Annotated in this window: 103 protein-coding genes and 1 tRNA gene (2 of these 104 only partly in view); 54 read left to right on the top strand and 50 right to left on the bottom strand. The window is 38.1% G+C overall.

Features of this window, described 5'->3' with window-relative positions; all coding sequences use genetic code 11:
• Window positions 1-12 carry the 3' portion of a 3-oxoacyl-ACP synthase gene (locus ESU54_RS00520; protein ID WP_111843063.1) on the top strand. Its footprint begins 447 nt before the window's first position, so 12 of the gene's 459 nt are visible here — the last part of the coding sequence; its start codon lies beyond the left edge, outside the window; the stop codon is at window positions 10-12.
• On the opposite strand, the gene ESU54_RS00515 is transcribed toward ESU54_RS00520, so the two are convergent.
• Window positions 1-493: the 5' portion of a hypothetical protein gene (locus ESU54_RS00515; RefSeq protein WP_146743951.1), read on the bottom strand. Its footprint begins 2 nt before the window's first position; the window shows 493 of its 495 coding nt (coding positions 1-493); it begins with the start codon at window positions 491-493; the stop codon is cut by the window's left edge — 1 of its three bases falls inside, at window position 1. The genes ESU54_RS00520 and ESU54_RS00515 overlap by 14 nt on opposite strands.
• 44 nt (window positions 494-537) lie before the next feature.
• Window positions 538-2,769 carry an FUSC family protein gene (locus tag ESU54_RS00510; RefSeq protein WP_111843065.1) on the bottom strand — a complete coding sequence of 744 codons (2,232 nt, stop codon included), beginning with the start codon at window positions 2,767-2,769 and terminating at the stop codon, window positions 538-540.
• Between the two features lie 162 nt (window positions 2,770-2,931).
• Between ESU54_RS00510 and ESU54_RS00505 the strand changes: the two genes are divergently transcribed.
• The gene (locus tag ESU54_RS00505) at window positions 2,932-3,927 is read left to right on the top strand and encodes an NADP-dependent oxidoreductase (protein WP_111843066.1); all 996 of its coding nucleotides are present in this window, start codon (window positions 2,932-2,934) and stop codon (window positions 3,925-3,927) included.
• Here the strand turns inward: ESU54_RS00505 and ESU54_RS00500 are convergent.
• Genes ESU54_RS00500 through ESU54_RS00485 form a run of 5 tightly spaced genes read right to left on the bottom strand, consistent with a single transcriptional unit; the run spans window position 3,924 to window position 6,899 of the window.
• On the bottom strand, window positions 3,924-4,877 hold the full coding sequence (locus ESU54_RS00500) for an ABC transporter ATP-binding protein (protein ID WP_111843067.1): 954 nt from the start codon (window positions 4,875-4,877) through the stop codon (window positions 3,924-3,926). The genes ESU54_RS00505 and ESU54_RS00500 overlap by 4 nt on opposite strands.
• 14 nt (window positions 4,878-4,891) lie before the next feature.
• Window positions 4,892-5,287 carry a P-loop NTPase family protein gene (locus ESU54_RS00495; protein ID WP_111843068.1) on the bottom strand — a complete coding sequence of 132 codons (396 nt, stop codon included), beginning with the start codon at window positions 5,285-5,287 and terminating at the stop codon, window positions 4,892-4,894.
• A gap of 2 nt (window positions 5,288-5,289) precedes the next feature.
• Window positions 5,290-5,454, bottom strand: coding sequence for a hypothetical protein (locus ESU54_RS17730; protein WP_170253242.1), 165 nt, complete (start codon window positions 5,452-5,454; stop codon window positions 5,290-5,292).
• A 42-nt stretch (window positions 5,455-5,496) separates the two neighbouring features.
• Complete coding sequence (pheS, locus tag ESU54_RS00490; RefSeq protein ID WP_111843262.1) at window positions 5,497-6,516, bottom strand: phenylalanine--tRNA ligase subunit alpha; 1,020 nt, start codon at window positions 6,514-6,516, stop codon at window positions 5,497-5,499.
• Between the two features lie 26 nt (window positions 6,517-6,542).
• A complete protein-coding gene (locus tag ESU54_RS00485; RefSeq protein ID WP_111843069.1) occupies window positions 6,543-6,899 on the bottom strand; it encodes a hypothetical protein in 357 nt (118 codons plus the stop codon).
• A 104-nt stretch (window positions 6,900-7,003) separates the two neighbouring features.
• Here ESU54_RS00485 and ESU54_RS00480 point away from each other — a divergent pair, with 104 nt between their 5' ends.
• Window positions 7,004-7,558 carry a CvpA family protein gene (locus tag ESU54_RS00480; protein ID WP_111843070.1) on the top strand — a complete coding sequence of 185 codons (555 nt, stop codon included), beginning with the start codon at window positions 7,004-7,006 and terminating at the stop codon, window positions 7,556-7,558.
• Window positions 7,559-7,566: 8 nt separating this feature from the next.
• Here ESU54_RS00480 and ESU54_RS00475 read toward each other — a convergent pair whose 3' ends face one another.
• From ESU54_RS00475 to ESU54_RS00425, 11 genes are all read right to left on the bottom strand, one after another.
• Window positions 7,567-9,417, bottom strand: a complete 1,851-nt coding sequence (locus ESU54_RS00475) for a SulP family inorganic anion transporter (protein WP_111843071.1) — start codon at window positions 9,415-9,417, stop codon at window positions 7,567-7,569.
• Between the two features lie 50 nt (window positions 9,418-9,467).
• Window positions 9,468-10,100, bottom strand: coding sequence for a carbonate dehydratase (can, locus tag ESU54_RS00470; RefSeq protein ID WP_111843072.1), 633 nt, complete (start codon window positions 10,098-10,100; stop codon window positions 9,468-9,470).
• A 484-nt stretch (window positions 10,101-10,584) separates the two neighbouring features.
• Window positions 10,585-11,334: an SH3 domain-containing protein gene (locus ESU54_RS00465; protein ID WP_111843074.1), complete on the bottom strand. Its 750-nt coding sequence runs from the start codon at window positions 11,332-11,334 to the stop codon at window positions 10,585-10,587.
• Between the two features lie 11 nt (window positions 11,335-11,345).
• On the bottom strand, window positions 11,346-13,118 hold the full coding sequence (locus ESU54_RS00460; protein ID WP_111843075.1) for a BatD family protein: 1,773 nt from the start codon (window positions 13,116-13,118) through the stop codon (window positions 11,346-11,348).
• A 3-nt stretch (window positions 13,119-13,121) separates the two neighbouring features.
• Window positions 13,122-14,009: a tetratricopeptide repeat protein gene (locus tag ESU54_RS00455; RefSeq protein ID WP_235004507.1), complete on the bottom strand. Its 888-nt coding sequence runs from the start codon at window positions 14,007-14,009 to the stop codon at window positions 13,122-13,124.
• The gene (locus ESU54_RS00450) at window positions 13,990-15,033 is read right to left on the bottom strand and encodes a VWA domain-containing protein (RefSeq protein ID WP_111843076.1); all 1,044 of its coding nucleotides are present in this window, start codon (window positions 15,031-15,033) and stop codon (window positions 13,990-13,992) included. Before ESU54_RS00450 ends, ESU54_RS00455 begins: the two co-directional genes overlap by 20 nt.
• A gap of 2 nt (window positions 15,034-15,035) precedes the next feature.
• Window positions 15,036-16,040: a vWA domain-containing protein gene (locus ESU54_RS00445; protein WP_111843077.1), complete on the bottom strand. Its 1,005-nt coding sequence runs from the start codon at window positions 16,038-16,040 to the stop codon at window positions 15,036-15,038.
• The gene (locus ESU54_RS00440) at window positions 16,030-17,697 is read right to left on the bottom strand and encodes a BatD family protein (protein ID WP_111843078.1); all 1,668 of its coding nucleotides are present in this window, start codon (window positions 17,695-17,697) and stop codon (window positions 16,030-16,032) included. The genes ESU54_RS00445 and ESU54_RS00440 overlap by 11 nt, the downstream gene beginning before the upstream one ends.
• Before the next feature lie 7 nt (window positions 17,698-17,704).
• The gene (locus ESU54_RS00435; protein WP_111843079.1) at window positions 17,705-18,568 is read right to left on the bottom strand and encodes a DUF58 domain-containing protein; all 864 of its coding nucleotides are present in this window, start codon (window positions 18,566-18,568) and stop codon (window positions 17,705-17,707) included.
• Window positions 18,569-18,627: 59 nt separating this feature from the next.
• A complete protein-coding gene (locus ESU54_RS00430) occupies window positions 18,628-19,632 on the bottom strand; it encodes an AAA family ATPase (RefSeq protein ID WP_111843080.1) in 1,005 nt (334 codons plus the stop codon).
• Between the two features lie 154 nt (window positions 19,633-19,786).
• Window positions 19,787-20,563, bottom strand: a complete 777-nt coding sequence (locus ESU54_RS00425) for a DUF4382 domain-containing protein (RefSeq protein WP_111843081.1) — start codon at window positions 20,561-20,563, stop codon at window positions 19,787-19,789.
• A gap of 142 nt (window positions 20,564-20,705) precedes the next feature.
• On the opposite strand from ESU54_RS00425, the gene ESU54_RS00420 reads away from it, so the two are divergent.
• The 5 genes from ESU54_RS00420 to ESU54_RS00400 all read left to right on the top strand — a co-directional run bounded on the left by ESU54_RS00420 (window position 20,706) and on the right by ESU54_RS00400 (window position 25,489).
• Window positions 20,706-21,461, top strand: a complete 756-nt coding sequence (locus ESU54_RS00420) for an SDR family NAD(P)-dependent oxidoreductase (RefSeq protein ID WP_111843082.1) — start codon at window positions 20,706-20,708, stop codon at window positions 21,459-21,461.
• A complete protein-coding gene (locus tag ESU54_RS00415; RefSeq protein WP_111843083.1) occupies window positions 21,458-22,594 on the top strand; it encodes an ATP-binding protein in 1,137 nt (378 codons plus the stop codon). The genes ESU54_RS00420 and ESU54_RS00415 overlap by 4 nt, the downstream gene beginning before the upstream one ends.
• A 35-nt stretch (window positions 22,595-22,629) precedes the next feature.
• Window positions 22,630-23,625 (top strand): T9SS type A sorting domain-containing protein, encoded by a 996-nt coding sequence (locus tag ESU54_RS00410; protein WP_111843084.1) that lies wholly within the window; start codon window positions 22,630-22,632, stop codon window positions 23,623-23,625.
• An 84-nt stretch (window positions 23,626-23,709) separates the two neighbouring features.
• A complete protein-coding gene (locus ESU54_RS00405) occupies window positions 23,710-24,435 on the top strand; it encodes a metallophosphoesterase family protein (RefSeq protein WP_111843085.1) in 726 nt (241 codons plus the stop codon).
• 64 nt (window positions 24,436-24,499) lie between these two features.
• Window positions 24,500-25,489, top strand: a complete 990-nt coding sequence (locus tag ESU54_RS00400) for an acyl-ACP desaturase (RefSeq protein ID WP_111843086.1) — start codon at window positions 24,500-24,502, stop codon at window positions 25,487-25,489.
• 59 nt (window positions 25,490-25,548) lie between these two features.
• Here the strand turns inward: ESU54_RS00400 and amaB are convergent, their stop codons facing one another.
• From amaB to ESU54_RS00385, 3 genes are all read right to left on the bottom strand, one after another.
• On the bottom strand, window positions 25,549-27,102 hold the full coding sequence (gene amaB / locus ESU54_RS00395) for an L-piperidine-6-carboxylate dehydrogenase (protein WP_111843087.1): 1,554 nt from the start codon (window positions 27,100-27,102) through the stop codon (window positions 25,549-25,551).
• Window positions 27,103-27,199: 97 nt separating this feature from the next.
• Window positions 27,200-27,736, bottom strand: coding sequence for a 3-hydroxyanthranilate 3,4-dioxygenase (locus ESU54_RS00390; protein ID WP_111843088.1), 537 nt, complete (start codon window positions 27,734-27,736; stop codon window positions 27,200-27,202).
• Window positions 27,737-27,800: 64 nt separating this feature from the next.
• Complete coding sequence (locus ESU54_RS00385) at window positions 27,801-28,310, bottom strand: CAP domain-containing protein (protein ID WP_111843089.1); 510 nt, start codon at window positions 28,308-28,310, stop codon at window positions 27,801-27,803.
• A gap of 204 nt (window positions 28,311-28,514) precedes the next feature.
• On the opposite strand from ESU54_RS00385, the gene ESU54_RS00380 reads away from it, so the two are divergent.
• The 4 genes from ESU54_RS00380 (at window position 28,515) to pbpC (ending at window position 38,051) form a co-directional block, all read left to right on the top strand.
• A complete protein-coding gene (locus ESU54_RS00380; RefSeq protein ID WP_111843264.1) occupies window positions 28,515-29,579 on the top strand; it encodes an isoaspartyl peptidase/L-asparaginase family protein in 1,065 nt (354 codons plus the stop codon).
• Window positions 29,580-29,882, top strand: coding sequence for an antibiotic biosynthesis monooxygenase family protein (locus tag ESU54_RS00375; protein ID WP_111843090.1), 303 nt, complete (start codon window positions 29,580-29,582; stop codon window positions 29,880-29,882).
• A 200-nt stretch (window positions 29,883-30,082) separates the two neighbouring features.
• Window positions 30,083-35,674, top strand: a complete 5,592-nt coding sequence (locus tag ESU54_RS00370) for an alpha-2-macroglobulin family protein (protein WP_111843091.1) — start codon at window positions 30,083-30,085, stop codon at window positions 35,672-35,674.
• 7 nt (window positions 35,675-35,681) lie between these two features.
• The gene (gene pbpC / locus ESU54_RS00365; protein ID WP_262510795.1) at window positions 35,682-38,051 is read left to right on the top strand and encodes a penicillin-binding protein 1C; all 2,370 of its coding nucleotides are present in this window, start codon (window positions 35,682-35,684) and stop codon (window positions 38,049-38,051) included.
• A 53-nt stretch (window positions 38,052-38,104) separates the two neighbouring features.
• Here pbpC and ESU54_RS00360 read toward each other — a convergent pair whose 3' ends face one another.
• Window positions 38,105-39,625, bottom strand: a complete 1,521-nt coding sequence (locus tag ESU54_RS00360; protein ID WP_160113240.1) for a T9SS type A sorting domain-containing protein — start codon at window positions 39,623-39,625, stop codon at window positions 38,105-38,107.
• A gap of 75 nt (window positions 39,626-39,700) precedes the next feature.
• On the opposite strand from ESU54_RS00360, the gene ESU54_RS00355 reads away from it, so the two are divergent.
• The 8 genes from ESU54_RS00355 (at window position 39,701) to ESU54_RS00320 (ending at window position 51,978) form a co-directional block, all read left to right on the top strand.
• On the top strand, window positions 39,701-39,952 hold the full coding sequence (locus ESU54_RS00355; protein WP_235004510.1) for a hypothetical protein: 252 nt from the start codon (window positions 39,701-39,703) through the stop codon (window positions 39,950-39,952).
• 140 nt (window positions 39,953-40,092) lie between these two features.
• Window positions 40,093-40,581, top strand: a complete 489-nt coding sequence (locus tag ESU54_RS00350; RefSeq protein WP_111843094.1) for a GbsR/MarR family transcriptional regulator — start codon at window positions 40,093-40,095, stop codon at window positions 40,579-40,581.
• An 11-nt stretch (window positions 40,582-40,592) separates the two neighbouring features.
• Window positions 40,593-41,729, top strand: coding sequence for an efflux RND transporter periplasmic adaptor subunit (locus ESU54_RS00345; RefSeq protein WP_111843095.1), 1,137 nt, complete (start codon window positions 40,593-40,595; stop codon window positions 41,727-41,729).
• Window positions 41,730-41,749: 20 nt separating this feature from the next.
• Window positions 41,750-44,947, top strand: coding sequence for an efflux RND transporter permease subunit (locus ESU54_RS00340; protein WP_111843096.1), 3,198 nt, complete (start codon window positions 41,750-41,752; stop codon window positions 44,945-44,947).
• Between the two features lie 40 nt (window positions 44,948-44,987).
• Entirely contained in the window at window positions 44,988-46,382 is a 1,395-nt protein-coding gene (locus ESU54_RS00335) for an efflux transporter outer membrane subunit (protein WP_170253241.1), read from the top strand.
• Between the two features lie 102 nt (window positions 46,383-46,484).
• Window positions 46,485-48,968 (top strand): beta-mannosidase, encoded by a 2,484-nt coding sequence (locus ESU54_RS00330; RefSeq protein WP_111843266.1) that lies wholly within the window; start codon window positions 46,485-46,487, stop codon window positions 48,966-48,968.
• A 2-nt stretch (window positions 48,969-48,970) separates the two neighbouring features.
• A complete protein-coding gene (locus ESU54_RS00325) occupies window positions 48,971-51,256 on the top strand; it encodes a beta-N-acetylhexosaminidase (RefSeq protein WP_111843098.1) in 2,286 nt (761 codons plus the stop codon).
• Window positions 51,253-51,978: a copper homeostasis protein CutC gene (locus ESU54_RS00320; protein ID WP_111843099.1), complete on the top strand. Its 726-nt coding sequence runs from the start codon at window positions 51,253-51,255 to the stop codon at window positions 51,976-51,978. Before ESU54_RS00325 ends, ESU54_RS00320 begins: the two co-directional genes overlap by 4 nt.
• Here ESU54_RS00320 and ESU54_RS00315 read toward each other — a convergent pair.
• The 3 genes from ESU54_RS00315 to ESU54_RS00305 are packed head-to-tail and all read right to left on the bottom strand — an operon-like array spanning window position 51,970 to window position 53,579.
• On the bottom strand, window positions 51,970-52,464 hold the full coding sequence (locus ESU54_RS00315; protein ID WP_111843100.1) for a YciI family protein: 495 nt from the start codon (window positions 52,462-52,464) through the stop codon (window positions 51,970-51,972). The genes ESU54_RS00320 and ESU54_RS00315 overlap by 9 nt on opposite strands.
• Window positions 52,454-52,933 (bottom strand): CYTH domain-containing protein, encoded by a 480-nt coding sequence (locus ESU54_RS00310; RefSeq protein WP_111843101.1) that lies wholly within the window; start codon window positions 52,931-52,933, stop codon window positions 52,454-52,456. Before ESU54_RS00310 ends, ESU54_RS00315 begins: the two co-directional genes overlap by 11 nt.
• On the bottom strand, window positions 52,914-53,579 hold the full coding sequence (locus tag ESU54_RS00305; protein WP_111843102.1) for an NAD(P)H-binding protein: 666 nt from the start codon (window positions 53,577-53,579) through the stop codon (window positions 52,914-52,916). Before ESU54_RS00305 ends, ESU54_RS00310 begins: the two co-directional genes overlap by 20 nt.
• Before the next feature lie 69 nt (window positions 53,580-53,648).
• Between ESU54_RS00305 and dinB the strand changes: the two genes are divergently transcribed.
• Both dinB and ESU54_RS00295 read left to right on the top strand, forming a co-directional pair.
• Complete coding sequence (gene dinB / locus ESU54_RS00300; protein WP_111843103.1) at window positions 53,649-54,752, top strand: DNA polymerase IV; 1,104 nt, start codon at window positions 53,649-53,651, stop codon at window positions 54,750-54,752.
• A gap of 107 nt (window positions 54,753-54,859) precedes the next feature.
• Window positions 54,860-55,621: an SH3 domain-containing protein gene (locus tag ESU54_RS00295; RefSeq protein WP_146743952.1), complete on the top strand. Its 762-nt coding sequence runs from the start codon at window positions 54,860-54,862 to the stop codon at window positions 55,619-55,621.
• A gap of 12 nt (window positions 55,622-55,633) precedes the next feature.
• On the opposite strand, the gene ESU54_RS00290 is transcribed toward ESU54_RS00295, so the two are convergent.
• A complete protein-coding gene (locus tag ESU54_RS00290) occupies window positions 55,634-55,882 on the bottom strand; it encodes a helix-turn-helix domain-containing protein (RefSeq protein ID WP_111843105.1) in 249 nt (82 codons plus the stop codon).
• A gap of 194 nt (window positions 55,883-56,076) precedes the next feature.
• Here ESU54_RS00290 and ESU54_RS00285 point away from each other — a divergent pair, with 194 nt between their 5' ends.
• Together ESU54_RS00285 and ESU54_RS00280 are read left to right on the top strand one after the other, a co-directional pair.
• Window positions 56,077-57,441 (top strand): zinc metalloprotease, encoded by a 1,365-nt coding sequence (locus ESU54_RS00285; protein ID WP_111843106.1) that lies wholly within the window; start codon window positions 56,077-56,079, stop codon window positions 57,439-57,441.
• A gap of 58 nt (window positions 57,442-57,499) precedes the next feature.
• Window positions 57,500-58,870 (top strand): T9SS type A sorting domain-containing protein, encoded by a 1,371-nt coding sequence (locus ESU54_RS00280; protein WP_111843107.1) that lies wholly within the window; start codon window positions 57,500-57,502, stop codon window positions 58,868-58,870.
• Between the two features lie 2 nt (window positions 58,871-58,872).
• On the opposite strand, the gene pyk is transcribed toward ESU54_RS00280, so the two are convergent.
• The 5 genes from pyk to ESU54_RS00255 all read right to left on the bottom strand — a co-directional run bounded on the left by pyk (window position 58,873) and on the right by ESU54_RS00255 (window position 63,178).
• Complete coding sequence (pyk, locus tag ESU54_RS00275) at window positions 58,873-60,303, bottom strand: pyruvate kinase (protein WP_111843108.1); 1,431 nt, start codon at window positions 60,301-60,303, stop codon at window positions 58,873-58,875.
• Window positions 60,304-60,789, bottom strand: a complete 486-nt coding sequence (locus tag ESU54_RS00270; RefSeq protein WP_111843109.1) for an IPExxxVDY family protein — start codon at window positions 60,787-60,789, stop codon at window positions 60,304-60,306.
• Window positions 60,790-60,928: 139 nt separating this feature from the next.
• Window positions 60,929-61,672 (bottom strand): ribonuclease III, encoded by a 744-nt coding sequence (gene rnc / locus ESU54_RS00265; RefSeq protein WP_111843110.1) that lies wholly within the window; start codon window positions 61,670-61,672, stop codon window positions 60,929-60,931.
• A gap of 8 nt (window positions 61,673-61,680) precedes the next feature.
• Window positions 61,681-62,934, bottom strand: a complete 1,254-nt coding sequence (gene fabF, locus ESU54_RS00260) for a beta-ketoacyl-ACP synthase II (protein WP_111843111.1) — start codon at window positions 62,932-62,934, stop codon at window positions 61,681-61,683.
• 10 nt (window positions 62,935-62,944) lie between these two features.
• On the bottom strand, window positions 62,945-63,178 hold the full coding sequence (locus ESU54_RS00255; RefSeq protein WP_014781833.1) for an acyl carrier protein: 234 nt from the start codon (window positions 63,176-63,178) through the stop codon (window positions 62,945-62,947).
• Between the two features lie 313 nt (window positions 63,179-63,491).
• Here ESU54_RS00255 and purN point away from each other — a divergent pair, with 313 nt between their 5' ends.
• Together purN and ESU54_RS00245 are read left to right on the top strand one after the other, a co-directional pair.
• Window positions 63,492-64,064, top strand: coding sequence for a phosphoribosylglycinamide formyltransferase (gene purN, locus ESU54_RS00250; RefSeq protein ID WP_111843267.1), 573 nt, complete (start codon window positions 63,492-63,494; stop codon window positions 64,062-64,064).
• Window positions 64,057-64,689, top strand: coding sequence for a ribonuclease H1 domain-containing protein (locus ESU54_RS00245; protein ID WP_111843112.1), 633 nt, complete (start codon window positions 64,057-64,059; stop codon window positions 64,687-64,689). Before purN ends, ESU54_RS00245 begins: the two co-directional genes overlap by 8 nt.
• Before the next feature lie 18 nt (window positions 64,690-64,707).
• Here ESU54_RS00245 and ESU54_RS00240 read toward each other — a convergent pair whose 3' ends face one another.
• Complete coding sequence (locus tag ESU54_RS00240) at window positions 64,708-66,300, bottom strand: hypothetical protein (protein WP_111843113.1); 1,593 nt, start codon at window positions 66,298-66,300, stop codon at window positions 64,708-64,710.
• Between the two features lie 149 nt (window positions 66,301-66,449).
• On the opposite strand from ESU54_RS00240, the gene ESU54_RS00235 reads away from it, so the two are divergent.
• Window positions 66,450-67,373, top strand: a complete 924-nt coding sequence (locus ESU54_RS00235; protein ID WP_111843114.1) for a PfkB family carbohydrate kinase — start codon at window positions 66,450-66,452, stop codon at window positions 67,371-67,373.
• 57 nt (window positions 67,374-67,430) lie between these two features.
• The gene (locus tag ESU54_RS00230; RefSeq protein WP_111843115.1) at window positions 67,431-69,329 is read left to right on the top strand and encodes an amidophosphoribosyltransferase; all 1,899 of its coding nucleotides are present in this window, start codon (window positions 67,431-67,433) and stop codon (window positions 69,327-69,329) included.
• A gap of 928 nt (window positions 69,330-70,257) precedes the next feature.
• Here the strand turns inward: ESU54_RS00230 and ESU54_RS00225 are convergent.
• Window positions 70,258-70,866, bottom strand: coding sequence for a superoxide dismutase (locus ESU54_RS00225; protein ID WP_111843117.1), 609 nt, complete (start codon window positions 70,864-70,866; stop codon window positions 70,258-70,260).
• 159 nt (window positions 70,867-71,025) lie between these two features.
• Here ESU54_RS00225 and ESU54_RS00220 point away from each other — a divergent pair, with 159 nt between their 5' ends.
• The 6 genes from ESU54_RS00220 to ESU54_RS00195 all read left to right on the top strand — a co-directional run bounded on the left by ESU54_RS00220 (window position 71,026) and on the right by ESU54_RS00195 (window position 80,673).
• The gene (locus ESU54_RS00220; RefSeq protein ID WP_146743954.1) at window positions 71,026-74,166 is read left to right on the top strand and encodes a UvrD-helicase domain-containing protein; all 3,141 of its coding nucleotides are present in this window, start codon (window positions 71,026-71,028) and stop codon (window positions 74,164-74,166) included.
• A gap of 25 nt (window positions 74,167-74,191) precedes the next feature.
• Entirely contained in the window at window positions 74,192-75,391 is a 1,200-nt protein-coding gene (gene kbl, locus ESU54_RS00215) for a glycine C-acetyltransferase (protein WP_111843119.1), read from the top strand.
• Between the two features lie 122 nt (window positions 75,392-75,513).
• Window positions 75,514-76,908, top strand: coding sequence for an OmpA family protein (locus ESU54_RS00210; RefSeq protein WP_111843120.1), 1,395 nt, complete (start codon window positions 75,514-75,516; stop codon window positions 76,906-76,908).
• A gap of 75 nt (window positions 76,909-76,983) precedes the next feature.
• Complete coding sequence (locus ESU54_RS00205) at window positions 76,984-79,713, top strand: PD-(D/E)XK nuclease family protein (protein WP_111843121.1); 2,730 nt, start codon at window positions 76,984-76,986, stop codon at window positions 79,711-79,713.
• Window positions 79,713-80,552: an alpha/beta hydrolase family protein gene (locus ESU54_RS00200; protein ID WP_111843122.1), complete on the top strand. Its 840-nt coding sequence runs from the start codon at window positions 79,713-79,715 to the stop codon at window positions 80,550-80,552. The genes ESU54_RS00205 and ESU54_RS00200 overlap by 1 nt, the downstream gene beginning before the upstream one ends.
• A 47-nt stretch (window positions 80,553-80,599) precedes the next feature.
• A tRNA-Ala gene (locus tag ESU54_RS00195) sits at window positions 80,600-80,673 on the top strand.
• Between the two features lie 35 nt (window positions 80,674-80,708).
• On the opposite strand, the gene ESU54_RS00190 is transcribed toward ESU54_RS00195, so the two are convergent.
• A complete protein-coding gene (locus tag ESU54_RS00190) occupies window positions 80,709-81,503 on the bottom strand; it encodes a universal stress protein (protein ID WP_111843123.1) in 795 nt (264 codons plus the stop codon).
• Between the two features lie 148 nt (window positions 81,504-81,651).
• On the opposite strand from ESU54_RS00190, the gene ESU54_RS00185 reads away from it, so the two are divergent.
• The 3 genes from ESU54_RS00185 to ESU54_RS00175 all read left to right on the top strand — a co-directional run bounded on the left by ESU54_RS00185 (window position 81,652) and on the right by ESU54_RS00175 (window position 84,525).
• Window positions 81,652-82,986, top strand: a complete 1,335-nt coding sequence (locus ESU54_RS00185) for an MATE family efflux transporter (RefSeq protein WP_111843268.1) — start codon at window positions 81,652-81,654, stop codon at window positions 82,984-82,986.
• A 304-nt stretch (window positions 82,987-83,290) separates the two neighbouring features.
• Window positions 83,291-83,740 carry a 6-pyruvoyl trahydropterin synthase family protein gene (locus tag ESU54_RS00180; RefSeq protein ID WP_111843124.1) on the top strand — a complete coding sequence of 150 codons (450 nt, stop codon included), beginning with the start codon at window positions 83,291-83,293 and terminating at the stop codon, window positions 83,738-83,740.
• A gap of 26 nt (window positions 83,741-83,766) precedes the next feature.
• Complete coding sequence (locus ESU54_RS00175; RefSeq protein ID WP_111843125.1) at window positions 83,767-84,525, top strand: UDP-2,3-diacylglucosamine diphosphatase; 759 nt, start codon at window positions 83,767-83,769, stop codon at window positions 84,523-84,525.
• Here the strand turns inward: ESU54_RS00175 and recJ are convergent.
• Entirely contained in the window at window positions 84,515-86,206 is a 1,692-nt protein-coding gene (gene recJ, locus ESU54_RS00170) for a single-stranded-DNA-specific exonuclease RecJ (RefSeq protein WP_111843126.1), read from the bottom strand. The genes ESU54_RS00175 and recJ overlap by 11 nt on opposite strands.
• Before the next feature lie 126 nt (window positions 86,207-86,332).
• Between recJ and ESU54_RS00165 the strand changes: the two genes are divergently transcribed.
• Window positions 86,333-86,923, top strand: coding sequence for a carboxymuconolactone decarboxylase family protein (locus tag ESU54_RS00165; RefSeq protein ID WP_111843127.1), 591 nt, complete (start codon window positions 86,333-86,335; stop codon window positions 86,921-86,923).
• A gap of 206 nt (window positions 86,924-87,129) precedes the next feature.
• Here ESU54_RS00165 and rsmI read toward each other — a convergent pair whose 3' ends face one another.
• Genes rsmI through ESU54_RS00145 form a run of 3 tightly spaced genes read right to left on the bottom strand, consistent with a single transcriptional unit; the run spans window position 87,130 to window position 88,965 of the window.
• On the bottom strand, window positions 87,130-87,801 hold the full coding sequence (gene rsmI / locus ESU54_RS00155) for a 16S rRNA (cytidine(1402)-2'-O)-methyltransferase (protein WP_111843128.1): 672 nt from the start codon (window positions 87,799-87,801) through the stop codon (window positions 87,130-87,132).
• A 3-nt stretch (window positions 87,802-87,804) separates the two neighbouring features.
• Window positions 87,805-88,161, bottom strand: a complete 357-nt coding sequence (locus tag ESU54_RS00150) for a DoxX family protein (protein ID WP_111843129.1) — start codon at window positions 88,159-88,161, stop codon at window positions 87,805-87,807.
• 12 nt (window positions 88,162-88,173) lie between these two features.
• Window positions 88,174-88,965, bottom strand: a complete 792-nt coding sequence (locus ESU54_RS00145) for a hypothetical protein (protein ID WP_111843130.1) — start codon at window positions 88,963-88,965, stop codon at window positions 88,174-88,176.
• 183 nt (window positions 88,966-89,148) lie between these two features.
• Here ESU54_RS00145 and ESU54_RS00140 point away from each other — a divergent pair, with 183 nt between their 5' ends.
• The 6 genes from ESU54_RS00140 (at window position 89,149) to ESU54_RS00115 (ending at window position 95,384) form a co-directional block, all read left to right on the top strand.
• Window positions 89,149-89,808: a thymidine kinase gene (locus tag ESU54_RS00140; protein ID WP_111843131.1), complete on the top strand. Its 660-nt coding sequence runs from the start codon at window positions 89,149-89,151 to the stop codon at window positions 89,806-89,808.
• 80 nt (window positions 89,809-89,888) lie between these two features.
• Window positions 89,889-90,998: an alanine racemase gene (gene alr / locus ESU54_RS00135; RefSeq protein WP_111843132.1), complete on the top strand. Its 1,110-nt coding sequence runs from the start codon at window positions 89,889-89,891 to the stop codon at window positions 90,996-90,998.
• A 75-nt stretch (window positions 90,999-91,073) separates the two neighbouring features.
• A complete protein-coding gene (mscL, locus tag ESU54_RS00130) occupies window positions 91,074-91,484 on the top strand; it encodes a large conductance mechanosensitive channel protein MscL (protein WP_111843133.1) in 411 nt (136 codons plus the stop codon).
• A 133-nt stretch (window positions 91,485-91,617) separates the two neighbouring features.
• Window positions 91,618-92,607 (top strand): aspartate-semialdehyde dehydrogenase, encoded by a 990-nt coding sequence (locus ESU54_RS00125; protein ID WP_111843134.1) that lies wholly within the window; start codon window positions 91,618-91,620, stop codon window positions 92,605-92,607.
• A gap of 118 nt (window positions 92,608-92,725) precedes the next feature.
• On the top strand, window positions 92,726-93,106 hold the full coding sequence (locus ESU54_RS00120; RefSeq protein ID WP_111843135.1) for a DoxX family membrane protein: 381 nt from the start codon (window positions 92,726-92,728) through the stop codon (window positions 93,104-93,106).
• Window positions 93,107-93,221: 115 nt separating this feature from the next.
• A complete protein-coding gene (locus tag ESU54_RS00115) occupies window positions 93,222-95,384 on the top strand; it encodes a prolyl oligopeptidase family serine peptidase (RefSeq protein ID WP_111843136.1) in 2,163 nt (720 codons plus the stop codon).
• A 33-nt stretch (window positions 95,385-95,417) separates the two neighbouring features.
• Here ESU54_RS00115 and ESU54_RS00110 read toward each other — a convergent pair whose 3' ends face one another.
• The 5 genes from ESU54_RS00110 to ESU54_RS00090 form a co-directional block, all read right to left on the bottom strand.
• The gene (locus ESU54_RS00110; protein ID WP_111843137.1) at window positions 95,418-96,422 is read right to left on the bottom strand and encodes an NAD(P)H-dependent glycerol-3-phosphate dehydrogenase; all 1,005 of its coding nucleotides are present in this window, start codon (window positions 96,420-96,422) and stop codon (window positions 95,418-95,420) included.
• Between the two features lie 303 nt (window positions 96,423-96,725).
• A complete protein-coding gene (gene nadD, locus ESU54_RS00105; protein ID WP_111843138.1) occupies window positions 96,726-97,316 on the bottom strand; it encodes a nicotinate (nicotinamide) nucleotide adenylyltransferase in 591 nt (196 codons plus the stop codon).
• Window positions 97,317-97,333: 17 nt separating this feature from the next.
• Complete coding sequence (gene gmk / locus ESU54_RS00100) at window positions 97,334-97,906, bottom strand: guanylate kinase (protein WP_111843139.1); 573 nt, start codon at window positions 97,904-97,906, stop codon at window positions 97,334-97,336.
• Complete coding sequence (locus ESU54_RS00095) at window positions 97,907-98,764, bottom strand: YicC/YloC family endoribonuclease (protein ID WP_111843140.1); 858 nt, start codon at window positions 98,762-98,764, stop codon at window positions 97,907-97,909.
• A 79-nt stretch (window positions 98,765-98,843) separates the two neighbouring features.
• The gene (locus ESU54_RS00090) at window positions 98,844-99,800 is read right to left on the bottom strand and encodes a YheT family hydrolase (RefSeq protein WP_111843141.1); all 957 of its coding nucleotides are present in this window, start codon (window positions 99,798-99,800) and stop codon (window positions 98,844-98,846) included.
• An 86-nt stretch (window positions 99,801-99,886) separates the two neighbouring features.
• Here ESU54_RS00090 and ESU54_RS00085 point away from each other — a divergent pair, with 86 nt between their 5' ends.
• The gene (locus tag ESU54_RS00085) at window positions 99,887-100,360 is read left to right on the top strand and encodes an acyl-CoA thioesterase (RefSeq protein WP_111843142.1); all 474 of its coding nucleotides are present in this window, start codon (window positions 99,887-99,889) and stop codon (window positions 100,358-100,360) included.
• Here ESU54_RS00085 and ESU54_RS00080 read toward each other — a convergent pair.
• The 3 genes from ESU54_RS00080 to ESU54_RS00070 are packed head-to-tail and all read right to left on the bottom strand — an operon-like array spanning window position 100,357 to window position 102,380.
• Window positions 100,357-101,259 carry a DMT family transporter gene (locus ESU54_RS00080; RefSeq protein ID WP_111843143.1) on the bottom strand — a complete coding sequence of 301 codons (903 nt, stop codon included), beginning with the start codon at window positions 101,257-101,259 and terminating at the stop codon, window positions 100,357-100,359. The two genes, ESU54_RS00085 and ESU54_RS00080, sit on opposite strands and share 4 nt — an antisense overlap.
• Window positions 101,256-101,612: an arsenate reductase family protein gene (locus tag ESU54_RS00075; RefSeq protein WP_111843144.1), complete on the bottom strand. Its 357-nt coding sequence runs from the start codon at window positions 101,610-101,612 to the stop codon at window positions 101,256-101,258. The genes ESU54_RS00080 and ESU54_RS00075 overlap by 4 nt, the downstream gene beginning before the upstream one ends.
• 9 nt (window positions 101,613-101,621) lie before the next feature.
• Window positions 101,622-102,380: a DUF3298 and DUF4163 domain-containing protein gene (locus ESU54_RS00070; protein ID WP_111843145.1), complete on the bottom strand. Its 759-nt coding sequence runs from the start codon at window positions 102,378-102,380 to the stop codon at window positions 101,622-101,624.
• Window positions 102,381-102,623: 243 nt separating this feature from the next.
• Between ESU54_RS00070 and ESU54_RS00065 the strand changes: the two genes are divergently transcribed.
• Window positions 102,624-103,766 (top strand): cystathionine gamma-synthase, encoded by a 1,143-nt coding sequence (locus tag ESU54_RS00065; protein ID WP_111843146.1) that lies wholly within the window; start codon window positions 102,624-102,626, stop codon window positions 103,764-103,766.
• 74 nt (window positions 103,767-103,840) lie between these two features.
• Here the strand turns inward: ESU54_RS00065 and ESU54_RS00060 are convergent, their stop codons facing one another.
• Window positions 103,841-104,641 carry a THC0290_0291 family protein gene (locus ESU54_RS00060; RefSeq protein ID WP_111843147.1) on the bottom strand — a complete coding sequence of 267 codons (801 nt, stop codon included), beginning with the start codon at window positions 104,639-104,641 and terminating at the stop codon, window positions 103,841-103,843.
• Between the two features lie 257 nt (window positions 104,642-104,898).
• Here ESU54_RS00060 and gdhA point away from each other — a divergent pair, with 257 nt between their 5' ends.
• From gdhA to ESU54_RS00040, 4 genes are all read left to right on the top strand, one after another.
• The gene (gene gdhA / locus ESU54_RS00055; protein WP_111843148.1) at window positions 104,899-106,242 is read left to right on the top strand and encodes an NADP-specific glutamate dehydrogenase; all 1,344 of its coding nucleotides are present in this window, start codon (window positions 104,899-104,901) and stop codon (window positions 106,240-106,242) included.
• Window positions 106,243-106,377: 135 nt separating this feature from the next.
• Window positions 106,378-108,690: a type IX secretion system anionic LPS delivery protein PorZ gene (porZ, locus tag ESU54_RS00050; protein ID WP_111843149.1), complete on the top strand. Its 2,313-nt coding sequence runs from the start codon at window positions 106,378-106,380 to the stop codon at window positions 108,688-108,690.
• A complete protein-coding gene (recO, locus tag ESU54_RS00045) occupies window positions 108,690-109,409 on the top strand; it encodes a DNA repair protein RecO (RefSeq protein ID WP_111843150.1) in 720 nt (239 codons plus the stop codon). The genes porZ and recO overlap by 1 nt, the downstream gene beginning before the upstream one ends.
• 92 nt (window positions 109,410-109,501) lie before the next feature.
• Entirely contained in the window at window positions 109,502-110,053 is a 552-nt protein-coding gene (locus tag ESU54_RS00040; RefSeq protein WP_111843151.1) for a ferritin, read from the top strand.
• A 4-nt stretch (window positions 110,054-110,057) separates the two neighbouring features.
• On the opposite strand, the gene ESU54_RS00035 is transcribed toward ESU54_RS00040, so the two are convergent.
• Complete coding sequence (locus ESU54_RS00035; RefSeq protein ID WP_111843152.1) at window positions 110,058-110,636, bottom strand: GNAT family N-acetyltransferase; 579 nt, start codon at window positions 110,634-110,636, stop codon at window positions 110,058-110,060.
• Between the two features lie 155 nt (window positions 110,637-110,791).
• Here ESU54_RS00035 and ESU54_RS00030 point away from each other — a divergent pair, with 155 nt between their 5' ends.
• Window positions 110,792-112,075: a PQQ-dependent sugar dehydrogenase gene (locus ESU54_RS00030; protein WP_111843153.1), complete on the top strand. Its 1,284-nt coding sequence runs from the start codon at window positions 110,792-110,794 to the stop codon at window positions 112,073-112,075.
• A gap of 69 nt (window positions 112,076-112,144) precedes the next feature.
• On the opposite strand, the gene ESU54_RS00025 is transcribed toward ESU54_RS00030, so the two are convergent.
• Entirely contained in the window at window positions 112,145-112,597 is a 453-nt protein-coding gene (locus tag ESU54_RS00025; protein ID WP_111843154.1) for a Na(+)-translocating NADH-quinone reductase subunit F, read from the bottom strand.
• A gap of 298 nt (window positions 112,598-112,895) precedes the next feature.
• Between ESU54_RS00025 and ESU54_RS00020 the strand changes: the two genes are divergently transcribed.
• The 3 genes from ESU54_RS00020 (at window position 112,896) to ESU54_RS00010 (ending at window position 114,762) form a co-directional block, all read left to right on the top strand.
• Window positions 112,896-113,387 (top strand): hypothetical protein, encoded by a 492-nt coding sequence (locus ESU54_RS00020; protein WP_111843155.1) that lies wholly within the window; start codon window positions 112,896-112,898, stop codon window positions 113,385-113,387.
• Between the two features lie 143 nt (window positions 113,388-113,530).
• Window positions 113,531-114,073 carry a DUF6090 family protein gene (locus ESU54_RS00015; protein WP_146848065.1) on the top strand — a complete coding sequence of 181 codons (543 nt, stop codon included), beginning with the start codon at window positions 113,531-113,533 and terminating at the stop codon, window positions 114,071-114,073.
• A 356-nt stretch (window positions 114,074-114,429) separates the two neighbouring features.
• On the top strand, window positions 114,430-114,762 hold the full coding sequence (locus ESU54_RS00010; protein WP_146848063.1) for a hypothetical protein: 333 nt from the start codon (window positions 114,430-114,432) through the stop codon (window positions 114,760-114,762).
• Between the two features lie 84 nt (window positions 114,763-114,846).
• Here the strand turns inward: ESU54_RS00010 and ESU54_RS00005 are convergent.
• Window positions 114,847-115,343: transposase (locus ESU54_RS00005; protein WP_249041323.1), on the bottom strand; the 497-nt coding region annotated here is incomplete at its 5' end.

Genomic DNA, 115,343 nt, shown 5'->3' with positions numbered 1-115,343 from the left:
AGTGTGAAGTAATATTTATCCACTCCTTTTCTGGTTTTGTTGCATCTAAAATGTCTAGTTCTAAAACAGTTGCGATATGTTTGGCGACTGAAAATGCATCCTCTATTTCGTCACTAACATACGCCTCAATATGTCTGTTCCTGCCGTAAAATAAGTTTAATTTAAAAACTTCGAAGCCTAGATTTGCTTCAGCGGTAACTACTCGTGCCCTACTATTTTTAATTGTCTTAAATACAGAGACGTATTCTATTTCCGGTAATTTTTGCCAAATACCGAAATTTATTGCAAAAATTGAATAAACCTTACGATACTTCTTTTCTTCCAAATTAAGTTCGAAACCTTCCCGAAGTGATAATTTCAGTGCAGCTCCTAGCAGGATAATTCCAAACATGGTTCCTGCAAAAAACAGATATACGGAAAGTAAGGAAAGAATTATGGCAAAAATAATTTTTATACTTACTACGGGCTGAAGATGACGAATATTTTTGTTCATTGAAAATGATTTGGGTAAATATAAATTTTTAAAGTGATATGGTTTTAAAAATTTGTTTCCCTTACAATCTTCTGTATTTTTTTGCTCATCGCCAACAACCATTTTAGCTGTTCACGCACCAAGTGTGCCTCTTCAATTTTTAAATGGAAATCATTTTCTTTCGGTAAGCCATCTTCAGAAAAGATTATTTTCTTTCCAAAAGTGGCCTCAAAAATGTCTTCCACATCGGTATCTTCTTTTTCGGTTTCAGCAGCAATTTCATACTTCAAAATAGCTTCAGCATCTAAAAGATTTTGAACAATTTTGGAAGAAACCTTATTGAAATTTTCTGATGCTGGAGTAGTCGGATTGTTTAAAATATAAGTGCTCAGCGAAGCCAATGAAGATAAAAAAGTATGGTTCAGCATTGCAATTTCATAAAACTTGTCCAAATTTTTCTGCTTGGATTTTGGTTCTTGCGTCATCCTTTGAAAAGCTGCACTTAGGTCAGACATTGCCAAAAAAGCTTTTTTCCTCGCCACTTTGTATTGAGACGGAATAGCTCCTTTTTTGTTGTAGAAACCTATGATTTCTTCCAAATAAATCCTATTCGCCTTAATGGTTTCCAATAAGGTTTTTTGCATCCCCTGCATTTCCCATGCAGGCCAGAGCAGTAAATTGCCCAAAGTTGCCAATCCCGCACCAATGAGCGTATCCATTACGCGATATTGAATTACGTTAAAAATATCCGGTCGTAAAAGCGCATAGATAAAAACCACACTCAGCGTTATAAATGTGGCAGCAGCCTTATAATTTCGTTGCACCATAGAAAAGGCAATCACAAGCGAAACGATTGCTAAAATGCCATAAACTGTTGTGTTTTGAGTAAGCAGAACAATTCCAACAGCCAATGCGCCACCAATCAAAGTACCAATAGTCCTTTCTTTGGAGCGCGTTTTGGTCAGTCCAAACGTGGGTCGCATAATTACGATAAGCGTGAGCAAAATCCAATATGGGTTTTGTACCGAAAAAAGCATACCCGCACCATAACCTATCATGGTCATCACCCCGAGTCTTAGCGAATGTTTGAAAATGGGAGAGCGCATATTGAAGTTTTCTGCCAAAACCTCAAAGTCATAATTCTGCTTGGTCAAAAATCTGCGGGAGTCTTCTTTTTTCAATAATGAAATCTCGCGTTGGGCCGGGTTTTTTAATAGCCATTCTATTTTTTCAATCTTCTTTATTTGCTCTTTTTGATATTTGAAAAGATTTTTTAGCATCAAGATATTTTCATCGAAATTTTCGTTTGACCCTGATGCATATTCCGAAATATCATTTTTTATTTTTTCTTGAAATTCAACTATTTTGGCATTATGACGAAGTTTTTTTGGATTGGAGATATTTGCAGAAATAACATTCAACCTACTGCTCATGGCGAAAAGTAAACCCTGAAAGTCTGCCAACTGTTGCGGATTCTGATTAAAAAGGGTGTCCGTTTTTGAATAGTCCACTGGGTTTGCCATCGCTAGTTCCAACATATCTACCAATTGCACAAAAATGAGCATGCGCTTTCCCTCATAATCAGATTTTCCAGAACCGGTTCTACTTGAAATCAATATATCGCGCAGGGTTTCATGGATGGCGGTAAGTTCGGTTTGGGTGTTCAGCAATTTTTTTAAAAGCTCGGCACGGTCTGTGGTTTCGGCAACTAATTCGCCACGGGTCCTCAAATAATCAGCCGTTAGCCTTAGGGTTTTGGAAAGATAATATTCCGTGGGTGCCTTCGGAAAAATAAAATGACGGAGTAATGAAAGCGCCACATACCAAAGTCCACCAATGCCAATGAGAAGGAATCTTTCATAAGGCTCCATTCCGCCCGATACTTTCGAAAAACTGAGCACCAATGCCAAAAGCCCGGAAAAACTAATAAGCGATGCGCGAAATCCATAAATGGCCAGATAGGAAATACCGAACATTAAAATACCCAAAATGGGAAACAACAGCCAAAGCGAAAGATGCAAATAACCGCCAATCAAACTCACAATCATTGCCAATAAAGTGGCAAAAAGAATTCCTGAAATTTTATGTCGAATACTTCCACTAACATCGCTTGGCGACGCGAGCAAAGCTCCAACCGTGATGGTGATACCAATCTGCAGCGCATCCAGTTTCACCCCAACAATTATTGGAATTGTGAGCGCGATTCCCAAAAGGATGGCTTTGGAAAAATCAGTACTATTAAAGTAATCCGTAAGATCTTTAATGGCTGTAGACACTATGTTTTTAGAAGGTTTCACGAGGCTATTTTCACAAGGTGCAAAGATATTCCCTATGTTGGTTAAGTTCGTTAATCTTTTCAGAAAAGAAAATTTGTTATTGTTTTATTAAATAACTTAAATGTGCGACTTAGTTGTGTTTTAAAATTTTAACTTTATGTTTCTATCCTAAAAAGACTACTAATGAACAGCGTAATTCTACTGAAAAACCGCCCCGCGGGAAAACCTTCTCTAAAAGATTTTGAATTTACTGAAGAAGAAAAACCACAGCCAACAGAAGGCGAAATATTACTTAAAACAAAATACGTTTCTGTAGATCCATATTTACGCGGCCGTATGCGCGATGAAAAATCATATATAGAACCTTTTGAAGTAGGTAAACCTATGGAATCTGGTATTATTGCTGAAGTTGTGGAATCTAACAACAAGAACTTCGAAAAGGGCGATTTTGTAAATGGAATGCTTCAGTGGAAACAGTTTCAGACTTCAAACGGAACAGGACTGAATAAGGTTGATAGTAAAAAAGCGCCATTGAAGGCCTATTTGGGCATTTTGGGATTAACTGGAATGACAGCGTATTTAGGGTTGGAAAAAATAGGTAAGCTACAAAAAGACGAAACGCTTTTGGTTTCTGGAGCTGCGGGTGCCGTGGGTAGCGTTGTTGGGCAGATAGGAAAAATAAAAGGCTGTCGCGTTGTTGGAATTGCAGGAAGCGAAGAAAAGATTGACCGAATTCAGGAAAAATTCGGCTTTGATGCGGCCATCAATTATAAGACCACCGACAATATGAAAAAAGCTATTGCAGCTGCCTGTCCCAAAGGCGTTGATGTTTATTTTGATAACGTAGGTGGTGAAATTCTGGACGCTGCTTTAGCGAATATGAACAAATTTGGACGTGTTATAAACTGCGGCGCTATTTCACTCTACAACGAAATCAAAAGGCCTATGGGACCGCGAGTTGAAACTACACTGATTAAAAATAGTATTTTAATGCAAGGGTTTACAGTTCGTGATTTCGTTAAAGATTTCGGGCCTGCCCAAAAGAAGTTATCAGAGTGGTTAGAAGATGATAAGATCAGTTACTTGGAAACCGTTGTGGAGGGTTTTGAAAGCATTCCACAAGCCTTTATTGACTTGTTTGATGGGAAGAATAAGGGAAAAATGATTGTTGTGGTTTAGATTTTCTTTGAAACTTTCAGCCAGCAGCGTTTTTCTTTTTTTAGTGGCAATGGATTATTGAAAAATATAGTTTTACCATTAAAATCAGCTTCAATTAGGTAAAAAATTCCTTTGAAAAAGCTATTTTTTACCGTTGCTTCCAGTTTTGTTTTTTCTTCGGAAATTTTCAATTGATGTGGAAAAATGATGGTTTCTTCGGAATTCTCTTCGGAAGAAAAAAGATTTTTTGGAAGCAGATTCGCTTCGCCAAAAAAACCAGCCTGATATTCCGTTGAAACATTTTTATAAATAAATTCCGGAGTACCATACATTTCCTCAATTCCATCTTTCAGCATTAAAATATGATCAGAAAACGCCAAGGCTTCATCGCTATCGTGCGTTGCGGTGATGCAGCTGATGCTATTTTCTTTCAGATAATTAAAGATTTTTCGCTGCAATTTATTTTTTCTAAAAACATCAATATTGCTGAAAGGCTCATCCAACAGAAGGATTTCAGGTTCATTCGCCAATGCTTTTGCCAAAGCCACTCGTTGTTTTTGTCCGCCGCTGAGGTTTTTTACCAATGTATTTTTGAAGGCTTCCATTTCAACAACTTCCAAAAGTTCGTCAATTCTTTTTTCATCCTTTTTTTCGTCCAGACGCGATAGATGTGAACCCAAGTTTTCGGCAACAGTTATAAAAGGCATAATGTTGAATTCCTGCGCTACGAGTTTCATAAAGTATTCGCCGGGAACGAGAGTGTTGGTTGGGCCTAACAGCTTTCTTGCATTAAAATAAATATTTCCGTATTCTAAATGAAGCAAACCGTAAACAAGATGTAAAAGTGTAGATTTTCCGCAACCGCTTTCGCCGAGAATGCTGAGATGTTCTCCAGGTTTCAGCGTGAAACGAATATTCTTTAAAATGGTTTTTTCGGAATAGGAAAAAGAATCGATTTCAACTTTCAGCATTGTGTGAGAAATTTTTATTTCGCCAAAATTCCTTCGCTTTCCATAACAGGTATTTCAACCACATTTTCTTCTGAAATACTGTTCGGTTCAAAAATGAATTTGCGTTCCAAGAGCTTGTTTTCAGCAAAAAAAGTGACTAAATATTCGTTGGTAAAACCTAAAACTTCCGTTGGAATAAACTCCACTTTTGCAGCGGTTTTTGAAGGTATATTTCCCAAACCGTGACGAAGCGTTGAAGTTTTTCTGTCTTCACTTTTACCGCGCGACATTACTAAAACTGTGGTAATCTCATCTTCGCGATCATTTACCAAATAGATGTTCCACTGTTGGCCGGTAAAGTCTTTGTCCCATTCCTTTATGGCAACAATATGCACGTTTTCAGCTTTGGGAATTTCAATATCTTTTTGCATAATTAATCGTCAATTTTCCACATAATCCAAACTGCCAAAAGTGCAATGGCAGCAATCCCTAGCAATATAGAGCCAATTATGATTTTGATGGCTGCAATAACAAAAGTAAGGTAAGCAACGGCCAAGCCTAAAATAACGAGCAAAGCGATAACGAGATATTTTTTCATAACAGAATGTTTTAAGTGCGGTTTTTGCTTAAAGATACAAACTTATAGCACACTTTTAAACTGCTCCAAAAAGCGAATATCGTTTTCGCTGAACATTCTGATATCTGGAATTTGGTGCAACAACATTGCGATACGGTCAATACCCACGCCAAATGCAAATCCGGAGTATTCCTCGGGATCAATGCCGCAGTTTTTAAGGACATTTGGATCTACCATTCCACAACCACCAATTTCTAGCCAGCCCGTTCCTTTGGTGATTCTGTAATCTGCTTCGGTTTCCAAACCCCAGTAAACATCTACTTCGGCACTTGGTTCTGTAAATGGGAAATAAGACGGACGAAGTCGAATTTTTGACTTCCCGAACATTTCGGTAGTGAAATATTGTAGCGTTTGCTTCAAATCTGCGAAGCTTACACCTTTATCTACATATAAACCTTCCACTTGGTGGAAAAAGCAGTGTGAACGCGCTGAAATGGCTTCGTTTCTATAAACTCGACCTGGAGAAATGGTGCGGATGGGCGGTTTGTTGTTTTCCATATAGCGAACCTGAACCGAAGAAGTGTGCGTTCGCAACAAAACATCTGGATTGGTTTGGATGAAAAAGGTGTCCTGCATATCGCGTGCGGGGTGATATTCAGGAAGGTTTAGCGCAGTAAAGTTATGCCAATCATCTTCAATTTCCGGTCCTTCGGAAACATTGAAACCGATACGCAAAAAAATGTCGATTATTTTGTTTTTAACGATGGAAATAGGATGGCGAGAGCCCAACGGAATAACTTCGCCTGGACGGGAAAGATCGCCGTAAACGCCTTTAGTTTCGGTACTACTTTCAATTGCTTCCTTAAGCGAATCCACCTTTTCCTGTGCAGCGTTTTTAAGCGTGTTTATAACCTGCCCAAACTCTTTTTTTTGTTCGTTGGGCACGTTTTTAAATTCGGCGAAAAAGTCATTTAATAATCCTTTTTTCCCCAGGTATTTTATGCGGAAGTTTTCTATTTCTTCTTTATTGGTTGAAGAAAATGCTTGTACTTCAATTATGTGTTTTCTTACGGTTTCTATCATCATTAAATTTTCTACGAAAAAATATTCTAGTTAATCACTTCCTTTTCTACAAAATACTGCACAATAGCCTCCTTCATCAAAACGCTTTGTTCACCTGCTTTTAGCGGCGGCAATTGCTCCAAAACGTGGTAATGTGGCCAGCCTTCTTCGTCAACATAATCAAACTGATAATATCCGTAGGGTTCTAAAACGCGACAGATGGCAATGTGCATCAAGTTTAGTTTTTCGTCTTTTTTAAACTTTCGGTGCAGTTGGCCGAGCTCTTGAATACCTATTAAATATATGATGGCATCCAAATCTAAAATTTGGCCATCGGCAAAACGGTCGCCCAGCATTTTAACTACTGCTTCCCATCGTTCCTTTAATTGTTCGTCGCGCGCCATTTTTTTAAAAATTATTTGATTGCAAAGATACATTTTACAATTCTGAATTATGAATTCGGAATTCAGAATTTGGAAAATGCTATATTTATGGAAAATTTGAAATTATGAATACAATTGACATTGTTATAGGCATCATTTTTATCATCGCTTTTTTTGTAGGCTTTAGCAAAGGGTTTTTGCGTTCGCTCGCTTCTTTAATAGGAATTGTGGTTGGCGTTTATTGTGCAATGTTTTTTTCGGACTATGTGAAGGTTTATCTTGAAAATTGGTTTAATTGGAGTGCAGATACTACGCAAGTTTTAGCGTTTGTAATTACCTTTTTATTGATAATGATTTTGTTCAGTCTTTTGGGAAGAGTTTTAACCAAAGTGGCCGATTTGGCAATGCTTGGAATCTTCAACAAACTTTTTGGTGGCATTTTTAATGTGCTGAAATTTGCCTTTTTAATAAGCGTGGTATTTATGTTTGTAAACGCTTCTGAAAGCTATAGAATACTTACTGAGGAACAAAGGGAAGCTTCGGTTTTATATGCCCCGGTTGCGATGATTGCACCTGTAATTCTTCCTGCAATAATGAAGGAAGTTGATAATCTAAACAACGATGAAACTGAAATTACTCCCGAAGGAAGCCCCGCCGAAACGGAGCCGCCCAAAGAGTAGTATTATTTTCAAACTACGTTTTTTATTGTATCACGTGCATATTTCACGGCTTCTTTAAAGTCACTGAAAATAAGTTCTTTTGGAACCAAATCTGGAATAATATCTATCTTTTCCATCATTACACGCGGTTGCGCCTGAAGGTCTTCAAATATTGCGGTAATGCCTTTTTGTGAAATTTCTGTCAGTACTTCTTCCATGGCATAAAGTCCGGACTGGTCAATGTATGGTGCTTTTCCCATTCTTATAATTACGTGGGTTGCGGTATCTGGAATTTCTTTTGCCAATTGCTGGAAATCTGACGTATAACCGAAGAACAATGGGCCTTCCAAACGTTTTATGAATACTTCTTCTTTGAGTCTTTCGGGGAAATTAAGCTCGTCGTTCCAAGCCATTGAAAGTTCATCAGCATTTTTTAACGGAACTACTTTTGATTGTCCTGCGGTGAGGTCTCCAATTTTTTTCATAAAAATAATGGAAGCTAAGATTAGTCCTATTCCCACGGCATACACCAAGTTCCAAAATACGGAAAGCAACAATACTACAATCATGATGGTAACTTCAGCTTTCTGCATTTTTGGGATTGCTTTTAAACCTTTGTAATCCATCACACCAATACCAACAGTGATTAAAATTCCTGCAAGAACCGCCGCTGGAATCTGTGATGCCACAGGGCCTAGTGCCAATAAGATAACTAACAATAAAATTGCGGCAATCATCCCCGAAAGCTTGGTTGTTCCTCCAGACTTTATGTTAACAACAGTACGGATGGTGGCACCTGCACCAGGAATTCCACCAAAGATTGCTGCAATACTGTTACCTATTCCTTGCCCCATCAGTTCTCGGTTTGGGCTGTGCTTGGTTTTAGTCATATTGTCTGCAACAACAGAGGTCAAGAGCGAGTCAATGCTTCCTAAAAAAGCGAGTGTTAAAGCTGTAAAAACATAAGGTGTAATTTGCGCAAATTGAAATTGACTAAACATATTCAAGTTTGGAATCGGGAAACCGCCCGGAATTTGATCAATAGGTTGGTAATCCAGTTTCAAAAAATATGCACCTACGGAAACCACAAGTAACGCTACCAATGTACTAGGTACTTTTGTGGTAATTTTTTTGAACCCATAAATGATAAAAATGGTTAGCAAGGCCAAAATGAATTCCAACCAATTAATGTTTGAAATTGCACGCGGCAATGCTTTTATAGCCCCAGCAACACCTGAATTTTCAGCTTTTGCGAGAATTTTGGCTTCCTGAAGAATTTCTTCCTCTGAAATTTGTTCAGATCTGCTTATGGTTTCTTTAAAATCCTCGAGAACTAAGACGCCTTCGCCAGCTTCATCGTTCAGGATTTTTGTCATTATTACCTGTTCTGCCTGGGGTTTAAATGTTTCAATAAGGGCAGTGTCTTCTTCAGTATAATAACCTAAAATGGGCAACAACTGAGTGATTAAAATGATAACCCCAATTGCTGTCATAAAACCTGAAACCACAGGATAAGGGATGTACTTTATGTACTTTCCTACGCCGGTAATTCCCAATAATATCTGCATTAAGCCTGCCATCAAAAAGACAAGTAAAATGTATGGAAGCGCTTGTTCAACATCACCATTGTTTGCAGCAATAATACCTGCTATCAAAACCATGGAGACTGCGGTCATAGGTGCAGTGGGCCCCGAAATTTGGGTGTTGGTTCCTCCAAAAAGTGATGCGAAGAAACCGATGAAAATAGCTCCATATAATCCAGCATCGGGACCAAGGCCCGATTGAACACCAAAGGCGAGTGCCAGTGGTAAGGCAACGATTCCGGCGGTTATTCCGCCGAAAAGATTGCCCCTAAAATTTGAAAATATATTTTTAGTCATAAGTGTTTGTTTAAAGATTTAAGTGAATTAATCTGAATACCTGTTTAATCTTAGAAATTCAGTTGATACACTTTGTCCAATTCATTGTCGTTACTGACATTTACACCTAAGTCTTTAATCAATCCTGAATCGAGACCATAGACCCAACCGTGTAAATACAGTTCTTGGTTGTTGTGCCATGCGTTTTGAACGATAGATGTTTTGGCAAGATCAAAAACTTGCTCTTTTACGTTTAGTTCCACAAAACGATTGAATCTTTCTTTTTCTTCATTAATTCCATCAAGTTCGTCTTTATGAAGCCTGTAAACATCTTTAATATGGCGCAGCCAGTTGTCAATTAATCCAATGGATTGGTTTTGCATTGCGGCTTTTACGCCCCCGCAGCCATAGTGGCCACAAACAATTATGTGCTTCACTTTTAAAGCATTTACGGCATAGTCAAGCACGCTAAGCATGTTCATATCTGTATGCACAACCATATTAGCAATATTGCGCTGTACGAAAACTTCGCCAGGTTGGGCGCCAATAATCTCGTTGGCGGGAACGCGGCTATCTGCACAACCAATCCATAGTATTGGCGGGCTTTGGCCTTTAGCAAGATTTGTAAAATAATTGGGGTCATAATCTAATTTTTCTGCTACCCACTTTTTGTTGTTTTCTATAAGTTTATCGTATAATTTCATCTGTATATTTTTAAAGTAATTGATATGAATTGTTTCCAAAGCCAATAAAATTGACACATAATTCCCTATTGCAATTGCAACGGAAATGATTTTGGAGAAATAAATTAAGAGTATTTAGGAAAGGATTAAACCATTTGCGGAGGGGGCGAAATAACGTCTAAGAAGACTATGGAATAATTATAAATTTGAAAACTATCTCTATTTTTCTGATTTTTCAGAAATTCTAAGCTTTCAAAATTAGATTGCAATTTTTCAATAACAAAAGCAAAATTGGGTTTAGGCATTTTGTTTGAATTTTCTTCCTCGTTCATTGAAAAAAAAGCAGAAATATCGGATTGATTGCCAGAAAGACTTATAATAGCAGGTGTTACAAGAAAACTTGTAAAGACGAGCAACAATAAAATACTGGTTAACCTCAAGCGTTTTTTTAAGAAATTCAAAAATAGCAGATTGAATTTAATTTCCTGTTAAGTAAATATTAAAACTACAGTTGTTTCAGATCTGAGGCAGGAATCCAACCATCTTTTCCATCTGCTAAAGTAATGCGGTACCAATTGCCATCCTGCGCCAAAATCTGGACTTTCGTTCCTTCGTGAAGCACAAAGGCCACATTACTGCCCATCGTTGGTTCGGTTTTTACTTCTATTTCATTTGCAAAAATAATGGCGGGTTGTTTCTTTGAATAATCACCATAGACCAAAAAAGCCATTGTTAATGAAGCGAGCAAAAGAATTCCTGTAAACATGGAGCTCACAAAAAGTAATCGTTTTCTTCTTTCAGAAAAAGCGAAGTAATAAAAAAGGAACAACGCCACAAAAAAGATGGAAAAAGCAACTGCCAAAAGAGCCCAACCATTAAAAGTAAGAATCCCAGAAATACTCTTGTACCATTTTGAAAAAACCGTCTGTGGCAAAGGTTCTATGGAATCAATACGCGCATTTTCGGCGAAGGCAAGATTGTTTTTTATATCGGCATCGTTAGGTGAAAGTTTTAGTGCTTTTTCGTAATAATACACGCTTGGCCCAATATGGTTCAGTTTGTATTGCGCATTTCCCAAATTGAAATACATCTCGGCAGAATGTTCACCATTGTCTAAAATTTCCATCCAAGCCGTAATGGCTTGTTGGTATTTTCCGTTTTTGTAAAGTTCCTTTCCTTGGTCAAAAAGATTTTTGTTTTGACCAATACCGGAAAAAGAAACCAGTAAAAAAAGTATGTACAGCAGCTTTTTCATCTTCTTCAGTTTTACTGTATTTGTTTATCAATGTTTGAAATCACTTCCGCCGCTTTGTTGTAATCCTGTTGTACAGATGTTGTGGAAGAGGAAGCATATCTTGCATATTCGCAGCTTTTCAGCAAATTGATGAAGTTTTCAACGATTGGTGCTTCCACTTTTCGTTCTAGCAACATTTTTGAAATAAGGCCCTTCTCCATTTCAGAAGTTTCAATGTTCAGCTTCGCTTTTAAGTAATTGTGAAGCGCGCGTTCCAAAGCTTCGTAAAATGCAACTGGATTTGAAATATTCCGTTTTGCTTCGGATAGATATTTTTTGGCAAGTTTGTTTGCGCGACGCAGTTTGTTTCCTTCAACGTCATTTAATCGTGCTTTGCGTTTTTTTCCAGCAAGGATAAACAGTGGAATCAACAAAAAAGGTCCTCCCAAAAGCGACCAAAATAATGGCGATTTGAAGAACGATTCCTGCGCTATTGGTTGCAAATTGGGATCTAATTTTATATACTTGAAATTGTCTTTTGAAAGGACAACTTGCTTTTTTGCATCGTTGGAATTGTTACTTGTGGTTGCGGAACTTATTGGTCCGTTTTCAACTTCAATGGTAAATTCTTTAGAAGTAATGGTTTTATACTTTTCCGTCTTTGGATCGAAAAAGGAAAAAGTGATTGGGTTCACAGGATAAGTCCCTTTAAATTGAGGAACAACTGTATAGGAATCTGTAATGGAACCTGACATGCCACCCACGGTTGTATTTACACTTTCGCTGTGTTCTGGCTCATATACCTCTAAAGTATTTGGAAGCTTTACGGAAGGAAGCGTGAACAATTTTAAATTCCCTTTTCCTGAAACTTTTAAATCAAGCTGTAAAGATTCATTAGCGTTTAGTTTGGTTTTATTAGTGTTTACATCAAAAGCGAAATCGCCGACGGCACCGTTAAAACCATCTGGTTTTCCTTCCAACGGAAGTGGTTTTACATTAACAGTACGATTTCCAGCCGAAATGGTTTTGTTAACACGTTCCATTACTCTGCGACCGAAAATATCACGGCGATTGCCCTGAACGTCAATTGGAATATCCAGAGTTAGTGGCTCTATTTCTAATTCTCCAGTTTTCTGTGGATAAAGTACGGTAGTTCTTAAAACCACATAACGATAGTCTTCGCCATTGTATTTTCCTTCGTAAACTTTAAAATTGTTTTGATTGTCAATATTCTGGCTCCAAAAATCTGCGTATTTAGGAGTATCAATCTCACGCCATTGGCTGGTAATGCTGACATCGTGAGAAACATATAATTTGTATGTAACTGTAAGTGCTTCGTTTAAATACGGGTTTGCGTTTGAAATTTCTGCAACCAAATGCACATTTTCACTTGCCACGTAATCTGCATTATTGCCATCTTTCGGAACGTCAACGGCGGCGGTAACTTCTATTTCAACGGGAAGTGTTTTGTAGGTTTCACCTTCTATTTCAATAGTAGCTTGAGCAATGGTAACTTTTCCGCGAGTTTGTGGAGATAAAAAATAAGAATACGTTTTTGAAAAGCTTCTTTTGCCATTTATCCAAGAATTACTAATGGATTGGTTGGGACCTCCAACAACGCGAAAACCCTCAAAATTTGGCGGCCTAAAATTGTCGCCATCTTGGTTCATTTCAAAGTCTATTCGTAAACGTTCGTTTATTCCAAGTCTTTTTTTGCTCACCTTGGCATCAAACTGAACTTGCGCCGTGGCAGTAATGCTGCACAGTACAAATCCTAAAAGGAATAAAAAATTCTTCATCTTCATAATCTACCAATCTTTATCCGTTTTCACTTTTGCGCCTTTTTGTTTTTCGGCATTTATCTTATCCTGCGTTTTTTTCTCTTCGTTGTTCATTGCTTCCAAAAGACTTTTCACTTGTTGGGGTGAAAGCTGTCCTGGAACAGGCTGCTGTTGCTGTGGCTTATCGCCCTCTTCGTCTTTTGGCTTGTCAGGCTTGCCTTGATCTCCTTCCTTTTTATCCTCTTTCTGGTCGCCTTTATCTTTGTCTTCCTTCTCGTCGCCTTTGTCGCCCTCTTTATTTTTATCGTCTTTGTCCTGCTGATCTTTTTTATCCTGATCTTTTTTGTCTTCGTTCTGATCCTTGTTTTTGTCGTCTTTATCCTCTGGCGGCGGCGGATTTTTTTCCAACATATCTTTTGCTAATGCTAAATTGTAGCGCGTCTCATCATCGTTTGGATTGTTGCGAAGTGCGTTTTTATAACTTTCCACGGCTTCGGTATATTTTTTTTCATTCATATACGTATTGCCTAAATTGTGAAAGGCCTTGTGCTTTTCATTTTTGCTGGATTCAGTGGTGGCAGCTTGTTTAAAACGAAGCATTGCCTCAGCATTTTTCTCTTTTCCGTAATAGGCCGTTCCTAAATTGTATTTCGCGGTTTCGCTTTTCGGGTTGAGTGAAATGGCTTGACGATAATCAGCTTCTGCGGTTGGGAATTCATCCTTTTGAAGTGATTCCTGGGCTTCGCTCAAATAATTCTGTGAGGCTTTTAATTCTTTCTTTTGTTCTTTGGTGGGCTGGGCAAATGAATTCAATGAAAAAGTGCCAGCACAAAGAATCATTACAATTCTCAGCATATATTTTTTCTGAAAAAACGTTCTATCTCCAAACATCATTTTATTGTTTTTCCTTTTCATTAAACAAATTCAATTTTTTCAGCCAGGCCGTTTGTCGTTCCAAAAGGAACACATCCAATATCAGCAAAAACAATGCCCCAGCTAAAAACCATTGGAATTGGTCTTTAAAATCAGTGAATTGTTTGGCTTCAAATTCCTTTTTATCCATTCCGTTTAGAATAGCTTTTACTCGGTCCACAACCACTTTGGTACTTGAGCCGTCAATATACTCACCATTAGCGGTTTTAGCAATCTCTTTAAGAGTTTCTTCACCTAATCGCGTAATTACCTGTTCGTTATTTTGGTCGCGTTTGTAATATTGTAACACCCCATTTTCTTTAATAGGAATTGGTCCGCCCTCCAATGTTCCCACGCCAATGGTAAAAATGCGGATGCCTTTTTCGGCTGCTTCTTCAGCGATTTGAGAAACATTGCCTTCGTGATCTTCTCCATCTGAAATTATAAAAAGAACGCGATTGGTTTGATCTTCGTCGTCATAAAAAGTCTGCGCCATGGCAATGGCTTGAGTAATGGCGGTTCCTTGCGAAGAAACCATATCTGTGTTCATGCCGTTTAAGAATAATTTTGCGGAAGAAAAGTCGGAAGTAATTGGAACCTGCGGAAATGCGCTTCCTGCATAACCGATAATACCAATTCTATCGCCTGCAAGGCCATTGATTATTTGGGTGATGAGTTGTTTTGATTTTTCTAAACGGTTTGGCGCAATGTCTTCCGCCAACATACTTTTTGAAACGTCCAAAGCGAAAACAATATCTACCCCTTCGCGTTTTACGGTTTCAAGTTTAGTTCCAATTTTAGGGTTTACTAAAGCAAAACTTAAACAGGCAATGGCCAAACAGAGTACCAAAACTTTTAAAATAGCTTTAAAGAGCGAGCGGTTTGGGCTCAGTTTTTTCAATAGCTCTTTATCGACAAAACGTTTTTGAACCGTTTTTTTCCAAACCAATACCAATAGAAATAGCACCACTATCACTGGAATGGCGAAGAGAATGTAGAAGTATATGGGTTGTTCTAATTGGTACATTTTTAAATAAATCCTTTAAATATTGTGGTTCGCAACAAAAACTCAAGCACAATTAAAACCAAGGCGAATATTGCCCATGGACGAAACATTTCGTCATAATGGGTGTATTTGAATTCTTCGATATCGGTTTTTTCAAGTTTGTTTATTTCTTCATAAATCTGTTCAAGCTTGGTATTGCTCGTTGCGCGGAAATATTGTCCGCCCGTTTTTTCCGCTATTTCTTTTAGCAGGGGTTCATCAATCTCAACCTGTACGTTTCCATATTGAAAACCGCCATCGGGACGTATTCCGATGGGCGACATTGCCATTCCGTTGCTTCCAATGCCGATAGTATAAACTTTGATTCCAAATTCAACTGCAAGTTCGCTCGCTATTTTTGGGTCAATGAAACCCGTATTGTTCACCCCGTCTGTGAGCAAAATAATCACTTTGCTTTTTGCACGACTTTCCTTCAAACGGTTTACAGCCGTTGCAAGTCCAGATCCAATTGCGGTTCCGCCTTCAATAACTGTATTATATGACATATTCTTCAAGGAGGAAAGTACAATGGTTTTGTCGCTTGTTAAAGGCGTACGAGTATAACTTTCACCTGCATATTCCACCAAGCCAATACGGTCGTTAGGGCGACTGTTTATAAAACGTGCGGCTACGGTTTTTAGGGCTTCCAGTCGGTTTGGCTTTAAATCGCGAGCCAACATACTTGCCGAAAGATCCATTGCCATAACGATATCAATTCCACGGGTAGTTTTTGTTTTTGTTGATTCATCAACAGTACGTGGACGCGCCATTGCTACAATCAATGCAGAAACAGCCAAAAGGCGAAGTACAAAAAGCAATGGTTTTAAACGTGCCAACCAATTTCTCCCAGATTTGAAACCACTAATACTTGAAATTTTTAGGGAAGCCGTTTGCTGTTTCCGCTTCCATAAATACCATAGCACAAGCACTGGAAGTATTAGGAACAACCAGAAAAACTGCGTATTTACAAATTCGAAATTACTGCCCATCTTTCTCTGAAATTTCAAGCTCTATGGAAGCTTCAATTCGTTTTAATATTTCATTGGCGTATTTGCCATCGTCTTGATAAACTATCAATACTTCCTGCAAACCGTTTTGCTGTGCGAAAAGCAATAATTGATAAGTGCTTTTCTGCTTCAATACTTTATCGTCGGAAATCTGTACGTTGAATTCGCCGTAAGCTTTCAAACCTTTTATTCCTTTTTCAGTTTCAAAATCGTCGCGTTTCACGATCATATTTTTGGCGCCGCTTTGTTCCAAATCGTCTAAAACAGCGTCCAGCGCAGTATCCAGTGCAATATCTTGTTTTTGGCTAAACTGTGTGGTTGAGACCATAATGTAAAGCGGGGAATTCATTTTGCCATAAGTGAAAAAGTCTTTTCCAGCAACAGCACTTTTAGCTGCGTTTGTAACTGCAGCTTCCGCTCTTATAAGTACCTCGGGCGTTTCTAAAATTACTGCGGGATTTCCATATTCACTCTTTATCCAACGAGTTTCGGCCAGTTCGCGGAGGTCGTTACCAAATACTTTATCTTTTAAATTATCGAAACCGGAAAGACTTCCGTAGATAAATCCTGTAAGAAGAATCGCTGCAAGCACGCCTGAAATACCCAAGATCCATTTTTTACGCTTGCGTCTTTTTCGAAGTTTTTCAAGGTATTCCTGATTTTCCAAAAGTTCTTCTTCGGTAGGTTCGGGAACGGCCTCATGAGTTTCGTTGATAATTTCCTCGATAGTTTTTCGGTCAACCTCTGCTTGTCCGGCTTGTTGGTTCATTTTAGCGAATTTCACCAAATCGGCACGTTTAAAAATCAAATCCAGTTTGCGGATAGTTTCTAAATCGAAGTCGAAATTTCCGGAGTCTTTGTGCATCATCAAACGCGTGATAAGCTCATCACTCGTACTTTCCAAAGCGGCTTCGTCAACTTCGCGATCCAAATAGCGTTTAACGATTTCGGTGAGACTGCTGTAATATTCCTTACTTTTATTTTCTTTAAGTAGTTGGGAATTGTCCAACGTTTTTAGAGCTACAATTGCTTCTTCGTAAGGTGGCAATTGCTTTTCAGCAGCGTCTTTTCGCTTTTTTCTTCGGAATAAATAAATAGCAAGCCCAATTATTAAAAGAATGGGGAGAAGCCAGTACAGAAGCAGCAACCAGTCAAACGGTGGACTTTTTACTTCCATCGCAGGTTTTATGTCGAACATTTTCTGCTTGGTGGTGTCCACAATCACATCGTTTACTTCCACTTTTATGGAGTCGGTTAAAAGTGGTTTGTTGTTTATGAAAATGCGCTGTGGCGGAATGGTGTATTTACCACTATCAAACTGAGTTAACCCGTATTTTTTAATGAGGCGATACTTGTCGCCTTCAAATGTGGTATCTGTTTTATAGGATTCAATCATTTCCAAAGGCGCAAAAGTCTGCTCTTCTGGAAAAACAACAACATCGGTAGAATCTGCCTGTACGCTTATGGTGTAAAGTATTTCCTCGCCAATTTTAATTTTTGTGGAATCAATGGAGGAAGTTACTTGGGCGGTTGCGAAAAAAGAGAAGAGAAAAAAGAAAATAGAACAGAGAAAAGAGAAATTTCCTTGAAAATTCAATTTTCTTTTACCCTGATTAATATATTTTTTAATATCTAACATTTCAAATCTACCGTCTTTTAAAATACCCCAGTAATTTTTTCACATAACTTTCATCAACCCTACAACTCAAAGCTCCTGCGCCACTTTTAGTGAAAGACTCGGTGAAGTAATCCACACGTTCGCGGTGGTAACTGTAATATTGATTACGCACACTTTTTGAGCCTGTATTTACCAAAAGCAGTTCGCCTGTTTCTTGATCTTGCATTTGTACCATTCCAAGACTTGGAATGTTTTCCTCGGCTTTATCGTAAACCCGGATTCCTGTTACGTCGTGTTTTCTTGCGGCAATCTTCAATGTATCACGGTAATTGTCAGCAATAAAATCTGAAAGCACAAAAACAATGGCTTTCTTTTTCATAACACTACTTAAAAATTTCATTGCGTTGGCAACATTGGTTTTGTTGCTTTTTGGTTTGAATTCAATCAATTCACGAATGATTCGAAGTACGTGCGATTTTCCTTTTTTCGGTGGAATGTAAAGTTCAATTTCATCTGAAAAAAGAATCAATCCCGTTTTGTCATTGTTTTGCATTGCTGAAAAAGCAAGGGTTGCAGCTATTTCAGTAATAATTTCATTTTTGAATTGTTCCTGAGTTCCAAAGAATTCGGAGCCACTTATATCAACCATTAACATGAGCGTTAGCTCACGTTCTTCCTCAAAAACTTTTATAAAAGGCTCGTTATAGCGCGCGGTAACATTCCAGTCAATATTCCGAACGTCGTCGCCAAACTGGTATTGACGAACCTCGCTAAACGTCATCCCGCGACCTTTAAAAGTACTGTGATACTCGCCACCAAACACGTGATCGCTCAAGCGTCGTGTTTTGATCTCGATTTTCCGTACTTTTTTAAGAAGTTCCTTTGTATCCACTGTATTTTCAGGTTTCAGGTTTCAGGTTCAAGTGTTTTCAACTTGCAACTTTAAACTTTTTACGGTACTTCAATTACATTAACAATTTTGTTGATGATTTCTTCGGAAGTAATGTTTTCGGCTTCCGCTTCGTAAGTAATGCCAATTCTGTGGCGAAGCACGTCGTGAACCACGGCGCGAACATCTTCTGGAACCACATAACCACGACGACGAATAAACGCGTAACATTTGGCGGCAATGGCAAGGTTGATACTTCCACGAGGAGAAGCACCAAAATTGATAAGTGGTTTTAGATCTGAAAGACCATAATTTTCAGGAGTTCGGGTAGCGAAGATGATATCAAGAATGTATTTCTCAATTTTTTCATCCATATAAACCTCACGAACCGCAGCTTGTGCCCTTAAAATTTGTTCAATGGTTGCAACAGGATTTATTTTTTCATATTCGCCTTTTAAATTTTGGCGAATGATGAGTTGCTCCTCAGCAATCTGTGGATATTTAATTACCGTTTTTAACATAAAACGGTCAACCTGTGCTTCGGGCAGTGGATAGGTTCCTTCCTGTTCAATTGGGTTCTGCGTTGCCATTACCAAAAATGGCTTATCCAATTTAAAAGTGGTGTCGCCAATGGTTACCTGTTTTTCCTGCATAGCCTCCAAAAGTGCAGATTGCACTTTGGCGGGAGCTCGGTTAATCTCATCTGCAAGGACAAAGTTAGCGAAAATGGGACCTTTTTTAATGCTGAAATCGTTCACTTTCATATTATAGATCATTGTTCCTACAACATCTGCAGGAAGTAAATCTGGGGTAAACTGTATTCGGCTAAAGGTACCGTGAACCGCTTTTGAAAGCGTGTTGATAGCAAGTGTTTTTGCAAGCCCAGGAACACCTTCCAAAAGAATGTGTCCTTGGCCTAAAAGACCTATCATAAGCCTCTCCACCATGTGTTTTTGGCCTACAATTACTTTGTTCATTTCCATTGAAAGAACGTCCACAAAGGCACTTTCTCTTTCAATTTTTTCGTTTAATGCCCCAATGTCAAAGGTCGAATTTGTATTTTCCATGCTGTATTTAGATTCAATGTAACGTACTTTTTAAAAAGACGGTGCAAATTGAAAATTTATTGATTAAAAGCCTGTTAACAATTGGTTAAATTAAAAAAGAGGAAAACTTAAAGTTTCCCTCTTTTTAAAAATGTATTATTTTGAAATTTTACGGTTACAAATTAATTTCGCCCATGCTTGTTACTTCACCTTGAACTACTGTAACGTTATCAACAACTAATGGGGGGATTCCCAAACCTAAATCTGCTTGAATCGTTACGGTATAAACTCCGTCTGGTACTCCGCTAAGGAGGAAATTACCTTGAAGATTTGTATAAGTAGAAATTTCAAGAGGTCCATTAACCGCTGTAACCATCGTCAACATACCGGGAGGAAGTACTTTACCAGAAATGGCACCACTTTCAGCAACAGTGGTTGCTCTAATTACTGGTTTTAGGCTATACCCTCCGTTTCCTTGTGAAACAATAGATTTGTCAACATCAAAATCGAGCATGAATTCATATAAAATTCCAGCTTCGAGATTTTCATTTACCTGAATTTTTAAACCTGATTGTTGGGCACTTGGGGTTGCAAGTGGTAAGGGCTGTCCATCCACTACTATGGTGTTTTCTTCGCCTAAAACTAAACGAATTTGGCTAATGTTTCCAGCGGGAACTTCATCATTAAATAATAGCACATTTACACCTGCGGTTAACTCTAAAAGGTCGTAAATACCAGCATTAATACCTAGTACAACATCGTCTTGGCCGTTATTGTATTTTATTACTACCTGTTCAACATCAATAAAGACGGCCTCATAATCGCCAGGGGCATCTGTCAGTCTTATTGCCAATTTTGCTTTTCCTTCATTATCATTAGAATCATCACTGCTGCATGATGCAAATCCTAGAAATAATAATGCAATTAAACTTAATTTTAATAGGGTTCTCATATTTGTGGGTTTAGAATTAGTTTTACAAACGTATTGTTTGATATTTAGAGCTTTAAAGTTGTAAGCAAATATTAACTTTTGATTTAACTGAATTTAACCTTCTAAAAACCTCTATAGATGTAATTTTAGAAAAATTTTAAACATGAAAAATAAAACAGCATTTATTACAGGAGCAACCTCCGGAATTGGGATGGCAACTGCGAAACTTTTCGCTAAAAAAGGAGTAAAATTAATTCTCTGCGGAAGAAGAGAAGAACGATTAAAAAAACTTTCAGAAGAACTTTCGGCCTTGACGGAAGTTCACACTTTAAGTTTTGATATTCGCAATAAAGAAGCGGTTTTTTCAGCTATAAAATCCCTTCCCAATAACTTTTCCGAAATAGATATTTTAATAAACAACGCCGGTAACGCCCACGGAATGGACACTATTGACGAAGGAAATACCGATGATTGGGACGCGATGCTCGATATTAATGTGAAGGGTTTATTATATGTTACTAAAGCGATTCTTCCAAAAATGATTGAACGAAAAAACGGCCACATCATAAATATTGGAAGCACTGCAGGAAAGGAAGTTTACCCAAAAGGGAACGTTTATTGTGCAAGCAAACATGCCGTGGACGCTATAAATCAAGGTATGCGGATTGACTTGAATGGTAAGGGAATAAAAGTGGGGGCAATAAACCCTGGAATGGTTGAAACTGAATTTAGCGAAGTGCGATTTAAAGGAGATAGCGATAGAGCCGAAAAAGTATATCAAGGATTTACACCTTTAAAACCAGAAGATATTGCAGATATTATTTGGTTTTCCGTTACACGTCCGCCGCACGTTAATATTGCAGATTTGACAGTAATGTCTTTGGATCAAGCCTCATCTACCATTGTGAATAAATCATGATCAACAAACGCCTTTTAGTCAAAAACCTGCTCGCCCATAACGACGAGAGCAGTTTTTATGATAAAAAGCGAAAGATTGACCTAGGCACCAAAGAAGGAAAAGCAAAGTTTCTGAAACACATTTGTGCACTCAGTAATAGCAATCCAGCAAATAATTCTTTTATAGTGATTGGTGTTGAGGATGAAACCAATGAAATAAGAGGAGTAGATTTTTTTGACGATAGCAAAATTCAAAATCTTGTAAATGCTTACCTAACAAACGCTCCTTTGATTATTTATGAAAACGTGGCATTCCCCAATTTGCCTTCAGACAAAGTGGTGGGTTTGGTAACTATTCGTCCCAATGGAATGATCACGTCATTGCGTAAAAATATTTGGAAGTATTGGGGCGGCTCCATTTTTCTCCGGGATGGCAGTATTTCGATGCCAAAGGATTTTGACATTGAAATAAAAGACGTGAATTCCGAAATAGTAAAATCCATTGAAAATGCCGCCAAAAACAATATTGAACTCACCCTTGACGGGGTGATGGATTTTATAAGCAACCGCCACAAAGATTTGGAAAGCCATTACAAAGTTTTCAAGGAACAGTTTGTGGTTTGCTGGGCCGGAAATCCAAAAAAGCTAAAAGAAAACACCTACTATTCGCGTGTAGACATTGAGTTAATCAATGAGCAGGTTCGTCTTTTTTATTCGGCTTTGGATGAAATCAGTATCACATTTACGGACGATTATTTTAAAACTGTGGAGTATGTGCATTTGGGCTTGAACGAACAGTTTAAATATTATCCGTTGGAAGAGGTGACTATCCATTTTCAAGAAAACGGTTCGTATCAAATGGATTCAAAACTTATTTTTGAAGCGCCGAAATTTAATAAAAAAACGCTTTTTCATATTTATAATGCGAACAATGCAGTTTTAGAAAAGTTGAAAAAGAATATTCCACTCAACGCTTCCGAAGAAAAAGATTTACGAAATCTTCCATCCACCTATCTAATTTGTTATTTGAACGATTTTGAGGATGCCAAGGAAAAATTGCAGGAAGCTAAGGAGTTTTTAAGGGATTATGATGTGGAAGCCTATCAACTTTCAAAGGAGTCGCTGCGTATTTTGAGAAAAGTTAGTTATAATTAATTTTCGTAATTTTAAAAGTGCCAAATTTTATAATTATGAAAAATTTTATCTTCAGCATTTTCTTATTCTTTATTGGCTTTCAGTCTTTTTCCCAATGCAGTATAAACCCATTCATTCAAAATAATTATGAATTGGACGCAAAAGTTTTAGCGCTTAGAGAGATTTTAAATGACCCCTTAGATCCGGATTACGATAATCCTTTTTTGCCAGAAGAGCGCTATAGGCCTTATCTTGAAAGATTGTCAGCACTTTATGAAAATCCACATAACAGTCCAATGGTAGATTCGTTGTTCAATGACTTCCGTATTCATGTTAATTGGGAATATATGCTAAGTACACCTTTTAAACGAATTGTTTTTGCTATAGACAATAATGCACCTTGGTTAGAGGATTTTAAAACTACAGGTGTTTCTGGGGTAACAGAATTGGACGATTTGATGGCCACATATCAATTTTCAATCGATTATTTTATTGTACTCACAGGGGCGGGCTATACTGCATTTTGGATTGAGACCTCGTTGGATTTTTTAAATGTAACGGCACTTTTGGATGATTTTGATGCTATCCCAGACTTATTACCTTCAGAAACCGATGTAGAATTAGGAGACCGGTTTAATTACACTGGAATTCAATATTACATTTATTCAGAACCAGTTGAAGTTTGCGATATTATTATAAGTGGAAACCAATTCGAATTTGTGCTTTATGCAGGGGATTGTTTTGCAGGTTGTACATATTCCGAAAGTAGATATACTTATGTTACAGAGGATTGTGAAGTGCTTTCAAAACTGGAGAATGATTTATCGAAAATCACGCTTTATCCTAACCCCGTTTCAGATAAATTATATTTTAGCGGAAATTCTTCGGAAATAGCCTCGCTTCAAATTTTTTCCGTTCAAGGAAAATTGATTAAAAAATTGAATAACCTTTCCACAGAAATTGACGTTTCACATTTAAAAACTGGAATGTATTTTGTAAAACTTATTTCGATAGATGGTAAAATAAATACTTTGAAATTCATTAAGGAGTAAATCAATTTGGATTGAAAGATTATAGTTTGACGGAATTATAAAATTATTAACTATTGCAACTAAGGAATTCATTATATTTTCAAAATGAAAACAGTTGTAATAGGAGACATTCACGGAGGTTTAAAGGCCTTGAAACAATTGATAGAAAGAGCCAATCTACCAGCAGGCACTAAATATATTTTTGTGGGCGATTATGTGGACGGCTGGAGCCAATCTGCTGAGGTGGTTTCTTATTTGATTGAATTTTCGGAAGAAAACAACTGTATTTTCCTTCGGGGAAACCACGAAGAACTATTATATAAATATCTAAAGTTTGGTGAAAGCAATCCAATTTGGCTAAGTCAAGGCGGGGAAAGCAGTATTAGAAGCTATTCAAAAATATCAAAAGGAGAAAAAGAAGAACACCTTCATTTTTTCGAAAATCTTATCAATTATCATATAGATTCTGAAAACCGTCTTTTTGTGCATGCGGGATTTATGAACCAACACGGTCCGCAACACGAATATTATCCAAACTTGGTTTATTGGGATCGAACCCTTTGGGAAATGGTTTGCGCAATGGACACTACTATTTCTGAAGAAGATGATAAATATCCCAAACGACTGAAACTTTTCAAGGAAATTTATATCGGCCATACGCCCGTAACCCGAGTGGGTTTTGACAAACCAGCAAATTTCGCAAATGTATGGAACGTTGATACAGGTGCTGCATTCAAGGGAAAAATATCAATGCTCGATGTGAATTCCAAAGAAATTTGGCAAAGTGAGCTGGTGTATTTGCTTTATCCAAACGAAAAAGGAAGGAATTAATACTTCTTTATTACAAATTAAACATCGCACTCCCTATCTTTGTAGTTACCTCTAAAAAAATACCATGGCGCTTAAAAACATTCGTTTGGAAGTAATGCAGACTGTCGAAAAGGAGATTGACAGTTATATTGACCAATATCTTATTCCCGTTGATGAAATATGGCAACCAACTGATCTTTTGCCCAATTTCCAAAAGGAAAATTATATGGATGAGGTAATCCAAATTCGTGAAGAAGCCAAAGAATTAGGCTATGATTTCTGGATTGTTTTGGTGGGCGATATGGTTACCGAGGAAGCGTTACCAACCTACGAAAGTTGGTTAATGGACATGGAAGGTGTGGACCAACACGGCCGTAACGGTTGGAGCAAATGGATTCGCCATTGGACTGGAGAAGAAAACCGACACGGAGATACACTTAATAAATACCTCTATTTATCTGGAAGGGTAAACATGAAAGAAGTTGAAAGAACTACCCAGCATTTAATCAATGACGGTTTTGAAGTGGGAACCGGCCGTGACCCTTACCGAAATTTTATCTATACAAGTTTTCAAGAATTGGCAACTAATGTTTCACACAATCGCGTGGGAAAAATTGCGAAGCAAAAAGGAAATAAATCTCTTGCAAAAATGTGTAATATTATTGCTGGAGATGAAATGCGCCATCATTTAGCCTATCGCCAGTTTGTAAAAACCATTTTTGAATACGACGCTAGCGAAATGATGATTGCCTTTCAAGATATGATGCAGAAAAAAATCATTATGCCTGCCCAAAACCTCCGTCAGAGTGGTGGTAAAATGGCTTCAGCATTTGATGATTTTAGTAATGCAGCACAGCGTTTGGGTGTTTACACAACATACGATTATATTGATATCCTAGAAAAATTAAATGCGCATTGGGAAATATCAAAAATCTCAAACCTCACCGATGAAGCTGAAAAGGCACGAGATTATCTTTTGAAATTGCCATCAAGAATGCTTCGTATTGCAGAAAGGATTAAAATTCCACAAGATGCCAACCGTTTTAAATGGGTTGAGCCGAATGGAATAGTATAAATTAAAAAAGCCGTTTCAATTGAAACGGCTTTTTTAATCTTATAGGATAATAAATATTTCTACAAATCAAACTTAATTCCCTGTGCTAATGGAAGCTCAGTGGTATAGTTAATTGTGTTTGTTTGTCTGCGCATATAAACTTTCCAAGCGTCGCTTCCGCTTTCGCGGCCACCGCCGGTTTCTTTTTCACCACCAAATGCACCGCCAATCTCAGCACCAGAAGTACCAATGTTTACGTTTGCAATTCCGCAATCTGAACCTTGTACAGATAGAAAATGTTCTGCTTCACGAAGATTGTTCGTCATAATTGCAGAGGAAAGTCCTTGTACAACGCCATTTTGAAGTTCAAGTGCATTTTCAACATCGCCGCTGTATTTCATCATATATAAAACAGGTCCGAAAGTTTCGTGTTGAACAATTTCATAACTGTTTTCAGCTTCAGCAATTGCTGGTTTTACGTAGCATCCGCTTTCGTAACCTTCGCCTTCAAGTACGCCGCCTTCCACTATAATTTTTCCACCTTCTTCAACAACTTTTTTAAGAGCAGTTTGGTAATTCTTTACAGCATCTTTGTCAATAAGCGGTCCAACGTGGTTTTTTTCATCTAAAGGATTTCCAATGCGAAGTTGATTATAAGCTGCAACTACAGCATCTTTCACTTTGTCGTAAATACTTTCGTGGATAATCAGTCTTCTGGTTGAAGTACAACGTTGTCCTGCAGTTCCAACAGCGCCAAATACGGCACCGATTACTGTCATTTTAATATCAGCATCTGGAGCTACGATTATGGCATTGTTTCCACCAAGTTCAAGTAGAGATTTCCCTAAACGTCCTGCAACAGCTTGGGCAACAATTTTTCCCATTCTGATAGAACCTGTAGCCGAAATCAAAGGCACACGTTTGTCGTTGGTCATCATTTCGCCAACTTTATAGTCGCCATTGATAAGGCAAGAAATTCCTTCTGGCAGATTGTTATCAGCAAAAACCTTTGCAGCAATTTTTTGGCAAGCTACTCCAGTTAACGGAGTTTTTTCTGATGGTTTCCAAACGCAAACGTCTCCACAAACCCAAGCCAATGCTGTGTTCCAAGCCCAAACGGCAACTGGAAAGTTAAATGCTGAAATAATTCCAACCACGCCAAGCGGGTGGTATTGCTCATACATTCTGTGTCCGGGACGCTCACTGTGCATCGTTAAACCGTGAAGTTGGCGGGAAAGACCTACTGCAAAATCGCAGATGTCAATCATTTCCTGTACTTCGCCAAGCCCTTCTTGATAGCTTTTTCCCATTTCATAAGAAACAAGTTTCCCTAATGGTTCTTTTAGTCTTCGTAATTCATCACCAAATTGGCGTACAATTTCACCGCGAAGTGGAGCTGGTTTCAATCTCCAGTCTTTAAAGGCTGAAGTGGCGCTTTCCATTACTTTTTCGTAATCTTCTTTGGAAGTTGTGGTTACTTTCGCAATTACTTGTCCATCAACGGGAGAATGTGAAGTGATTTCTTCACCGTCTGAAAACCAATTTTTTCCAGTGGAAGTTCCTTTGTTTACTTCTTTAATTCCTAATTGTTCCAATGCTTCTTCGATTCCGAAGGAAGTGGTTGTTGCTTGCATATATTTATGATTTTTATTCGAAAATTTATAAAGCGCAAAGGTACACAATGCGCTGAAGAAAGTAAAACGAAACGGTATCTGTTTGGGAAATACGCTGTTAATCTTTTGTGAAACGTGGGTCGGTTTCCATCACCGTTCCACATTTGTCACAAGTTCGCAGCTCCTTACTTCCGTAGAATTGTTTAAAGTGTTTTAGGAAATCGGTTTCAATATTGCTTAGAGGAAAATAAACATCGTATAATTTGTGATTGCAATTATCACAAAACCAAAGCAGACCATCTTTTCCATCAAGGTCAGTGCGTTTTCTTTCAATAACTAAACCTATGGAACCATCGCTTCTACCTGGAGAATGTGGCACTTTTGCGGGATGAAGGTACATATCGCCAGGACCGAGTTCCATTACTTTTTTTTCACCATTTTCTTGAATAGCCACTTGAATATTTCCTTCAAGTTGGTAGAAAAGCTCCTCCGTTTCGTTGTAATGATAATCCTTTCGGGCGTTGGGGCCAGCCACTATCATTACAATATAATCGTCAGATTCAACGTATAAATTTTTGTTGCCTACAGGTGGTTTTAGCAGATCGCGGTTTTCTTTTATCCACTTGTTAAGGTTGAAAGGTTTTTTAATAGCCATTGCCGTATTTTTAACAGTTACGTAAAAATACGGCAAAATGGTCTAATAGAAAAGGGAAGTGAGGTTACTTTCTATAAAAGAGTTGGGTGTAGTAGCTTCGGCCTTTAGCGCTCTTCATTACACCAAAGCCGGTGTGGGTGAAGTTGCCCTCAATGATGGCTTTATGGCCAGGGCTATTTAGCCACGCGTTTACTACAGTTTCAGCAGTTTCGTACCCATAGGCTACGTTTTCGCCAACTACTTCAGCGCCGTCATGGTATTTAATTCCTTCGGAACGATATCCAAAATTGTCGTGATTTATCTGCTCTTTATCAATCATATATTCGGTGTGGTCTACAGCGAAAGCCGAGGCGTATTGATTGTCAATTATAAGCGCAGAAAGACCCAGCGATGAACGATGGTCATTTACCAAACTTAAAATTTCAGATGACATTTGACTGTCATTTTTTTGAGCCAGCGCTAAATTAATATCATATTTAGAAGCTTCAACTTCGACAGAATCCTCTTTTGAACAAGAGGTAATCACTAGGCATAGCAATGCCATTGCAAGTAGGTTGCTTTTTAGTAGGTGCATAATTTGGGTAACATCAAATTTGGGGCATGATGTTGGTTCAAATATATAAAAAAAATTAAGCTAAAATGCTTTTAATCGAAATAATGTTACACTTTGTCGGATAAACGACAATTATTTAAATATTGAGGACTGCTTAAAATTATGCTTAAGCACTGTGAACATTATATTTTTCAAGTATATTGTGATGAATTAAAAGATATATTTATGAGTAAAATTTTAACATATTTTATTGCTATTTTCCTACTTTTTGGATGTAAAAACGAAGAGAAACCTACTTCAGAACCCATAAAATCTTCTGAAAAAGCAAATAAAAAGGAAGAAAACTTCGGAATTGTCATTCACGGCGGCGCTGGAACTATACTGAAAGAAAATATGAGTGATTCGCTTGAGTCTGCTTATAGAGAGAAACTGAAAGAAGCCATTTCCGCGGGATATGAAATTTTGAAAAATGGCGGTACATCATTAGATGCTGTAACACATACTATTAATGTAATGGAAGATTCCCCGCTTTTCAATGCAGGAAAGGGCGCAGTATTTACACACGAAGGCTCTAACGAGTTGGATGCTTCAATAATGGATGGCGCGACTTTGAATGCTGGCGCAGTAGCTGGGGTGAAGCATATTAAAAATCCAATCGACTTAGCCAGAGACGTAATGCAGAAGAGCGAACACGTGATGCTTTACGGCGTTGGGGCAGAAGAATTTGCACAAGATTTGGGTTATAAAATTATGGATACCTCTTATTTCTACACCAAAAATAGGTACGAGTCTTTACAAAAAGTTTTAGCGAAAGAGAAAGTCCAAAATGAAAAGAAGGTTTCTTTTGAAGATCCATTTATCAAGAACTCAAAATTTGGCACGGTGGGTTGTGCAGCCTTGGATAAGCACGGAAATCTCGCTGCCGGAACCTCAACTGGCGGAATGACAAACAAACGCTGGAATCGTATTGGTGATGCACCAATTATTGGAGCGGGCTCTTACGCCAATAATGCTACTTGCGCTGTTTCTTCAACAGGTTGGGGTGAGTATTTCATTCGAGCTGTGGTTGCTTATGATATTTCTGCCTTGATGGAATATAAAGGAATGACGCTACAAGAAGCTGCAAAGGAAGTCATTCAGAAAAAAGTTCCGGCGCTTGGTGGTGATGGCGGTATTGTAGCAATTGATAAAGATGGAAATGTGGCTATGGAATTCAACACTGCTGGAATGTATCGCGCTTCGATGAATTCCGAAGGAGAATTGGTTCTTAAAATTTATAAAGAAAAATAAATGGAACAACCCTATTACGCAGTAATTTTTACATCCATCCAAAGTGAAAACATTGAAGGCTATTCTGAAATGGCCGAATTGATGGAAACACTTGCAAAACAACAATCCGGATTTTTAGGGATTGAAAGTGCCCGTAATGAAATTGGCATAACGGTAAGTTACTGGCAAAATCTTGAAAGTATAAAAAGCTGGAAGGCAAACCTAGACCACTTGTTTGCACAGAAAAAAGGACGGGAACAATGGTATTCCTATTATAAAGTGAGGATTTGTAAAGTAGAGCGGGAATATGAGTTTACACGTTGATGGAACATAATCTCTTGGAAATCTGTTAATTATCTCCCAAATGTTAAAATCTCAAATACGATTTTTAAAAAGTTCAACGTTCCAATTTATACCTCCCCATCCATAAAACTACTTAAACAGTTTTTTCAAACAAAACGAATTGTGTTTTGCTTTGTAGGCCAATCTATTTGCCTTAATTTTAAATACTCTAACCATTATCTATGAAAACCTCACTCAAGTTCCTATCTATTGTTTTATTGCTGTTCGTATTTTCCTGCAAAGACAAGGACAAACATTCCGAAACCGATAATCTTTTCAAATTCAAGGAATACATATCTTATAATACTTATGGAAACCAATCCATCACAACGGATATTCGAATTGAACTTGCAAAGCCTTTACAGCAATTTGAGCTAACACAGGAACTTTCATCCGATGAATATTTAAAAATTTCACCAAAAACTGAAGGCAAATTGCTTGTTGAAAACGGGAAAACGTTGATTTTTCAACCTTCGGAATATTTAAAACCGGACACAGAATACACAGTTACGGTGAAGCTTGATAAATTTTACGAAGATATTTCAAAAGAATTCAAAACCTACACCTTCAGCTTTCACACCATTACGCCCAATTTCAAAGTTGATTTAGGAAAACTTCAAAGCTACAGCAAGCAGTGGCAATATGTTGAAGCGTCTGTTGAAGCCTCCGATGTTATTTCTTTGGAAAAAGCGAAGCAATTGGTTTCTGCTTCCCAAGATGGCAAAAATCTAAAATTGAAATGGCCTTCCGAAGCTACAGATGCGCGCTACTTCAACTTTACAATTGACAGCATAAGTCGAAAAATAGAAGATTCCGAAATTCTTATTAAATGGGAAGAAAAACCCATTGGTGCGGAAAATAAAGGCGAAAATACTTTCGCAATTCCTGGGCAAAATAATTTTACAATAGTTGACATTAGCAGCACGTTGGCACCTGCCGCACTTTTGAGCATAAACTTTTCCGATCCGTTACTAGAAAATCAGGATTTTGCTGGTTTGGTGACTATCGAGAATACACAGGATTTGCGTTACGAAGTCAACGGAAATGTACTTAACGTCTATCCGCCAAACCGCGTGGTGGGCGATGTAAAAGTCACCGTTTTCACGGGTATCAAAAACACCGAAGGCTTTGGTTTGAAGAAGGAGTTTTCAGAATTGGTTTCCTTTGAACAACTAAAACCAGCCGTACGGATGATTTCAAAAGGTGTAATTCTTCCAAATTCCGCTTCAACGCCAGTTTACTTTGAAGCTGTGAACCTTGCAAAAGTAGATGTTCGCGTCATTAAAATTTATGAAAACAACGTCCTTCAATTTCTTCAAAGTTATAATTTGAATGACAACAACACATACGATATTAAACGAGTTGGACGAAGAATTGCCAAAAAAACGATTGATCTTAAAAACGACGATTTAGGAAATAATGGAAGCTGGAAAGCATACGCCATCAACCTTTCGGAATATTTTAAAGCAGATCCCGGCGCCATTTATCAATTAGAATTCAGTTTCAAAAAAGATTATATCACCTATGATTGTGCTGAAACTGCTTCCCAAGAAGAAAATTCTGAAGAAAATGAAGACGAATACTATAATGATTATTACGAAGAAGACCCTTATTACACCAACGATTCCTCCGAAGATGAAGAAATCCGCGAAGAGCGCTATTGGGACAATGAAATTTACCGTTGGAGAAATTACACTTACAACTGGGAGCAACAGGACAATCCCTGTCATCCTGCATATTACAACGAAGACCGAGTAGTTACCGCAAATATTTTGGGCTCAGATTTGGGCTTGATTGTGAAAAAAGGCAATAACCGTTCCTATCATTTTTTTGCTACAAACCTTATCTCAGCGAAACCTGAAGGTGGAGTAAAAGTGAAACTTTTCAATTATCAACAACAACTTATTGAAACCGTAACCACCGAAAGCGATGGAATGACCATATACGATGGTAGCAAAAATGCTGCTTTTGCAGTAGCCCAAAAAGGAAATAATTTTGCCTATGTAAAACTGGAAGACGGGAATGCCCTTTCCATGAGTAATTTCGACATTTCTGGGAAAGAACTTCAAAAAGGTTTGAAAGGTTACTCCTATACCGAGCGTGGCGTTTACCGTCCTGGCGACAGTATTCACCTTACTTTTGTTCTGAACGATAACGCAAATCGGCTACCAAAGAATCATCCAATAACGCTTTCTGTGACTGATGCGCGGGGGAAATTAGTTCAAAGAACGGTTTCTTCCTCCTCTAAAAATACTTCTACGGAAAATGGATTTTATTATTTCCCAATCGCAACTGACGCTTCTGCGCCAACGGGCAATTGGAACGCCACAATAACCGTGGGTGGCGCACAGTTCAGCCACACTTTAAAAGTTGCAACTATTAAACCAAACCGATTAAAAATCAAGCTCGATTTTGAGGATGAAATCTTAGACGCAACAAAACCAGTAAAAGGAACAGCGAGCGCAATGTGGCTCCACGGATCGCCTGCGCGGAGTTTAAAAATTGATATGACCGCCACACTTCGCGCGAGCAACTCTGCTTTTCCGAAATTTCCAAAGTATAATTTCATAGATCCTATCCGAACTTTTTCAGAAGTGGAAATACCTGTTTTGGACACGCAACTTTCTTCTGAAGGGAGCACTGCTTTTAGCCAAAATCTAGAAGTTGGAAAGAATGCGCCCGGAATGTTAAAAGCTACATTTTTGACGAAAGTGTACGAAGGCGGTGGTGATTTTTCTATGGATATTTTTTCAAAGGACTTGGCGCCGTTTTCACATTTTGTCGGTTTAAAATCTCCCGAAGCGGGTCGTTACGGTTCTTACTTCACGGATGAAAACACAACGTTTGATGTAGTTTCCGTAGATGCCCAAGGCAAAGCTGCCGCCAATCGCGAGCTGGAAGTAAAAGTTTTTAAAATTGAATGGCGTTGGTGGTGGAATCGCGGTTCGGATAATCTTTCAACCTATGAAAATTCAACCGTCCACCGTCCTGTAAAAGATTTCACCGTAAAAACCGATGGTAACGGAAAGGGAAAATTCACGGTAAATATTCCCGAAGAGGAAGGCGGACGCTATTTAATTCGCGTAATCGATAAACAATCCGGCCACGCAACTGGACGTATCACTTATTTCTACAGAAATTGGTCGCAACGCCCAAGTGACGGCGATGCGGAAAGCGCAAAAATGTTGGTTTTTTCAGCCGATAAAGAAAAATATAATGTTGGCGAAGAAGCGTTTATAACTTTTCCTTCGGGAAGCGACGGTCACGCGCTAATTAGCGTTGAAAACGGCACCGAGGTTTTGGCAACGCATTGGATTGAAACCAAAAAAGGGGAAACCAAAGCCGCAATAAAAATCACAAAGGAAATGGCGCCGAATATTTATGTGAATATTTCACTGCTTCAGCCGCATAGCCAAACGAAAAACGATTTGCCAATTCGGCTTTACGGTGTTATTCCACTTTCCGTGGAAGATCCTTCAACGGTACTTCATCCAAAAATCACGATGCCGGAAGTATTAAAACCAGAAAAACAATTCACTGTAAAAGTTTCCGAAGAAAAAGGAAAAGCAATGACCTATACCTTGGCAGTTGTTGATGAAGGACTGCTGGATTTAACAAGATTTGCAACACCCGATATTCACGAAGGTTTTTACAGCCGTGAGGCTTTAGGAGTAAAAACGTTTGATATGTTCGATTATGTGATTGGGGCCTATTCCGGAAGTGTCGATAATATTTACGCAATTGGTGGTGGCGATGCCGCTTTGGGAGCGAAAAATAGAAAAGCAGATCGCTTTAAACCCGTTGTAAAATATCTCGGACCTTTCGAACTCGCAGCTGGAAAAACCGCAACTCATAATATTATGATGCCAAATTATGTAGGTTCTGTTCGCACGATGGTGATTGCGGGTGATAAAACCAATAGTGCTTACGGTAGTGTTGATAAAGCTACTCCCGTCCGTACGCCATTGATGGTGCTGGCTTCGCTTCCACGGAAATTATCGCCGGGCGAAACTGTTACGCTTCCCATCACCGTTTTCGCAATGGAAAATAAAGTGAAATCCGCCACGATTACTGTGAAAACCGGCGATGCATTAAAACCAAAAAATGGCTCATCAAAAACCGTTACATTCAATGAGCCGGGCGAGCAGATTGTGAATTTCGAATTTGAAGTTTTGCCAACTAAGGAATTCCAAACTATTGAAGTAACGGCCTCGGGCAATGGCGAAAAAGCAAGTTATAAAGTTGAAATTGACGTGGAAAACCCGAACCCGATTTCACAAAAATCTACCCAATTCACTATTTCCGAAAATGGGTCTGAAACTATCAATTTTGAAACTTTTGGAGTACCGGGAAGCAATGCAGCAATGCTTGAATTTTCAACCTTGCCGCCGATGGATTTCGGAAAGCGAATGGAATATTTAATCCATTATCCCTACGGATGCGTTGAGCAGACAACTTCTTCAGCATTTCCGCAGTTGTATTTGGCAGATGTTTTCGATATTACTTTCGATAAAAAACAGAAGATTGAGAAAAATATAAAAGCGGGAATTGAACGTTTGGGAAGATTCCAAACCGCAAATGGCGGACTTGCATATTGGCCCGGAGAGCGCGAAGCTGATGAATGGGCGACCAATTATGCCGGTCATTTTATGCTTGAGGCGAAGCAAAAAGGCTATGCGCTCCCAATCAGTTTTATGAGCAATTGGTTACTATATCAACAAAACACTGCGCGGCAATGGCGAAATAGTTATAAGGTTTATAATTCAAGTTTGACGCAGGCTTACAGGCTTTACACATTAGCGTTGGCCGGAAAACCAGAGCTGGCCGCGATGAACCGCCTTCGCGAAAGCAAGGAATTGAGTAACGATGCCAAATGGCGTTTGGCAGCTGCTTATGCATTGGCCGGAAAAAAAGAAGTCGCACAACAGATTGCAAAAACTGCTAATATCAATTTTGTTTCTCAGAAATACGATTATTACACCTACGGTTCTCCTTTCAGAAATAGAGCGATGGCTTTGGAAACATTGGTTTTATTGGGAGATTCAAAACAACGTGATTTGGCAATTTCCGTGGCGAAGGATTTGTCTTCAGGAAATTGGTACAGCACTCAAGAAACATCTTATGCTTTAATGGCGATGGCGAAAATGGTTGCCAAAAATGGTGGAAAAGCAATGGAACTAACATTTAATAATGGTGGAAAATCGATCGAGGTGAAAACCGACCGAGCCATTGCGCAACGAGACCTTTCATTTGTAATGGGAAATAATTCCGTTTCGGTGACCAATAAAAAAGGGAATGTTGTTTACGTTACACTTTCGCAACAAGGGAAACTTCCACTTGGGAAAGAACTTGCAGAGCAGCGAAATCTCTCAATAAAATCGCAATATTTGGATGGCACGGGCAAGGCAATTGATGTCACTAAATTGCGACAGGGAACCGAGATTATTGCAAAAGTGAGCGTTACCAATACCTCGGGCGATTGGATAAACAATGTGGCGCTTTCAAAAATCTTCCCGAGCGGTTGGGAAATTGTAAACACGAGTTTCTCAGAATTAGGTGGAGGCGCAAGTGGAAACGCACGTTATACAGACATTCGCGATGATAGAGTGAACTTCTTTTTCGATTTGGATAGAAATGAAACGAAAACCTTTACGGTGAAACTGAATGCCTCCTATTTGGGAACTTATTATTTGCCTGGTACGCAAGTGGAAGCTATGTATGATAACTCGTATTATGCACGGAACAAAGGAATGTGGGTAACTATTGAGCAGTAAAATTCCATTGAAATTTGACAAAACTGAAATAAAAAAAAGAATCAGCAGGCACAAAATAAAACTCAGTGTCCTGCTGGTCTTATTTGTGTTTTGGCTCTTCTGCCTTCCTTCACCTTTATTTGATGTTCCCACCGCAACCGTTGCTGAAAGCAGCAGCGGACAAATGCTCGGTGCTCGGATTGCCGATGATGGTCAATGGCGATTTCCGCAGATGGATTCCGTTCCGCATCGGTTTGAAAAATGTATTCTTTATTTTGAGGACGAACATTTTTATTGGCATCCTGGCTTTAATCCAGTTTCTATTTCAAAAGCACTTTGGAACAATCTTACCAGCGATTCCCGTCGTGGCGGAAGTACGATTACCCAACAGGTTATCCGTCTTTCCAGACAAAATAAAGGGCGGACATATTTTGAAAAACTAATTGAAATTTTTCAAGCCACACGTTTGGAAGCGGGTTTTAAGAAAAAATCAATTCTAAATCTATACGTTTCCTATGCGCCTTTCGGCGGAAATGTGGTTGGGTTGGAAACTGCTTCGTGGCGATATTTCGGAATTCCTGCCAGCGAATTGAGTTGGGGACAATCTGCGGCATTGGCAGTACTTCCGAATGCGCCATCACTTATTTTTCCTGGAAAAAACGAAGAAATTCTGAAGCAAAAAAGAGATGCGTTATTGCTGAAACTTTTCAAAAATGAAGTGATTGATGAAACGACCTATCAATTGGCTTTGGACGAAAACTTACCGGGCAAACCTTTACCGTTACCAGAATTCGTTTCACATTTAACTGAGAAAATTCGAAAGGAACATCCGGGAAAGCGCATTGAAACAACTATTGATTTTTCTCTTCAGCAAAAGGTGAACAACATCGTAAAAGAGCAAAATTATATATTGGCACAAAATCAGATTCACAATCTCGCCGTTTTGGTTTTAGATGTAAATACTAGAGAGGTTTTGGCTTATGTAGGTAATTCCCCAACAACGCGCGAACACAATAATTTTGTGGATATTATTGAAAAACCACGAAGCACGGGCAGTATTTTAAAACCGTTTCTTTTTGCGTCAATACTTGATGCGGGTGAGATTCTGCCGAATACTTTGGTAGCCGATATCCCAACTTCGGTGAATGGATACACACCTGAAAATTTCGATAAAAAATTTAATGGCGCGGTTCCAGCTAGTGTTGCCCTTTCGCGTTCGTTGAACATTCCGGCTGTGCGAATGTTGCGCGATTTTGGTTTTCAACGCTTCTATAATATTCTTGGGAAAATAAATCAAAAAGCTATTGATAAACCAGCTGATTATTATGGTTTATCGTTGATACTCGGTGGCGCGGAAAGCAGTTTGTGGGACATTACAAAAGCCTATGCTGGAATGGCTTCAACCTTGAATTTCTTCAACATTTCTTCAAGTGAATATCGAAAAAATGAATTTGTTGAACCGATTTATTTGAAAAATGACGAGAAGATTGATTTCGGAAAAATTCAGCAAAAACCATCAGTGTGGAATGGGGGAGCAATTTACGAAGCATTCGAGGCGATGGAAAAAGTGAACCGTCCGAATGGTGAGGAAAACTGGGAGTTTTTTACCAGCAGCCAACCGATTGCTTGGAAAACCGGAACGAGTTACGGTTTTAAGGATGCCTGGGCAGTTGGCGTTACGCCAAAATATGCAATCGGCGTTTGGGTTGGAAATGCCGATGGGGAAGGCCGTCCAGGTTTGACAGGAATTCAAGCCGCAGCGCCAGTTTTGTTCGATGTTTTAAATGTTTTGCCACAAAGTGGTTGGTTCAACATTCCGTATGACGAATTGGTGGAAGCTGAAATTTGCACTAAAAGTGGTCATCTTGCGGGACTTTTTTGTGAGGAAACAAAACAGGTATGGATTCCAAAAAACGGAACAAGAACGGAAGCTTGCCCGTATCATCAAACCATATTTTTGAATGCATCGGAAAATTTGCGGGTAAATTCTTCCTGTTATCCGCTTTCTGAAATGAAGCAGGAAAATTGGTTCGTCCTACCACCAGTAATGGAATATTATTATGCACAACTTCATCCGGAGTATAAAGTACTTCCGCCCTTTGCCCCAAATTGTTTACAGGAAGGCGAAAAGTTGATGGCTTTTATTTATCCGAAGAAAAATGAAGCCGTGTTGCTTCCTAAAAATTTTGATGAAAATGTGAATGAAGTTATTTTTAAACTCGCTCACCGATCCCCGGAAACTACTGTTTTTTGGTATTTGGACTCTAAGTATATCGGTAAGACCGAAACTTTTCACGAGTTGGCTGTTTCGCCAAAACCAGGCAACTATATTTTGACAGTTGTGGACAGTGAGGGCAATGAATTAAAGGAAAAAATAGAAATACAAATCCTTCAATAAAAAAGGCCATCTTTAACAGATAGCCTCTTTCAATTTATAAAATTCTGAATAAATTATTGCTTTACAAAGCGAGCGATACTTGTATTATTTTCAGAATTAATCTTTACAAGATATGTTCCTGGAGCTAATGCAGAAACATCAATGCTTTTTGATTTTTGAATTTCAGAAGTATATACTTTCTTGCCCAAAACATCAAAAATCTCAACTAGATAATTTGAAGAGGCATCACTCAATTCAATAGTAATTTGCTCGTTTGCTGGGTTTGGATAAAGACGGAATTCCATATTTTGAAAATCTTCAGTTCCCAAGATTGTGTTTTCATAACGTGCAACAAATATTGTTTCATCTTGAGCAGATGTGCCAGAAAAACCTGTTAATAGAATTTTGTTGTCAGTCTGAAGCGAAATAGCGGTTGCAAAATCGCTATTTCCATTTATATCCGTACTGACTTTTCCGTCCGTTCCAAAAGTAGTGTCTAGATTTCCATCAGTATTAAAACGCACCATGACTATATTAAAGTATTCCGATTGATATTCTGCATAGCCCGCTAAAATTAATTTTCCATCAGATTGTAGCAATATTGTGGTGGCCATCTGATAACCTAGTACAATTTGTGCAGTTACTACGCCATTGTATCCGTAAGTGCTATCAAGAGTTCCATCAGTATTCAATTTTAAAACCAAAAATTCATCATAAAACGTAGTAATGCCCCTCCATCCTCCCAAAAATATCTTTCCATCTCCCTGAACTGCAATTCCTCCAAAACGGGTGGAGTTACCAATACCACTTAAACTATAACGAACTTTTCCGTTCGTTCCAAACGTATTATCTATAGTTCCATCTGCATTGATTCTTGCGGCGGCAATACCGTAAGTATCAATAATTCCATCACCTCCCAGTAGAATTTTTCCATCTTCTTGTATTGTAAGATCCTTAACTAAGCTCAAGTTATCTTCAAATATTATAATAGACCATCCGTTTACTCCAAAGGTCGTATCTAATGTACCATCAGTATTAAATCGAGCTACTGAAAAGTTCTGGTCATTGGCTCCTGCCAAAAGGATTTTACCGTTATCTAGAATTGTCATTGCTTTAGCAACTTCATTACCTCCTGCATCAATAATAACGATTCCGTTGTTTCCGAAAGTATTGTCGAAAGTTCCATCTGTGTTAAGCCTTACTAATGCGAAGTCTCCAGAAACGTTGTCATCGGTATATCCGCCAAGAATAATTTTTCCATCCGCTTGAATTTCCATACCAGTAGCGATTGATTTTGCACTTCCCACTGGAAAGTTCAAGGTTCCATTATCGCCAAATGAGGTATCTAAAGAACCATCAGTATTGTATCTGGCAACGGCCATATTGTAGGTGGCAGCATCACCAGCGTAACCGGCAACTACAATTTTTCCATCAACTTGAGCAGAAACTGCGTTTCCTTGGTTGGCGTTTGGAGATATATCAGTAAGTACTATTCCATTGTTGCCAAAGGAAGTGTCCAAAATGCCAGATTGGGCGAAAGTAGTGGTGGCAAATAAAATAACTACTAAGAGCGTGTAAAGTTTGATTTTGATCATGACATTAATTTTAATGTAAATTATTACTTTTTGGCTACAATTCATATGATATTTGTCAGTAACGACTTTAAATCAATGAGACAAAATGATTTTTTAAACGTCACTAATTTTTACGAAAATGTAAATGAAGTTATCTTCAAATTAGCACATCATTCACTAGAAGGCACAGTGTATTGGTATTTGGATTCAAAATATATTGGGAAGACCGAAACTTTTCACGAGTTGGCTGTTTCGCCAAAACCAGGCAAATATCTATTGACAGCCGTTGACAAATCTGGCAATGAACTTCGCGAGCAAATTGAAGTGAAGTCTGCTTCCCAAAACTAATAAAATCCTCAATTATTCTTCATCCAGAGCGTAATCGAAGAACTTAAAATTTATTTAACAAAAGATTAATACCGTTTGGTTCGCAATATTCCGAACCAAACGTACTTTTGTATCTTTCAATTTAATTCATAATCTATATTTTGACTAAAAAAGAAAGCTTAATTGAGAAATTAGGTGTGCATATTGAGAACAAAGAACAGCTTGCTCCATTGGCTGCAAGAATTCTATCTACCTTGATTTTAACTGGCCAAAAAGGAGTGACTTTTGATTCTTTGGTTTCTGAACTTAACGCTAGTAAAAGTACGATTTCAACACATTTAACCACATTACAGGCTGCAAACCGAATTACCTATCACACTAAATGTGGTGATCGAAAAAAATATTTCACACTGGTTCCAGATGTGATGATAAATGCCATGAACGAAATGCTCAAAAATTGGAAAAATGAACGCGATCTACATCTTGAAATAATGGAATATAAAAAAGAAATCAATGAGGAACTTCCAGAGGACTGTACTGAACTATTTGATTTGGAGTTTCATAAAGATTATTTAGAATTTCTTTCTCAAGCAAGTGCTTCAATGGAAAAACTTCAAAAAAGGCTTACCGAAAAACATAAAAACGATTAATTAAATCAACAATGAAAAAGAAAAATTTAATGCACTCTCTTCCCATAGCTTTAGGAATGCTACTATTGTTTTCATCCTGTGGTGACGATAAAAGTTCACAACAGGCCCAAAGGGCACCACAAGCTCCAACATTGCCGGTGGTAACAATACCAACAAAGACAGTAACGGCATATACTACGTATCCTGCCAGTATTGAGGGAATTGTAAATAGCCAAGTACAGGCAAAAATTTCAGGATACATTACAGATGTTCTTGTTGATGAAGGTCAAAAAGTTAAAAAAGGAGAAACGCTTTTCCGTTTGGAAACCCAAACTTTAAGTCAAGATGCCGCTGCTGCTAGGGCCAACGTGAACGCCGCTCAAGTTGAGGTTGACAAACTAAAACCATTGGTGGAAAAAAACATCATCAGTAATGTGCAGCTAGAAACAGCTAAGGCGAAACTTCAGCAGGCTAAAAGTGGCTACAACAGTATTGCCGCAAACATTGATTACGGAAATATAAAAAGTCCCGTAGATGGTTATGTAGGTTCCATCAATTTGCGGAAAGGGGCATTGGTTAGTCCTTCGTCACAAATTCCTATGACTACGGTTGCGGACATTAGTAAAGTGTATGCGTATTTCTCGATGAATGAAAAGGAGTACCTAGATTTTATTCAAAATGCCGAAGGAAAAACGATTGAAGAGAAAATTAAAAAAATGCCTAAAGTTCGATTGTTATTGGCAAACGGAAGTCTTTATGAAGAAGAAGGAACGATTGAAACTATAAATTCACAAGTGAATGCAAATACTGGTTCTATTTCTTTTAGAGCAATATTCGACAATCCATCACGAATTTTAACGAACGGAAACAGTGGAAAAATCCAGATTCCGAAAGTGTTTACAGATGCTTTGGTTGTTCCGCAGGAAGCAACTTTTGAGCAACAGGGGAGCGTTTATGTATACAAAGTGGGTCAAGACAGCACTGCTACTTCCACAAAAATAACTATCGCAGCCGAAGTTGAAAATCTGTATGTGGTTGAAGCTGGTCTTGAAAAAGGCGATAAAATTGTAGCCAAAGGCGCCAATAAACTCCGCGGAGACACAAAAATAAAGCCGCAGGAAATGCCTTTTGACAGCATTGCCAAACCTATCGAAAAAGTTTTCAGATAACCGTTTAAGAAAAACCAATCATGTTAAAAACATTTATAGACAGACCCGTACTTTCTACGGTTATCTCGATAATTATAGTAATACTCGGAGTTTTGGGGCTATCGAATCTCCCAATCACGCAATATCCAGATATTGCGCCGCCAACTATTCAAGTAAATGCCTCCTATCCGGGAGCGAGCGCAGAGACTATTCTTGAAAGTGTTATAATTCCGCTGGAAGAACAAATTAACGGGGTAGAAGGAATGACCTATTTAACCTCTACCGCCACCAATACTGGAACCGCATCTATAAGCGTCTTTTTTGATCAGGATGTAGATCCAGATATTGCTGCTGTAAACGTTCAAAATCGCGTGGCGCGTGCGAATTCATTGTTGCCACAGGCAGTAATCCAAACCGGGGTAACCACTTCAAAACAGCAGACTTCTGCGTTGATGTTTCTTTCTTTTTACAGTGAAAACAAAGATTATGACGATACCTATCTTCAAAATTATTTGAAAATAAATGTAATCCCAGAGTTACAAAGGGTGAACGGGGTTGGTGATGTTAGTGTTTTTGGAGGAAAGGATTATTCCATGCGTATTTGGTTAGACCCACAAAAACTTGCAGCCTATAGTTTGATGCCCTCAGATGTTGTGGCTGCCCTAAAAGAACAGAGCTTGGAAGCTGCGGCGGGAGCTTTGGGTGAGAATAATGGTGAAGCATTTTCATACACAATTAAATATTCCGGGCGGTACAAAACTGAGCAACAATACAGCGATATTGTAATAAAAGCATTGGGCAATGGCGAATTTCTAAAATTGAGTGATATTGCCAAAATAGAACTTGGAGCACAATCCTATGCTGGTAGCTCAGTGACCAATGGATACCCCGCGGTAAATATGGGTATTTTTCAAACCAAAGGATCCAATGCACAGGAGATTATTGATGCCATAAAGGTTCAACTAGCAAACGTAGAACGCGACTTGCCAGATGGTATTACTTATTATATTCCTTACGATACCAATAACTTTTTGAATGCCTCCATTGAAAAAGTGGTAATGACTTTAGTTGAAGCATTCCTTTTGGTTTTCTTGGTTGTATTTATCTTTTTACAGGATTTCCGTTCAACTTTAATTCCTGCAATTGCGGTACCGGTTTCAATTATTGGAACATTTTTCTTTCTGAATTTGTTCGGATATTCAATAAACCTATTGACACTTTTTGCCTTGGTATTGGCAATTGGTATTGTGGTAGATGATGCCATTGTGGTCGTGGAGGCGGTGCACTCAAAGATTGATGAAGGCGAAAAAAGTTCCAAGAAAGCTTCGCTGAATGCGATGCACGAAATTTCAGGGGCCATTGTTTCCATTACTTTGGTGATGTCTGCAGTATTTATTCCCGTAACTTTTATAAAGGGTCCAACGGGGGTGTTTTACGAACAATTTGGTGTAACCCTAATTGTGGCGATTATCATTTCCGCAGTAAACGCGCTTACCTTAACACCGGCTTTGTGTGCTTTATTTTTGAAAGGACACGATGAAAAACAAAACAGTAAAAAGCCAGGTTTTATTCAGAAATTTTTTAACGGTTTCAATCGTGGTTTTAAGGCTACTATAAACAAATACGGTAAATCCGTTCATTACCTATACCGTCATAAATGGATTACCGTGTTCATTCTGCTTTTGGCAGTTGCAGGAATTATGTGGTCTTCATCAGTTACAAAAACTGGATTTGTACCAGATGAAGATCGTGGAATTATATTTATGAATATGGAGCTACCAGCAGGCTCTTCCATTGATAGAACCCACGAAATTAACCAAGTTCTATATCAGAAAATTAAAAATCTTCCAGGCGTTCAAGGGGTTTCTGTTATTGACGGGCGAAGTTTGATAAGTGGTGCAGGAAGCAACTACGGTCTTGGTTTTATTAGGCTTAATGACTGGAACGATCGAAAAGCCGATTCACTTTCTGTTCAATCCATTACGGGACAACTCTTCGGAATTGCCGCCCAGATTCCTGATGCTCAGATTATATTCTTTTCCCCACCAAGTATCCCAGGTTTTGGGAACTCGGCGGGTGCAGAGTTAAATTTACTGGATCGCTCCGGCGGAAGCTTTACCGATTTAGATAAAGTAAACCAGGAATTTATGGCACAACTTAGTCAGCGACCAGAAATTCAATATGCGCAATCGTCTTTCAACACGCGTTATCCGCAATATGAAATGACACTGAACGTACCGTTGGCAAAAGAATTTGGGGTTTCTGTTCAAACTATTTTCAACACGCTTCAGGGATATATAGGAAGTATTTTCGCGGCAGATTTTTCCCGTTTCGGAAAACAATATCGTGTGTATGTTCAGGCCTTGCCAGAAGACAGAGCAAGTGAGAGTGATTTGAATAGCATTTACGTGCGCACCGAAAGTGGCGAAATGACTCCGATTACGCAATTCGTCACATTAAAAAGAGTGTACGGACCGCAATCGGTAACGCGTTTCAACCTTTTCAATTCAACCAAGCTTACTGCGGCTACAGCTCCTGGATATAGTACGGGTGATGTAATTGCAGCGGTGGAAGAAGTAAAACAAAGCTTGCCAAGTAATTTTGACATTGCCTATTCAGGGTTGACTTTAGAAGAAAAAAACGCTGGAAACCAAACAACTACCATTTTTATTTTGTCCTTGGTGTTTGTTTATTTCCTACTTGCAGCACAATATGAAAGTTATTTATTGCCTTTTTCTGTATTGCTTTCTTTACCCGTTGGAGTTTTTGGGGCGTACATTACAACGCAACTCACGGGGCTGCAAAATAATATCTATTTCCAGATAGCTTTGATTATGCTTATTGGACTCTTGGCGAAAAATGCAATTCTTATTGTTGAATTTGCCCTACAGCGAAGAAAGCATGGCGAATCCATCGTTGATGCAGCAATTGACGGTGCTGAAGCAAGACTTCGACCAATTTTGATGACATCTTTCGCCTTTATTTTTGGATTGATGCCTTTGGTGCTTTCCAATGGTGTGGGTGCGGCAGGAAACCGTTCCATCGGTACGGGAGCTGTTGGTGGACTTTTTGTGGGGACTGTTTTTGGGGTATTCGTGATTCCAATTCTATTTATATTCTTTCAATGGTTACAGGAAAAAATTACAGGCCCACCGACAGATAATGAAGAAATTTCCGAAGAACTTATCGGCATTGAAACAGGCGATAAACTAATAGAAAATCCTGAAAACAATGAATAATCAAATAAATTCATCACTAAAAAATAATAAAACCAAACAGATGAAAACCAATAGAATTTATTCATTACTGTTGATTGCAAGCGTTCCGTTTTTGCTGGTTTCTTGCTTTGCGGCCAAAGATTATGAAAGACCAGAAGTGGTTAACGAAGCCAATTACAGAACGGATAATCTTACGCAAGATACTTTAACAATTGCAACGGTTTCGTGGAAAGAATTATTTACAGATCCAGCACTACAAAATTATATTGAAGAAGGACTGAAAAATAATATGGACATTCGCGTGGCGCTTCAGCAAATTAGAATAGCTGAAGCTTATGTAAAACAAGGAAAGGCGGGTTATTTTCCTTCCTTAAACGGAAAGGCACAATACACTCATCAGGAATTGCCTGCTACTAATCAATTTGGCGATATTTCTTCCATCAGTCAATACGAATTGAGCGCTGGCCTTTCTTGGGAAGCCGATATCTGGGGAAAAATTCGTAGCAATGAAAGGGCTTTTCAGGCCTCATATCTTCAAAGTGTTGCTGCCCACCAAGCAGTGAAAAGTAGATTGATTGCCAATATTGCGTCAGTTTATTATCAATTGATGGCTTTGGACGAACAAATTCGCGTTACTGAAGAAACTATAATTACGCGATCTAGAGGTTTGGAAACCACACAGGCCTTAAAAGAAGCGGGCAATGTTACGGAAGTAGGAGTAAAACAGACCGAAGCGCAATTGTACAACGCTCAGGGAATTTTAATCGATTTAAAAAACGATGCGCGTTTGCTAGAAAATACAATGTCTATTTTGTTGGGAAGCGCGCCTCACGAAATTACTCGCGGAAGTTTAGAAAATCAAGACATTGAAATGCCTTTAAAAACTGGAATCCCAGCACAATTGTTAAGAAATAGACCAGATGTAATGGCCGCTGAATTCAGTTTGATGAATGCTTTCGAGCTAACAAATGCAGCACGGGCAAGTTTTTATCCTTCATTAACGCTTTCTGCAACTGGAGGATTTCAGAATATAGAAATTGATAAACTTTTCAACGCCAATTCCCTGTTTGCAACTTTAATCGGAGGATTGACGCAGCCTATTTTTAACAAGCGACAAATTCGCACGCAATATGAGGTTTCACAAGCCAAGCAAGAACAAACCTATTTAGATTTTAGGTTTGCAATTATTAACGCTAGCAAAGAAGTTTCGGATGCGCTTTACAGTTACGACGCTGCAACTGAAAAAATTGAGGTGAAACAGAAAGAATTTGAAGCCTATGATTTGGCAACTGGTTATTCCGAACAACTTTTGGACAACGGTCTCGCCAATTATTTGGAAGTATTAAATGCACAGGAAAACGCGTTGAATTCAAGTTTGAACCTAATTTCGGCAAAAAATAGCCAACTTCAATCCATTGTTGATTTATATGAAGCCTTGGGTGGCGGTTGGCGATAGTTTTTTTCATAATTTTTTTATTGTTGATTGGTAAATCTGCCTTGTAATTTTTCAAGGCAGATTTTTTTTATGTGCTATTCTGAAAACACCTATTTTAGTGGAATGGGAAAACTTTACTTCACCTATTTCATAATTATTTTCACCTTCCTTTCCTGTGAAGAAATGCCCAATGAAACGCTTTCACTGAATGAAGGTTGGCTATTTTCAGAGACAAAAAAGGACAATTGGCAAGCTGCCAAAGTTCCCGGAACTGTACAATCAGATTTGCTGAGGTTGGGCGAAATACCTGATCCATTTCTAAAAAATAACGAAGACTCCATTCAATGGGTTTCCGAAAGGACTTGGCAATACAAAAAGCAATTTTCTGTTTCCGAAGAAATCTTAAACAGGCCCAAACATTTTTTGAAGTTTGAAGGATTAGATACTTATGCCGAAGTTTTTCTTAATGACAGCTTAATCCTTTCGGCAAACAACGCTTTCCGAAGTTGGGAAGTAGATTTAAGTGATGCATTAAAAGCTGAAAACGAATTACTCGTTGTTTTCAAAAACTCAGATTCCATCGAAAAAAGTAAGACTGAAAAGTTAGATTACGAACTTCCTGGGGGCAGTCGTGTTTTCACTAGAAAACCACAATATCAGTACGGTTGGGATTGGGCTCCAACTATAAAAACGATGAGTATTTGCCGAAATGTTTCTTTGATGAGTTATGATTTTGCGCGACTTACAGACACTTTTCTTCAAACGAAATCTATTAGCGATACGCTTGCAGAAATTGATGCAAAATTTGAAATTGAAACAGTAAAAGAGGAAGAAATTACCCTTCAAATCACAAATAAAAATACCTCCGAAACTTTTTCTTCAACCTTTAAAACCAAAGCGGGCCAAAGCGAATATCAAATACCTTTTAAAGTAAAAAACCCAAAGCTTTGGTGGACGCATAATTTAGGCGAACCATTTATGTATGACATTCAAATTGAATTAATTCATAAGGGAAGTGTTTTGGAATCCTATTCAAAAAAACATGGAATTCGTTCTATTGAATTAATTACTGAAAAAGATTCCATAGGCGAAAGTTTTTATTTCAAATTGAATGGGAAACCAGTTTATATGAAAGGCGCCAATTATGTTCCGCAACAAATGTTGGAGGCGGGTGTAAATCAAGAAAAATACTCAGGATTGATTGATGATGTGGTTTCTGCCAATATGAATATGCTCCGCGTGTGGGGTGGCGGAATTTATGAAGATGACTATTTTTATCAGCTCTGTGACGTAAAAGGAATTCTTGTTTGGCAGGATTTTATGTTCGCCTGTGCCATGTATCCTGGTGATGCAGCATTTTTGGAAAATGTAAAACAGGAAGCCATTCAAAATATAAAACGCTTACGAAACCATCCAAGCATTGCTCTTTGGTGCGGCAATAACGAAAACAACGAAGGTTGGCAGCGTTGGGGTTGGCAAGACGATAAAACCGAAGTAGAAAAGCAAGAAATTTGGGAGAATTATTATGCTCTTTTTAATCATATTTTGCCACGCGCGGTAGACAGCTTAAACCCGAGTGTATCCTATTGGGAGAGTTCGCCAAAATACGGCCGTGGCGATAAACGCTATCAGTTTGAAGGCGATGCGCACGATTGGTGGGTCTGGCACGACGGCTATCCGTTTGAACATTTTGAGGAAGAAGTACCGCGGTTTATGAGCGAGTTTGGGTTTCAGTCTTACCCGACTATTGAAACAATTAAATATGCCATTGGAAAAGATTCGGTTTCTTTGAAAGATCCAGCATTTTCAAATCATCAAAAGCACTCACGAGGTTTTCAGATTATTGAAGATTATATGGCGCGCGATTTTCCAATTCCACAAAACGCTGAGGATTATGTTTATATAAGCCAACTTTTGCAGGCGTATGGAATTTCCAAAGGAATTCACGTTCAACGCCGTTCAAAACCCTACAATATGGGAACGCTTTATTGGCAATTGAACGATTCCTGGCCCGCCGTTTCGTGGTCGAGCATTGATTATCTGGGAAATTGGAAGGCTTTGCATTATCAAGTTAAAAAGGCTTTTGAAAATATTTTGATATCTGCGGAAGAAAAAAACGATTCTTTAAAAATATTTGTGGTTAATGATACTTTTGAAACCATTACAGATTCACTTTCGCTGGAGTTGATTGATTTTGATGGAAACATAATTTATGAAAACCGAATTTCAGTTGAAAGTCTACAAAATAGTAGCAAAGTACTATTTTCCATTCCACTGAAAAGGTTGAAGTTTGACAAAGCATTTTGTGTTTTAAAAGTCAGTTTTGGGAAGCGTGAATACATTCATTATTTTTCAAAACCAAAAGATTTGAAGCTGAAGAAATATGAAATCGAAACTAAAACTGAAAAGACGAAAGAAGGATTTAGGGTAACGCTTTTCTCAAAAAAACTTCAGAAAAATGTATTTTTAATGACTGACACAAAAGGTAAATTTGAAGATAATTTTTTCGACTTGTTGCCGAACGAAACCAAGACGATTTTCTTTTCAACTCAAAGTAAAACTAAGCCAATACTTAGATTTAAAACATTGAACCAATTCATAAAATAGCAATGAGAAACTATCTATTAGTTATTTTCTGTTCCATTAGCTTCTGTATATTTTCGCAAAATGAAACTGCGCTAATCCCAAAACCACAATCTATTGAATTGAAATCGGGAAACTTCAATTTTGATGAAACTACTACAGTTTATTTTGAAACAGAATTTGAAATCGCGGGTAATATTCTCAATGAATTTCTTCAAAATGGCGTAGGATTTCAACTTCAAAGTACTTCAAAAAATAAGGCCAAAATTGTAATTGAAAAAGATGCTTCCCAACCTTCCGAAGGTTATTTTTTGGATATTTCTGATTCAAAAATCATCATAAAAGCTATAGATTCCAGTGGCGCTTTTTATGCTGTCCAAACTTTGCGGCAATTGCTTCCGATAGCATTGGAACAAAAAAAAACAAAGGAGAATACAAGTTTTACACTTCCGCAATTAACGGTTTCAGACTTTCCAAAATTTCCGTATCGCGGAATGCATTTAGATTGTGCGCGACATTTTTTTGATAAAGAATTCATCAAAAAATACATTGCAAATCTTGCACTGCTGAAAATGAATTATTTCCATTGGCATCTCACGGATGATCAAGGTTGGCGCATAGAGATAAAGAAATATCCAAAACTCACTTCAAAAGGTGGTTTTCGCGATGAAACGCTTATTGGGCATTATAACGATCAGCCACAAAAGTTTGACGGGAAGCGCTATGGTGGTTTTTATACCCAGGAAGATATAAAAGAGGTCGTTGCTTTTGCAGCAAAATACAACATCACCGTTATTCCAGAAATTGAAATGCCCGGTCATGCACAGGCTGCCATAAGTGCGTATCCAGAATTAGGATGCACGGGGAAGCAAATTCCCGTGGCCACAACTTGGGGTGTTTTTGAAGATATTTTTTGTCCAAACGAGCAGACTTTTACGTTTCTAGAAAATGTGTTAAGCGAAGTCATGCCACTATTTCCAGGCGAATATATTCACATTGGTGGCGATGAAGCACCAAAAATAAAGTGGAAAAATTGTGCGCATTGCCAGCAATTAATAAATGATTTGAACTTGCAAGACGAGCACGGTTTGCAAAGTTATTTTATTCAGCGAATTGAAAAATTTGTAAACAGTAAAGGAAAAAAAATAATCGGTTGGGATGAAATTTTGGAAGGCGGTCTTGCGCCAAACGCAACTTTAATGTCGTGGCGCGGCATGCAGGGCGGAATTGATGCCGCAAAACAAAAGCACAACGTGATTATGACGCCAAATTCCCACGCCTATTTTGATTATTACCAAAGTGACAAATCCGATGAACCCTTGGCGATTGGCGGTTTTCTTCCATTGAAAAAGGTGTATTCTTTCAATCCAATTCCAAAAGAATTAAATAAGGAAGAGGCAAAATATATACTTGGAGCACAGGCCAATTTGTGGACTGAATATATTCCAAATGAACAGCAAGTGGAATATATGATTTTTCCAAGAATCCTTGCAATGAGTGAGGTTACGTGGAGCGGTCCTTCACAGAATTTGGAAAAAGAGTATCCTGAGTTCCTTTCTCGGGTCGAAAATTTTATGCCACGTTTGGATGCTTTAAGTATAAATTATGCCAACCATTTATACGAAATTGAGGGAAAGATTTCGAAAAGCAATGGAAATGTTTTTTATGAATTGACAACCCCTACAAAAGGAAAGGAAATTCGATATTCTATAAATAATGTGGAAAGCAAAGTGTATTCAAACCCCATTTTGATTGAAAAGGATTCGAAGATTACTGCAAATGTTTTCAAAAATGGCGAAAAAGTTGGTCGCGATTTTTCCGAAAAAATTATTTACCACAAAGGAATTACAGCAAATATTTCACTGAACGTACCGCCAAATCCAACCTATGCTGCGGGTGGAAAAGAAGCATTGATTAATGGAATTCAAGGTAGTGATAAACGCTATGGCGATAAAGAATGGCTTGGATTTTGGGGCGATGATTTGGAAATTACGATTGATTTTGGGAAGGAAATAGAAATCAATTCCGCCAACCTTCGATTTTATGATGCGCCCGGACAATGGATTCACTCTCCAAAAGAGGTTTTAATCTATTGTTATAATGAGGATGGAAAAAAAGTGTCTTACATAACAAAATATTTTAAAAAAAATGAGCCAAACATTTCAACAGTGAAAGTTGAATTGTCAGAAAATTATATTTTAAAAACCAGCATTTTGCAAATTAGAATTCCAAATTATGGAACAATCCCCGATGGACAAAAGGGTGCTGGCCACAAAGCCTGGACATTTATTGACGAAATAATAATTGAATGATTATAGAAATCTGCGCAAATAGTTTTGAAAGCACCCAAGTTGCGCAACTTGCCGGAGCAAACCGAATAGAAATTTTTACCGAACTTTCTGTTGGAGGACTTACACCAAGTCAAGGGTTAATTGAAAAAGTTGTTTCGGAATTTAATATTCCTATACACGTTTTAATTCGTCCGCGAAGTGGAAATTTCACCTATTCCGAAGAAGAATTTGACGTAATGTTGCGAGATATTACATTCTGCAAAAAATTAGGTTGTGCAGGAATTGTAAGTGGATTTTTAACTTCGGAAAACAAAATTGATTCAATGAAAACAAAGCAATTAATTGATGCATCCGAAGGAATGGAATTCACCTTTCACCGTGCTTTTGATTGGGTTGAAAATCCAATCGATGAACTTCAAAAGTTAATCGATTTAAAAGTAAACAGATTACTCTCTTCGGGCCAAAAACCCACGGCAATTGAAGGAATTTCACTTTTGAAAGAGCTCCAAAATCATTCAAAAGGCAAAATAGAAATTATGCCCGGCGGCGGAATTAATGTAGAAAATGCTTTGAAATTTAAAGAAGCTGGATTTAATAGTATTCATCTTTCGGCAACAGCCAAAAAACAACTATTAGCTCAAAAACCAAAAGTTACTATGCACAGTGATGCTTTTTTTGAAGAAGGAATTATTGCTACTTCTGATAAAGAAACGATTCAAAACATTATAACACTGTTAGCGTAACGAAAAACCTTTTGCTGCCCACCAGGGATGGATTTCAATTACCAATCTTCCAGATTTTACCATCGGATCCATGTTGGCCAGGCTGTCCGCCATTTTTTGTGTGGGCACGTTGTAAATAGTAATGCCTCGAATATCGCCATCATCGCCAAACGGTCCTGAAATATCTGCAAATCCCTCTTCATACATTCTGCCCAAATGCGCTAAATGCAACTTTTGAAGACTGTCCGCTTCTTCTTTAGTTTGGGAACGGGTTGGTCCGCTTTTTAAAAAAGCAATGAAATATTGTTGCATCAAAATAGTGTCACCCGATTTGTCATCAATGTAGTCAAAGGTTTGAAACCCTTTTTTGGTCAGGTCTTCTTTTAACTGTGCCATTGGAATTTTTATTTCTTCAGGGCAAGGCTCGGTGATGTATTCTTTTTCAACTTTGGTTTCACACCCCAAAAGTATAATTCCTGAAATTGCAACAAGTAGTTTAGCTTTCATTTGTCCAGCTTTTAAAAGGATTTTTACTCAAATTTGAATTATAATATTTCACATCACCCGTAACTTCTTTTCCTAACCATTCGGGTTTTGAAAAAGGTTCGGTCTCGGAACTGAGTTCAATTTCAGCAACTATTAAACCTTCGTTTTCGCCTATAAAATCATCCACTTCAAAAGTGTGGCTATCACTTGAAATTTCATAACGTGTTTTTTCAATAAGGCCTGGTTCGCAAAGGTGAAGCAATTCTTCTGCTTCTGCTAGTGAGATTTGTTTTTCCCATTCAAAACGGGAAAGACCTGATTTGTTTGATTTTCCTTTGATCGTAATAAAGCCATCATTTCCTTGAATCCGAACTCGCACCGTCCGCTCAGGATTTGTGTTCAAAAAACCTTGCACAATTCGGGTTCGTTTGTGGGCTTCATTTTTAAAAGCTTCGGAAGTGACTAAAAATTTACGTTCTATTTCCTGCATTTTGGGCTATTTTTTTAATTTCGTCGGAAGTGATTTGTTGCTTTGAAAACCCTTCTTTTGCCAAAACTAACATTGCTTCTGCAATCGTTTCAGCTTTAATCATTTTGTATTTCTTCGGAATTAAAAACCCAAAGGTTTTCATAAAAACTGTTGCTACTTTTTCGCCAAAACGGTTTTCATTTCTATCGCCAACTATCAACGAAGGCTGTAAAACATATGTATTTTCAATATTTTGTTGCAACACATCGCGTTGCATTTCGCCTTTGGTTTTGTTATAAAAAATGCTGCTATCTGCATCTGCACCCATTGCGGAGATTACAATAAACGTTTTAATCCCGTTTTGTTTTGCAAGTTTTGCAGCTGTGACGGGAATTCCGTTATCAATCTTTTTATATGTTTCCTTATCGGGAGTGTTGGCTTTTGTGGTACCAATGCAGCAGAAAATCACATCGGCTTTAAATGCTTCGGAATGGTCTTCCAATTGAAACATGTTTATTAAATGTTCTTCAACTTTTGACGAATTATTTTCTGCGGAACTTCGCGAAAAAAGTTTTATTTTTTCAAAAGAGGGATCTTTTAAAAGCTTTTCTAACAAAATACCGCCCGTTAATCCCGTTGCGCCTAAAATGATTGCGGTTTTTTTCATTATTTTATTTGGTTGAAATTAGATTTCGACTACACATAAACCAGACGTTAAAGATATTAAATTTGTAGGATGCAAGACGAAATGCCTCTTCGTAAAATAATTCATGTAGATATGGACGCTTTTTATGCGTCCGTTGAGCAGTTGGATAATCCCGAATTGCGTGGAAAAGCTGTTGCCGTAGGAGGAAGTTCAGCCCGTGGCGTGGTAAGTGCTGCAAGTTATGAAGCGCGAAAGTTTGGTGTTCGTAGTGCAATGAGCGGTGCAATGGCTCGTAAACTTTGCCCTGAACTTATTTTTGTGAGAACGAATTTTGACCGTTACAAAGAAGTTTCAAAACAGATCCGAAAGATATTTTTGGAATATACCGATTTGGTAGAACCACTTTCGCTGGACGAAGCTTATCTGGACGTTACTGAAAACAAAAAAGGTAATCCGAGTGCTACAATGATTGCAACTGAAATTCGGAAAAAAATTAAAGAAAAAACAGGACTGAATGCTTCTGCAGGAATTTCTGTAAACAAATTTGTAGCAAAAATTGCCAGCGACATCAACAAACCCAACGGACAAAAAACAATTGGTCCCGAGGAAGTAATTCCGTTTTTGGAGACGTTAGATGTAAAGAAATTTTATGGAGTTGGAAAGGTAACCAAAGAGAAAATGTACCGCATCGGTATTTTCACTGGAAAGGATTTAAAGGGAAAATCGCTTGAATTTTTAGAAGAGAACTTTGGAAAGAGTGGTAGTTTCTATTACAACGTTGTTCGCGGCATTCACAACAGTAAAGTGAAACCTTCACGAACGCAGAAATCATTAGCGGCGGAACATACGTTTTCAGAAAATATTTCCTCTGAAATTTTTATGATGGAACGACTCGAAGAAATCGCTTCCGAAGTAGAGAATAGATTGAAACGCAGCAAACTTGCCGGAAAGACAGTAACCTTGAAAATTAAATACCGCGATTTCACATTGCAAACCCGCAGCAAAACACTGCCACTTTTTATCGCTTCCAAAGAATTAATTTTAGAAGTGGTTAAAGAATTGTTATTTCAGGAAAAAATGAAGGAATCGGTACGGTTGTTGGGCATTTCAATTTCACACCTAAACAACGAAACCCCAAAGAAAAAGGAGGTTCCGAAGGAGTCAATTGACGTACAACTAAAACTTGAATTTTAAAGCCCCCTCCGCCTTCGGCACCTCCCCCAAAAAAGGGGAGGAAAACGGTAAAAATTTTAAATATGATTGAAAGCTACTTATCTTTAACTAATTTAAAACTCCAAACTATGAAGACCGTAGCTTTTTCCTTCCTTGCGCTTGCAGGTTTCACTTTCCTTTTTTCCTGTAAAAACGACGCCAAAACTAGCGAAGAAACCCAAACCGCTGTTACAGATTCTATTCCCGCTGAAACTATTCCTGACGCAATGTATGTTGCCGCAGTAAGTGGTTTGACATTGCGGGAATTTCCAAATCTTCAAAGTGCAAAGGTTGCCGTGATGCCTTTGGGCACGAAAGTAAAAATTGTGAATGCTGAAGGAAAGACAACAATGAATGTTGGCGGAATAAATGGTGCGATGGATGAGGTAGAATACAACAACAAAAAAGGATTTGCTTTTAATGGTTTTCTGTCGAAATTTTCCCCTCCTGGAGAAGATGCTTCCGCAAAAAATTATTCTGAAGAACTAAAGAAAGATTTTCCAAAAGTGAATTATTCCGAAGCTACGGGCGGCACGGCAAGCAAACCTACCAAAGCCGAAACACTTATTTTACCTACCGATAAGTGGCACGAAGCGTTTTTTTCGGCTCAGCAACTTTTTGCAATTCCAAAGGCGTTTGCTTTTCCAAACCCGAAAGGCTCGAATAATGAAACGCAACAAAATGGAGAGAAAAAGAAAACTGATTTTATCAGCGAACTGCAGATTTCGAGAAACGACAACGAACTTCAGAAAATAGTTTATAACTACAAAACGACAGGTTTTGGGTACACGGTTACTATCTCAAAAGAAACTGGCGGGATGAAACTTGAAAAGGTTGAAGTTTCGGATTAAAGTTCAAATGTTTTACAAATCTTCCAATAATTTTGAAATAGAAATATCCAATGCTTTTGCTATTACGCCTATGGTAACAATATTGGGTGTAACCTTACCTTTTTCGATTTTATAGATATATTGCCTGTCTTTTAAAGTGAGTTCTGCCAGTTCTGTTTGGGAGAGATTCTTTCTTTTTCTTGCCATTTTTATAGCCAAACCCAAGCGATCCGGGAGGTTCGCTTTAAGTTTTAAAATTTGTTCTTCACTTACAAATGGCATGTAAGCAAATTCTTTGAATATTTATTAATTATGGTAACCTTATAGTACTACATAAATTTTTTTATTCTATATTTGGTTTTCTCCCCAGTTATTTAGCTAATTAAATTATTGTTTAACTAAATACTGTTTTTATGAAACCAACCAAACTATTTTTAAGATTACTTTTTTGTACATTTATGCTAAATGTATTTTTTATGAGTGCGCAACAAAACAATGATGGATGCGGAACTCCTGAGCCCACACAGCCCGATTCTGATGGTGTGTACAGTTATTCTACAAACCCTGCGGAATTTGATAATTGTGAACTTATAGTTTTTAACGTAAGATTTTGGGGTGTTAATTACCCTAACGGTGTCAATGATTTTCTTAATAGAGCCAATGATGTTTTGCAGGGAATAGCCAATTTGAATATTCTATATAACCAGTTCGGAATTTATTTTAAATACCGTGGATTTGAAGAATTTGATAGTCCTGTAGTAGAAGGTGATCCGACTGGGTATTATGTACTAGAAACCATATCCCAGTATTTCGACATGGTTGATTGGGCCATTGATAACGGCTACAATGATGAAAACGCATTGAATGTCTATGCTTATGGATGGTCATCCTTTGGCGGAGGCATTGCCGATGCAATCATTTCAACCAATTGTGGGGTTGGTTCTGCTGGTTTGTTAACACACTTGTTACCACACGAAATCGGCCATAACCTAGGCCTTATACATACCAATTCTACTTCCGAACACACTACCAGAGATTCGGGTGATATATGTTTTAATGCAATCACCGCGGGTGATAGAGTTGTTGACACTAATGCTCATAGAGGTTTCGACGCTAATAATACTAATACTAATTGTGAATATGTGGGGCAAGAAACCGATAATTGTTTTGAAATGAATACTCCATATGATATATTTCCTGAAGATATTATAAATACAATGAAAAGCAGTGACAATGGTTTGGGTTGTATAGAAAAATACCTAACGATGGGCCAAGGAATACGGATGCGAAATACCATAGATCAAGGCCATTTCAATGCTGTCCTAACAGATGTATCCTCACTTTATGAACCGTATGCCGGTGAATATTTTTACAGCAGTACGCAAGGCAATCCAGTTAATTTTAAGCCTTTGTTCCAGCCGGGGTTCGATTATAAATTTTTTGAATGCAGTTGCGATTGCCCACTGCCTTCAGATTATAACAACACCTCTTTTTATTATAACAACAATGCAGTTTTAACTATTAGTAAATATGAAACAGATTTTAGTATAATTACCCATCCCAACCACACTGCCATATTTATTGATCTTATCTCGCCCTGTATTGCCAATGGACAATTAACCCGTAGATGTTATGACAATTATAATCATAAACCGGGGTGGGGAAGCGTTACGAAGTTTAATGATGGCGTTTTAAATGGAAATGTTACTGTAACTCCAAAGGATTCATTGGGAATAAACAACCCTACGCTAATTGATGAATTAAATCCGGGGCTTTATAAAATAGAAAAAACATATCTTGATGGAGCTACAGACCAAGATATTATTTTTAAGGAAAATTAAACTTTACTTTTTTGAATGGCTCTAAGAAAATTAGAGCCATTCTTTTAAATATTAAAAGATGCGATACTTACTATTTTTTTTATCATTTGTTTATTTTAATGGATATTCACAATTTGGGCCTCAAAAAATTATTTCTACAGAACCCCAGCTTCCTGTAGCTGTTTTTTCAGTTGATATTGACAGCGATGGAAAAATAGATGTTCTATCAGCCTCAAGATCTGAAAATAATATTGCTTGGTATCGAAACTTGGATGGCTATGGCACTTTTAGCTCTTTGAATCTTATTGGACTCTTCAGTGAAGCTAAATCAATCTATGCGGAAGACTTAGATAATGACGGCGATATGGATGTATTGGCAACATCTTCCCTTTTAGATAAAGTTGTATGGTTTGAAAACTTAGATGGGCTAGGAAACTTTAGCTCACTAAAGCAGATTGCCGGTAATGCTGAGGGTGCTTTTTCGGCAATTGCTGTAGATATGGATGGTGACGGTGATAACGATGTGGTCTCGGCATCTGATGTCTCTGGACTGGCATGGTATGAAAATCTTGATGGTAACGGAAATTTTAGTGCGACTAAAATTATAGACAACGATATATCAAATTCGCGATCCGTTGTGGCTGCCGATCTGGACGGTGACGGAGATCTTGATGTAGTGAGTAATGGGATTGCCCCTAACACCGTAAGGATATTCTGGTATGAAAATTTGGACGGTTTGGGGAATTTTGGATCCCTTCGGGTAATACGCGATTTTTCGGTTTATGCAAATATGCTTTTTGTTGCCGATGCTGATGGCGACGGCGATATGGACGTTTTTTCAGCTTCAAACGGAGACGATGAGATTGCGTGGCAGGAAAACCTTGACGGTCTAGGAAATTTTGGGGCGAAGAATATAATAACAAGCTCTCTGCCCACTGCATTCGCAGTGTACGCAGCCGATCTTGATAATGATGGCGACATGGATGTACTTGCCACAAGCATAGAAACCTTTGGAGGTGAGGTGGTGTGGTTTGAAAATGTTGACGGTCTAGGTAGTTTCGGGGGAAAACAGACAATAACTACAGAAGTCCAGTCGCCCCGTTCTGTAATTACTGCCGACATAGACAATGATGGAGATATGGACGTAATTGGTTCTTCACAGAACGACAATAAAATAGCTTGGTATGAAAATTATACTATTTTGGGAGTTGAGGAAAATGAAACCAACAATTTTAAGGTTTATCCAAATCCAACAAAAGGTTTGGTCTTTATAGGCTCAAAAACTGAAAATATTGTAAGTGCTATTATATTTGATGTATTGGGTAAAAAAGTTATTCAACAAAACGGGAATATTCAGCAACTGGATATTTCAGCGCTTCGTAGCGGCATTTATTTTTTACATTTGGTAACTGATAACGGAGATTTTGTCCAAAAAATTATTAAAGAATAATTTTATTTCACCTGCGTAACCCGCAACGTATTCACCATTCCTTTATCCACAATAGGCATTGCCGCAAGGTTTATTAAATAATCGCCTTTGTGCACATAGCCTTTTTCAAAAGCAATTCGGTTTACATCGTCCACGGTTTCATCGGTGCTTACATATTTATCGTAATAAAATGCTTTTACGCCCCATAATAAGTTTAAACGGGCGAGAATGCGCTTGTTACTAGTAAATGCTAAAATAAAAGCCGAAGGTCGCCAAGCAGAAATCTGGAAAGCAGTATAGCCACTATTTGTTAAAGTACAAATAGCTTGGGCTTCAATTTCATTGGCCATATGTGCCGCGTGATAGCAAATTGATTTTGTAACGTAACGATTGGTTTTAATCTGTGGCGGTTCTTGCGGCACACGTATCAATTCAGAATTTTCTACGCTTTTCAGAATTTTCGTCATTGTTTTTATAACAGCAACGGGATAATTTCCAACGGAAGTCTCGCCAGAAAGCATAACCGCATCGGCGCCGTCCATTACCGAGTTTGCAACGTCGTTCACTTCGGCACGAGTTGGCGTTAGTGAAGTTATCATCGTTTCCATCATTTGGGTGGCGATGATTACTGGAATGCGCGCACGTTTTGCAGTAAGCACCAATTCTTTTTGAATCAACGGAACTTGCTCTGCGGGAACTTCCACACCCAAATCACCACGTGCCACCATCAAACCGTCGCAATAAGCTACTATTTTGTCAATGTTTTCGACAGCTTCGGGCTTTTCTATTTTAGCGATTATAGGAATTTTATATTCCGAATGCGCTTCAATCAACGCTTGTAATTCTTTTAAATCTTCGGCGTGGCGAACAAAGGAAAGTGCAATCCAATCTACTTTTTGTTCAATAGCAAAAATAGCATCTGCCTTATCTTTTGGCGTAAGTGCCGGGAGTGAAATATTAGTATTTGGAAGGTTTACGCCTTTTTTGGAACGCAACGGACCGCCTTGGATTACCATTACTTTTACTTCATCTTTTCGGTTGGTTTCAAGTACTTCAAAAATTAGTTTTCCATCGTCCAAAAGTACACGCTCGCCTGGGTTTACGTCTTTTGGAAAATTGGAATAATTCATATAAACCTTTTTCTTGGTGCCTTCAAATTCAGCACCGGTGATAAAGGAAAGCTCATCGCCTGGTTGCACAATAACTTCTTCTTTCATTATCCCCACGCGAAGTTTTGGGCCTTGCAGATCGCCCAAAATGGCAACGTGCGTGTCAAGTTCTTCGGAAAGGCTCCGGATGGTTTTAATAGTCTTTTTTACCGTGGCATAATCAGCATGCGAAAAATTCACCCTAAACACGTCCACGCCTTCCAAAATCATCTGTTTCAAGATTTCTTTGCTAGAAGTTGCAGGGCCAAGGGTAGCCACTATTTTGGTTCTTTTTTTATCTGACATTTAATCGAAAATTAAATTGTTCTTAGATTTTATAGTATCTGTTTCTACCACATAAGCAGAAACAATCTGTTCTATATTGTTTATTTGTGAAACTAAAGATTGCAGCGAAACATTTTCAAAGTCTGAATAAATTTTCAGAAAATAATCTACTTTTTTAAACTCTGATAGCAGAAAATGGTCTTTTTCTGAACCGATTTCTGAAAATAGGCCGCCGGAACTTTGCAAACTTGCCTCTACGATTCTACATTTATTGGCAACAAGATAAAATTGGCTATAATTAAATTCGTCCAAAAAATCGAAGATTGGAAATGTTACCATCATTCCTTCAGAAGGAAAATCAATGTCTATTCTTCTTCTTTGGAAGCGCGTATTTAGGTGTTGGTTCATCAAATAAGCCAATTTGTACTCTTCTTCACCACAATGAACAGCGATGAGCGTATAGGGCTCTTCAAATTCCTCTCCCATATCCAATTTGTGATGGACCATATTTCTTTGATACTATAGATGCTATGGAGGCAATTGTTTTGCTACCACAAGTCTTTATACAAAAATAGGGAACTTTGGGGGTATTAACTAAATAAGCTGGGAATGTTGAGAACAATTAATGTAAAAATAATCTGGAAATTTAAGACGTTTCTGAATCTACCTTTATCTTAAGTTTATAAAAAGCTCTCTTTGCAGCACGTTCTTCGGCTTTCTTTTTAGAAGTTGCGCGTGCTTTAGTGATTACTTCGTCTTCAAGTTTTAGTCGGACGGCAAAATGTTTTAATTCATCTTTGCCATTGTCTTCATAGATTTCAAAGTTGAATTGCTTCTTATATTTTTGGCACCATTCAATAAAAAGGCTTTTGTAACTGATTACTTTTCCTTCCAGTTTTTTGATGTCAACATAAGGTTTTATGACTCTTTTTTGGATGAATTTTTCACAATATTTAAAACCACGGTCTAAATAAATTGCACCCACGAGCGCTTCAAAGACGTTTCCGTAAATATTTCCACTGAACTGCTGAGTCGGGACCGTTGTTTTTAAAAATTTCACCAATTGAAAATCGCGTCCCAGTTCGTTTAAATGTTCGCGGCTCACTACTTTACTCCGCATTTTGGTTAAATAACCTTCGTTGCCGCTTGGCACTTTTTTGAACAAATGTGCAGCGATTACCGCGCCTAGCATGGCATCACCCAAAAACTCAAGTCTTTCGTAGTTTTGGGGTTGGCCATTAAGGTTTTTCTCATTTGTGGAGCGGTGTGTAAACGCAGTTTTGTAAATGGAAATGTCTCTAGGCTTGAACCCTAATATTTTTTTTAGGGAATTGAAAAATTCCCCGTCCTTGTCAGTACGGGAAGAAAATATGTTTTTTATGGAAGCCATTAATTATTTTAGGCATCAAGTTTTTTAAAGAGAACACAAGCATTGTGCCCGCCAAACCCAAAAGTATTGCTCATAGCTACTTTTATGTCGCGTTTTTGAGCTTTGTTTAAGGTAAGGTTTAAGGAAGGATCAATGTTTTCATCAACCGTGGTGTGGTTAATGGTAGGTGGAACAATCCCGTATTTCATTGCCAAGATAGAGGCAATTGCTTCAATAGCACCGGCAGCGCCCAAAAGGTGTCCGGTCATAGATTTTGTTGAATTGATATTGATGTCTTTAGCGTGTTCACCAAAAACCTTTACAATTGCTTTTAATTCTGCAACATCACCAAGCATTGTTGAAGTTCCGTGAGTGTTTATAGTATCCACATCTTCAGGACTCATATTGGCATCTTGCAAACAATTAAGCATTACGCGTTCTACACCAATTCCGTCTGGATGTGGGGCTGTCATATGGTAAGCATCACTACTCATACCACCGCCAACAACTTCTGCATAAATTTTTGCACCACGTTTTTTAGCGTGTTCATATTCCTCAAGGATTAACGCTCCAGCGCCTTCGCCCAATACAAAACCATCACGTGTCGCATCAAAAGGACGCGATGCCGTTTCTGGGCTTTCGTTACGGGTTGACAAAGCGTGCATGGCATTAAAACCGCCCATACCGGCCATGGTTACCGCTGCCTCGCTTCCACCTGTAACAACAACGTCACACTGGCCCAAACGGATATAATTGAATGCATCTATCATTGCATTGGCAGAGGAAGCACAGGCCGAAACTGTTGTGTAGTTGGGGCCCATAAAACCGTGCTTTATGGAAATGTTTCCGGGCGCAATGTCCGCAATCATTTTTGGAATAAAGAAGGGGTTGAAACGTGGCGTTCCATCCCCTTCTGCAAAGTTTATTACTTCATTTTGAAAAGTTTCTAACCCGCCTATACCGGCTCCCCAAATTACACCAACGCGGAATTTATCAACCTCATCAAGGTTTATTCCGGCGTCTATTATAGCCTCATCTGAAGATACAAGTGCATATTGGGCAAAACGGTCCAATTTTCGGGCTTCTTTCCTATCAAAATGGTCTTCTGCATTGAAATTCTTCAATTCGCAAGCGAATTTTGTTTTGAACTTTTCAGTATCAAAATAAGTTATTGGCGCACAGCCACTTTTCCCGCTAATAAGTGCATCCCAATATTCTTGGATATTGTTGCCAATAGGGGTAAGGGCGCCAAGGCCTGTAACTACAACTCGCTTTAATTCCATAGAAGAATTGTTATTTTGCTGCTTCTATATAGGAAATTGCTTGACCTACTGTCGCAATATTTTCAGCTTGGTCGTCTGGAATTTGGATATCAAATTCTTTTTCAAACTCCATAATAAGCTCTACCGTATCCAAGGAGTCCGCTCCTAAGTCATTAGTGAAGCTGGCTTCGTTTACAACTTCGTTTTCGTCTACACCTAATTTGTCTACGATAATCGCTTTTACTCTTGATGCAATGTCTGACATAATTCTTGATTTTTAAATTTAATTATAAGTGGCAAAAATAAAATATTTTAATTGAAAACACCATTTAATGTTAAAAATGTGAACTTGTTAATTTTTGAAAATTTCACACTTGAACTGAAATAGCAAATGCGCATAGTTTAAATTTTTCTTTTAAACACTTAATTTCTTTGCGCATTCCATCTTTCCAAAATTTATAATAGTATAGAAAGATTAAACCAATTTAAACAATTTTGGGCGAAGTAAAACCCTATTGCCGTACTTTTGTTACTTTATTTGTTAATATTTACTTCGAGAAAAACTTTTGGAAACAGGAATGAAGAAGCGGATTGTAATTTTTGCGTCGGGTAGCGGTACCAATACCGAGAACATTATTAAATACTTTCAACGAACCCAATTTGCCGAGGTCGTTCTAGTGCTTTCAAACAAGAAGGATGCCAAAGTTTTAGAACGCGCCAAAAATCTTCACGTCAATTCAGTTTCTTTTACTAAAGAGGAATTGTTTTCTGAAGAAGATATTTTGAAAAATTTGAAAGAAATTGAGCCTGATCTTATAGTTTTGGCTGGTTTTTTACTGAAATTCCCTGAAATTATTCTGAAAGAATTTCCAAATAAGGTGATAAACATTCATCCAGCATTGCTTCCAAAATACGGCGGAAAAGGGATGTATGGCAATTTTGTGCACGAAGCTGTTGTGAAAAATAATGAAGCTGAGACAGGAATAACGATTCATTATGTGAATGAAAATTATGATGAAGGCGCAATTATTTCACAGAAAAAAGTGAAGCTTTCCAAAACTGATACAGCTGAAACCGTCGCTGAAAAAATCCATACTTTAGAATACGAATGGTTTCCGAAAATAATTGAAGAAGTACTCCGCGATGGCTAAAAAGCAGAAATTTTATGTGGTTTGGCTCGGAAATCCTGCAGGAATTTTTGGCAGTTGGAAGGAGTGCAAACGTTCTATTGATGGTGTAAAAGGCGCACAATACAAAAGCTTCGAAACTTTTGATGAAGCCAAAAAAGCCTACAATAAAGAATTTGCCGATTACAAAGGGAAAACCGTAAAAAAAACACTTTCAAAAGAACAACTTCAAAAAATTGGCGAACCAAATCTGTATTCAATTGCTGTTGATGCGGCTTCCAGCGGTAATCCCGGAAAAATGGAATACCGCGGGGTGGATACGCAAACGCAAAAACAACTTTTCCATCAAGGACCTTTTCAGCAGGGAACAAATAATATTGGAGAGTTTTTGGCGCTTGTGCACGGATTGGCATTTCTAAAAAAAAATAACAGCGACCGTATTCTTTACAGCGATTCTAGAATTGCGATGGGCTGGGTAAAAAAGAAAAAGTGCAACACAAAGCTAAAGCAATCTGCTAAAAACAAAACCCTTTTTGAATTGGTTGAACGAGCCGAGAATTGGCTAAAAATAAATAAATACGAAACAAAAGTCGTTAAGTGGGAAACCAAAGCATGGGGTGAAATTCCTGCAGATTTTGGACGGAAATAATTCTATCAGTTGCCAGTTCTAAAGATTAATTTTCATAATCCAAATTTCTTTAAAATATTCAAAGCCTTTATACTGTTTCCATTTTTCGTATACTGGCATTAAGGCATTGTTATTTGCAACATAAACGTAATTCCAGTTGTTTCTGGAATTGATAAAAGTTTGTGGGCTGTAGCTTTTTTCCGTTAAGAACTGTGACCACTTTGTGGCATTTGCAGATACAGAGAAAACATTTGTAACAAGATAATACCCAGAAGCCAAACCAGGAACCGACATAGATTGAACTCTAACTTCTCTTTTTATTTTGTCTTCTTCTGAAAGCACAATAGGTTTTTTGGGAACTACATTTTCTTTCGGTTTTTTAATAGCAGGAGTGTTTTTTTGAATGGGTTTGGTTTCCTTTTCTTTAGCTGCAACAATTACATTTGACGGCTCTTCTTCAATTGAATCTTGAATTTCCACAATTGGAGTCGTACTAATAATTGTATCCGCCACCGGTTTTATTTTTTCTTCTAAAAAATCTTTATTTATTTCAGTTTCAAACGCGACAAAAAATAAATAAAAACGGTCTGCTTTTGCTTGAAACTGAAGATTGGCTTGGGTAGTGGCATTATCAAAAAAATCATTGTTTGGGTTTGGGATTTCCATTTTCAACAAATCAAAACCAAGTGTGTTGGCACTATTGGGATTTCGATCCGTAAAGAATTCATCGCCCATAGTAATTGAACTATTGAAAAAGTTCTTTTCTTCTCTTAGTTTGTTGCTTAAAGGTTTATAACGCCCTGCTTTTTTATCGAATATTGAAAACTCATCCGTTTTTATTTTTCGATCGCCTTCCATAGCTCCGAGAGCAATTGTAGTGGTAACGATTCCCTCTTCTTTGCTTTTAAAACCTTTGAAGTTTATCTCCACAGCTTCTTTGTTCACTTCTACCAGACCATTATAGGTTGTGAAATATTTCGGACTTTCCGAAGGATCTTCATAAACAACATATAGAAGCCAACCCGCAGAGCCGCCGCCTGAAATTTCACCTTCGGTAGCTTTAATGTTTGCAACGGTATAAGTGCCGTTAAGAATTGCAAGACTTTGGAGTTTTGTTGTAACATCGGCATAGCAAACATAGGGTGAATTGGTAGTGAAAACCTCAGTGTCGTAGCTGTCAAAAATTACTTTTCCGCTTAAGGCTTCATAACTTCCATTTGGGGTTTTGAATAGTATCGAATTTATCGCTCCATCTCTATCACCGCGACCCACGTGGATCATTTTATTGCCAGATTTCCGCAATGCTCCTTTTTCAGAAGGATATAATCCGCACCAATAAAGTGCGGCGTGTGCAATTTTTGGTTTTCCAAGAACATTTTTTATTGTGGCTTCACTAGAACTGAATGTCGTTTCATCTGCATCTATATCTATATATTTCATTTTCACAACATCGTTGGGAATGCTAATATCCATCAAAGGTTCCGTGGGATGATCGCCCAAAATGTTATTCCCAATAAGGATAGAATTTCCCCTTACATACAATTGTTTGTTCTCTTTAAAAGAAACACCTTCTTGCGAATACGTAAGATGAAAAAACAAAAGGGCGATAATCGGGAAGCATAAGTTTTTCATTCAAAGGGAATTAAAAGTTTCGGAATTTACAATTTTTTTAATTTATTGGGCCTTCCCAACTTTTAAAATTTGGGTTTATTAGTTCATATTCATAAAGGCTAGAAATTGTAAATAATTCATTAAATTTGCACCCTCTTTAAAAACCCTTTATGAGCAAACTTGTAATAGTTGGCACCGTTGCCTTTGATGCCATTGAAACCCCTTTTGGTAAAACCGATAAAATCCTTGGTGGAGCTGCGACCTACATAGGTTTGGCGGCTTCGCAGTTTAAGGTTGATGGCGCAATTGTTTCGATAGTTGGTGGTGATTTTCCAAAGGAAGACCTTAAAATGCTCGAAGAAAACGGGATGGATATTTCAGCACTCGAAATTGTTGAAAGCGGAAAAACCTTTTTTTGGAGCGGAAAATATCACAATGATATGAATACGCGCGACACTTTGATAACAGATTTGAACGTGCTTGCTGATTTCAATCCAAAAGTTCCGGAAAATTATCGCGATGCTGAAGTAGTTATGTTAGGAAATCTTCATCCTCTCGTCCAATTAGGCGTTATCGAGCAGATGAATTCACCAAAATTAATCGTGCTTGACACTATGAATTTCTGGATGGACAGCGCCTTGAATGAATTGATGCAAGTTATTGCCAAGGTAGATGTGATTACTATTAATGATGAAGAAGCAAGACAACTTTCCGGCGAATATTCATTGGTAAAAGCTGCTCATAAAATTATGGAAATGGGACCAAAATATGTGGTTATAAAAAAAGGAGAACATGGTGCTTTGCTTTTTAGTGATGACGATGTGTTTTTCGCTCCGGCTATGCCTTTGCGTGAGGTTTTTGACCCAACCGGCGCTGGCGATACTTTTGCGGGTGGATTTACTGGCTATTTGGCAAGAACCGGTGATTACAGTTATGAAAACATGAAGAATGCCATTATCAACGGCTCTGCACTTGCTTCGTTCTGTGTAGAAAAATTTGGGCCAGAAAGATTGCTCAGCCTTACAAATAAGGAAGTGCACCAGCGCATACAGCAATTTAAAAGCCTGACACAATTTGATATCAAATTAACCTAAATACGCGCCCTGAAATTTCAGGGCGTTTTTTGTACATTTATATAGTTTCAGAAAAATATGAGCGACGCGTTAAAACACGAATGTGGAATTGCACTGGTAAGACTGTTGAAGCCCTTGGAGTATTACAAGGAAAAATACGGAACCGCTTTTTACGGAGTAAACAAAATGTATTTAATGATGGAAAAGCAACATAACCGTGGACAGGACGGTGCGGGCTTTGCCAGTATTAAATTGGATGTATCTCCAGGCGAAAGGTATATTAGTCGTGTTCGCTCCAACGCAGCACAGCCTATTCAAGATATTTTTGCACAGATAAACGAGCGCATAAATCTTGAATTCACAAACCATCCAGAATACAAAGACGATGTTGCTGCTCAAAAAAAGAATATTCCATATATAGGTGAATTGCTCCTCGGCCATGTACGCTATGGAACTTTCGGAATAAATAGTGTTGAAAATGTTCATCCTTTTCTTCGTCAGAACAATTGGATGCATCGCAACCTGATTATTGCTGGAAACTTTAATATGACCAACACCAACGAGCTTTTCGACAACCTTATAAAGCTTGGAATGCATCCAAAAGAAAAGGCCGATACCGTTACGGTGATGGAAAAAATAGGTCACTTTTTGGACGATGCTGTTCGCAAACTATACAAAAAAGCAAAAGCAAAAGGGTTTAACAAGCAAGAAGCTTCGCCCTATATTGCCGAACACCTTAATGTTGCGAAAATTCTTCGAAAATCTGCAGCTGATTGGGATGGTGGCTATGCCATGGCAGGTCTTTTGGGCCACGGAGATTCTTTTGTGCTTCGTGATCCCGCAGGAATACGTCCGGCATATTATTACCAAGATGATGAGGTAATTGTGGTTGCTTCGGAAAGACCAGCAATTCAAACTGTTTTCAACGTTCCTTTTGAGGAAGTGAAAGAATTAGATCCTGGACACGCCCTTATTATCAAGAAAGACGGAAGTATGAAACTTACCGAAATACTTGCACCTTTGGAACGCAGATCCTGTTCCTTTGAACGCATCTATTTTTCACGAGGAAGTGATGCCGAAATCTATCAGGAGCGTAAAATGCTTGGCAGGCTGATAATGCCGAAAATTTTGAAAGCAATAAATTTTGATACTGAAAACTCAGTATTTTCCTTTATACCGAATACTGCCGAAACTTCGTTTTATGGAATGTTGGAAGCTGCACAGGACGAACTGAACAAACAGAAAAACGAAGCAATCCTAAATGAAAAGGAAAGATTAACTCCAGAGAGACTTCAGCAAATACAAGCCCATAAAATTCGTACGGAGAAGATTGCAATAAAAGATGTAAAACTTCGGACTTTCATTACAGATGATAGCAGCCGTGATGATTTAGTTGCACACGTTTATGATGTAACTTATGGTGTTGTAAGACCTGAGGACAATTTGGTAATCATTGATGATAGTATTGTTCGTGGAACCACATTAAAGAAAAGTATTCTGAAAATGCTGGATAGACTTCACCCTAAACAGATAGTTGTGGTTTCATCTGCTCCGCAAATCCGTTACCCGGATTGTTATGGAATAGACATGGCCAGACTTGAGCATTTAGTTGCTTTTCAGGCGGCTTTGGAACTTCATAAAGACCGCGGAACTTACTCAATAGTTGAAGAAATCTACCACAAATGCAAAGAACAAGTTGCAATGGAGGATGTTTCAGTAATTAATCACGTGAAAAAACTTTACGCACCTTTTACAGATGAAGAGATTTCAGATAAAATTGCGGAGATAATTAGCGGTGAAGGTATAGAAGCCAAAGTGAAACTTATCTTTCAATCTGTTGATGATCTTCACAAGGCGTGTCCCAAAAATCTTGGCGATTGGTATTTCACTGGAAACTATCCTACGGCAGGTGGAAATAGGGTCGTGAACCGAGCCTACATCAACTTTTACGAAGGAAATCCAGAACGCGCTTATTAATTCTTTAAATTTTAACACAGCCCTTACCGTTTATCGGAAACCCAATCCACTTAATCGAAATTGTTGATTAACACTGCTTTAGTGCCTAAACTTAAATTATATTTGAGCTTACCATAAGGCGTAAGTAGGTTAGGTCTATGGTAAGATTTGGGGCAAAAAAGGTAGACCTTATGGTCTGCCTTTTTTCATACCCCAAATATTGGGGTGGCGAGCATTTGGAGTCTCGGCAATTTTTTCATTTTTTTTGCGAGCCGTTTCCCCCTTCTTTTTGACCTTATGGTCTGCTTTTTTTCATACCCCAAATATGGGGTGGCGAGCACTTGGAGTCTCAGTTATCTTTTCAGTTTCTTACGAACCACTTTGTGAAGTATCTAATCTTTATTTTGAGATAAAGCAATTGCGGTAGGTTTTAAAATTATATCTTCTAATACTAGTTTTTAATGGTTAAGATCAATTTTGTTTTCTTATAAATAGTGTTAAAATTTAATTTTAAACGTTGAATTTTTGACTTAAAAATCACAAAATAGGCTTTTCAACGAAAAAACAGGCAATTCATCTAAAACCATAATTTTGAATGTTTTATTGCCCTATATTTGGATATACCATTAGCATAAGTAGGTTAAGTTCATGGTAGATTTGGGGCAAAAAAAGGCAAACGTGAGTTTGCCTTTTTTTATGCCGTAAATCTTCGGGGTGGCGAGCAACCAGAGTTTGAATTTCGTTTTCCGAATTTTGTGCGAGCCGCTTCTTTTTCCCGACGCTCGTTTGCCTTTTTTTATGCCGTAAATCTTCGGGGTGACGAGCAACCAGAGTTAGAATTTCGTTTTCCAATTCTTATACGAGCCCTTTCTTTCTGAAATATTTCCAAAAAAAATCCGCAGCCTTGAAAGTGACCGCGGATTTTAGATTGAAATAGTCTGATTAATCTCTACTTATTCTTGGAGTAGTTAACAGAGACTTCATCCCAGTTGATTATATTCCAAAAAGCACCAACGTAGTCCGGACGCTTGTTTTGATATTTTAAATAATAGGCATGCTCCCAAACATCCAATCCTAAAATTGGAGTTCCACCGCAGCCAACGTTTGGCATCAAAGGATTGTCTTGGTTTGGTGTAGCGCAAACATCTACTTTTCCACCTTTGTGAACGCAAAGCCAAGCCCATCCAGAACCAAATTGTGTTTTTGCAGCATTAGAAAATTTCTCTTTAAAAGCATCAAAACTTCCATAGGCAGTGTCAATGGCTTTGGCCAAGTCACCTGAAGGTTTTCCGCCACCGTTTGGCGACATTACCTTCCAAAAAAGGCTGTGGTTGTAAAATCCACCACCATTGTTACGGACGGCTTTATTTTCCATATCAAGATTAATTAAAATATTTTCAATGGTTTTTCCTTCCATATCCGTGCCTTTTATGGCATCGTTTAAATTGTTGGTATAACCTTGGTGGTGTTTGTCGTGGTGTATTTCCATCGTTTGGGCATCGATGTTTGGCTCTAATGCATCAAAAGCATACGGTAATTTTGGTAATTCGAAAGACATAATTATATCGTTTTTATACTGGTTATTACTAAATTCCCTCAAATTTAAACATTCTCAGTTTTTAAAAGTGTTATAGCTTTTATAAGATTTCTATCTTACTATAGATTTATTTGATTGTAAAGCCATAAAAACACTATTTTAGTGCAAAATGTCAATTCCTTGGAAAAACCATCCTCCTTTTCAATTTATGATGCCGCGGCAGGAAGCGGGAAAACTTTTACACTAGTAAAAGAATACCTAAAGCAAATTTTATCTGCCAAAAGCGACGATTATTTCAAACACCTTTTGGCCATTACATTTACCAACAAAGCAGTTGCCGAAATGAAGCAGCGCATCGTGGAAACGTTGGTAAATTTCAGCAATGAAAAAAGTGTGTCAGAACCATTGCCGATGATGCTTAAAATTGCTGAGGAAAATGGGATGAATCTTGAAGAAATCCAAACCCGCTCTCAGAAAATTCTTAAAAATCTATTGCACAATTACGCGGCGTTTAGCGTGGAAACTATAGATAGATTCAACCATCGGCTTATCCGTACATTTGCGCGCGATTTAAAACTGGCAACTAATTTTGAAGTTACACTTGACACTCCCGAACTATTGGCAGAGGCTGTAGATTTATTACTGAGCAAAGCCGGGGAAAATAAAGAAATAACCAAAGTATTGCTCGATTTTGCTTTGGAAAAAACAGACGATGACAAATCTTGGGACATTTCCCGAGACATTGCCAATGCCGCCAAATTGCTTTACGATGAAAATGACGCGGACCATGTTTCGGTTTTGAAACAGAAATCGCTGGAAGATTTTCTCGAATTCAAAAAGCAACTGATTCATAAAAAGAAAAAACTTTCGGAAGAAATAAAATCCATCGCTTCGCAAACACTTCAGCTTATTGAAGAAAGTGGCTTGCAGTTTGACGATTTCAGCGGAAGTTATTTTCCCAAGCATTTTCAAAACCTTGCAATTGGCAGATATGATCTGAATTTTACCGCTAAATGGCAGGAAACCATGGGCGACAAACCGCTTTATCCAGGACGAATTTCTTCAGAAATTGGAGCTATAATCGATGAATTAACACCTAATTTTATTGTAAACTTTCAACAATCAAAAGATTTGGTTTTCCAAATGCTTTTGTTTGAAAATTTGCTGAAAAATATTACCCCGCTTTCAGTAATAAATTTGGTAAACCAAGAAATAGAAACCATAAAGGAAGAAAAAAACATTTTGCCCATTTCAGAATTCAATTCACTTATAAACAAAGAAATAAAAAACCAACCGGCACCTTTCATTTACGAACGTTTGGGCGAAAAATATCGCCACTTTTTTATTGATGAATTTCAGGACACCTCAAAATTACAATGGGAGAATTTGATTCCGCTAATTGATAACGCGCTGTCGCAACAACTGGAGCCAAACTCTGGAAGCCTTTTGTTAGTGGGTGATGCCAAACAATCCATCTATCGTTGGCGTGGCGGTTTGCCCGAACAGTTTATGGATTTGTACGGAAATGTAAATCCTTTTCAGCGGGAAAAGGAGGTATTCCCTTTGGACACCAATTACCGCAGTTGTTCTGAAATAGTAGATTTCAACAACCAGTTTTTCACTTTCGTTTCTTCTTATTTTGCTGATTCGGGTCACGGAAAATTGTATCAGGATGGTAACAAACAAAAGAGCAACGATAAAAAAGATGGTTACGTAAAGTTTGAATTTATCGAGAAACAAAATAAAGACGAAAAGGAAGAAGCATATTCAAACCTTGTTTTCGAAACAATCCGCAATGTAAAGAGCAAAGGTTTTTTGGAAAGTGATATTTGTATTTTAACGCGGCGCAAAGCAGATGGCATTGCACTTGGATCCTTTTTGATGGAACAGGGTGTGCCGGTAATTTCTTCGGAAACCTTGCTTTTACAGTCCTCGACTTTAGTGCAAATGCTGGTTTCTTCGTTGCAGCTTTGCTTGTATCCAAAAAATGATGAAGCAAAAATAAATCTACTGGATTTATTGCATGACCACCTAAAAATCTCAGACGAAAAACATACTTTTTTTACCAAATTTCTAAATATTTCTGAAGTGAAATTCACTGAGAACTTAAAGGAATATGGTGTTCATTTCACCTTTGCCGAAATGCGCTCCGTTTCGCTTTACGAAGCTTTTGAATACTGTGTTGAAAAATTCAAAATTGCTGATTTTGCAGATGCTTATCTTTTCGGTTTTATGGATTTGGTTTATGAATTTGAGCAACAACCGCAGGCCGATAAAATTTCGTTTATGGACCATTGGGAAACCAAAAAGGAAAGTGCTTCAATTCCTGCCAGTGAAGGAACAAATGCGGTTCAGTTAATGACCATTCACAAAGCCAAAGGGCTGGAATTTCCTGTGGTCATTTTTCCATTTGCAGATATTCAATTGTATGATGGCAAGTTTGACAAACTCTGGTATCCATTGGAAAATAAAGATTTCAATTTTAAAGAAGCACAAATTAATTACAAAACAGAGATTGCAAATTACAGTGAAATTGGTGAAAAAATGTACGCCGAGCATCGAAGTCAGTTGGAATTGGACAATACTAATTTGTTGTACGTTACCTTAACGCGTGCTATTGAAAAACTCTTTGTTTTTTCGGAAATGCCCAATGAATTAAAAGACGGAATTCCTTCAACCTACAACCATCTTTTTATGGAATTTCTGAAACAAAAGGGAATGTGGAATAGCGACCAAATGATTTATGAATTCGGAAAAGATTTGGAGAAAATTTCAAAAGTAAAAGAAGTTGTAGCCCAAATGGAACCACTGTATCTTTCCAGCAATCCGAAAGGGCATGGATTGAAAATAGTTTCTTCGGAAGAAGTTTATTTGGAAACAGAAACAGTTGCTGCTATTTCTGCAGGAAATTTACTTCACGATACTATGGCTCAAATACACACGGAAGCAGATGCAGAAAGAGTTTTGATGGAATTAAAAGAACGCGCGATTATTCCAAAGGAAGATTTTGAAAGTTTACAGAAAACAATTTCTCAAATCATTCAACATACTGATTTAAAAAAGTTGTTTGACGGAACCGATAAGGTTTATAACGAGCGGAGCATAATTACAAAAGATGGTTTGGTTTTGCGACCGGATAGAATAAATATGAGCGTGGAAAACATTGCGGTTATTGTTGATTATAAAACGGGAAGCCCAAAGATATGGCATAGCGATCAATTGACTGATTATGCAAATGCGCTAGGAGAAATGGGATTTACGGTCTCCAAAAAAATACTTATATATAGCAACGAGGATAAAATAGTTATAAATAAAGTTTAATTTTGGAACTTTAAAAACAGCAAAAATGTACGGAAAAATAAAAGATCATTTACAGAACGAACTTCAAGAGATAAAAGATAACGGGCTTTACAAAAGGGAACGGATTATTACATCGCCTCAGGATGCTGAAATTACTATTTCTACTGGGGAAAAGGTTATCAATTTTTGCGCCAACAACTATTTAGGGCTTTCTTCTAACAAGGAAGTTATCCAGGCTGCCAAAGATGCGATGGACACACACGGATTCGGAATGTCGTCTGTTCGTTTTATCTGTGGTACGCAGGATATTCATAAAAAGCTGGAGCAAAAAATTGCAGATTTTTATCGCACTGAAGACACCATATTATATGCAGCAGCTTTTGACGCAAATGGCGGTGTTTTTGAACCCTTGCTTGGCGAAGAGGATGCAATTATTTCAGATTCCCTGAACCATGCTTCTATAATAGACGGTGTACGTCTTTGTAAGGCAGCACGTTATCGCTATGAAAATAGCAATATGGAAGATTTAGAAAAACAGCTTATTGCTGCCAATGAAAAAGGTTCTAGATTTAAAATTATAGTTACCGACGGCGTGTTCTCAATGGACGGTTTGGTTGCTCCACTTGATAAAATCTGCGATTTGGCAGATAAATATGACGCCTTGGTAATGATAGACGAATGTCACGCCGCAGGATTTATTGGAGAAACAGGACGTGGCACTTTGGAAGAAAAAGGTGTAATGGGCAGAATAGACATTATTACGGGGACCCTCGGAAAAGCTCTTGGAGGAGCTATGGGCGGGTATACCACAGGTAAAAAAGAAATTATTGAAATGCTTCGCCAGCGTTCTCGTCCCTATTTGTTTTCAAACTCCTTGGCTCCCGCAATTGTAGGTGCATCTATTAAGGTGTTCGAAATGCTTTCGGAAGATACTTCGTTACGAGATAAACTTGCAGAAAACACGGCTTATTTTAAAAAGGGCATGAAAACTGCTGGATTTGATATTATTGATGGAGATTCTGCAATTGTACCTGTAATGTTGTATGATGCCAAGCTTTCTCAGCAAATGGCTGATATGTTATTGGAAGAGGGAATATATGTAATAGGTTTTTTCTTTCCGGTTGTACCGAAAGGAAAGGCGAGGATTCGCGTCCAGCTTTCGGCTGCGCACAATAGAGCACATCTGGACAAAGCTATAAATGCCTTTATTAAGATTGGGAAAAAATTAGAGGTTATTGGCAAGTAAATCCTTTATTTGCGTATCCGCAGCACCGACTTTAGGAAAATTTTATTAGATTTGCTTTTGTTTATAATATTTAACAACTTACTTTTGCTCTTAATTAACACTTAAAAATTAAACAATCGAATATGAAACATCTTAACAGATTATTAGTTGCTGCTATCCTATTCATGGGAATCGGGGTGGCGAACGCACAAGACGAAAACAATCCTTGGGCTGTTGAGGTTGGTATGAACGCTGTTGACGTTTATCCAGCTGGACTTAACGACAGTCAATTACTATACCAGCAGAATGGTATGAGAGGAGACATCTTTGACGAGTATTTTAATGCAAATGACCACTGGAACATTCTTCCTTCAGTTTCCAAACTTGCAGTTAGCAGATATATTGGAAGTGGTTTTGTATTTACTGCAGCAGGTACTATCAACCGTATTGATAAAATGGGAGATGTTGCTGTAAGCGATCTTAGCTACTACGGCGCTGACGGTGAAATTAAGTACAGCTTCAAAAAAGCTTTAGGCAGTAACTGGTTTGATCCATCGCTTGGTATTGGTGGTGGTTATACTTGGATAGATGATATCGGGTTTGGTACTGGAAACGCAATTGCTGGAGTTAAATTTTGGTTTAACGAATATTTAGCGCTTAACCTTCAATCAACTTACAAGCATGCATTTGAGGATGCTTATGGTGTTACTCATTTTCAACACTCTGCTGGTATCGTATTCCAATTTGGTGGAAAAGATACTGACGGTGATGGAATCTACGATAAAGATGACGAATGTCCAGAAACTCCAGGTCTAGCTGAATTTAACGGTTGTCCTGATACTGACGGTGATGGCATCGAAGATAGAAATGACGCTTGTCCAAACACTCCAGGTTTAGCTGAATTCAACGGTTGTCCTGATACTGATGGTGATGGTATCCCTGATCCACAGGATGAATGTCCTACTGTTGCTGGTTTAGCTGCACTTAATGGTTGTCCAGATGCAGATGGTGATGGTATCGCTGATAAAGATGATGCTTGTCCTAACGAAGCTGGTCCAAAAGCTAATAATGGATGTCCTTACCCAGATAGAGATGGTGATGGTGTTCTTGACAAAGACGATCAGTGTCCAGATGTTGCTGGTACTGTTGCTAACAACGGTTGTCCAGAATTATCAGTAGAAATCATAAAAGCCTTGAGCGATTATGCTAAAACAATTTTGTTTGACACTGGTAAAACAACTCTTAAGCCTGCTTCATTGAAAGTATTGGATAATGTTACAGACATTCTTAAAGAATATCCTAACTCTAGATTCCATATTGATGGACATACTGACAGTGTAGGTAGTGAGGCTAATAACCAAAAACTATCAGAAGGTAGAGCCGCTTCAGTTGTGAACTACTTAATTGAGCGTGGTATTCCTTCAAACCGTCTTGTTGCTAGAGGTTTTGGTGAATCTAAGCCAATAGCTCCTAACACTACTAAAGAAGGACGTACTACTAACCGTAGAACAGAGATCAATTTGATTCCTAGAAACTAGAAATAGATAGGATTAAATAATAAATAATTTTGAAAAAGCCTTCCATTTTGGAGGGCTTTTTCTATTTTTAGACCTATGATTAGCTTTCTTGAAGAAGTTGTTACTGCTATTAAAAATACAAATGGAGATATCTCCGATATCACATTAATTCTCCCAAGCAAAAGAGCTGGAGGGTTCTTAAAAAACATTCTCAAAAATACTGCAATACAAACTACCTTTGCCCCTAAAATTCTCAGTATTGAGGAGTTTATAGAAGACTTATCTAACCTAAAAATTATAGATAATACCGAATTGCTTTTTAAAAGCTACCAAGCTTATCTTACCACCAAAGTAATTGAGGAAAAAGAGGATTTCGAAACCTATTCATCTTGGGCAATAACATTGCTAAATGATTTCAATGAAATTGATCGTTATTTAGTAGAACCGAAGCCTTTTTTCAGCTATCTATCCAGCATCAAAACATTGGAGCGATGGGGTGTAGATCAAGAAAAAACGGAGCTTATAAACAATTATTTACAGTTTTGGGCTGGCCTACCCGATTTTTATGAAAACCTCCAGACACTTTTATTAAATGAAAATCTTGGTTATCAAGGAATGGTTTATCGAGAGGCGGCTTCAAACCTTGAACATTATATAAATAGCAATAGAAATAAAAAACACATTTTTATAGGTTTTAATGCGTTGAATTTTGCGGAACAAAACATTATACAAGAATTGCTTGAAGAAGAAAATACTGAAATTTACTGGGATACAGATAAAACCTTTTATGAAGACACAAAACACAGCGCATCTTATTTCATTAGGAAATATATAAAAGAATGGAAATATTTTAAAACGAATACCCCCAAATTTATCGCTAGCAATTTTGAGAAACCAAAGTATTTTCAATTTGTGGAGGTTCAAAAAAATATTGGTCAAGCAAAATATGTGGGCGAATTGCTTTCAGGTCTTTCCGATGATGAAATCAATAAAACAGCCATAGTGCTTGGCGATGAGAATCTATTGGTTCCTTTGCTTTATTCACTGCCTGAAAACGTGAAAAATTTGAACGTTACAATGGGAGTTTCTTTAAAGAATTTTCCCGCAGTTGTTTTCTTTGAATTGCTTTTCGGCATTCATCTTCGAACAGCGGAAACCATATATTACAAAGAGATTCTTTCAATATTGAATCATCCTTTGGGAACTCTTTTAGTGCCCAATGCAAGCGATATTGCGAAAAATTTGACTCGTGAAAACATAACTCATATTTCTACAGCTGGCCTGATTGAACTCTCAGGCATATCTGAAAATGAAATTTTACAATTTCTTTTTGAAGACTGGAAAGACGATAGCCAAACGGCTATAAAACGAGCTTTACAAGTCCTTGAAGAGCTTCAAACAAAGCATACCCTCAATACCATTGAACGTGTGGTTTTGCATCAACTAACGGCTGTTTTCAACAAAATCGATGCCTTGAACCAGAAGTATCCACATCTTAAATCTATAAAAAGTGTGCAGACGCTTTTTTCAGAATTAACTTCAGCTACATCGCTGGATTTTGAAGGAGATGCATACAACGGACTTCAACTTATGGGCGTTTTGGAAACACGTGTACTGGATTTTGAAAATGTAATCATCACCTCCGTTAACGAAGGTATTTTCCCTTCCGGGAAGTCGAATGCTTCCTTTATAACCTACGATTTAAAACAACAATTCAACCTGCCGGTTTATACTGAAAAAGATGCTATTTACACCTATCACTTTTACAGGTTATTGCAACGCGCAAAAAATGTAACATTACTCTATAACAATCATTCCGAAGGTATAAATACAGGTGAAAAAAGTCGTTTTATTAGACAATTGGAGATAGAAAAACACCCAAATCATATCATTGAAAAACGAATTCTCTCACCGAAAGTTCAACTAAAGTCAAAGTCCTTAAAACAAATAGATAAGACCGATGCAGTTATGCAACGACTTCGAGAGATAGCCGAAAACGGTTTTTCACCATCGGCGCTTACAAGTTATATTCGCAATCCGATCGATTTTTATTTTCAGAAAATATTAAAATTGAACGAATTTGAGGAAGTAGAAGAAACAGTAGCTGCCAATACTTTAGGCACCATTGTTCACGATACATTGGAGACGTTTTACCAGCCTATGAAAGACGCTGTGTTGACCGTTCAAAATCTTTTGGATATGAAAGGTCGTATTCACGAAGAGATAACCGTTCAGTTCAAGAAAACCTTTAAGGGTGGAACTTTCAACAAAGGAAAAAATCTCATCGTTTTTGAAGTAGCAAAACGGTACATTTCAAATTTCCTAGACAGAGAAATAACCGAAATTCAAGCTGGAAATGTTATAAAAATTATTCAAATTGAAACTGATCTCACCTTGGAAATTCTAATCCCAGAACTTGATTTCCCCGTTAAAATCCACGGGAAAGTGGATCGAGTTGATGAGTATAACGGACAACTTAGAATAATAGATTACAAGACCGGTTCTGTAAATCAAGGAGACGTAGAGATAGTTAATTGGGAAGACTTAAACCAAGATTATAAATTTAGCAAGGCCTTTCAGGTTTTAACCTATGCGTTAATGATGAATAAAGAAATTTTAATAAATAATGCCGAAGCAGGAATCATTTCCTTTAAAAACCTAGGCAGCGGATTTCTAAAATTTGGAGTGAAAGAAAAATCAGGCAGCCGCAACAAATCTCAAATGATTACAAATGAAACTTTGGAAAATTTTACTGTTGAACTGAAGAAGTTAATTTTGGAAATTTGTGATTCAAATATTCCATTTACCGAAAAAGTAATAGATTAATGATAATTAAAAAGAATAAAATACTCACTTCCGAAACCAAAAAAACAATCCTTTACGATGTTTATTACAACGAAATCGCAAAACCACAAGCAGTTGTAATTTTTTGTCATGGCTACAAAGGTTTCAAAGATTGGGGTGCTTGGCCTTTGGTGGCCGAAGCCTTTGCTAAAAAAGGTTTTTGTTTTGTGAAATTCAATTTTTCGCACAACGGCGGAACGGTGGAACAACCCATAGATTTCCCAGATTTGGAAGCCTTCGCCGAAAATAATTTTAGCTTAGAACTCGATGATTTGGACAGGGTTTTAAACGAAATTGAAAACGGAAACGAAAACCTTCCAAATATAACCTCAGCCATTTCCTTGATCGGTCACAGCCGTGGCGGAGGCATTGTTTTAATAAAAGCCGAAGAAGACAACCGAATCCATAAAGTGGTTACTTGGGCCAGTGTAAGTGATTTTAAAGCGCGATTCCAGGAAGACACCGATGAATTTAAAGAATGGCAGGAAACCGGCATAACGCACGTTGAAAACAGCAGGACAAAACAGATGCTACCGCACAATTTCCAGTTCTATAAAGATTTTAAGGAAAACGAAGAACGGCTTAATATTAGGCGCGCAGTTAAGAATTTAAAAATTCCGCAGCTTATTGTTCACGGAAGCGAGGATCCAACGGTTTCCGAAAAAGAGGCAATGGCAATCCATTCTTGGAATCCACAAAGTGAGTTGGAAGTTATTAATGGTGGGGACCATGTTTTTGGTGCAAAGCATCCTTGGATTGAAAGCAGTTTGCCAGAAGAGTTAAAAAATATGGTTGAAAAAACAATAGATTTTTTAAAATGAAGCTTGTATTAAAAAATTTACTATTTTTGGCATCCTAAACAGTAATTGGGGGATTAGCTCAGCTGGCTAGAGCGCTTGCCTGGCAGGCAAGAGGTCACCGGTTCGACTCCGGTATTCTCCACAAAAAAACCATCGTTTTTACGGTGGTTTTTTGTTTTATTCCTGTACCGGTAAAACCAGAAGTGGTTTGCTTGTGTGAAATTCTTTTTTAAGAATTTCGTTCTTTTCCCAAAGCTTTTTGAAAAAACCGCGCTTTCTTCTAATCACACAAAGCATATCTGGGTTAAAATGCTGGAAATATTCTATTACAGCCTGAAATGTGTTAGCTGCTTCAACTTGGGTATAAGAAGTTTGTATGGCTTTTAAATTGTCGGTTACGTTTTTCATTTCTTCCGTGGTTTCGGGAGTTTCTACGTGAAGCACATTAACTTCAGTGCCAAAACTTTGCTTGAACTGTTTAACGGCTTCCAATAAATAATCGTGCTGAAAAGTTCCATTTTTGAAAGCCATCAACATAGTTTTCGGCGGTTGGAATTTTGCTCCTTCAGGAACGATAAGCATTGGAACATTAGTATGCTTCAATAGTTTCCCTGAGGTTTTTCCAAGATATACTTCTTCTTTTATAGAATTGCTTCGCGGTGCTAATACCATTAAATCTATTGGCACTTGCTTACAAATTCGACTAATTCCATCCAAAATCTCACCTTTTATAGTGTGAGCAATTACATTTACGCCTTTTTTATCAACCTGCGAAAGCACTTCTTCCAAACGGTTTTCGGTGTCTTCCTTCAAAATGGTATTCAATTTGGAAAGGCCGCCTACTTTTGAAAGTTCTTGAAAAACAGAGACCATATATACATTGGCATTAATTTCCTTGGCCAAATCGATTGCATACTGTAGGTTGCTAACTGAATTATTCGAAGACCCTACGGGTACCAAAATATTGTTCATAACTTGAAGTTTCTAGAATTGAAAGCAAAATTAACCTTAAATATCATTCAACCCACAATTCTTTAACATTTCAAATAGATTTTAAATATTTAGAGACAAACCAATCCTTTTGACTTTCGGCATTTTCCGTAGTTTTGCTCTTTCCAAAATGATACAAACCGATATTTCTTTCAAACGAATCCAACAACTTGCCATTCCCGCAATAATCTCAGGAATAGCGGAGCCAATTTTGTCTGCCACCGATGCTGCAGTTGTTGGAAACATACATGAATATGGTATTGAATCGCTCGCAGCCGTTGGAATTGTTGGGTCATTTCTTTCAGCTTTAATATGGATTTTGGCACAAACCCGCAGCGCTATTTCTGCAATAGTATCTCAGAACTTGGGTGCTGGTAAACTCAAAGACTTGCAAAATTTTCCTGCGCAGGCCATATATTTCAATATAGCGCTGAGTATTATCGTGCTGTTTTCAACCTATTTTTTTGTGGAAGAAATTTTCAAACTGCTCAATGCTGAAGGATTGGTTCTTTCTTTCAGCATAGATTATTACAACATTCGCGTTTGGGGTTTTCCGCTTACACTTTTCACCTTTGCCGTTTTTGGCTTGTTCCGCGGGCTCCAAAATACGTTTTGGCCCATGGTTATCGCTGCAATAGGTGCTATTTTGAACATCGCCTTGGACTTTGCTTTGGTCTTCGGAATTGAAGGATATATTGTTCCATTGGGAATAAAAGGTGCGGCGTGGGCAAGTCTTATTTCGCAAGCTGTAATGGCTTTGATTGCCTTGATTTTTCTTTTAAAGAAAACAGAAATCTCCTTGAAATTGAAATTTCCGTTACATCCCGAAATAAAGCGATTGGTGAATATGAGTTTTAATCTTTTTTTAAGGTCTGTGGCTTTGAATACTGCATTAATATTGGCAATTCGCGAAGCCGCTGGTTTAGGTAAAGAATACATTGCTGCATACACCATTGCCTTCAATATCTGGATTTTTACCGCGTTCTTTATTGATGGCTATGGCGCCGCGGGAAATATTCTCAGCGGAAAACTTTTGGGTGAGCGCAATTACGGTTTGCTGTGGAAACTCACCAAAAAAGTAAATTTGTATAATTTGGGTGTAGCCGCAGTTCTCGTTTTGATAGGGCTGCTTCTTTACGAACCCTTAGGACTTCTTTTCAACAAAGATGAAAAAGTACTTTCTATCTTTTACGGAATATTTTTTATGGTACTTATTTGTTTGCCATTTAATGCTTTGGCTTTTACGATGGATTCTATTTTTAAGGGTTTAGGCGAAATGGGCTATCTGCGCAATGTACTTTTGGGCGCTACTATATTTGGATTTATTCCAGTGCTTTATTTTTCAAAATATATGAATTGGGGCTTGATAGGAATATGGGCGGCCCTCATCGTTTGGGTAGCATACCGAGCGGTGGCACTAATGATTAAATTTCGAAGAAAATATATTCCACTGATAGAAAATTGATATTTTTACGAAACAAAAAACAATGAATCACGAAACCATGGATTGGTTAAAATTTTTAGGTGGCCCTGGCCTGTTTTTAATATTATCAGTTTTAGTAATTGCCGTTGTGATCTATCAAAGAATGAAGAAAAAATAGCTTTTTCTTATTTTCTTTACAACGAAAATGTATTGAGGTGAAATGGCTTCAAAAATCTTCAAAAATACTGTCGAGAATCTTCGCAATTGTATAGGTGAATATTGCCGCGACCATAAAATGTACTTTTAGTTTTCAAAATGCCCTATCTTTGTGGCACAATTCCAGACAATGCAAACAATACGGATTACTAAGATTTTTTCTTTTGAAACAGGCCATGCACTTTATGGCTATGATGGCAAATGCAGAAATGTGCACGGTCACAGCTACAAACTTTCAGTAACCGTAGTAGGAAGCCCAATTGAAGACAGCAGCAATGTAAAATTTGGAATGGTTATAGATTTTAGCGACTTAAAAAAAATAGTGAAAGAAGAAATTGTGGACGTTTTTGACCATTCAACCGTGTTCAATAAAAACACGCCGCATGTAGAGTTGGCAAAAGAACTGAGCGATCGCGGGCACAGTGTGTTGCTTGTGGATTACCAACCCACCAGCGAGATGATGGTGATTGATTTTTCTGAAAAAATAAAGAGCCGTTTGCCGAAAAACATTCAGCTACACTCTCTAAGATTACAGGAGACCGATAGTAGTTATGCGGAATGGTTTGCGGGAGATAATTAAACCGAATCACTTTCCTATCTTTGAATATGCAAATCCCACAAGGCAAAAAAATATACTTTTCCAGCGACAATCATCTTGGCGCGCCCACACAGGCTGAAAGCTTACCGCGCGAAAAGATTTTTGTGAAATGGCTGGATTCCATTAAGCACGATGCCGAGGTTATTTTTCTGCTCGGCGACCTCTTCGATTTTTGGTTTGAATATAGAACTGTCGTACCAAAAGGCTTTGTACGCGTTTTGGGGAAACTGGCGGAACTTCGTGACAGCGGTATTCAAATCCATTTTTTTGTGGGAAATCACGATCTCTGGATGCATGATTATTTTGAAAAGGAACTGAATATCCCTGTATATCACGACCCGAAAGAATTTGTGATTAACAACAAACATTTTCTTATTGGTCACGGCGACGGAAAGGGACCCGGCGACAAAGGCTACAAGCGGATGAAGAAGGTGTTTACCAATCCGTTTTCAAAATGGCTTTTTAGGTGGTTGCATCCAGATATTGGTGTGCGCGTGGCGCAGTATCTTTCCGTAAAGAACAAATTGATTTCTGGCGACGAAGATAAAGCGTTTTTGGGCGAAGAGCAGGAGTGGCTTGCTCAGTATGCCAAGCGAAAACTGGAAGGCAAACATTTTGATTACTTCATTTTCGGCCATCGCCATTTGCCCATGGAGATTAAAGTTGGTGAGAACTCAACTTACTATAATCTGGGCGATTGGATAAACCATTATACCTATGGTGTTTTTGATGGGGAAAAGTTTGAGCTGAAAACATTTACTCCATAATATCTTTCAGCCGAAGCTGCAAGCTTACATTCCCTTGCCATTCGTTTTCATCAATACAATAGGCCGCTTTAAATGATTTTCCATTGCAGGCAATATCTTTTTTATCTGCCAGCCCGAAACCAATTCCTGTAAACTGATTGGAATTTCCTTGCTTTATCACAACACGCAGATGTGTTTTATCTTCGCCAACACATTTTCCCCAACCCGTGTCTTTTAGGTTTTGTGTCATAAACGTGGGCGTCATATTTCCGGGGCCGAAGGGTGCAAATTGTTTTAATATTCGGAAGAATTTTGGGGTGATGTCTTCCAGATTTATTTCGGCATCTATTTTTATTTCAGGAGTAAGCAAATTTGGGTCGATGGTTTCTGAAACCACACGTTCAAATTCATTTTTAAAGTTTTCGAAATCTTTTTCAAATAAAGTCAAACCTGCGGCATACATATGTCCACCGAATTGTTCAATGTGCTCCGAACAGCTTTCCAAGGCGTTGTAAACATCAAACCCTTTTACGGAACGGGCGGAGGCTGCTAGCTTTTCACCGCTTTTTGTGAACACTAAAGTTGGGCGGTAATAGGTTTCTGTTAAGCGGGAAGCCACGATACCGATAACGCCTTTATGCCAGTTTTCATGATACACCACGGTGGTCTTTCGTTCTTCCTCGTTGTTTTTGATAATTTGTTGAAGGGCTTCTTCGGTAATTTGTTTGTCGGCTTCTCTGCGATCTGTATTGAAAACTTCAATTTCAGCAGCATAAATTTCCGCTTTTTCAAAATCAGTTTCGGTGAGCAAGGTAACGGCGTGGTTTCCGTGTTTCATCCGTCCAGCGGCATTGATTCGCGGGGCAATGATAAAAACTACATCGGTAATAGTGAGCGTTTCTTTTTTTACTTGCTTTAAAATTGCCTGTATTCCCGTTCGCGGATTGCTGTTTATTACTTTTAGGCCATAATGGGCGAGGATTCTGTTTTCGCCAGTCATTGGAACAATATCGGCAGCGATTGCTGTGGCTACGAGATCTAAATAAAGAAGTAAATCGTCAATCTGTAAGCCTCTTTTTTCGGCTAAAGCCTGAATCAATTTAAAGCCGACACCGCAACCACAAAGTTCTTTATACGGGTATTCGCAATCTTCGCGTTTTGGGTCGAGCACTGCAATAGCTTTTGGTATTTCCTTCCCTGGGCGATGGTGATCGCAAATGATGAAATCGATGTTTTTTTCAGAAGCGTAGGCCACTTTGTCGATGGCTTTTATGCCGCAATCTAAAGCGATAATGAGTGAAAAGTCATTGTCTTCGGCAAAATCAATTCCTTTATATGAAATGCCATAACCTTCGTCATACCTGTCTGGAATGTAGGTTGAAATGTTTGGGTAGTAGCTTTTTAGATAAGAAGAAAGCAATGCTACGCTTGTGGTTCCGTCTACATCGTAATCGCCGTAGATTAAAATGTTTTCTTCGTTTTCGATTGCTTTTTCTATTCTGGAAACCGCTTTTTCCATATCCTTCATTAAAAAAGGATTGTGAAGATCTTCTAGACTGGGGCGGAAAAACTTTTCGGCTTCCTCAAAAGTTCCCACACCGCGTTGCACTAAAAGAGAAGCGATTAATGGCTCCACCTTCAAAGCTTCTGAAAGCAAATTTACTTGTTCGGGATCGGGTTTTGGTTTTAAGGTCCAGCGCATATACTTCGTAAGTTCCAAAGTTTAAAATTACAAACAATGGATTGGTTGTGATTATTAATTTTAAAGGAGAGAGTTGTAAAATTACAAATTCTATTTTGTATTTTGGAAGTTCAAAAAACATTTTAAATGCCATTAGTAACCCCACTTTCCCCAAACCACGACGCCGAAACAAAACAATTGGCCGAATTTTTCAATGAAACACTTGGCTTTTGCCCAAATAGTGTGCTCACGATGCAGCACCGTCCTGCAATAAGCAAAGCGTTTATCAATCTCAACAAAGCCGTAATGGCGAATGAGGGACGTGTTACGTCAGCCTTAAAAAGAATGATTGCTTGGGTGAGCAGTAATGCTTCGGGTTGTCGCTATTGCCAAGCACACGCCATTCGCGCTGCGGAACGTTACGGAGCGGAGCAGGAGCAACTCGATAATATTTGGGAATATAGAACCCATTCCGCTTTTTCGGAAGCTGAGCGGGCTGCTCTGGACTTTTCTTTAGCCGCAAGTCAAGTGCCCAATGCGGTGAATGAAGAAATAAAACAAAATCTTTACAAATACTGGAACGAAGGAGAAATCGTGGAGATGCTGGGCGTTATTTCGTTGTTTGGATATTTAAACCGTTGGAACGATTCTATGGGAACTTCTATTGAAGATGGTGCTATGGAAAGTGGCGAACAGTATCTGGGGAAGCATGGATGGAATAAGGGGAAGCATGTTTAGTTCCCGTGGTGTATGGTGGTTGTTTTAAAAAATCAAGAACTTTTTTCTTCTTGATTTTTTAAAACTTTCCGTTGCGTTGTCTAAAAGATGGTGCTGCGGAAAGTGGTGAGCAGTATCTGGGGAAGCATGGGTGGAATAAAGGGAAACATATTTGATTTTAGATTAACGATTGCAGATTTTTGATAGCTGAATCGCTTTAAAAATCTTTATTTTTTTCCAGCAACCACCACCACAATCTCCCCCTTAGGCGGCTTGTTTTCAAAATGTTTCAATACTTCTTCCGCAGTGCCGCGGATGGTTTCTTCGTGAAGTTTGGTGAGTTCGCGTGAAACGGAAATTTGTCTTTCTGCTCCAAAAAATTCAACGAATTGGGCGAGTGTTTTAAGCAACTTGTGCGGCGATTCATAAAAAATAACGGTTCGGGTCTCTTCGGCTAAAAGTTCGAGGCGGGTTTGTCTTCCTTTTTTCACAGGAAGAAATCCTTCAAACACAAATTTATCATTTGGGAATCCACTGTTTACAAGTGCTGGCACGAAAGCTGTGGCACCAGGTAAGCAATCTACTTCAATACCAGCTTCCACACAGGCGCGAGTCAATAAAAATCCAGGATCGCTGATGGCTGGAGTTCCGGCATCACTTATTAACGCAATGTTTTCACCATTTTGGATGCGTTTTACAATGCCTTCCACCGTTTTGTGCTCGTTGTGCATGTGGTGGGAATGCATTTGGGTGCCAATTTCAAAATGTTTCATCAGTTTTCCACTGTTTCGGGTGTCTTCGGCGAGGATTAAATCTACGTCTTTCAACACTTCAACAGCGCGAAAGGTCATATCTTTTAAATTGCCAATAGGAGTGGGTACCAAATAGAGTTTTCCCATAATTTATGCGCGAACGATTTTTCCGAAGAAATATGAAGTCAATAGTAAAATAATTCCAACCAAAGGCAGGGTAATTGCCGGATCGTTTATGCTATAATGTGCAAAAGAAGCCAGCGCCATATCAAAAAACAGACCCGCGTATGCCCACTCCATTACCCATTTTGGTTTTCGTAACAGGATAAAAATGATTGCCAAAACTTTTGCGAGAGCCATTGGGATTACTAGATAAGTGGGATATTGAAAATCTTGGTAATAGCCTTCAATTACCGCCGTATCTGTTAAATACATAAATGCCGAATACAGAAACAGGGTACTAAGCAACCCAGTGGCTATCCAGTAGATTGTTTTTTGGGCTGTCATAAAATGTGGGATTTAGTTAAAACGCTTTTCAATGATGTTCATAAAACGTTCTGAATATTCTTCTTTTTCTAACCAGTAGTTATAGTCGGGTTTTACTTTTCCTTTGATGAAACTTTGCGCCTCTTCATAATTTTCCATTGTGTTTATTTGCGAAAGCACGCGTGTAAAATCTTCGGTCTGCCCTTCAAAAAGGTGTTTTATGAAAGCCAATCGATCGTTTAATCCAATGTTTAAACCTTTGTTTACGGTATCGTTCAAAGATTTTGCGCGCGATTCCGTCATCGTTTTGCTGGCTTCGGTCCCTTCAACTGATTTTGGGAAAAGCTCTGTAGTTTTTCGTTCAAACTCTGGCATTTGCTGGTAGTTTGAGGCGAATTCCTCCAAATCATTTTTTACATACTTTACCGTTGATTTTTCCTGTATTTCGGCAGTTTTAGTCTCGAGATTTTTCGGAAGTATTTCATCCAATAGTTCATCGATACGCTCGCTCTCTTCTGGCATTTGCGCAACAATGTCCTTTATTTTTTCCATCAATGGCTCAATAAGATCTTCTTTGTGATCGGGTTGAGGTACGGGTTCAGGCTCTGTAAACCAGTTTTCCTCTCGGAAACTTTTGGAGTCCATAGACGCTGCTATTGGTTTTTCGGAAGGCTCCTCTAGTTGATTTTCAAGATATTCAAGCACAGCCAACTTTTCATAGAGCTCGCCTACCAATCCCTTTATGGAAGCGGTTTTAAATGTTTTTTCTTCTTCAATCAGTTGCTTTGCAAGCACTGTTACCTGCTCGCGGAGTTTCTTCTTCATATCTTTTTAAATTAAACTGAATTTCTATTTTGTTTTTATAAATTTACGCATCCTTTATGTAAACGTCAACTATTTTTGTTTTCTTGTCTAAATCCATTGTTTTAAAAAGATTTTAAGCAATCTTCAAGTTGAACATTCGTTTGGAAAAAGTATTAGTGCCATTGTTTCGCGTAAATTTAAACTATGTTTCTTGAAAATACCGTAAATCAGAAAGAACAATTTGGCTGGATTGAAGTAATCTGTGGTTCCATGTTTTCGGGAAAGACTGAAGAGCTTATCCGACGGTTGAAACGTGCCCAATTTGCCCGCCAAAAAGTGGAAATTTTCACACCTTCCATAGACACGCGCTACACTGAAGATTCCGTTACAAGTCACGATAGGAACCAAATTCGTTCCACCCCAGTTCCTGCGGCTGCAAATATTCCAATCTTGGCAGATAACTGTGATGTGGTTGGTATAGACGAAGCCCAGTTTTTTGATGATGAAATAGTGAAAGTGTGCAACGACCTTGCCAATCGTGGCGTTCGGGTGATAGTAGCAGGACTTGATATGGATTATAAAGGCAATCCTTTTGGTCCAATGCCCGCTTTGATGGCAACTGCGGAATATGTTACCAAAGTACACGCCGTCTGTACCCGCACCGGAAATCTTGCCCATTATAGTTATAGAAAAGCAAAAAGTGAAGCCTTGGTTTTACTTGGTGAAACAGAAGAATATGAGCCTTTGAGCCGCGCCGCTTATTATAAAGCACAACTTCGGGATAAAGTAGTGAAACTGGAGGTAAAAGAAGCCGAAGAAATACGCGAAAACAAATCTTCTGAAAAAACAGGAAAACAAGCCTAGAAAAACTCTAGCCCATATCCTAAAAGGGTGAATTTTTCAGAGCAATCAATAATAGAAAAAAATATAAACTTCAAGTTTAAATGCCCAAAGCCACCGAAACTTTATTGGAGATAAACCTTAACGCGCTCGACAATAATTACAGTTACCTTACTTCAAAACTAAAGCCTAAAACCAAAGTACTTGCCGTGGTAAAAGCCTTTGCCTACGGAAGCGATTCTGTAGTTATTGCAAAGGAACTTGTTGATTTGGGCGTTAATTATTTCGCCGTTGCATACGCTAATGAGGGTGAGACGCTCAGAATTGCAAATATCGAAACGCCAATTTTGGTGCTACATCCGCTTCCTGTTAGTTTTGAGGTAATAGTAAACCGCTGTTTGGAGCCGAGCATTTATTCTCGGAAAACCTTGCAAGAGTTTATCGCTTTTGCGGAAGCAGAAAAACAGACCAATTATCCAATTCATTTAAAATTCAATACAGGCTTAAACCGTTTGGGTTTTGATGAAAGTGATATTTCTTTTATTGTTGAAATACTTTCGAAAACCACAAGCGTAAAAGTGAAATCAGCATTTTCACATCTTGCTGCGAGTGAGGATTTAAATGAGAAAGAATTTACATTAGGGCAGATTGAAGGTTTTCGGAAAATTTCAGAAGAGCTTATAGTGAAACTTGGTTATAAGCCACTTCTTCACTGCGTAAACACTTCTGGAATTATCAACTATCCCGAAGCACATTTTGACATGGTACGCACAGGCATTGGTCTTTACGGCTTCGGAAACGACAAAGAAGTAAACAAGCATTTAAAGCCTGTAGCGACTTTAAAAACAGTTATTTCACAAATTCACACGGTACAAAAAGGTGAAAGCGTAGGCTACAACCGAGGCTTTATTGCTGAAAAAACAACGCGTTCCGCAACGCTTCCCATTGGTCACGCAGATGGAATTCCACGTTCTTACGGTAGAGGAAAGGGCTGGGTAACTATAAACGAAAAAAAAGCCCATATTCTCGGCAACGTTTGCATGGATATGATAATGGTAGATGTTACTAATATTAACTGCGAGGAAGGTGATGAAGCCATCGTTTTTGGCCCTTCCGCAAATGCTGAAGAATTATCAGCAGCAATAAATTCTATTTCTTATGAATTAATTACTGCAGTTTCACAAAGAGTAAAAAGGATTGTTTGCCGCAAATAATATTAGAATTCATTTTTTAAATTAATGAATTCTTTTGAGTATTTTAGTAGCTATTAACTTCTAAAACCAATCAACATGTTAAAAGAATTTAGAGATTTTATTATGACCGGCAACGTGGTAGACCTTGCCGTTGCTGTAATCTTGGCAGGCGCTGTGGGGCTTGTTGTTACAGGATTTACAAATGACATGATTATGCCACTCGTTGGCCATTTTACTGGTGGAATGGATTTTGCGGACCTTAAATACGTGCTTGATCCGGCTGTAATTGGCCCAGATGGTGAAGTTGCCAAACCTGAAAATGCTGTTATGTACGGAAGGTGGATCAATGCTTTGATAAACTTGGTAATCGTTGGTTTTGTATTGTTTTTAATTGTTAAGGCATACGCAAAAGTAAGAGCCAAAAAAGTAGAAGCTCCAGCACCACCTCCAGGCCCATCAGAAGTAGATTTATTAAAAGAAATCCGCGACGAACTAAGAAAAAAATAAATTTCAGCCACCGCTGCATTACATATTCTAACCTTAAACCCTTCTTCGCCTAAAGCTTTGGAGGGTTCTTTTTTTCCTTTAATTCAGAAAAAATAACTTGCTATAAACTACTTTTGCGTAAAATTCAATTAAAATGAAATTAGCTTTGGTAGGAGCCACTGGAATGGTTGGCGAAGTAATGTTAAAAGTGTTGAACGAACGAAATTTCCCAATTGACGAACTACTTTTGGTAGCTTCGGAAAAATCTGTGGGGAAGGAAATTTCTTTTAAAGGGAAAAATCATAAAGTAATCGGTTTAGAAGAGGCCGTTGCTGCAAAACCCAACATCGCCATTTTTTCTGCTGGCGGAAGCATCTCCTTAGAATGGGCGCCAAAATTTGTGGAGGCTGGAACTACTGTAATCGACAATTCTTCTGCATGGAGAATGGAAGCCGATAAAAAACTAATCATTCCCGAAATCAACGCACATTTGCTGACCAAAGACGATAAAATAATAGCCAACCCAAATTGTTCAACCATACAGTTGGTAATGGCTTTAGCGCCGCTTCATAAAAAATATAAGATGAAAAGGGTAGTTGTTTCCACCTACCAATCTGTTTCTGGGACTGGCGTTAAAGCCGTTCAGCAAATGGAGAATGAAATGGCTGGAATAAAAGGGGAAATGGCTTACCCATACCCAATCCACCGAAACGCAATACCGCATTGCGATGTTTTTGAGCCTAATGGCTACACCAAAGAAGAAATGAAATTGGCACGCGAGCCACAAAAAATATTGGGTGACCGCACGTTTTCAGTTACTGCAACAGCCGTTCGTATTCCAACCGCAGGAGGCCATAGTGAGGCTGTAAATGTTCAGTTTGAAAATGATTTTGAATTGGGAGATATCCGCAGAATTCTGCACCAAACTCCAGGGATCACTGTTCAGGATAACCCAGACACCAACACTTACCCAATGCCAATTTACGCACACGACAAAGACGATGTTTTCGTTGGGCGCATTCGTCGTGATGAAACGCAACCCAATACCCTAAATATGTGGATAGTGAGTGATAACCTTCGGAAAGGTGCTGCAACCAATGCTGTTCAAATAGCAGAATATTTGTTGAACAACAATCTCGTTTAGTTTTTTAAGATAAAATAAAGGAATCTTTTTAAAGATTTGTTAAAAAAATGCACTTTTTTTAAAGGTGCATTTTTTATTTTTCAGTATCTTTAAGGATTAACCTTTAAACCTAAAGCCTATGAATTCAACTTTTACTAAAATCCTAAGAATTATATTAGGCTTGGGATTAATATTTTTTGGACTGAGCAAACTGATGCACTTCAACTTTATGCCAACGCATATCTATACAGGAGATGCTGCTATTTTTATTGATTCTCTCAGCAACACAGGATACATTCTGAAAGTTGTTGGAGTTTTTGAACTCTTTATTGGATTGCTCCTGCTGTTTAACAAATGGGTGCCATTTGCTTTACTATTACTTGCGCCTATCACGTTGAATATTTTGCTATTCCATTTGTTTATGGATACACCAGGGCTTATTATAGCTATAGTGATCTTGGCTTTAAACGCTATATTGATCTACAAACATTGGAAAGTTTACAGACCATTATTTCTCTGAAATTGAATGTTTTTGTTAAAATGAAGGCTTCCGAAATGGAGGCCTTTTTCTTTTCTCTACTATTTTCTATACATTTAAAAAATGTACATTTGCATTTCGTAAAAAATAAAATCTTATGAAGTTTTTAATCGTTCCTGCAATTTTAATCCTTGCCTTTGTTGGCTGCAAAGAAGAACCTAAAAAAGAAGTAATTTCCGTGACCTATCCGCAGACAAAAAAAATAGATACCGTGGACACCTACTTTGGTGTTGAGGTAAAAGACCCATACCGTTGGCTGGAAGACGACCGTAGCGAGGAAACCGCAGCGTGGGTAAAGGCTGAAAACGAAGTAACTTTTGATTATTTGAACAAAATACCTTTCCGGGAAGAATTAAAAAACCGTCTTTCCGATCTTTGGAATTATGAAAAAGTAGGCGCACCATTTCATGAAGGGAACTATACTTATTTCTACAAAAATGACGGGCTGCAAAATCAATATGTTATCTACCGTTATAAAACTGGAGAAGATCCAAACACCGCTGAAATATTTTTAGATCCTAACACTTTTAAGGAGGATGGAACAATCTCTTTGGGCGAAACTAGTTTTTCCAAGGACGGAAGCAAATTAGCATACAGCATTTCTGAAGGTGGAAGCGACTGGCGCAAAGTGTTGATAATGAAAACCGAAACTAGGGAATTGGTAGGCGATACTTTGAAAGACATTAAATTTAGTGGGCTTTCGTGGAAGGGAGAAGATGGATTCTATTATTCTAGTTATGACAAACCAAAAGGCAGTGAACTTTCAGCAAAGACCGATCAACACAAAGTGTATTATCATAAATTAGGTACACCTCAAAGTGACGATAAAGTTATTTTTGGCGCAACACCTGAAGAAAAGCACCGCTACATAAACGGAAGTGTAACCGAAGACAACCATTATTTAATTATCAGGGCAAGTACTTCAACCACGGGAAATAAACTTTTTATAAAAGATCTTACAAAACCAGATTCTAAATTTGTTACCATTTTGAACGATACTGATTCAGATACTTTCATTATGGAGAATGTTGGTTCCAAACTATACATCGTTACCAATAGGAACGCACCGAACAAAAAAATTGTTACTGTAGATGCTGAAAATCCGACTCCAGATAATTGGAAGGAGTTTCTTCCTGAAACTGAAAATGTGCTTTCTGCCAACACTGGTGGTGGAAATATTTTTGCCAATTATATGGTCGATGCGGTTTCAAAAGTGATGCAGTATGATTATGATGGGAAATTGATTCGAGAAATTAAACTTCCTGGGGTAGGTTCCGCCGGTGGTTTCGGAACAAAAGAGGAAGAAAAGGAACTGTATTATTCCTTCACAAATTATGTAACTCCCGGAAGCATTTATAAATATGATATTGCGAGTGGCGCTTCAGAATTACACATAAAACCCGAAATAGATTTCAACCCAGAAAACTACGAAAGCCATCAGGTTTTCTATACTTCCAAGGATGGAACAAAAATCCCGATGATTATTACCCACAAAAAAGGCTTGAAAATGGATGGGAAAAATCCAACGATACTATACGGTTATGGTGGATTCAACATCAGCTTAACTCCAAGTTTTAGTATTGCTAATGCGGTATGGATGGAACAAGGCGGTATATATGCAGTGCCAAACTTACGTGGCGGTGGCGAATATGGTGAAAAATGGCACAACGGCGGTACACAGATGAAGAAACAAAATGTGTTTGATGATTTTATAGCTGCGGCTGAATATTTAATCAAAAACAATTACACCTCTAGCGATTATCTTGCAATCCGTGGTGGTTCAAACGGAGGTTTGTTAGTAGGAGCAACAATGACCCAAAGACCCGATTTGATGAAAGTAGCGCTTCCCGCAGTTGGAGTTTTGGATATGCTTCGTTACCACACTTTCACGGCTGGTGCTGGTTGGGCGTATGATTACGGAACAGCAGAAGATAACAAAGAAATGTTTGAATATTTAAAAGGATATTCGCCATTGCACAATGTAAAAGAAGGGGTTGCATATCCTGCAACATTGATTACCACTGGCGACCATGACGATAGGGTGGTGCCAGCGCACAGTTTTAAATTCGCTGCTGAACTTCAATCGAAACAAACAGGAAACAATCCTGTTTTAATACGAATTGAAACCGATGCCGGCCACGGAGCGGGAACGCCAGTAAGTAAAACTATTGAGCAATATGCCGATATTTTTGGATTTACCCTTTTTAATATGGGTTATGAAGACTTACCCGAAAAAATCAATAAAGACATTAAAAATTAAAAAAAGCCCCGCTACTAGTAGCGGGGCTTTTTTTTAATCCAACTTTTCCGTTAGCTTTTTAAATATCTTTCTGGGATCCTTATTTTCATAAAGAATTGCGTAAACAGCATCTATTATTGGGGTTTTGGCCTTTTTCTTTCCCTTTTGCTGGTTGAGATTATAAGCGCTTTTTGTAGCGTAATAACCTTCGGCTATTTGGCTCAGTTCCATTTGGGCGCTTTTGACGGTGTAGCCTTTTCCAATCATTGTTCCGAACATTCTGTTTCGGCTAAACAAGGAATAGCCCGTAACTAACAAATCGCCCAAATAAGCAGAGTCATTAATATCACGTTTCATTTTGTGAACTTTTTTCACATACTTTTTCATCTCGCGGATGGCGTTGCTCATCAAAACGCTTTGGAAATTGTCGCCATAGCCAAGGCCATGTGCAATTCCTGCGGCAACAGCGTAAATGTTTTTAAGCATGGCGGCATATTCAGTACCTAAAACGTCGTCGCTGATGTTGCATTTAATATAATCACTGCTTAATACCGATGCAAGACATTTTGCCTTTTCTGCGTCTGCACTTGCTATGGTTAAATAGGAAAGTCTTTCAAGCGCAACTTCTTCAGCGTGACAAGGACCAGAGATAACACCAATGTTATTAAACGGAACTTTATAATGCGTATTAAAGTGGTCACCAACAATCAGACTGGTTTCGGGAACAATGCCTTTAATGGCTGAAAAAACTACTTTGTCTTCTAAAGAAGCCGTCAGTTTTTCAAGTTCTTGGCTAAGGAAGGCTGAAGGAATTACGAAGATTAGATAATCGGCATTGGAGACTGTCTCATTAATGTCTGTGCTGAGTTTTAATTGTTTCAGGTTAAACTCCACTGAACTTAAATAGTTTGGGTTGTGGTTGTTCTTCTTTATAAAATCTACGGAAGACTTACTGCGCATATACCAACCTACTTCGTCTAGGTTTTCACAGAGCATTTTTACAATTGCCGTGGCCCAGCTTCCCCCGCCAAAGACTGCAAATTTTGGTTTGTCTGACATTTAATTGAATTAATAAATCAAAAGTACATAATATCTGCCAAAACATCCATTACTCTATTTTAAATCAGAAGGGAAAAAGAAGATTCGGATGTTCCATCTGTCCTATGAAAAACAATTACTGTCATCAGATGAAACTTTTAACAATAGCTTAAGAATGGCAGCACAATCATTCCTTGATTTATGGCGTTATGGGTTTTGATTATTGAAATGGGTTTACCCTTGAATACGAAAGTAGTTTCAATGATTTTGGTTGGTTATTTAGTTGAGGCCGCTCCCCAAGTGTTAATTTGGTGGGGCGGTTTTTTATTTATAGAAATTCATCTCATCCAAATACTTCCAAACTTCCGTCGAAAGCATAGGGCGAATGTTTTTTCCAGATTTTATGCCTTTGCGGATAAATGTTGAAGAAAGTTCAATAATTGGGGCATCAATCTTTTTTATCTTTTTGTGATTCTCGAATTGCGTTTCCAAAGTTCCTTCGGAAATTCTGGGATAAATATAAATTGAATAGCGTTCTAAAATAATCTCATAGTTTTTCCACTTCGGGAAACTTTTCAAGTTGTCCTCGCCCATAATTAAACAGAAGTTTTTTTCGGGATATTTTTCTTCCAAATAAGCCAGAGTATTCACAGTGTAATTTGGCTGCGGAAGATCAAATTCCACGTTACTTGCTTGCAATTTTGGATAATTTTCAACAGCAATGCGAACCATTGCAAGCCGATGATGATCTTCCAAAAGTGTTTTTTTCTTTTTTAAGGGATTGTGAGGAGTTACTACAAACCAAACTTCATCCAAATCGCTGAACTCCACCAAGTGGTTGGCAATTATCAAATGCCCAACGTGTATTGGGTTGAAAGTGCCGAAATAGAGTCCTATTTTTTTTGAAGATTTCAAATTTTAGATGTTGCTTTTTATTGTTTTATAAAACCCTCCACCAAATCGTGTGCTTCGTTTAGAGCCGTTTCCAAATCGTGGTTTTTGATTATATAGTCAAACTGTGGTGCTGTAGCCAATTCCACTGAAGCTTTTGCAATACGCATATTGATGCGTTCATCGCTTTCAGTCTTGCGTTTTTTGAGTCTGATTTTCAGCTCGTCAATGCTCGGAGGTTTTACGAAAACAGCCAAGGTTTTATCGGGGTATTTCTTTTTAATGCGAAGTCCGCCAACAACGTCAATGTCAAAAATTACGTTTTTGCCATGGCTCCAAATACGCTTCACTTCACTTTTCAAGGTGCCGTAAAAATTGTCGCGATACACTTCTTCCCACTCCAAAAAATCATCGTTTTTGATGTGCTGCTTAAATTCTTTGAGTGAAATGAAATAGTAATTTTCTCCGTGTTTTTCATCACCGCGAGGTTCCCGAGAAGTACAGGAAACTGAAAACTCCAAGTTGAGATCTTCTTGTTTCAACAAATGCTGCACAATTGTGGTTTTTCCACTGCCAGAGGGTGCCGAAAACACTATCAATTTCCCTCCTTCCATCTATAGAACGTTAAGTGCTTGTTCCTTTATTTTTTCCAGCTCGTCCTTCATTTGCACCACTACTTGTTGCATGGGCGCATAATTTGCCTTGCTGCCTATGGTATTGATTTCACGGCCAATTTCCTGAGTGATAAACCCTAATTTTTTTCCGTTTGAATCGTGCGAATTCAGTGATTGTTCAAAATAATCGAGGTGATTTTTTAAACGCACTTTTTCTTCGGTGATGTCGTATTTTTCAAGATAGTAGATCAATTCCTGCTCAAAACGGTTTTCGTCCACTTTTTCCTTTAAATCAGCAACCGCTTTGCGAAGTCTTTCTTTTACACCGTCAATCCTTTCGGGATCCAAGGCAATCACTTCATCTAGCAATTTTGAAATGGTTTTAGAGCGATCCAAAAAGTCATTTTCCAATACCAAACCTTCGTCGGTTCTATACTTGTTGATGGCCTCCAATGCGCTGTCAATTCCTTTTAGAATGGTTTCATATTCCTTTTCATCTATTTCTTCGCGCTCTGTTTTCATGGCATCGGGCATACGTACCGCCATTTTTAAAAGCTCCACGGGATCACCATTTACAACGTTCGCCAATTGTTTTATGTATTGTTTAACAACGCTTTCGTTAAGTTGGGTTGTAACTGCTTCGCCCGTAACTTCAATGTAAAGTGAAAAATCTACTTTTCCACGCTGCAATGATTTAGCTAGCAAGTCACGGATTTCAAGCTCTTTTTCACGATAGGCCGAAGGCACACGTGTGTTGAGGTCAAGTCCTTTACTGTTAAGCGATTTAATTTCAATGGTAATAGTTTTGGATGGCAGTTGAATAATTTCTTTGCCGTAGCCCGTCATGGATTGGATCATATTCCTAATTTTGTGAAGGCAAAGGTAATAAAATTAGGCGGTAGGTTGTGGGTTTGAGGCGTGAGGGTTTTAAACTGAATTATTCATTCAAGAATTGCACCGCACGTTTTTCACTGTAATACAATTTATTTGTTTGATGAAAACCCACGTGGCCGCCGTATTTTGGAATTTCGAGGTGGAGGTTTTTCATAGTTGAAACCAATTCTGTTGGATAACATTCCGAAGAAAGGAAACTGTCGTTTTCGGAATTCAAAATAAAGACAGGAATTTGGATATTCGGAAGAAACTGTAGGCTGCTGTTCTTTTCGTAATAATCTAAAGCATCTTTAAAACCGTGTGCTGGGGCGGTATAAATATTATCGAACTCCAAAAGGGAGGTGATTTTTTTATAATCTGAAGCCGTCATTTTTTCAGGGAAATCCTTCATTTTGGTTTTGTACTTTTTCCGAAGATCGAACAAAAAGGAATTTCTATAAACCCAATTGGAAAACTCATTTAATGATTCCAAAGAACCCTTTAAACTTAAAGGGGTTGAAATGGCTACGGCTTTTTTAATTTCCTTCGGAAAAGATTCGCGTTCTCCCAAATACTTTAAAAGTAAATTGCCCCCCAAACTAAAACCTACTAAAGTTATTTCGGTGTATTTGTCTTTTTTAAGAATATGATTAATAATCGCTTCCAAATCGTCAGTTTTTCCTGCGTTATAGGATTGATAGGAAAGATTATCTTCACCGCTACAGCCCCGAAAATTTACGGCTGCTGCATCCCAACCGTTTTGATTTAAAATTCTGGCTTGCCCCTTCATATAGGTTCGCTGGGCGTTACCTTCGAGACCGTGGAGCAGGATTGCAACTTTCCGCGACGGCTTATTGGCAAAGGACCAATCGATATCCATAAAATCGCCGTCTGGCAATTGCAAGCGTTCTCGTTGTTGGACTAAATTGGGTGAAGGGCGAAGTTTCGCAGAATAAATAGTTGAGAAGTGTCCATTTTTAAAGGGAAATAAAGGTTTGTAATTGCTTTTAATTAGCGGCATTTTCTAAAAGAAATTTTAACAGAAACTAAACACATTTATTATGCTTGCATAACAAAAGTACTCTAAATTTGTAGAAAAATTTGAAGATGTACACAAAACAATTTGAAATACGCTGGAGTGATGTGGATGCCAATCGGCATCTTCGCAATAGCGCGTATATAGATTACATGAGTCACACCCGTATGAGTTTTTTGATGGAAAGCGGAATGGATCAACGGCATTTAGCGGAGTACAATTTGGGGCCGGTGGCTTTTTATGAGCATATGTATTATTTCCGTGAATTTTTTCCTGGGAAACCGGTTACTGTTTCACTCCAATTAAAAGGATTGTCTGAAGACGGGACATATTTTGAATTTCTGCATAATTTCTACGATGAGAAAGGTAAAAACTATGCCCGCTGCGAAATGATGGGCGGATGGATTGATTTAAAAGAACGAAAGCTCGTGGAACTTCCGAAGGAGTTTTATGATAAATTCAATTCATTGGAAAAGACGGATGATTTCAGAATTCTTACTAAAGAAAACACCCGAAAATACAGTCAGCGTCCAATAGATCTTTAATCTGAAAATTTACGGGCACGTTTTATTGTGGAAAGGTAAACACCCAAAAATATTAATGCTGCTGCGCCAATTCTTAATGAAGTGAGACTATCTGCGCCAACTATTACAGCAAAAATCACCGCAATTACTGGTTGCAAATAAATAAATGCACCTATGGTTGAAGGGCTCAGTTGTTTTAACGCGTAAATATTTAGAAGATAGGTCATAACCGTTGTGCAGATTACCACAAAGGCCAGTTTCCAAAGGTCCTCGAAAGGAAGGCTCGTCCAAGCTACTTCAGTAAATTCTGAAATTCCGATTGGCAGATTTATTAGGAATGCAAACAGAAAGAGAAACTTCATTAAAGTAATGGAACTGTATTTTGGCACTAAGGGTTTCACTAAAATCAAATAGATAGAATAGGAGGTTGCATTTACTATAAACAGTAGGTTTCCGAGCGGAATATTTGGGGCATTTGGTTGTTCTTTCATTCCAAAGAGGATTAAAACCAAAGCTCCGCAAAGCCCTAGAAAGATACCCAGACTTTTCACCCAAGTTATCCGTTCCCTTAAAATAAATGCGGCGAGTACCAATAACAAAACGGGTGACAGTGTTATAATAACGGAACTATTGATGGGTGTGGAAAGGCTTAATCCCTTAAAGAAGGCAAGCATATTTAAAACCATTCCGAAGAACGCGCAGATTACAAAACGAAACCAATCGCGACGCTCAATTTTTTCTGAAGGGAAGAACAAACTTAGTATCCAAAAAATCACTGCTGCCCCCGAAACCCGCAATAATATAAAGCCGAACGGCTGAATTACATCTGGCATCAGTCCTTTTGCAATCGTATGGTTTATACCATAGATGGTGCTGGCAGTGGTTGCCGCCAAAAGCGCAAAGATGCGTTGGTTTGTCAATTATTATGGATGGATTTTTTTGCTTCCGCAACCGTTTTTGGGCTACTGCCAATAAAAATTTTATCGTTGTTTACAATTACGGGACGCTTCAAAAAAGTATAGTGCTCCAAAATGAGTCCTTTGTAATTTTCCTCCAAAAGATTTTCATCTTTTAAACTTCGCTCTTTATAGAGCTTTGCCCTGCGGCTGAAAAGCGCTTCAAAGCTATCAGTTAGGTTGAAAAGTTCATTCAATTCTTTTTCTGTAATTCCCTGTACTTTTAGATCCTGTTTTATGAAAGATGATGGAATTTCTATTTCGTCCATCACACGTTTACAGGTATCACAGGTTGATAAATAATATACTTTTTGCATAGCCCAAAACTAATCAATACTTAGGAAAGGCTTGGCTTCTTTCATAGCTATTTTTAGTTCTATCGGGCCATCTGCATAGCTGGCAATATCGTATTGGTTGTAAACAAATATGAGACTGTCCTGTGTAAAACCGACACTTTCGGGAAGATAGAAATCGTCATTCTCAAACCAAAACCCATTGTCATTAATTGATTGATCTTTTGCTATTTTTTGTTCTGCACGAAATTTCTTTTCCGCGAAAGCAGTGAACTCTTTGTTGTTTTTAAAAAGCTCATTTGAATTGAGCTCGTCCCCGGTTTTTGGATCAATGTTTAGAAATGAAGTGGTGCCATATCCGTGAGCACCACCAGTGAAAAGGTATTGCCGCATTTCAAAACAAAGATGCCCTTTTGAACTGTAAATTTCATTCACAGAGATTTCAGCAAAATACTCCCCAGCCATATCGGGGAATTGCGTTTTATCAGCATTGTAAGCTTCAATAAAACCAGTTGCTGCTTCTTGTATTGTTCTGGCAGTTGGAATGGTGTCTTCACCCATTAAAAGCGAACTGAAGATGAAGTTTTTAATCTTCTTGTTTATTTTTTCAGAAACGCCATCATCGCCAAAAACTTCCACATAGTTGATAGTAACTTCGGGACATTTGCTATTGGTGCAAATGGAAAGCTCCTTTTCTGTAAAGCTTTCCGAAGAAAACTCAATATTTTTTTCTTGGTCGCAACTCACGATTATAAGCGCAATTATTGTTACGACCGCAATTTTGTTATTCATACGTTAAAAGGAATAGATGGTTAGCTATCACAAATGAAACTTTTACATTTGCATTTCAAAAGTAATAACTTTAAAATCAGCGATTGTGAAAGTTATATTAAATGATAAAATATAGTCTTAATATTACTTTTTGTTATTTAAATTAATATTCATTTATATGGAATGGCCATCAATGAATTATAAATTAATTGAAGATGTATATTTGGGTATTCCATCTTCTTATTTCTCAAATATTATATACAGATGAAATTCAACACCAAAACAATACACGGCGGGCAGCATAATGTAGATCCGGCTTATGGTTCTGTTATGCCACCAATTTATCAAACTTCAACTTATTCGCAAACCACTCCAGGTGGTCACAAAGGTTTTCAGTATTCGCGTAGCGGCAATCCAACACGTGCTGCTTTGGAGCGCGCTTTTGCCAGTATTGAAAACGGCGAATTCGGAATTGCCTTTGGAAGCGGTCTTGCAGCAATTGATGCCGTAATGAAGCTTTTAAAACCTGGCGATGAGGTAATTTCTACCAACGATCTTTATGGTGGAACCTACCGTTTGTTCACCAAGATTTTTGAAGGCTTTGGTATAAAGTTCCATTTCATCGGAATGGAAAATGCCGATAAAATTGAAGATTACGTAACTGATAAAACCAAACTCATTTGGGTGGAAACTCCAACCAACCCAATGATGAACATCATAGACATTAAAAAGGCGGCTTCAATTGCTAAAAAACACAAAGTTCTACTTGCGGTTGACAACACTTTTGCAACACCTTATTTGCAACAACCATTGGAAATGGGTGCAGATATAGTGATGCACAGCGCCACAAAATACCTTGGTGGGCATAGTGATGTGGTTATGGGCGCTTTAATTGTAAAAGATAAAGATCTTGCGGAAAGACTTTATTTTATCCAAAACGCAAGTGGTGCTATTTGTGGACCGCAGGATAGTTTTCTTGTTTTGAGAGGTTTGAAGACGCTTCACATCCGCATGCAACGCCATTGTGAAAATGGGAAAGCCGTTGCGGAATATTTGACAAAGCATTCAAAAATTGAAAAAGTATATTGGCCTGGTTTTGAAAGCCATCCAAATCATAATATTGCAAAAGAACAAATGAGGGATTTTGGCGGGATGATTTCATTTGTAACCAAGGGAAATAACTATGATGAAGCCATCAAGATAGTAGAAAATTTAAAAATCTTCACATTGGCAGAAAGCTTGGGCGGGGTGGAAAGCCTTGCAGGCCATCCTGCAAGTATGACCCACGCTAGCATTCCGAAGGAAGAACGCGAAAAAACAGGTATTGTTGATTCGTTGATTCGTCTTTCCGTGGGTATTGAAGATATAGAAGATTTAATTGCAGATTTGAAACAGGCGATAGGATAGTTCAATCAGTTTATAGAAAACAAAACGGGTCAGATTATTTAGAATCTGACCCGTTTTTATATTTTAAAAAATCTTTAATCTATATAATAAATATACCCAATATTTAACCAATAAATCCACTCATTGGCTTTGTTTTCGGGAACTGGCGTTGTTCCGTTGTTTTCAAGTGTTGGATTAAGACCGTCCACATAATCTGAAAAGTAATGCTCCCAGCGACTGTCCAGCATCAAATCGCTCAACGGGGTTAATTTGTAACGAATACCAACGCTGCCTACAACGGCCCAAGTGGAAGCAGGTCCCTGTTGAAAGGAATTATAGTATTTATCCGGCGTAGATATAGGAGTGTTTAAAGGTCCCAAGGAAGAGGTAACCTCAGAGCTATAACTTACCCAATGTACCCCAAAGCTCATAAAGGGTGCAATTTTATAAGCGCCCGCAGCAAAATCACGGATGCTAAAAGGAAAATATTCCAACTGTGACCCAATTTCAAAAACAGTAACAGAACCGCTCATGGCACGAAGTTGATCTGCAAACAAAGAAGTTTGGTCAGCTTCTACCCAACGACCAAAATGCTCCAGATTTGTTTTGTGGTAGTCAATCTCATTACGGATCTTAAAGTGATCGTTAAAATACTTATCGCGGGTGTAGCAATTACAATCTGCACGATACGAAAAATTGAGATAATGGATAAGACCAACTCCAAAACCAGTGTTTTTAGCATTGGTTTCAAAATTATTACGCTGACCAAAATCTGAATAGAAAACTACGGGCCCTGTAATTAAACCCACCTCGTGAGAAAAGCCAAGCTGACTGTAAACTTCTTGCTTTGTTAAGACCAACAAGAAAAATACCAATAGTAAAATTCTGGTATTCATTATAAAAATAGGTTTAGTTTGAGACACAACAAATATATAAAAACATGTTTAACAGCGAAATTTAATAATACTATTTAGCTTATTTGTAAAAAATTGCACACTGTTTTTATCATAACGCTTATATTTGTGCCTTCCTTATGTAATTGTTTAATTTAATGTGCTTTTTAAACATTTTTTTTTGAAATGTATTCAGTAAAACACATTCTAACATCCAGTAAATAAGGAAATTCGCTAAAAGTAAAATAAAATTATAACCGATGAAGCAAAGTATAAAGGATTTCATTTCTGAAGTCGAAAAACTCAATCCCAATGAACCTGAATTTCTTCAGGCGGTAACCGAGGTTGCCGAAACAGTAATCCCTTTTATTGAAAAAAACGAAAAATATGCCAACAAAAAACTGTTGGAACGTATGGTAGAGCCTGAGCGCACCATACTTTTTCGTGTTCCATGGACGGATGACAAAGGTGAAATTCACGTAAACAAGGGTTACAGAATTCAATTTAATTCTGCCATCGGGCCATACAAAGGAGGCTTGCGTTTTCACCCTTCCGTAAACCTTAGTATTCTTAAATTTTTAGGGTTTGAACAAACTTTTAAAAACAGCTTGACTACGCTTCCAATGGGAGGTGGAAAAGGTGGCTCCAACTTTGACCCAAAAGGAAAGAGCGATAATGAAGTGATGCGTTTCTGTCAAAGTTTTATGACAGAACTATCAAGATATATTGGCCCAGATACCGACGTTCCCGCTGGAGATATTGGTGTAGGTGGTCGCGAAATTGGCTTTATGTTTGGCCAGTACAAACGTATTCGTAACGAATTTACCGGAGTACTAACCGGAAAAGGCCGTTCTTACGGTGGTTCACTTATTCGTCCTGAAGCCACGGGCTATGGAAATGTTTACTTCGCAAAAAACATGCTTGCAACCAAAGGCGAAAGCTTTAAAGGAAAGACAGTAGTTATTTCTGGCTCTGGAAACGTTGCACAATATGCCGCCGAAAAAGCAATAGAGTTTGGTGGAAAAGTAGTTACATTTTCAGATTCTGCTGGTTATATTTATGATTCCGAAGGTATTAACGCAGAAAAACTTGCTTTCGTAATGGATTTGAAAAACGAAAGACGCGGCCGAATTTCAGAATACACAAAAAAATATACTGGCGCAAAATATGTTGAAGGAAAACGTCCGTGGGAAGTGAAATGCGATATTGCACTTCCTTGTGCCACACAAAATGAATTGGACGGTGAAGAAGCCAATATGCTTTTAAAGAACGGATGTACTTGCGTAGGCGAAGGAGCCAATATGCCTTGCACACCAGAAGCTATTGAAGCATTTCAAAAAGCGAAGATTTTGTTCTCCCCCGGAAAAGCTTCAAATGCAGGTGGGGTTGCAACCTCAGGTTTGGAAATGTCTCAAAACTCTTTGCGATTAAGCTGGACCGCTCCAGAAGTTGATGAAAAGCTTCACAATATTATGAACGACATTCACGCCGCTTGCGTACAATACGGTAAAGACGGTGACGGTTATGTGGATTACGTAAAAGGAGCAAATATTGCAGGCTTTGTAAAAGTAGCCGATGCAATGCTTGCCCAAGGAGTAGTTTAACCGGTTCAAAATTCAAAATAAGGCTAAAGCCTTTCCGAATATCTTTTTATATTATGAAGGATATGGAAAGGCTTTTTCATTCATATACAGCAATAAATAGTATTTTAGCGTGTTAATAAACAAAACCAGTTTTATATGAAGCGGTGGATCATTGCTTTTCTTCTACTCATTCCGTTTCTGGCAATCGCCCAGAATTTCGAAGACCGTTGGACGGGACATTTCTCCTATGTTTCTGTGAAAGACATTTCGCAGGGCGATAACAAAATTTTTGTGGGTGCCGAAAATGCGGTGTTTACTTATAATCTTTCTACGCAAAAAATTAAAACCTTATCTACCGTTAATGGGCTCTCGGGGGAATTCATTACTACAATTCATTACAGTGAAGCTTTTAAATTGTTGATTATTGGCTATGAAAACGGACTGATAGATATTGTGAAAGACGGTGAAGAAAACATCTTGAAAGTGGTTGATATTTTCGAAAAGCAAACCATTCCGCCCGACAGAAAACGCATCAACAATTTCAACGAATACAATGGTAAGATTTATATTGCCACAGAATATGGTATATCGGTATATGATCTTGAGAGATTGGAGTTTGGCGATACTTATTTCATCGGGGATGGTGGAAGCCAGATAAACATTGTGCAGACAACCGTGCAGGAACCTTATATTTTTGCGGCCAGTGCTGGTAACGGTATGCGCAGAGCTATGGTGGCAGATGATAATTTGATTGATTACCAAAACTGGACCACCATTATGGGCGGAGGTTTCAGAGCTATGGAAAAATTGGGTAACGAGCTTTATGTTTCAAACAGATCGAATTCTATTTTGCGGTTTACGCCTCAAGGAAATACAACTGTTGTTCAAACTTTTAGTTCTGAAGTGCAAAAATTCAGGCTTGCAGCTGATTTATTGACCATTACCACAAAAAAAGGAATCTACGCCTATTCTGATGGATTTGTACAGCAATCCTCAGTGACGAATGTTCTAGACTTTGAGCTAGACCTTCAGTCTGGTTATGGCTTTGGAAATAACTTCTATTTGGGTACTGCAGAAGATGGACTATTAATTGTTCCTTTTGGAAGTATGCAGGCCACACAGGTATTACCAAATGGACCTATTAGAAATAAGCCATTTGCACTCGATGCAACACCTGGACAATTATGGGTGAGTTTTGGTGAAGTAGATCGTGATTTTAATCCATACCCTCTTTCAGAGTTTGGTGTAAGTCATTTGAGTGATACTTTATGGACAAATATTTCATACGAAGATTTGGATGCAAGTGTTGCAGGAAAGCCATCCGATTTAATAAAAGTAACAATTAATCCCCAAGCACCTAATGAGGTGTATATGAGCTCTTTTCAAGCTGGACTCCTTAAAATTGTTGATGATGTACCTACGGTTCTTTACGACGACACCAATAGCCCATTGGAAAGAGTCTTTCTCCCATTACCAGGCGGAGGAACAGCTGATGCTGGGATAAGATTATATGGTTCACAATTTGACAATCAGGGCAATCTGTGGTTTGTGCAGAGCAAGCTGGACGAAGGTCTTATTAAATTAACACCAAACGGACAGTTTCAAAAAACAGATGTTTCAGTTTTTTTCAATCCAGTAAGTGATTTGGCTTTAACCAAACTAGCTTTGAGCCGAGAAAACTATGTTTTTTTTGGAACATATGAAAATGGAGTGATAGGCTATAACGCTAATGTCAATAAATTTAACAAAATAGGAGAAGGTTCGGGTAATGGTAATTTACCTTCCTCAAGTGTTAGGGCGTTAGCATTTGACAGCCAGAACAGATTGTGGATAGGCACACTTAAAGGACTCAGAATACTCTATAGTCCCGGAAGCATTTTTGAGGATGGATCAGCACCAGAATCACAAGCAATTATTATTCTTGAAAATGGTGTGGCACAAGAACTTTTGTATGAGCAATCCATAACAAGTATTAAAGTGGATGGTTCCAATAACAAATGGATTGCCACGGCTACTTCCGGAGTGTTTTATTTGTCACCGAACGGGCAGGAAACCTTGCTGCGTTTCACAAAAGACAATTCGCCATTGCCCACTAATAACGTTCAGGATATAGCGATTGACCCTTTTACGGGGGTCGTTTATTTTGCAACCACACAAGGTCTTGTGGCTTATAAAGGAAGCGCCACCGCACCCAGTGATAATTTGGAAAATGTACATGCATTCCCCAACCCAGTACGACCTGGATTTTATGGAAACGTAACCATAGATGGCCTTACGGCTCGGGCAAACGTAAAAATAACCGACATTAACGGAAGTCTTGTTTTTGAAGAAACCTCAGAAGGAGGAAGCGTTCTGTGGGACACTACAGCTTTTGGGAAGTATAAAGTTCGTTCAGGCGTTTATTTGGTATTGGTTACCACAGATGATAATTTGGAAACCAAAGTCTCAAAAATAATGATTATCCGCTGATGGTTGTCGCTACCAAAGCCATTGTATTTTCAGCCATAAAATATTCCGAAGCAGATCTCATTGCTAGTTGTTATACCGAAGTTGCGGGAATAAAAAGCTATTTGCTGCGAAACATTCTAAAATCAAAAAAAGGCAAGCTAAAAGCATCTTATTTTCAGCCCCTCACCCAGTTGGAACTTATTGCAGAACACAAAAATAAGGGCAGACTTGAATTTATTAAGGAAGCAAAAGTATTTTATCCCTATCAAACACTGCATACAAATATCGTAAAATCTGGCTTGGTTATGTTTTTGTCTGAAATGCTCAAAAACTGCATCCGCGAGGAAGAACCCAATCAAGAACTTTATACTTTTTTGGAACAATCTTTCCAGTGGCTTGACCAAAGTGATGAAGTAGCCAATTTTCACATTTTCTTTTTGTTGCAATTAAGTATGCATTTGGGGTTTTATCCAGATGCTTCAAATATTGATGAATCATATTTCAACATAATGGATGGCAATTTTCAAGCTATAAACACAAGCAACTATTGTTTGCAAGGACCACAGATAGAAAATTTTAAAAAGTTCTTCGGAGTAAATCTGGAAACTTTAAACACTATAAAGCTTTCAAAAAAAGACCGACATAATCTGTTGGAACTTATCTTGGGGTATTACAGTTTTCATGTGCAAGGCTATCAAAAACCAAAATCACTGGTGGTATTGAACCAATTATATTCCTAAAATCATTCTATTCATAAAAAATTGCACTAATGTAATGTTAAGGCAACACGCTGTGTGTTTAACAATATGTAATTTAGGGGTAAAACAATATTATGGACACTAACAGACTTTCAAAAAAAATTGAAGACGTTTTAAACAAACAAGTTACACAAGAAGCCAACGCAGCGCAGATTTATCTTTCCTATGCCATTTGGGCGGACAGTGAGGGATATGCAGGTATTGCAAATCTTCTTTTCAGACATTCTGGCGAAGAACGCAACCATATGATGAAGGTGATTGAGTATATTCAGGAACGCGGTGGAAAATCCAAGATTTCGGCTTTATCAGCTCCGCCAAAAGATCCAAAAAACCTTCAGGAATGTTTCGAGAAAATATTTCAGCACGAAGTAGACAACACTACTGCCATTTATGGAATAGTAAACCTTTCCCAAGAAGAAAAAGATTGGGCAACGTGGAATTTTGGTCAATGGTTCGTGAAAGAACAAATAGAAGAAGAAACCTTAGTAATGGATCTTTTGGACAAATTGAAAATTGCTGGAGGTGATAAAGCAACAAGTGAATCCTTGCTTTATTTGGACACTAAAATTGGGGACCAAGAAGACGATGCAGATCTTGCTCGCGATGCAAGCGTTGACAATCCATAAATAATTACAACTTGAGTTGCAAGTGTTCGTAAACACTATTGCCAAGTTGCTTTTTACCCACACTTTCAAACCCCAATGCCGAATACAGTTTTTTGGCGCTGGGGTTTTTTAAATCTACCAAAAGCCCAATCTTTTTTTGGCTGCCTTTTTTGGCTTGATTTATTGCTGCAGCCAATAATTGTTTGCCAATTCCTTTTCCTTGATGCTTGGCGGAAACGCTTACCGTGTCTATATATACTTCCTTCGATTCGGTTTCATCTTCAATTACTAAATCTGTAACCTTGTATTTTTCGGCTATATACTCTAGAAATGGTTGCCGGTATTGGGATAACAATGAGCCATCATAAAACGTAATGGAGCCCATGACATTCCTCATTTCTTCATAAACCAGCGTATGCTCAAAGCTATATTGATTGGCTTTTTGTTGAAAAAAATGCTCAAAAAGTGGAATGGCCATTGGTGGATCTTCAGTATTGGCAAAGGTACAGGCCAAGTCTTCCATTGCCTGGATTATCAATGGAGCTACCTGTTTATAATCTTCGGGACGGGCGGGGCGAATATTTTTAAATATATCGGTTTTCATAGTGCAAATTTATAAAAGTGAAATGCTTTGGAAGCACATCATTTTTCAATATTTAAAAGTATAACAGTTTCTTAAGATAGACTTCTTCAGCAAAATAATATATTTCATATAAGAAAAAGCTAATCAATTTATTAAGCAACCCAAAAGAACAAATTATGAAAATTCATTTCTTGCTTTTCGTTTTAATTATTGTTCCAATTTCACTTTTTTCACAAATTAAAGATGAGAAACAGCTTCCTGATCCCTTTGAAACAAAATCTGTCTCAAATTATTCCAACGTAATTGGTTGGAAAGAAGGAGAAACTCCAAAGGCACCGGAAGGGTTTACAGTTACTAAATATGCTGATGGTTTTCAAAACCCGCGCTGGATGTATGTTACCTCAAATGGAGACGTTTTAGTTGCTGAAAGTAATAGTAATTACAGTATTCCGAAGCAAATAGGAGCTACTATCATTGGTGCTGGGGGTTCAAACAACTTAAAACACAGTGCAGATGTAATCACGATTTTGCGTGATACCGATAATAATGGTAAGCCCGACGTTCGCGAAACATTACTCACTAAAAAAGAAGGCCTCAATCAACCATTTGGGATGCTCGTTATTGATGATTGGTTGTATGTTGCCAATACCGATGCGGTGATGCGCTATCCATACAAGGCTGGACAAACCAAAATCACTTCCATGGGAGAGAAGATTGCTGACCTACCTGCTGGAAAAGTAAATAGGCACTGGACACGAAACTTGATTGCAAATGAAGATAATTCCAAAATATACATTGCCGTAGGCAGTGGTGACAATGCAGGCGAAAAGGGTATGGAACACGAAGTGATGAAAGCCAACATTCTCGTAATGAATACGGATGGTAGTGACCTTCAGGTGTATGCTTCGGGACTTAGAAACCCAGTTGGAATGGATTGGGAACCAACCACAAAAACACTTTGGACTTCAGTTAACGAACGCGATGATTTGGGTGATAATTTGGTGCCTGATTATTTAACTTCGGTAAAAGAAGGCGGGTATTATGGTTGGCCATATTCGTATTGGGGTAACCATTACGACCCAAGAATTCCGGTACCGCCAAATGTTAGGTTGAAAGAAGCCATTGTGCCAGATGTTGACCTTGGTTCGCATACGGCTTCTCTTGGTTTGGTTTTTTACACCGCAGACGCTTTCCCCGAAAAATACAAAAACGGAGCATTTGTGGTACAGCACGGCTCTTGGAATAGAGATATTCTGTCTGGCTACCGTGTGGTTTTCATTCCTTTTGAAAATGGCAAACCTGCTGGTAAACCAGAAGATTTTCTTATGGGTTTTATTGTTAATGGTAATAAAGATGAAGTACGGGGAAGACCCGTGGGTGCAGTAATATTGAAAGATGGCTCCATGTTAATAACAGATGACACTACAAACCATATTTGGAGGGTTTCTTATGATAAATAACCTAGTATTTCCAAAATAAAAATTGTTATTAAACCTCTTTTATGGCAAAGTCCGATAAAGGAGTTTTTTTTATTGGGCAGTTTCCAAAAGAGGCATTTCGGTTTCTTTTTGAAGTAGCGGATAAAAATCCATTACATTTTTTATCCCGTCAAGAAAACACAAAATTGCAACTGCAGCACAAAGGCCTTTAAAGAGGGTTTCTTTGGAAGTCGGGTCTTTTGGTTTGGTATTTCTGTAATTCAACGGAAGTTTATAACCACAGCCTTTTAAAAATTCAGCTTCAATTTTTAGGAGTTCCAGAGGTGAATAGCCTTGAAATTTACGTCCTAAATTTTCGTGAACCAGACCAACATAGTTCAATTGCAGCGAACCATGTTCGTCGCTGAGATGCTTCCAACTATCGGTATTATTGCAAATATTTCCCACCGCGCAATGATTACAGCACTCAGCATTTAGAGTGTTGTTGTGGAAAGCGGTGTACAATTTTTCCAGTGCGGCGTCTAGTCTTTTTGTGGTTTTCATAATCATCTTCTTAGCTACCTATGAAATGCCCATCACCGAATTTCAAATCAAATGAAAAGATTATTCTGGGCATTCCATCTTCTTATTTATCAAATATTTTATACAGATGAAATTAATAAATATCGCTAAGAAGCCTTATAGGTTTTTGGTTTTTTTTTGGCATTGTAAAAAAGTGACGAGATATACTATATGTGAGGGACGTATATGGCGGGATAAATTGTTATCTCTTTTGGGTCTTGGTTTTTAAAAAGTGCTTATATACAGCCTTATGCTTGTATATAAGCAATAGCTCTTAAACATGCGCATAACCATACTGTTTGGGTTGTATATAAGCACTTTTTTGGTAAATTGCGGATATATAATAGTTACCCAACATTTGAAAAAAGCCACTTACATACAATTTAAAGCCCCAAAAACGGAACAAGAATCTCAATCAGACGGAATTGTTAAACGGACTTTTAAAAGTGCAATCGTCGGAATTTTGACCTCTATAATTCCCAAAGCGAATCCTGATTTTGAAAATAAAATTGACCTAGTAGAAAACTGGCTCATTGAATTGGATTTTGAAACTGGAATCCCTGAACGCGAAATCGGATTAAATAAAAATGGACAAGTGATTTTGAAAATGCCGTTTAAAAATAATTATGGATATTGGACTGACAACAACTTGATGTTAAAAGATTTCAAAAAACATTTTAAAACTTCAGAAATCAACAATACGGATTTTGAAAAATATTGGAATTTATTTGACCAAATAGCGGACAAAAAAACGTTGGGTAACACCGTGTAAAAAACATTGCTTATTTTAGTTAAGTCGTTTGGTCGTTGCTTTGTTTGCTAGCTTCTGATTTTCCTTCGGAAAATCCTCGCACTCAAACACGCAACGAAACCATAACCTAAACGCTGTGCTTAATTACCAGAAACCGCTAACCAATGATAAAATTCTTTAGAAAAATTAGACAAAAAACTCTAACTGAAAATAAGTTCGGAAAATATCTGACTTATGCAATCGGCGAAATAATACTGGTGGTAATTGGAATTTTGATAGCATTATCAATTAATAATTGGAATGAGGATAGACAAGCCACAAATTTAGCGAATGAAAACTACCTCAATTTACTCACATCTCTAGAGCAAGACTCAATTACTGTTCAAAAAACTATTGAAAGGAATATGATAGGATTGAGAGCACTACGTAAAATTATTCCATTAAAAAAAAACGCAGAACTTTTAGAACTTACCGAAGAAAATCTTAACAAATATTTGATGCAATTTAGTTATGCTGCTCGAAGTTTTATTCCAAAATCAGGAGTTTATAACTTACTTACCTCAAACAATGGTTTTGATTTAATAAAATCCGATAAAATAAAGTCGTTACTTATTAATCTTTACGATTATCAATATAAAGCTTATGAAGATTTAGATTCCCAAATTGACAACAAATATCATAATCAATTGGGTTCTATAATGAGATAAAAAATTGGAATAGTTGCGGAATTTATACCAGAACTATCTATTGTTCAAAGTACAACACCAGAACTTTTTGAAAAACACTACTTTGAACTAGCATCTGAATCAAGAGACATATATGGAATGTTATCGTTTAATAAAAATAACCTAATTCAAATAGAACAATCAATAAATGAACTGATTTCATTTATTAGAGATGAAATTAAAAAATAACGAAAGCGCAACCACGTGTATATTTAATTGCTAGGTCTAGCCTACTTACGAACATTCCTGCGGAATATTCTATCTGTGATTTATTTGCTAAATTAGGTGCTTAACCACGCAACTAACCATACACAACAACGTTACCTGCAAGCTAAAAAATGATATTAGGATATTTTGACTACGTAATTATTGCAATAGTAATTTTTCTATCAATAAAGTATTGGAATAACGAATTCAATTGGAAGAAAGGCTGTTTCTTAAACTTCTTATTATTTGGTGTGGTTATACCATTTCTTTCAATAAATATTGGAGTTCTGTTTGAGATATTTAATGAGAGTGATTCCAATGATTTGATTTTAGATCACGGATATTTAATATTCCTTTTCTATTGGATTTTAGGAATTCTATTTTCTATTGTTATTGGAAGAAACAATAAACGTAAAAGGAAAAAGCCAGCAGGTAACAATGGTAACCGTTGCACAACCCCATAATTTATAAAAACCCAACCCATATAAGCCGCTTTAAGCGATTTTGTTTTTTAGTTCAGCGTTGGGAATGGGCAGAATTTGGAACCGTTAAAAAGAGGGGATGCTTTTGTAGAGCGCCGTTTTGAAAAAAAAATGAAAAACAAGGCATCCCGCCCCGCTTTTTGTGCGTTTTTGGATAAACTTTAGGTATTTTTTGAGGTTGTAGGCCATTGCCGAGAGGTGCATACATTTGTTGGCTTGTGCCAGCCCCAGGGTGTTTACCTTGCCCAGGCCCATAAACTGGGTGAGCGTCCCGAAGACCGGTTCTACCGTACTCTGCCTTTTGCCCTTCATATACCTGCCCTGGGGGCTGTTGACCCGCGCAATGTTGCGCTGATACTCTGCACGGTAATAGGTAACGCTGAACTTCTTTTCCTGTGCGCTTTTGCCCAGACAGCTGCTCCTTATGGGGCAATCGATGCACACGTGCTTGCGAGCTCGGTATTCCTTTTTTCTAGTCTGCGTCCTGCTATCCAAAAACTCCTTGGTAAAAGGAATGGTCTTTCCCTGCGGACAGCGATAATAGTCTCCTTCCTCATTGTAAA

This window comes from Aequorivita antarctica (assembly GCF_007997155.1).
Classification (GTDB): domain Bacteria; phylum Bacteroidota; class Bacteroidia; order Flavobacteriales; family Flavobacteriaceae; genus Aequorivita; species Aequorivita antarctica.
This window is presented reverse-complemented; position numbering and strand designations above follow the sequence as displayed.

Bases quoted from the DNA above. Each gene is read 5' to 3' on its own strand.
- ESU54_RS00140 (WP_111843131.1), top strand. From the start codon at position 89,149: ATGTTTCTTGAAAATACCGTAAATCAGAAAGAACAATTTGGCTGGATT.
- fabF (WP_111843111.1), bottom strand. From the start codon at position 62,934: ATGGAATTAAAGCGAGTTGTAGTTACAGGCCTTGGCGCCCTTACCCCT.
- ESU54_RS00190 (WP_111843123.1), bottom strand. From the start codon at position 81,503: ATGAACAATATTTTGGTACCCGTAGGGTCTTCGAATAATTCAGTTAGC.
- ESU54_RS00285 (WP_111843106.1), top strand. From the start codon at position 56,077: ATGAGTGCGCAACAAAACAATGATGGATGCGGAACTCCTGAGCCCACA.
- ESU54_RS00390 (WP_111843088.1), bottom strand. From the start codon at position 27,736: ATGGCTATTAAAAAACCTTTCAACCTTAACAAGTGGATAAAAGAAAAC.
- ESU54_RS00295 (WP_146743952.1), top strand. From the start codon at position 54,860: ATGAAGACCGTAGCTTTTTCCTTCCTTGCGCTTGCAGGTTTCACTTTC.
- ESU54_RS00090 (WP_111843141.1), bottom strand. From the start codon at position 99,800: ATGCCGCTAATTAAAAGCAATTACAAACCTTTATTTCCCTTTAAAAAT.
- ESU54_RS00085 (WP_111843142.1), top strand. From the start codon at position 99,887: ATGTACACAAAACAATTTGAAATACGCTGGAGTGATGTGGATGCCAAT.
- ESU54_RS00015 (WP_146848065.1), top strand. From the start codon at position 113,531: ATGATAAAATTCTTTAGAAAAATTAGACAAAAAACTCTAACTGAAAAT.
- ESU54_RS00110 (WP_111843137.1), bottom strand. From the start codon at position 96,422: ATGTCAGACAAACCAAAATTTGCAGTCTTTGGCGGGGGAAGCTGGGCC.
- pyk (WP_111843108.1), bottom strand. From the start codon at position 60,303: ATGTCAGATAAAAAAAGAACCAAAATAGTGGCTACCCTTGGCCCTGCA.
- ESU54_RS00150 (WP_111843129.1), bottom strand. From the start codon at position 88,161: ATGACAGCCCAAAAAACAATCTACTGGATAGCCACTGGGTTGCTTAGT.
- alr (WP_111843132.1), top strand. From the start codon at position 89,889: ATGCCCAAAGCCACCGAAACTTTATTGGAGATAAACCTTAACGCGCTC.
- ESU54_RS00315 (WP_111843100.1), bottom strand. From the start codon at position 52,464: ATGAAAGCTAAACTACTTGTTGCAATTTCAGGAATTATACTTTTGGGG.
- pheS (WP_111843262.1), bottom strand. From the start codon at position 6,516: ATGATAGAAACCGTAAGAAAACACATAATTGAAGTACAAGCATTTTCT.
- ESU54_RS00385 (WP_111843089.1), bottom strand. From the start codon at position 28,310: ATGCACCTACTAAAAAGCAACCTACTTGCAATGGCATTGCTATGCCTA.
- ESU54_RS00355 (WP_235004510.1), top strand. From the start codon at position 39,701: ATGAGACAAAATGATTTTTTAAACGTCACTAATTTTTACGAAAATGTA.
- ESU54_RS00460 (WP_111843075.1), bottom strand. From the start codon at position 13,118: ATGAAGATGAAGAATTTTTTATTCCTTTTAGGATTTGTACTGTGCAGC.
- dinB (WP_111843103.1), top strand. From the start codon at position 53,649: ATGCAAGACGAAATGCCTCTTCGTAAAATAATTCATGTAGATATGGAC.
- ESU54_RS00485 (WP_111843069.1), bottom strand. From the start codon at position 6,899: ATGGCGCGCGACGAACAATTAAAGGAACGATGGGAAGCAGTAGTTAAA.
- ESU54_RS00445 (WP_111843077.1), bottom strand. From the start codon at position 16,040: ATGGGCAGTAATTTCGAATTTGTAAATACGCAGTTTTTCTGGTTGTTC.
- ESU54_RS00430 (WP_111843080.1), bottom strand. From the start codon at position 19,632: ATGGAAAATACAAATTCGACCTTTGACATTGGGGCATTAAACGAAAAA.
- ESU54_RS00475 (WP_111843071.1), bottom strand. From the start codon at position 9,417: ATGACTAAAAATATATTTTCAAATTTTAGGGGCAATCTTTTCGGCGGA.
- ESU54_RS00030 (WP_111843153.1), top strand. From the start codon at position 110,792: ATGAAAATTCATTTCTTGCTTTTCGTTTTAATTATTGTTCCAATTTCA.
- ESU54_RS00200 (WP_111843122.1), top strand. From the start codon at position 79,713: ATGATAATTAAAAAGAATAAAATACTCACTTCCGAAACCAAAAAAACA.
- purN (WP_111843267.1), top strand. From the start codon at position 63,492: ATGAAGAAGCGGATTGTAATTTTTGCGTCGGGTAGCGGTACCAATACC.
- mscL (WP_111843133.1), top strand. From the start codon at position 91,074: ATGTTAAAAGAATTTAGAGATTTTATTATGACCGGCAACGTGGTAGAC.
- ESU54_RS00410 (WP_111843084.1), top strand. From the start codon at position 22,630: ATGAAAAATTTTATCTTCAGCATTTTCTTATTCTTTATTGGCTTTCAG.
- amaB (WP_111843087.1), bottom strand. From the start codon at position 27,102: ATGCAAGCAACAACCACTTCCTTCGGAATCGAAGAAGCATTGGAACAA.
- ESU54_RS00020 (WP_111843155.1), top strand. From the start codon at position 112,896: ATGCGCATAACCATACTGTTTGGGTTGTATATAAGCACTTTTTTGGTA.
- ESU54_RS00075 (WP_111843144.1), bottom strand. From the start codon at position 101,612: ATGCAAAAAGTATATTATTTATCAACCTGTGATACCTGTAAACGTGTG.
- ESU54_RS00335 (WP_170253241.1), top strand. From the start codon at position 44,988: ATGAAAACCAATAGAATTTATTCATTACTGTTGATTGCAAGCGTTCCG.
- ESU54_RS00145 (WP_111843130.1), bottom strand. From the start codon at position 88,965: ATGAAGAAGAAACTCCGCGAGCAGGTAACAGTGCTTGCAAAGCAACTG.
- ESU54_RS00010 (WP_146848063.1), top strand. From the start codon at position 114,430: ATGATATTAGGATATTTTGACTACGTAATTATTGCAATAGTAATTTTT.
- ESU54_RS00065 (WP_111843146.1), top strand. From the start codon at position 102,624: ATGAAATTCAACACCAAAACAATACACGGCGGGCAGCATAATGTAGAT.
- ESU54_RS17730 (WP_170253242.1), bottom strand. From the start codon at position 5,454: ATGAAAAAATATCTCGTTATCGCTTTGCTCGTTATTTTAGGCTTGGCC.
- ESU54_RS00120 (WP_111843135.1), top strand. From the start codon at position 92,726: ATGAATTCAACTTTTACTAAAATCCTAAGAATTATATTAGGCTTGGGA.
- ESU54_RS00420 (WP_111843082.1), top strand. From the start codon at position 20,706: ATGAAAAATAAAACAGCATTTATTACAGGAGCAACCTCCGGAATTGGG.
- ESU54_RS00225 (WP_111843117.1), bottom strand. From the start codon at position 70,866: ATGTCTTTCGAATTACCAAAATTACCGTATGCTTTTGATGCATTAGAG.
- gmk (WP_111843139.1), bottom strand. From the start codon at position 97,906: ATGGAAGGAGGGAAATTGATAGTGTTTTCGGCACCCTCTGGCAGTGGA.
- ESU54_RS00175 (WP_111843125.1), top strand. From the start codon at position 83,767: ATGCAAATCCCACAAGGCAAAAAAATATACTTTTCCAGCGACAATCAT.
- recO (WP_111843150.1), top strand. From the start codon at position 108,690: ATGGTTGTCGCTACCAAAGCCATTGTATTTTCAGCCATAAAATATTCC.
- ESU54_RS00425 (WP_111843081.1), bottom strand. From the start codon at position 20,563: ATGAGAACCCTATTAAAATTAAGTTTAATTGCATTATTATTTCTAGGA.
- ESU54_RS00480 (WP_111843070.1), top strand. From the start codon at position 7,004: ATGAATACAATTGACATTGTTATAGGCATCATTTTTATCATCGCTTTT.
- ESU54_RS00415 (WP_111843083.1), top strand. From the start codon at position 21,458: ATGATCAACAAACGCCTTTTAGTCAAAAACCTGCTCGCCCATAACGAC.
- can (WP_111843072.1), bottom strand. From the start codon at position 10,100: ATGAAATTATACGATAAACTTATAGAAAACAACAAAAAGTGGGTAGCA.
- ESU54_RS00465 (WP_111843074.1), bottom strand. From the start codon at position 11,334: ATGAAAAAGCTGCTGTACATACTTTTTTTACTGGTTTCTTTTTCCGGT.
- kbl (WP_111843119.1), top strand. From the start codon at position 74,192: ATGTACGGAAAAATAAAAGATCATTTACAGAACGAACTTCAAGAGATA.
- ESU54_RS00305 (WP_111843102.1), bottom strand. From the start codon at position 53,579: ATGAAAAAAACCGCAATCATTTTAGGCGCAACGGGATTAACGGGCGGT.
- recJ (WP_111843126.1), bottom strand. From the start codon at position 86,206: ATGCGCTGGACCTTAAAACCAAAACCCGATCCCGAACAAGTAAATTTG.
- ESU54_RS00060 (WP_111843147.1), bottom strand. From the start codon at position 104,641: ATGAATACCAGAATTTTACTATTGGTATTTTTCTTGTTGGTCTTAACA.
- ESU54_RS00095 (WP_111843140.1), bottom strand. From the start codon at position 98,764: ATGATCCAATCCATGACGGGCTACGGCAAAGAAATTATTCAACTGCCA.
- ESU54_RS00340 (WP_111843096.1), top strand. From the start codon at position 41,750: ATGTTAAAAACATTTATAGACAGACCCGTACTTTCTACGGTTATCTCG.
- ESU54_RS00040 (WP_111843151.1), top strand. From the start codon at position 109,502: ATGGACACTAACAGACTTTCAAAAAAAATTGAAGACGTTTTAAACAAA.
- ESU54_RS00245 (WP_111843112.1), top strand. From the start codon at position 64,057: ATGGCTAAAAAGCAGAAATTTTATGTGGTTTGGCTCGGAAATCCTGCA.
- ESU54_RS00035 (WP_111843152.1), bottom strand. From the start codon at position 110,636: ATGAAAACCGATATATTTAAAAATATTCGCCCCGCCCGTCCCGAAGAT.
- gdhA (WP_111843148.1), top strand. From the start codon at position 104,899: ATGAAGCAAAGTATAAAGGATTTCATTTCTGAAGTCGAAAAACTCAAT.
- ESU54_RS00115 (WP_111843136.1), top strand. From the start codon at position 93,222: ATGAAGTTTTTAATCGTTCCTGCAATTTTAATCCTTGCCTTTGTTGGC.
- ESU54_RS00450 (WP_111843076.1), bottom strand. From the start codon at position 15,033: ATGTACCAATTAGAACAACCCATATACTTCTACATTCTCTTCGCCATT.
- ESU54_RS00230 (WP_111843115.1), top strand. From the start codon at position 67,431: ATGAGCGACGCGTTAAAACACGAATGTGGAATTGCACTGGTAAGACTG.
- rsmI (WP_111843128.1), bottom strand. From the start codon at position 87,801: ATGGGAAAACTCTATTTGGTACCCACTCCTATTGGCAATTTAAAAGAT.
- ESU54_RS00210 (WP_111843120.1), top strand. From the start codon at position 75,514: ATGAAACATCTTAACAGATTATTAGTTGCTGCTATCCTATTCATGGGA.
- ESU54_RS00320 (WP_111843099.1), top strand. From the start codon at position 51,253: ATGATTATAGAAATCTGCGCAAATAGTTTTGAAAGCACCCAAGTTGCG.
- ESU54_RS00330 (WP_111843266.1), top strand. From the start codon at position 46,485: ATGGGAAAACTTTACTTCACCTATTTCATAATTATTTTCACCTTCCTT.
- ESU54_RS00400 (WP_111843086.1), top strand. From the start codon at position 24,500: ATGGCGCTTAAAAACATTCGTTTGGAAGTAATGCAGACTGTCGAAAAG.
- ESU54_RS00380 (WP_111843264.1), top strand. From the start codon at position 28,515: ATGAGTAAAATTTTAACATATTTTATTGCTATTTTCCTACTTTTTGGA.
- ESU54_RS00405 (WP_111843085.1), top strand. From the start codon at position 23,710: ATGAAAACAGTTGTAATAGGAGACATTCACGGAGGTTTAAAGGCCTTG.
- porZ (WP_111843149.1), top strand. From the start codon at position 106,378: ATGAAGCGGTGGATCATTGCTTTTCTTCTACTCATTCCGTTTCTGGCA.
- ESU54_RS00370 (WP_111843091.1), top strand. From the start codon at position 30,083: ATGAAAACCTCACTCAAGTTCCTATCTATTGTTTTATTGCTGTTCGTA.
- ESU54_RS00500 (WP_111843067.1), bottom strand. From the start codon at position 4,877: ATGCTGAAAGTTGAAATCGATTCTTTTTCCTATTCCGAAAAAACCATT.
- ESU54_RS00495 (WP_111843068.1), bottom strand. From the start codon at position 5,287: ATGCAAAAAGATATTGAAATTCCCAAAGCTGAAAACGTGCATATTGTT.
- ESU54_RS00280 (WP_111843107.1), top strand. From the start codon at position 57,500: ATGCGATACTTACTATTTTTTTTATCATTTGTTTATTTTAATGGATAT.
- ESU54_RS00440 (WP_111843078.1), bottom strand. From the start codon at position 17,697: ATGTTAGATATTAAAAAATATATTAATCAGGGTAAAAGAAAATTGAAT.
- ESU54_RS00165 (WP_111843127.1), top strand. From the start codon at position 86,333: ATGCCATTAGTAACCCCACTTTCCCCAAACCACGACGCCGAAACAAAA.
- ESU54_RS00205 (WP_111843121.1), top strand. From the start codon at position 76,984: ATGATTAGCTTTCTTGAAGAAGTTGTTACTGCTATTAAAAATACAAAT.
- ESU54_RS00235 (WP_111843114.1), top strand. From the start codon at position 66,450: ATGAGCAAACTTGTAATAGTTGGCACCGTTGCCTTTGATGCCATTGAA.
- ESU54_RS00180 (WP_111843124.1), top strand. From the start codon at position 83,291: ATGCAAACAATACGGATTACTAAGATTTTTTCTTTTGAAACAGGCCAT.
- ESU54_RS00455 (WP_235004507.1), bottom strand. From the start codon at position 14,009: ATGAAAAGGAAAAACAATAAAATGATGTTTGGAGATAGAACGTTTTTT.
- ESU54_RS00025 (WP_111843154.1), bottom strand. From the start codon at position 112,597: ATGAAAACCACAAAAAGACTAGACGCCGCACTGGAAAAATTGTACACC.
- ESU54_RS00345 (WP_111843095.1), top strand. From the start codon at position 40,593: ATGAAAAAGAAAAATTTAATGCACTCTCTTCCCATAGCTTTAGGAATG.
- ESU54_RS00375 (WP_111843090.1), top strand. From the start codon at position 29,580: ATGGAACAACCCTATTACGCAGTAATTTTTACATCCATCCAAAGTGAA.
- ESU54_RS00325 (WP_111843098.1), top strand. From the start codon at position 48,971: ATGAGAAACTATCTATTAGTTATTTTCTGTTCCATTAGCTTCTGTATA.
- ESU54_RS00360 (WP_160113240.1), bottom strand. From the start codon at position 39,625: ATGATCAAAATCAAACTTTACACGCTCTTAGTAGTTATTTTATTTGCC.
- rnc (WP_111843110.1), bottom strand. From the start codon at position 61,672: ATGGCTTCCATAAAAAACATATTTTCTTCCCGTACTGACAAGGACGGG.
- ESU54_RS00310 (WP_111843101.1), bottom strand. From the start codon at position 52,933: ATGCAGGAAATAGAACGTAAATTTTTAGTCACTTCCGAAGCTTTTAAA.
- ESU54_RS00125 (WP_111843134.1), top strand. From the start codon at position 91,618: ATGAAATTAGCTTTGGTAGGAGCCACTGGAATGGTTGGCGAAGTAATG.
- ESU54_RS00255 (WP_014781833.1), bottom strand. From the start codon at position 63,178: ATGTCAGACATTGCATCAAGAGTAAAAGCGATTATCGTAGACAAATTA.
- ESU54_RS00270 (WP_111843109.1), bottom strand. From the start codon at position 60,789: ATGGTCCATCACAAATTGGATATGGGAGAGGAATTTGAAGAGCCCTAT.
- ESU54_RS00240 (WP_111843113.1), bottom strand. From the start codon at position 66,300: ATGAAAAACTTATGCTTCCCGATTATCGCCCTTTTGTTTTTTCATCTT.
- ESU54_RS00505 (WP_111843066.1), top strand. From the start codon at position 2,932: ATGAACAGCGTAATTCTACTGAAAAACCGCCCCGCGGGAAAACCTTCT.
- ESU54_RS00185 (WP_111843268.1), top strand. From the start codon at position 81,652: ATGATACAAACCGATATTTCTTTCAAACGAATCCAACAACTTGCCATT.
- ESU54_RS00070 (WP_111843145.1), bottom strand. From the start codon at position 102,380: ATGAATAACAAAATTGCGGTCGTAACAATAATTGCGCTTATAATCGTG.
- ESU54_RS00290 (WP_111843105.1), bottom strand. From the start codon at position 55,882: ATGCCATTTGTAAGTGAAGAACAAATTTTAAAACTTAAAGCGAACCTC.